This is a genomic window from Clostridium sp. (assembly GCF_034179595.1).
GTDB lineage: Bacteria > Bacillota > Clostridia > Clostridiales > Clostridiaceae > Clostridium.
Genome location: NZ_JAXFPT010000017.1, coordinates 1 through 100,302, shown reverse-complemented (window position 1 = coordinate 100,302; position 100,302 = coordinate 1). Strand labels below are relative to the sequence as shown.

Genomic DNA, 100,302 nt, shown 5'->3' with positions numbered 1-100,302 from the left:
TGAAAATGTAGCAATCATACCATAAATCATATCTTTACCTAATGCACCAAAGGCAAAAGTATATTTTATTCTTGCCGGTATTTTACCATCTAGTCTACATTCTGTATTTGATTGTTTCATATAAAAATCCTCCTTAATTATCTTTGAAATTGTTTTCACTTTAAATTGTATTCCCAAAAATGGAATTTTCAATATAGTTTACTAAATGTTAAAAATTTTTAGTAAAATTTATATTATAAATCAAATTATTTTTACTAAAACTTTCAAATAAAAAAAGAGATAAGCTTATGCCTATCTCTTTTTATAATTAATTTAACTTATTATATCTTTTCGTCCTATACTTGGTAAATTTCCTTCATTTCCTGATTTATTTTCCTGGTTTATTTTCTGGCTTATTTCCAGGATTATTTTCTGGTTTATTTCCTGGTTTATTTCCCATATTATTTCCTGGTTTATCTTCTGATAGTACTACTATTTCAGCTGAATCTCTTACTCTTAATCTATGTCCTTCTGGATCTTCTGATGCAAGACCTATCGCTGAAATTTTATCTCCTACCTTAACTCTTAATTTCCATTCATCAGCTACACCTGGATTTTCACTACTTCCAATGTATCCTTCAGTGTAAACTCTACTTTCGCCACTTCCATCATCAACATAAATGTTTTGGCCTTCAATTCTAGTTACTGTTCCTGAAACCTTAACTAATAATCCTTCCATTTCTTCAAGCATACTATCTTTAGTTGAAAGATTAGTAGGTTCTACTAAATTAATATTTTCATCAATAATTTGTAAATCAAGTTCTTCGTTCTTAACAGCAACTTGTGCATCACCTAAGTATGATGAAACTTTTCCAGTAATTCTTACCTTTTGACCTAAGTAAACTTTTGTTGAAGATACACCGAAAATAGTTAATCCTCCAGTTTCATCTTGTATATATATAACATCAAAGAAAGAATTTCCTTTTGCTGCTTCATTTGATGCTGCTGTAACATATCCCTCTACTACTACTTTTTCTCCAAATCTATCTGGATTATTATCTTTATCATTATCAACTCTTACTTCTGCAATTTTGCTTACTGGTATCTGTGGTGCTGGAGCTAATGTTTTTATTATCTTTTCTGTTATTTGATAATTTGAATAATCTAAGCCATCCATCTCAAAATCTGAGAATAATGTAGCTCCTGCTACTATAACCTTAGATCCACTTTCTAAAGTTTCAACTGCTACTCCAACCACTTCACCTTTTCCAATTGGTTGATTGTCGTTTTGCTTATCTGCATCATTTCCATAAGTTGTATCATGACCTCTAACTAAAACTTCAACATTTTCAGTATCATTTGGCATAATTAAAGTTGAACCACTATAATAACTAAACTTCTTAGATGTATCTATTCCATTCATCCATTCACTTTCAGTATTATAATCATCAAAATATAATCTATAAGATTGACCACCATTTTCCACATCATCAGTAGCTTGGTCATCATTAAATCTTATTTTAGCTCCTATAGCTTCAAGTACATAATTACCTTGCTGTGCATTTCCATACTCGCCTTTAGCATCACCATAATCTGCCTTAGAAGTAATTACAATATTTCCTCCTCTTTTAACAAATCTAGCTATTGCATCTAGCTCATCTTGTGTGTATTTCTGAGGAGTTAATCCTTGACTAGGTTTTTCTGTACTTTGTGGATCTGATAGCATTAATAAAGATGCACCTTCTAATACCTTATCAGTAATTGGCTCTTTATTTATTATTGCCTTCATTCCATTTTCGGCCATTAATGCTGTTAATGTACTTACCTTACCAGCATAATCACCAGTTACATATTGATTTTGATGTGCTCCATCAATTATAACCTTTGAAATTTGATTTGACTTTACTACTTCAATATCTATGCTTCCTTTAAACTCTTTAATATTTCCATTTACATTAGCTATAACTTTAACTACGAATGTATAATCTCCTGCCTTTTCAAATTTATATGGAAGCTTTGCTGTAAATTGTTCTGATGATTCTATTTTATCAATATTATTTACTATTGCTTTATCTGAACCATTTATATAATACTCAATTTTAACATCAGTTAATGGAGTAGCTTCGTTGTTGTATATATTAGTTTCTATATTAAACTCTTCTCCCTCAACTATAACTTCAGTGTCACAGTCTATTGTTGATATACCAACATTTTCTCTTTCTCCAACCCAAACTGGTGCTGTTACAGCAATATCTTTATCTTCTTGATCTACTCTTACATAATAATATGAGCTTACATTACTATCTAAAGAAAATGTTATTTGTTTTTCATTAGAATTTATATTATCTATTGATTTTATTACTTTACCGCCATCCCCAATTATTGATATCTTTTTGATATTATCATTAGCATCTGGATCTTCAACATTAATATTAAATTCTAAAGAATCAGTATCTTCTAAAATTGATCCCATTGTATTTCCATTAACTTTATAAGAAATTCTTAGATTTTCATCTTCTGTTGCATAAGTTCTTCTTTCACGAATTGCATCATAAAGAGAATCTCTTGAAAGATCTTCTGCCTCAATAACTGTTTTTGCAGTATTGGCATTACCCCATTTACCTTTATGGTTATCTTGGTTGTTTGTTGGTGAAACATGCCAACCCTTATCTAATGCTCTTGTGTAATATTCATATGAAGGGAAATATCCTGAACTTCTAATAGCTCCTTCTCCATTTCCTACTTCTACTAATGTAACTAATTCATCTATAGCTGTATCATAATGTGAAAAATCACTAAAATCACCAAAAGTTTTACCTGGATGATTTAATTGTGATAATGATTGTTGTTGTGTCTTTAATGTATTATAGTATGTTTTTAAGTCCATACTTTTATTGCTTCTAGTTTCAAAACCTGGTGTATTAAATGTATTCATATGTCCATATCCACCAGTTGAACCTGACCAAGTCATTTCATAACCATAAATAGCTACAAATTCTCCATCTCTATTGTATTTGTCTGCTGTTTCTTTACCTTTATTCCATGCTTGACTTGCAGAACCATCTGCTAAATTAGCCTTTGTATCATTATCATACCAATTTGAATGGTCTGTAACCGCCATGAAATCTAAATTTGCATTCTTTTCAGCATATTGGTAAGCTTCATCAATACTACCTTGTCCATCTGATAAATTTGTATGTGAGTGAAGTTGTCCAAAGTATAAATTCATTTCTCTAGTACCAACTGTAAATTTCCACTCTTTTGTTGTTACGTTTCCTAAAGTATCTGCTATTTCAACTTTTACAGTATGTTTTCCATCTGAAAGATTTTCTTTTACTTCATAACTAACTGTATTATCATTTTTAACTAAATCAGCTGTAATATCATTGCTATCTAGATACATCTTGACAGTATCCATATTAACTCCTGTTTTATCAGTAAATGTTGCTGATATTTTAGGTTTCTTGTTTTCACCTACATTTGAAGAAGGAGCTGGTTTAATATTACTAACAATTGGACCTTCCTTATCTTCTTCTGGTTTAGGTTCTTCTGGTGTAGGTTCTTCTGATCCACTTTCTAATTTTTTAACTTGTGATGGGTCATTTATTCTTAATTGATATCCATCATTACCACTTTTAGAATATTGTGATAGTACAGCTGTAATCTCAACTTTATCTTTAACTTTTATATCATTTAAATTTATAGCTTTATAAAGATTAATAGTTTTTCCCTCTTCATCTTTAAGTACTGTATCACCTGTTAAATTTATAGATTCAACTATTAAATCTTTTATTTTAACCATTTGTGATTCAAAATTTTCTCCACCATTATTATCTACAATATCACTAATTTTAACAACTTTACCTTCTGGAATAGCTTTTTTCCCTCTATTATCTATAAGCTCAAATCCATTTATTTGCATTAATCCATTAAATATTGAAGGCTTTCCTGATACAACAACTTCATCTCCAACTTCTAATTCTTCAGAACTTCTTAATGCTATTCCTGATGTCTTGTCTTCAATGGCATAATTAAATGAATTACCTGAAGCTTCTTTAAACGTAACTATTCCTTTAACTATTACTTCTGTTTCACTATCAGCTATCCTTGCATCCTTAATTGATATTAATCCTTCAATATCTTGTTCTTTTTCTTTCTGTATAAGCTTTACATCATCAAATGTTAAGTTACCAGCATCTTTAGTATATTCAAACTTAATTTGTTTAGCTTCTACAGGTATTTCTAATTTAACCTCTGTAACATTTAAAAAATTGCCTAATTCTACAGAATCAAATATCTTTTCAAATACTACTGAATCTTCATCATTTAATGCTGATACAATAAGCTTAGATTGACTTTCCCCTGTAACACCTTGATTTTTTAAATAGAAGCTTAATTCAGCAACGTTATCTAATGAGAATTTTGGAGTAACTATAGATTCAACTTTACCTAAGCCTCTACCAAACCCTATTGCAGGCACTGTATTATAGTTACCTGTGGTATTATATCCATCTAATCCATTTTCTTTAGTTTGTCCATCTCTAATAAATGTCCATCCTTCATTTTCTGCTTTTATGCCTTCTTTGTTGCTTCTTTCTCCTATAAAGTTTTCTTCAAAAATAATTATCTCTTTTTCTTTTGAATCCCTTAATGCTGCAAAAACTATCTCAGCTGGAGTTGCAATTATCCCAACCATAATAGTAGATGCAGTAAATAATGCAGCTACTTTTTTAGTACATTTAATTCTAAAATCCATACCTTTGCCCCTTATTAGTTGTAATTTTATAAAACTTAATTCTTAATCATCATATGTACTGTAACTTTTTTATCAATTTTATTGTTAAATTCATGCTGAAATATATGTAACATAAGTTAACTTTATAGAACATATATTTTTTGATTGAATGGGAAATTTAATTAAGGTAATAATTCATCTTTACTTGAATATTAAAGTATTACTTTCTTCTTTTATGTATACATAAATAACTTGCAATAATCGCTGTGATAGGCACTGCTAAAACTATCCCTATACTTCCTGAGATTCCTTGAATTATTTCTATTCCTAATATATCTAAATTAATAAGCTTATTATATGGCATATTAGATGAATAGATTAATATTAATAAACTTAAGGATCCTCCAGCAAAAGCCAATATTAATGTATTTGTCATAGTTCCAATAATATCTTTTCCTATATTCATAGCTTTTTTAAATAACTTATTAAATTCAATATTATTATCAACACTATAAATTTCAAATATAGATGATGAAATTGATATGGCAACATCCATAACAGCACCAAGCGATGCTACTAATATACCAGTAAACATTAATCCTTTAATCTTAAGTCCAGAATCTTCTGCAATATACATTAGACTTTCTGCATCTTCCATCGTTATTCCTGATAGATTAGTTAAATTGCCAAATATATAAGCTGTTATTCCTGCAACAACTACCCCCATAGTTGTTCCTAAGATTGCGGCTAAAGTTTTCTTATTTATTCCAGATACAAGTAATAAGGTAACACTTGTACTTAGTATTGCCATTATTATTCCTGCTAATATAGGATTTACTCCATTTAGCATTAGAGGTAACATTAAATATACACAACATACTAAAGTAAATATTAATGCTACTAAAGATCTAATTCCTTTTAGTCCACCAACAATAATCACTATTATTGAAAATAAGATCAATAATATATAAATCATATCGCTTCTATCATGACTAAATAGCGTTGCAATAGTTTCTCCATTATTTTCATAACACCCTACTATAATTTTGCTGTTTTTATTAACTTTAATATTATAAAGTCTGCTTATTGGATTTTTAATTTCAAATTCATGTCCTTTTAAATCTGAATCTTTTATCCGAACCCGTATAGTTTGGAAACCAACTTCTAGTTCTTCTAGATGTTTATCCTTTTGTAGATCTTCTTCTATAATCTCAGTTACTACGCCTTTATAATATTTTGTTTCTTTATTATATTTATCAGGTAAAAATCCCCCAACAAATATAGATTTTGAAATAATAATTAATAAAATACTACATATTATTACCCCTAATATAGGAATAATATTTTTAATTAATTTATTCATTTTTTCCCCCACAAATTTAAAATATAGTCCACTTAAAATCTTATAATATATTAAAAATTTTAATTTAATATTTTATATACAATCCCCCTTCAAATCCCCATACATCAAGTTTAAAAATTATTTAATATATACTAAATATAAGATTTTTAGTTATAAAACAGCACCCTACTTTCAATATTATATATAATATACAATTATTTGACAATATAGTATAATTTATTATGTTTATTTCAATAAAAAAAGATCCCTTCATTTAATGAAAGGACCTTTTCTTCTGCATAAGTTAATTTAATTAACTTATATTTAAATTTATAGATTAATGAATTTATTAAATCTATCTCTTACCTTTTCTTCACCCATAATTTGCATTATTGTATAAAGATCTGGTGTATTTGTTCTGTGAGTAAGTGCTGCTCTTACAGCTCCTGCAACGTCAGAAACCATTCCCTTAAAGTTTTCTGGATTGCTCTTATATTCTTTTCTATTTGTTGCATATCCAAGTTCTATAGCTAAAGCTTTAAGTTCTTCAAACCAAGTTTCTTGATCTGTATTGAAATTATATACTTTAGCATAACTTTCAATTATACTCTTAGCATCTTCTAAGTTTAAAGTCTTTGGAAGTTCTACATTTTCTGAAGTTTCTAAATTGAATAATTCATCAAAGAAGTAGAATATTTTTTCACGAACTTCATTCCACTTACCAAAATCTTTTCTTGGCTTTGGACCTTCTTTATCTATATTAAATACTTCTTTCATCATTGCTTCATTCTTAGTTACAAGGTCAAACATTTCTTTATCGAAATCTTTTGCCCAAGCTACATAATAATCATAAACAACTGGTGCTTTCATTTTGCATATAACATTTTTACTTACATCATGTAACTTAACTATATCAAATAAAGCTCCTGATTTACTCATTTTATCTAAAGATACAGGGAATTCATGATAATCTGCATCTGGATTTTCTGTTCTCCAATCTTCAAATGTTGAATTTATTATATTTAAAAGATATTCGATAACAGAAATCGCTGGATATCCTTCTTCTCTATAATAACTTACAGCACTTTCTGGGTCTTTTCTCTTTGAAAGTTTTCTCTTTGATCCATTTTCTGATTTCATTATTGTTGGAACATGAGCATAATTTGGTCTATCAAAGCCTAAAACATCAAATAATTGAAGATGTATTGGAAGTGATGATAACCATTCTTCTCCTCTTATTACATCTGTAGTATGCATTAATGCATCATCTATAGCATGTGCAAAATGATATGTTGGAAGTCCATCTGATTTAATGATAACTATATCTTGAACATTTTCTGGGAATGAAACATCTCCCTTTATTAAATCATGGAACTCTACTCTATTTTCTTCTTTTCCTGGTGATTTTAATCTTACTATGTATTCTTCACCATTTTCAATTTTCTTTATAGCTTCTTCTACTGGGAAGTTTCTATAAACAGCATATTCTCCATAGTATCCTGGAGTGATTTTTTCTGCCATTTGTTTTTCTCTTATTTCATTTAATTCTTCTGGAGTACAGAAGCATGGGTAAGCTAATCCATCTTCAACTAATTTTTTAGCAAATGTGTGATATATTTCTTTTCTTTCACTTTGTCTATATGGACCATAGTTTCCTTTTGAAGTTTCTTCTCCTGTCATACCTTCGTCAAATTCCATTCCAAAGTTATGCATTGTAGCTATTGTATCTTCTATTGCACCTTCAACTTCTCTTTTTTGGTCTGTATCTTCAATTCTTAAATAAAATATGCCTTCACTTTGATGTGCTAATCTTTCATTTATAAGAGCTGCATAAACTCCTCCTATATGTTGGAATCCAGTTGGACTTGGTGCATATCTTACAACTCTAGCTCCTTCTTTTAAATTTCTTTTAGGATACTTTTCTAAATAATATCCTGGAGTTTTTAGCTCATCTTTAAACATTAAATTTGCTAACTTTTCTCTACTCATTATTTCATCACCTTTCTAAAATTTATAAAAAAAGCCTTCTCGCCTAAAACTTTAGGACGAGAAGACTACAACTTCACGCGGTACCACCTAAATTAGTTAAAATTTATTTAACTCACTTAATTCTCTATAAGGGGAGAAAACCCAGTTATCTACTTAAATTTCGATACTATACTCCAAAGCTTCCTTCTATGAGTTTATTTACGAAGTTTCCACCATTTCTTCGCTCTCTTTAAAATAAATTTTCATATACTCTTCTTCTTCATCGCATTACTATTATATAACGCTTTAATTATACATTTATTAAATATCATTGTAAATATATCTTTTAATCACATAAAACTACCATTTTCTAAAATATGATTTTATTATGTATTAAAATGAATAATCTAATGCATTTTTATTTAGTATGAATTTTTTCATTCATCATATTAACTTAATTATTTTATATGTTTAATACAAAATTATTTTGTGTAAATATTTACAAAACAATTCATTTTTGAGCGCAAAAAAACGCAACCCTTGGGGCTAGGTTGCGCTCTAGCAATAAGCAATAAATAAAAAGGGGGCTATTTATTCCTTTTATTTATCCTTGCAATAGTATTATATGTTAAGGCATTATAAAATGCAAGTAAATTTAGAAAAATCAATTCATTTTATGGAAATTTATGAATGATTATCTTGCAAGTTTACCTGTAATAACTAGAAGCTTTTTAAATGCATTACTTCCTCTTCTGTTAATTCTCTGTATTCTCCTTCTTCTAAATCTTCATCTAATGGTAATCCACCAAACTCTATTCTTTGTAGATATGTTACATTTTTACCTACTGCTTCAAACATTCTCTTAACTTGATGGAACTTTCCTTCTTGTATTGTTATGTTTACTTCTGAACCTTCATCTGTTGCATCTATAATTTCAAGAATAGCTTCTTTACAAACATATCCATCATCTAAAGTTATTCCCTTTTTAAATTTTTCAACATCTTCTTCAGTAACCTTTTTATCTATCTTTGCATAATAAACCTTATCTACTTTCCACTTTGGAGATATTAGTCTATGATTTAATTCTCCATCATTAGTTAGTAGTAATAATCCAACAGTATCCTTATCTAATCTTCCAACTGGGAATGGTTCAAATGCTTGGTGATCAACTTCTAAAAGATCTATAACAGTTTCGTCTCTTGAATCATATGTAGCAGACACTACTCCATCTGGTTTATTCATCATAAGATAAATAAATTCTCTATAAAATATTTGTTCTCCATTTATCTTTATAACTGATTTTTCTGGATCTATAAGCTTACTACTATCTTTTTCTATTACTCCATCAACTTCTATAAATCCTTTTCTAGCTAACCCTTTAATCTCTTTTCTACTTCCATATCCTAAATTTGAAATTATCTTATCTAATCTTTGCAACTTAATAAACACCTCTTATCCTTATTTTTTATTTATATAAATATCTCTTTATCTTAAGTTTCATCTTATTTTATTATTAATTCTTCTAAAAATCAATTAAAGAAAAAAAGCCCTTTTGGACTTTTTTATAATTATACTAAACTGTAAATTCCATTTCACAGTAATCTTCATAACTAACTCTTTTATAGAAACTTTTCGCAAGTACCATAACTCTATAAGTACCTTTAGAAAATGGTATAAATGTATAGTATCTTTTTTTGCTATAGCTTTGAGCTTTTACCCAATTTCCTTTTTCCATTAAATAAAATTCATAGCAAACATCTTTTCCACCAGTACTTTCAGCCCAAAAATTTACTTCATGATTAACTTTAATTGATTCAGTATCAACTGTTATTTTAGTTCCTGTAACTGGCGTGGCTTCATGTACATATATAGAAAATTCTTTCTTTGTATCGAATCCTTCTTCACACTTTATATTTTTTGCATAAACTTCAAAAGTATACTTTCCTGAACATTTAGGTTTAATAACAAGTTTCTTATTACTAATAAATCCTGTTTCTTCAACTTCATGTCCATTTATTTTAGTAACAAAATTAACTAAAATATTTTTTGTATTTTGAACAATTGCTTCTATTCCTATTTCATCTCCAACTAGGAAAGTTTCTTTACATGGGAATAGTATACAATCTATGTTTGCTGGAAGATAATCCTTAGCTTTAAAGAATATACTTGAGTCAACATCATATTCTTCTGAAGAATATTTATCTTTAACTCTTATACTTATTTCATAATTACCTTTTTCTTTTGGAATATAATTCATCCAATTTGTTCTGCTATAATCAATTCTATCTATTTCTTTTCCATCTTTTAAAATTATAAATGAATATAAAAGTATAGTTCCACCTTCAGCAATTACTCTGACATTTATAGGACTATCAATTAACACTTCTTTTCTCTTATCAGAAATTACATCCATTATCCTAATAGGTTTATCACCTTTTTTGTCTATATCAAATGATATTGTTTTTTTATCTTCATAATCACCCTTATATGATATATCTTTTACATATAAAGTTATCTTATATGATCCACTTTCTCTTGGATTCCAATAAAATTCTTTATTTCTTGTATAGCATGAATCTTCTGCAATTGGTCCATCTACAATATATCTATATACAAGTTCTCTTCCACCATAAGCATCTGCTTTAAATGTTATATCTGTTCCTGAAGCTTGCGGACTTCTAACATCAGATTTAAAGCTATTTATACCTACTGAATTATAAGCTCTAACTGTATATACCATTACTGCTCTATCATCATACTCTTTATTTGAAAAAATATCTTTCATAAGACATAGAAGTTTATACTCACCCTCTTGAGTCTCTTGAAAACTTACAATTCTTCTTGATGAAAAATCTTGTACACATACTGATCTTCCATACTTATCTACCTTTACAAATTTAAATAATAGCGGGCGTGCATCATCACAAGAAGCTTTAACCTTAAATACAAGTTCTTCATTTAATAATAGTTGATCTGTTAAACATTTAAAGTCTACTATTTCAACTTTATTTTTCTTATTAACTCTAAATTTAACAATCTTATATTCATCAACATTTTGTTTGGATTTTATCTTTTTGCACTCTATTAAAATTTCTTCATTTCCTTCATATATAGCAGTATAAGATAATTTATTATCAGTTGAGTAATCTCTTATAGGCTCCCAACCATTGTTTCCTTTTCTCCAAAATCTATATAATAAAACTTCTTTATCTGAAATAACCTCTATATTAACTTTTTCGCCGGTAAAACACTCATTCTTATCTAATAAAATTTCCTTAATCAACTCATCTTCACCTGTGTTCTTTCCTATTATATATTCTTCCTTAGCTAAAAATTCATAAGGTTTTTTAGATCCTTTTCTTCGACCTTGTACCATAACCATGTATTCACCTTCGTCTTTTGGTGTCCATACACATGATTTTTTATTGTTAAAATCTTTTATTGTATTCCAAATACCATCATTTCCAATTAAAACTTTAAAGTCTATTTCTTCCTCAAAATCAATACCTATCTCTATATTTTCATCAGGTTCTTGAGGACTTTTTTTCCCAAATAAGATATTCATTTCACCCATATATTTCACCCCATATTAACCACTTCTCACTATTTTATTATACTATATTTACATTTTTTGTAAATATTTTTTATATTTTTAGTTATAATATATAATTTTTTCTTTATATCATATATTAAGTAATTAATTTTCAACTAATAATAGGATTATCAACATATATGTTCTTATTTTTTATATAAATATCTTAAATTTACAAAAAAAATCTATATAAAATAATTTAATTTTATATAGATTTTAACTTTTCATGTTATACTCGATTATTGATCTTAAATTGTTTATCAATCTTTCTTCATCCTCTAGACTTCTTTTTCTTGGACCTTTGAATCTTCCTCCAGAATTTCTAACCTTTTGCGATATATATCTTTGTTGTAATAATATATCTATGTTTTTTTCTGTATATATGCTTCCTTTAGGGCTTATAACATTAGCTCCTCTTGGCAGACACATAGCTGCAACTCCATAATCTTGAGTAACTACAATATCTCCATTTTTAGTATTATTTACTACATACATATCTACATTTTGAAATCCACTATCTACAACAATTACCTTTGAATAATCACTTTCAATAAAATGATTTATATCTACAAATATATTTACTTCTATAGCGTATTCTTTTGCTAGATTTTCAATTTTGGAGATGCTTGGACAAGCATCTCCATCAATTATAATTCTCATATATTACTATTTTAATTTAGCTTCTAATTCAGCTTTTAAATCTTCATATCCTGGTTTTCCAAGTAAAGCAAACATGTTTTTCTTGTAAGCTTCAACACCTGGTTGATTGAATGGATTTACTCCTAAAAGATATCCGCTGATTCCACATGCCTTTTCAAAGAAGTAAACTAATTGTCCGAAGTAATATGGAGTTAATTCTGGTACGTTTACTACCATGTTTGGCACTCCACCATCATTATGTGCTAATAAAGTTCCTTCGAAAGCTTTTTGGTTTACAAAGTTCATATCTTTTCCTGCTAAGAAGTTTAATCCATCTATGTTGTCTTCTGTAGCTTCTATTATAACTGATTCTTGTGCTTCTTCTACATTTATAACAGTTTCGAAAAGATCTCTTCTTCCTTCTTGGATGTATTGTCCCATTGAGTGAAGATCAGTTGAGAAGTCAACAGCTGCTGGGAATATACCCTTGTTATCTTTTCCTTCTGATTCTCCGTATAATTGTTTCCACCATTCATTGAAGTAATGAAGTGATGGTTCATAGTTAACTAATATTTCAATAGTCTTTCCTTTGTTATATAAAGCGTTTCTTACTGCTGCATATTTGTAACAGTCATTTTCTTTAACTGAAACATTTGAGTAAGTTTCTCTTGCATCAGCTGCACCCTTCATCATTTCTTCTATATTAATTCCTGCTGCTGCAATTGGTAATAATCCAACAGCTGTTAAAACTGAGAATCTTCCTCCAACATCATCAGGAATTACAAAAGTTTCATATCCTTCAGCATCAGCTAATGTTTTAAGAGCTCCTTTTGAAGCATCAGTTGTAGCATATATTCTCTTTTTAGCTTCTTCTTTTCCGTATTTCTTTTCTAAAAGATCTTTGAATATTCTAAATGCTATTGCAGGTTCAGTTGTAGTACCTGATTTTGATATTACGTTAACTGAGATATCTTTTCCTTCTACAGCCTTTAATAATTGACTCATGTATGTTGCACTTATGTTATTACCAACATAGAATATTTGTGGAGCTTTTCTATCTTCTTTTGATAATACATTGTAGAAATTATTTGTAAGCATTTCTATTGCAGCTCTAGCTCCTAAGTATGATCCACCTATTCCTATTACTACAAGAACATCTGAAGTTTCTTGAATTCTTCTTGCAGCATCTTGGATTCTTGAAAATTCTGCTTTATCATAGTTTACTGGTAGGTCAATCCATCCTAAAAAGTCATTTCCTGCACCAGTTCCTTCATGTAATTTTTTATGTGCTGATTCTACTAAATCTCCCATAAAATCTACTTCATCCATATTTAAATATGGAGCTACTTTAGATAAATCTAATGATAATCCTTTAGTCATAATCGCTTCCTCCTTAATTTTATATAATTATTTATTAACACAATTTTATATTATGTGCGACATGCCATATTTATAAATAATAAATCATTTTCATTAAAAAAATTAATAACTTCATTAATGAAAATGTTATCCAATCTTATTTTACTACATATCTTTTTCTTATTAAAGCTAAATATAAACAAATTATTATTAAATATGACATCTATAAAAGCATACATATGATTTTTGATTAGCTTTTCTTTATATTATCTCTATTATTGACATAAAATTCTTCATTATATAAGATTATTCTATTAACTAAACTTAACTTTTGAAAATATAAAAAATAACCTATGTATATAAGATAATCTAAGGGAGTAGCAAATATGTATTCAATTGGTGAAATATCTAAAAAATTCAACATACCTATATCTACATTAAGATATTATGATAAAGAAGGCTTACTAACTAATATTAAAAGAAATAAATCTGGAATAAGACAATTTGATGATGGTGATATTAATACATTAGTTGTAATTGAGTGTTTAAAAAAATCAGGCATGTGCTTAAAAGATATTAAACAATTCTTAGATTGGTGTAATGCTGGTGATTCTACTATAAAAGAAAGAAGAGATATGTTTTTTAAAAGAAAATTAGATGTTGAAAAACAAATAGAAGAACTTCAAAAAGTATTAGATTTTATAAAATATAAATGTTGGTATTACGATACTGCTTATAATGATAAAACAGAAAAAAATGTTTCAAAACTTACTATTGATGATTTCCCTGAAAATATTAAAAAAGCATACAAAAATTCAAAAAGATAATAAAATATTATTATTAAACATAACAAAAAGAACTGCTTATTACATCAGTTCTTTTTGTTATTTATTTCTTTATAACTTTTAACTTTATTGCTTTTCCTAAATAAAATACAATTAATCCAATTCCAACTCCATAAGCAAGATTATCTGTAAAAACTACCACTAAAACAGTTGAAACTGTAGTTATAATATCTATAAAACTTTTTTCTTTTATTTCTTTTATGTAACCCCAATCAAATGTAGCAATTGAAACTGTAATCATAACTCCAATTAATGCTGCTAAAGGAATAATATTTAATAGTATGCTTCCTATACCTATAATAAAAATAAGAAAAATACCACTTAATAAAGTACTAAGTCTTCCTCTTCCTCCACTTTTTATATTTACAATAGCTTGCCCTATCATAGCACATCCTGGCATAGCTCCTATTACTCCACATACCATATTTATAACCCCTTGACTTTTACATTCTCTATTATTATTACTTTCTGTATTAGTCATTTCATTTACAACATTTGTTGTTAAAAGAGTTTCTATTAAACCAACAAATGCTAAAGAAATTGAATAAGGTAACACTACTTTCCATACATTCATATCTAATAGTAGTGTTGGTGCATGAATTGTTGGAAATGCTGCTTTAATATTTCCTAATTCCCCAATAGTAATTGTTGTATTTCCAAATATACAACTTATAATTGTAACTAATATAATTGCTATTAATGTTGATGGAACTTTTCTTGTTATAAATGGGAATACATATACAATAATAATGCTTAATCCTATAAATAAAAACATTTGTAAATCACCACCAGCACAATTTTTTAATTGTGCTGTAAAAATCATAATTGCTAGTGCATCCACAAAGCCACTCATAACTGAGTCTGGAACATATTTTAATAAGTTACCAACCTTAAGAAATCCTAAAATTATTTGAATAATACCAGCTAAAAATACTGCTACAAATAAATAATCTGTTCCATATCCACTAATTAAAGATACTACTACCATCGCCATAGAACCAGCACCAGCTGAAACTAAAGCAGGTCTACCTCCTAAAAATGATGATAAAATTAAAAATGCCATTGAAGTATATAGTCCTAGTATTGGATTAACACCAGCTACTAATGTGAATCCAATAACTTCTGGTATAACTGAAAAAGTTGTTACTATTCCACCTAATATATCACCTTTTACATTACCAAACCATTCTTGTTTGTAAGTTTTATTCATTTGTCCTTCCCCTTAAATTCTATTATTTAATTGATATAGTTTAAAAATATAATGCTATTAACTCATAAGCATAATTAAAAGCTCTTCTTCTTTAAAAGCTTCAGCACTTTCAAATGTTTCATATAATGATTCCATATTTTCATCTGAATGTTCTATATCCTTAGAATACATACGCATTACTTCTTCTTGATCTTTTTTAGTAAATATTCCGTTATTTTTACTCCATCTATATATTCCTAATTCTTTTATCATCAGATAACTTACTACTGCCATTTTTACTTTTGCGGACACATCATAATCGAATACTGCTTTCATGAAATATCTGAATATAAAATAAACCATTAAATGCTCATATTCATAAAAATTATCCACATAATATGAATCAAATTCTTTATATTTATCCACATAAATCTCACAATTCATTTCTTTTCCAAATAGATATTTTGTTACATCATCTAAAATCTTAGTCCACTCTTCATTTATATGATCTAAGCTTTTATAAACCATAAAATATTTTTTCATATTGATATACTTATGTTCATGATTATTTTTATATTTATCTAAATCGCTTATATACCTATCTAAAAATTCTCTATTGCAATATTTTTTACATACATATGTTATTTCCTCAATTTTATCTTCATCAATTTTCTTCTGAATTTCCTCTGAAAAACTTAAAACAATTGCAATTCTATAATTAAGCTCAATAGAACGGTCTTGTATTATTTTTATCATTACTTTTCTTGCTTTAGTAAGCTGCATAAATATATCAAAACTTATATCATTGTATGCAGGTGCCATTTCATCATCTTCGCTAGTTTCAAATTCTGTTATTTTAGATGTTCCAAGTATTATTCTACAAGCTTCAGGGCATGATAATGAAAGTCCTACTTCTCTTATACTTCCAAATTCTTCAGTATATCTAGGATACTGCTGACATGTATAACATAGAGCATCCTCTCCAAGTTCACTATAAATATCACACATTTTATTATCATTTAAAAATGCACAATTATTTCCCTTAAGTCTAAAAATAGGATCATTTTCTTCATCTAAATAAATTTCTTCTTTAAGTCTTTTTCCAAACTCTCCATCTACTGTTTTATAGATATCATATGTATCATCATCTATTACTATTTCCCATCCTGCGCAACATGTATCTTCACACTCTGATGCTATGCATTTAAATTTTTTAAAATAATCTGGTACTCGTGTTTTCATGTTTTTACCTCTTAATATGTATTTTTATATAAATTTATTATAACTTCTACTTATACTTTATATTTTCAAACTATATTATAATAACCTATATAAAATTAGGAAACAATATCTATATTTTTATAAAAATAAGACCCTAAAACTGTTTATTTAAGTTTTAAGGTCTTTATTATCTATTAATTAAATTTTTCTATAAGTTAAAATTATCTTATATATTATTCAAATTCTATAGTAGCTGGTGGTTTTCCTGTGCAATCATATAATACTCTATTTACACCTTTAACTTCATTTACTATTCTTGTAGTTACTTTTCCAAGCACTTCCCATGGCAGATCAGCTGATTCTGCTGTCATAAAATCGCTTGTAGTAACAGCTCTTAATGCAATTGCATAATCATAAGTTCTTTCATCCCCCATAACTCCAACTGATCTCATATTAGTTAAAGCTGCAAAATACTGTCCTATAGATTTATCTAATCCTGCATTAGCTATCTCTTCTCTATAAATAGCATCTGCATCTTGTACGATTCTTACCTTTTCAGGAGTAACTTCTCCGATTATTCTAATACCAAGTCCTGGTCCTGGGAATGGTTGTCTATATACTAAATTTTCAGGTATATTAAGCTCTAAACCTGCTTTTCTAACTTCATCTTTAAATAATAATCTTAAAGGTTCAATTATCTCTTTAAAGTCAACATAATCTGGAAGTCCTCCAACATTATGATGTGATTTAATCACAGCTGAATTACCTAATCCACTTTCAATTATATCTGGATAAATAGTTCCTTGAACTAAGAAATCTACAGCCCCAATTTTCTTAGCTTCTTCTTCGAATACTCTTATAAACTCTTCACCTATAATTTTTCTTTTAGCTTCTGGATCTTCTATTCCAGCAAGTGCTTCATAAAATCTTTCTTGTGCATTTACTCTTATAAAATTTAAATCATATTGACCATTTGGACCAAATACAGCTTCTACTTCATCACCTTCATTTTTTCTAAGTAAACCATGATCAACAAATACACAAGTTAATTGCTTTCCAATAGCTTTTGATAAAAGTACTGCTGCAACTGATGAATCAACTCCACCTGATAATGCACATAATACTTTTCCGTCTCCAACTTTTTCTCTAATCTCTTCAATTGTTTTTTCAACAAATGAATTCATTTTCCAATCTCCACTACATTTGCAGATATTATAAACAAAATTAGATAGCATTTTATTTCCTTCTTGAGTATGCATAACTTCTGGATGGAATTGTACTGCATAAAGATTTTTTTCTTCATATTCCATAGCTGCTACTGGACAAACTGGAGTATTTGCTATAATTTTAAATCCTTCTGGAGCCTTTTCTATATAATCTGTATGACTCATCCAACAAATTGTTGACTTATTAACATCTTTAAATAATTTTGATTCAGTATCTATAGAAACTTTTGTTTTACCGTATTCACTTACAGGTGCAGTAGAAACTTTTCCTCCAAGTAAATGAGCCATAAGTTGAGAACCATAACAAATTCCAAGTATAGGTATTCCTAATTCAAATATAGCTTTATCACATAGAGGTGAATTCTTATCATATACACTATTAGGTCCACCTGTAAAAATTATACCCTTTGGATTCATCTCTTTTATTTTTTCAAGACTTATATTGTAAGGATGTACTTCACAATACACATTACATTCTCTTACTCTTCTTGCTATAAGTTGATTATATTGACCACCAAAATCAATAATTAAAACTAATTCCTTCTTCATTGCGTTCCTCCTAGATACATCTTCTTATTTTAATTTATAATATTATTTCATTACACTATAATTTGGAGCTTCTTTTGTCATATTAATATCATGAGGATGGCTTTCTCTAAGTCCTGCTGATGTTTGAATAACAAATGTTGCTGTATCATATAAAGTATCTAAATCCTTTGAGCCTAAATAACCCATTCCAGCTCTAATTCCTCCAATCATTTGGAATATTGTATCTGAAACTAAACCTTTATAAGGAATTCTTCCTTCAATACCTTCTGGTACTAATTTTTTATTTCCATCTTGGAAATATCTATCTTTTGATCCACAAGCCATAGCCCCTAAAGAACCCATTCCTCTATAAACTTTATAGCTTCTTCCTTGGAATATTTCAATTTCTCCTGGTGCTTCTTCACATCCTGCAAGTAATGAACCCATCATTGCTGCACATGCACCAGCTGCTAATGCCTTAACAATATCGCCTGAATATTTTATTCCTCCATCAGCTATTACAGGAATTCCATATTTCTTTCCTACTTCAACACAATCCATAACCGCTGTAAGTTGTGGAACTCCAACTCCTGCAACAATTCTTGTTGTACATATTGATCCAGGTCCTATACCAACCTTAACACAATCTGCTCCAGCTTTTATTAAATCTTCAGTTGCTTCTTTAGTTGCAACATTTCCAGCTATTACTTGAAGTTTTGGATATTTTTCTTTAACTTTTTTAACAGCTTCTAAAACCCCTCTTGAATGTCCATGAGCAGTATCTATAGTGATTACATCAACATTAGCTTCAACTAATGCGTCAACTCTTTCCATCATGTCATTAGTTACTCCTACTGCTGCACCACATAATAATCTTCCTTTTTTATCCTTAGCTGCATTTGGGAATATTCTAGCCTTTTCTATATCTTTTATTGTTATAAGTCCTTTTAATACTCCATCATCATCTACTAAAGGTAGCTTTTCTATTTTATGTTCTTTTAAAAGTAACTTTGCTTCATCTATAGTAGTTCCTTCTGGTGCTGTTATTAAGTTTTTACTTGTCATTACTTCTGAAATCTTTTTTGAATAATCATTTTCAAAAGTTATATCTCTATTTGTAAGTATTCCAACTAATTTTTTATTAACCGTTATTGGAACGCCTGATATTCTATATTGCATCATTAATTCATCTGCATCTTTTAAAGTATTATCTGGTGATAAGAATATTGGATCTGTAATTACTCCATTTTCTTGTCTTTTTACCTTGTCCACTTCTTTGGCCTGTGCTTCTATGCTCATATTTTTATGAATTATTCCTAATCCACCTTCTCTAGCCATTGCTATAGCCATTTTAGATTCAGTTACTGTATCCATACTTGCACTTATTAAAGGAATATTTAATTTAATTTCCTTTGTTAAATTAGTCTTTAAAGACACCTGATTTGGTAATATTTCTGATTTATTTGGAACTAATAACACATCATCAAAAGTGTATGCTTGTTTTAAAATTCTAGCCATTTTATACCCTCCCATTTTATCCAACACTATTTTATTATTTATATAAATTTATGTAAAAAAAGCATATTAACTTCTAAGTGAAGCTAATATGCCATAATTTCTAGTAAAACAAAAAAGATTATATGATACATTAAATTCACTCATAGTCAGAAATTTAAGGTTTCCGGTAGATACTCCTTGCCATATTCAAGGTATATACGAGTTTTCTAAAAATTCCATTTTTTATAAATTACATTAATTATAGTTTAGTTAATCTTTAAAGTCAACCCGTATAATTAAATTTATTTTAGTAGATTAAATAATTAAAATACCAATTTAAAATTTGATTTCCAAATAATATGGTTATAAACGCCGAAACCGCAATATACGGTGCAAATGCTATGGATTGTCTTCTATCTTTTTTCTTAAATAATAATAAGTATATTGCATATAGACCTGCTAAAATTACTGAAATAAATAAACTTAATAAATTTAATTTAAGTTCTAAGAATACGCCTATAATAAAAACAAGCTCTACATCTCCCCATCCCATTCCATTAGTCATTAAAATAATTAATGCTAAAAATGATGATGGTATAATTGTACTTAAAAGTATATTTTTTAATTCTAAATTACCTTCTAAGAAAAATGCTATGACTAAAAATATGATTCCAAATATCAACCCAGTAACTATAACTTCGAAATATATATATTGTGTTTTATAATCTATAATACCAATCACTAATAGAATTGCTGTAAAAGTTACAAATTTAAAAAACTCTAAACTAACACCAAATTTTAAATACATAATTACAAAAAGGATAGCAGTAAATAATTCTATTAAAGGATATTGTGCAGATATCTTTTCTTTGCAATATCTGCACCTTCCCTTTAAAAATAAAAAACTAAATATAGGTATCAAATCTTTTGCCTTAAGCTTGGTATTGCAAATTTTACAATGTGATGCTGGAAATACTATTGATTCTTCTTCAATAATTCTAAATATACATACATTTAAGAAGCTTCCAATTATTAGGCCCCCTAAAAATATTATTAATATTTTAAAATCCATCTTATACCTCTTCTGTCGATTTCATCTCAAATACCTTTAGTTTTGTTTATTCTATTATTGACCCAAAAACATCTTTTTGATTGCCAGAATTTTTCATTTTAAAATCTTTTCCATTTTGAACTATATCCTTGCATTCACTTAACTTCATTGTTGGTGGTAATTTATTAAGTGTACTATTTAAAATATCTTGTTTATTTGTTTCTGGCTCTATAAATTCTGTAATGGCATTTTTATCAAGTATTTCAGAAATACTTTTAGTATCAGCAATAGTATCTTCACTCTTCATATTATATGTTTCCACTGCAAGTATTACTTTTCTTGATTGATCAATAACTTTAGTCTTTTTAGCTTCTTGCATATATCCGCCAACCTTAGGAACTAATACAGCAGCTAATATTCCTATTATAGCTACAACTGCTATTAATTCTATTAAAGTAAAACCTCCTTTTTTATTTCTTATTGAATTTAATCTAATCATTTTTCTCTCTCCTTTTTTATTTTCTATACTTCTTATATAACTTCTCATAATAATCACTCCTTAACCATATTTATTTACAATTATTACCATATAAATTTTAAATATACACATAAAAAAAGAAACCTAAAAATTTTTTAGGTTTCTTTTTACATCTATATATTTTTGCTTATATTATAGATTTTAGTACATTCCGTCCATTCCACCTGGAGCTGCCATTGGTTCTTCCTTCTTAGGAATATCAACAACTGCAGCTTCTGTAGTTAAGAATGTTGAAGCAACTGATGCTGCATTTTGAAGTGCTGATCTTGTAACTTTTGTTGGATCTACAATACCAGCTTTAAGCATGTTTTTGTATTCTCCTCTTAATGCATCATATCCTATACCAGCTTCACTATTTCTTACTTTTTCTATGATTACAGAAGCTTCAACACCAGCATTTGTTGCTATTTGTCTCATTGGTTCTTCAAGAGCTCTAACTATTATATCAATACCAACTTTAGTATCATAAACATCTGATGTTAATTCTGCTATTTCATTTAATACATTAACATAAGCAGTTCCACCACCTGGTACTATACCTTCTTCTACTGCAGCTTTTGTAGCAGCTAATGCATCTTCAATTCTAAGCTTTCTTTCTCTAAGTTCAGTTTCAGTTACAGCACCAACTCTAATTACAGCAACTCCGCCTGATAATTTTGCAAGTCTTTCTTGTAATTTTTCTTTATCGAATTCTGAAGATGTTTCTTCAAGTTGAATCTTAATTTGACCTACTCTTGCTTGAATTTCGTCTGAATTACCTTTTCCATTTACGATAGTTGTGCTTTCCTTTGTTACCTTAATGCTTTCTGCTTCACCAAGCATATTTAATGTTACTTCTTTAAGTTCTCTTCCTAGTTCTTCTGATACAACTTCTCCACCTGTAAGAATAGCTATATCTTGTAACATTTCTTTTCTTCTATCACCAAAGCCTGGCGCCTTAACTGCAACACAAGTAAATGTTCCTCTTAACTTATTAACAACTAATGTAGCCATAGCTTCGCCTTCTATGTCATCAGCTATTATTAAAAGCTTTCTTCCATTTTGAACTATTTGTTCTAATATAGGAAGTATTTCTTGTATGTTTGTAATCTTTTTATCTGTGATTAATACATATGGATTTTCTAAAATTGCTTCCATTTTTTCTGTATCTGTTACCATGTAAGGTGATACATATCCTCTATCAAATTGCATACCTTCTACTACATTAAGTTCTGTACCCATTGATTTTGATTCTTCAACAGTTATAACACCTTCATTGCCTACCTTTTCCATAGCATCTGCAATAAGTTCACCTATCTTTTCATCAGCTGCTGAAATTGAAGCAACTCTTGCTATATCTTCTTTACCATTTACAGGTTGTGATATATTCTTTATTTCTTCAACTGCTTTTTCAACTGCCATATTTATTCCTTGTCTAATTAACATTGGATTTGCACCAGCAGTTACATTTTTAAGTCCTTCTCTTATAATAGCTTGTGCTAAAAGAGTCGCTGTTGTTGTACCATCTCCTGCAACATCATTTGTCTTTGTAGCAACTTCTTTTACAAGTTGTGCTCCCATATTTTCATATGGATCTTCAAGTTCTATTTCTCTTGCAATTGAAACACCATCATTAGTTATAAGAGGTGCACCAAACTTTTTATCTAAAACTACATTTCTTCCTTTAGGTCCAAGAGTTACTTTTACTGTATCTGCTAACTTATCAACACCTAATTGCATTGCTCTTCTTGAATCTTCACCAAACTTAATCATCTTAGCCATAATAAACTCCCCCTACTCTACAATAGCAAGTATATCTTCTTGCTTTAATATCATATATTCTTCTCCGTCTACTTTAACTTCTGTTCCTGCATATTTTGAGTAAAGAACCTTATCCCCTACCTTAACTTCCATTTCTATTCTTTTACCATCTGAGATAGCTCCAGGTCCAACTGCTACTACTTCTGCTTCTTGTGGCTTTTCTTTAGCTGATCCTGTTAAAAGTATTCCACTTTTAGTCTTTTCTTCTGCTTCTAAATTCTTTATAACAACTCTGTCTCCTAATGGTTTAATAGCCATTTAAACCCCTCCTTAAAATATGTTATATATAAACATTTTTATTAGCACTCTATTTATGTGAGTGCTAATTATAATATAATAATATCTTTTTTATCCAATAAATACAAATGCCTATTAAAATATTTTGTCCTAAAAAATTTTATTTATACAAAATTATATAAGCATATTTCTATATTACTTTAATTCTCTTAAATTTATAACTATTTTCTATAAAATTTATTTTTATTATAAACAATAATTTATTTTTTGAATTTAATTACATTTTAAGAACATCTAAATTCAATATATCATCTATAAATTGTATATAAATTTAACATTAATTATGTACATAAAATGAAATTTATTCTTTTGATTATGAATATATTTATTGATATAATACTATTATAAATTTCTTAAAAGGAGGAATTTATTTTGACAGAAAAGCAAATATGCCAATTATGTGATAGACAAGTTCCTGAAATAACAGAACATCATCTTATTCCTAAAGAAAAAGGTGGCAAAAATTATGAAACTGCTATGCTTTGTAAAATGTGCCACAATCAAATTCATGCTCTTTATACTAACAAAGAGCTTGCAGCAAGATTATTTTCAATTCCAAGATTAAAAAATGATGAAAATATAAAAAGATATCTAAAATTTATAGTAAAAATGCCTGGTGAGACTATAATTCCAATAAAAAAAGCTAAAAATAGACGAAAAAGAAGATAATAAGATAAATTTAAATAGCTATATAGACAAGCATATCTATATAGCTATAATTTATTAATCTATCTTTATATTATTTTCTCTAGCATAATAAAATAAATATTGTTGAGCAAATCCTGATAAGTCTTTAAACTTATCCCTAGCAAATATTCTTATCTTATTTAAAGAACCTTCTTTTGCATTATAAAAATGCATCATTGCTCTTTTTACCCATACATCAACAGGGAATGCTGAATATTTTTTCATTGAAAATAACATTATACAATCTGCAACTTTAGCTCCTACCCCTTTAAATTCTTGAAGAGCAGTATGACATTCATCATCACTTAAAGAAGCTATTCTTTTAAGATTATATACTCCATCTATATTGTCTAAATCTTTATTTATATTAAAAACTGTATCAACAATATATTTACTTCTAAATGAAGCTCCAGTTTCCCTTATATCATCTTCAGTAGCATCCTTTAGCATTTCTGGTGTAGGGAAAGTATAAAACTTTTCTCCATTATATTCTATTTCTTTTCCCCATCTTTCACTAATTTTCTTAATTGTTTTCTTAATTGAAGGTATGCTGTTTCTTGCTGATATTATAAAACTTATGACAAGTTCAAATGGTTCTTGACTTAAAATTCTTATACCATATCCATAATCTACAGATTTTTTTAATATCTCATCTTTTGATAATTCATCTTTTATCTTTGAATAATCTCTTCCTAAATCAAAATATTCAAACCATATATTATTAAAATCTTCCTTATTAGAATTTAAAATTGTTACCTTATCGTCTTCTTGTATTACTTCAATAACTCTTCCATATGCAATTATTATGTAATTTAATTCAGCCTTCTTTTCCCATCTAAAGCATTGCCCACATTCTAATATTTGTTTTATATTAAAATTCTTAACTCCTTCTAAAATAACCTTATTATCTTCATATACAACATTTTTATAGTCCATGTATCTCATCACCTTTTTCATTATTTTTTACTATATAAATAAAACTTTCATAACAACTATTATTTTTACTTAATAATTTATATTAACTATTTTTCATTAATTATACCATATATTTTATCCTTTCCTATATATATGTATTCTGTTTTATTTTCTAACCTACTCAAATATATTTATGAAAACAAAAAAAGTAGCTTCTTTTTTGAAGCTACTTTTCAATACAAAATAATCTATTTTGTAGGTGTAAAATAGTACCGTAATTGTAATCTTTATTACTTACTGTAATCAAAGAATCCTTTTCCAGTCTTTCTTCCAAGCCATCCAGCTCTTACATATTTTCTTAATATGCTTGATGCTCTATACTTAGAATCTCCTGTTTCAGTATATAAAACATCCATGATTGCTAAACAAACATCTAATCCTATTAAATCTCCTAAAGCTAAAGGTCCCATTGGGTGGTTTGCACCATATTTCATAGCTGTATCGATATCTTCAGCTGAAGCTATACCTTCTTGAAGAATGAATGATGCTTCATTTATCATTGGAATTAAAATTCTATTTACTACAAATCCTGGAGCTTCTGAAACTTCTACAGGTTCTTTTCCGATTGCTATTGATAATTCCTTAACAGCATCAAAAGTTTCTTGACTTGTAGCTATTCCTCTGATAATTTCAATTAGCTTCATTACTGGAGCTGGGTTAAAGAAGTGCATTCCTATAACCTTATCTGGTCTCTTTGTAGCTGATGCAACTTCTGTTATTGATAATGATGAAGTGTTTGAAGCTAATATTGTTTCTGGCTTACAAATTTCATCTAACTGAGCAAAAATTTCTTTCTTAATTTTCATGTTTTCTACAGCAGCTTCTACAACTAAATCACAATCTGCTGCTAATGACATGTCAGTTGTTCCTGAAATTCTTTGTAGGATTTCTTCTTTAACTTCTTCTGTCATTTTTCCTTTAGTAACTAATCTTGTAAGGTTTTTGTTGATTCCTGCGATTCCTCTTTCAACAAATTCATCTTTAATATCTCTAACTATTACTTCATAACCTTTTTGTGCGAAAGCTTGAACGATTCCAGCTCCCATAGTTCCTGCACCTAATACAAATATCTTTTTCATAAAAAATCCCTCCTACAATCCAAGTTGAAAGTATTATTTCATTTCTTTAAATTGATTAATAAGTTCTGGTAATGCTTTTTTCACATCTCCAACTATAGCGTAATCAGCTATTTGCATAATTGGAGCGCTTTCATCTTTGTTTATAGCTATAATCATATCTGAATCTTGCATACCTGCAACGTGTTGGATAGCTCCTGAAATACCACAAGCTATATAAATTGAAGGTTTTACTGTTTTACCAGTTTGTCCAACTTGATATGCGTTATCTAACCATCCTTTTTCAACAGCAGCTCTTGATCCTGCAACAGCTCCACCTAAAACTTTAGCTAAATCTTCAACTAAAACAAAGTTTTCTTTAGAACCTATTCCTCTACCACCAGCTACTATTATTTTAGCTTCTGATATATCAACGATATCTTTTACGCTCTTTACTGTTTCAAGTACTTTAGTTCTGATATCTGAATCACTTAATTTAACTTCAACCTTTTCTACTTTACAGTTTGAACCATCTGTTTCTACTCTATCGAATACACCTGGTCTTACTGTAGCCATTTGTGGTCTGTGATCTGGACATGCTATAGTAGCCATTAAGTTACCACCAAATGCTGGTCTTGTAGCTAAAAGTGCACCATCTGCTACTTCAACATCTAATGATGTACAGTCAGCAGTTAATCCTGTTTCAAGTCTAGCTGCAACTCTTGGTCCTAAATCTCTTCCTATAAATGTTGCTCCAATAAATAATATTCCTGGTTTTCTTTCTGAAGCTAAATCACAAATTACCTTTGTATAAGCTTCTGTTGTATAATGTTCTAAGTTTTTATCATCAGCAACTAAAACTTCGTCCGCTCCATGTTTAGCTAATGTTTCTACTAAATTTTCTATATTATTTCCTAATAATAAAGCTGTAAGTTTAACTCCTAATTTATCTGCAATTTTTCTACCTTCTCCAAGTAATTCTAAAGATACCTTTTGAAGTTGTCCTTCTCTTTGTTCAGCAAATACCCAAACGCCATTGTAATCTGCTATATTCATAACCAATAACCTCCTCTATTATCTTAAATGTAGTGTTTTTCTTTTAATTTTGATAAAACATATTCAACTGCTTCTTTTGCTGGCTTGTTAATTAATTCACCTGCACCTTTAATTTCTTTAGTCATTGACTTTTTAACCTTAGTTGGTGATCCTTTTAGCCCTAATTGTGACTTATCTACATCTATATCGTCTGCAGTCATAACTTTTATTTGGTCATCACTAGTTTCAAATATTCTACCTACATTCATATATCTAGGGTGATTTAATTCTTCTATCGCAGTTAATAGACATGGAGTATTAACTTCTACTATTTGATGTCCATCTTCTAATGCTCTATTTACAATTAACTTATTTCCTTCAACTTTTACATCTTGAACATAAGTTACTTGTGGAATATTTAAGTGTTCAGCTATTTCTGGTCCTACTTGAGCAGTATCTCCATCGATAGCTTGTCTTCCTGCGAAAACTATATCATAATCTAATTTTTCAATTACTCCAGCAATTGCTTTTGAAGTTGCTAATGTATCAGCTCCTCCAAGTGCTCTATCTGTTAAAAGGATAGCTTCATCAGCTCCCATACATAATGCTTCTCTTAATGCTGCTTTTGCCATTGGAAGTCCCATGCTTACTACAGTTACTTTTCCACCAAATTGTTCTTTAAGTTCTAACGCACCTTCTAAAGCATGTTTATCTTCAGGGTTGATAATTGATGGAACACCATCTCTTATTAATGTACCTTTAACAGGATCTATTTTAACAGCTGTTGTATCTGGAACTTGTTTTACACAAACTACTATATTCATTATAAAATCCTCCTATCTTATTATGCTTCCTGAAATAACCATTTTTTGAACTTCTGAAGTTCCTTCATAAATTTCAGTTATTTTAGCATCTCTCATCATTCTTTCTACTGGGTATTCCTTAGTATATCCGTATCCACCAAATAATTGAACTGCCTTAGTTGTTACTTCCATTGCAGTTTCAGCAGCAAATAATTTAGCTCTTGCAGCTTCTACTGTATATGGTCTTCCTTCTTGTTTTGCTATAGCAGCTTCATATACTAAATGTTTAGCAGCTCTAATTTTTACATCCATTTCTGCTAAGTACCATTGTAAACCTTGGAATTTAGTTATTGGTCTACCAAATTGTTTTCTTTCTTTCATATAAGCTACAGCTTCTTCAAAAGCACCTTCAGCTATACCTAAAGCTTGAGCAGCTATACCAATTCTTCCTCCATCAAGAGTATGCATAGCTATCTTGAATCCTTTTCCTTCTTTTCCGATTAAGTTTTCTTTTGGTACTATACAATTTTCCATAACTAATTCTGTTGTAGAAGATGCTCTAATACCCATCTTGTTTTCAAGCTTACCTACTGAGAATCCTGGGAAATCTTTTTCAACTATGAATGCTGATATTCCTCTAGTTCCTTGGCTCTTATCAGTCATTGCAAAAATTATGAATGTTTCTGCAACTCCACCATTTGTTATAAATATTTTAGATCCGTTTAATACGTAGTGATCTCCTTCAAGTACAGCTGTTGTTTGTTGTCCAGCTGCATCTGTACCTGCTCCTGGTTCAGTTAATCCAAACGCACCTATTTTTCTACCACTGCAAAGATCTGCTAAATATTTTTCCTTTTGAGCTGGAGTACCATTTTCAGCTATTACTGATGCACATAATGATGTGTGAGCTGAAAGTATAACCCCTGTAGTAGCACATACCTTTGATAATTCTTCTACAGCAATTATGTATGATAATACATCACCACCTGCTCCTCCATTTTCTTTAGCAAATGGAATTCCCATCATGCCAAGTTCAGCCATTTTCTTTACATTTTCCATTGGGAATCTTTCTGTTTCATCGATTTCAGCAGCAATTGGTTTTACTTCATTTACTGCGAATTCTCTAACCATTTGTTGTACTAATTCTTGTTCTCTAGTTAATTGGAAATTCATTTAAATTACCCTCCTTAATCAATACACCTTACTTACTATTTATTTTGAAAATTCTTTTCTCTTCTTTCCATGAATGCAGTCATACCTTCTTTTTGATCTTGTGTGCTAAAACACTTACCAAAATCTTCAGCTTCTATATTAATTGCTTCATCAATATCAACTTGCATTCCTCTTCCAATCGCATCTTTACATAACTTAACAGCTATTGGTGCATTAGCCATAATCTTATTTGCCATAGTTCTTGCTTCTTCCATTAAGCTTTCTAAAGGCACTACTTTATTTACTAATCCTATTCTTAAAGCTTCATCTGCTTTAATCATATCGCATGTATAAATAAGTTCTTTTGCTTTTCCTTCTCCAACTATTCTTGATAATCTTTGAGTTCCACCAAATCCTGGAGTTATTCCAAGTCCTGCTTCTGGTTGAGCAAATTTAGCTTTTTCTGAAGCTATTCTTATATCACATGCCATTGAAAGTTCACATCCACCACCTAGTGCAAATCCTGAGATTGCAGCTATAACTGGCTTGTCTAACTTTTCTAATCTTCTAAATACTTTATTTCCTAAAATTCCAAATTCTCTTCCTTGTTCTTCATTTAAATCTTTCATTTCTGAGATATCTGCTCCTGCAACGAAAGATTTTTCCCCAGCTCCAGTTAAAATAACACATGTTATTTTATTATCATTTTCTAAATCAGTAACTACAGCATCAAGATCCTTTAAAGTTTCTGAATTTAGAGCATTTAAAGCTTTTGGTCTATTAATTGTTACTATTGCTAAACTACCTTCTTTTTCAAGAAGTACATTCTTTAATTCCATTAATAAAACCCTCCCTTTTATAATCACGTTTGTTATTTTTTAAATAGCATTTTATGCCATAATATATTCATTATAAAGCTATCTTTGTTAATAATATAACAAATAAAGTTAAAAAATAATTGAAGTCTCTCAACTTCAATTACTATTATAGTACTTTGTTAAATTTTTTGCAATATAATAATTCAATTTAATGAAAAAATTTTAATAAAATCCTTTTTTTACTATTATTTTTTCTTATTTTGATATTATTCTTGATTGCTTTGTTTATCATGTAATAAGTATATTAATGTTAATAAACTCTCACTAAGATGAACATTTTGTACAGTTACATCATCTGGAACATTAAGATCAACAGGAGCAAAATTCCATATTCCTTTAACGCCACCTGCGACTAATATATCACAAACCTTTTGCGCATTTATTTTAGGTACACAAACAACTCCAACATCTATAGAATTTTGTTCTAAAAAGCTTTCTAATTTATCTATATCTTGAATTTCTATATCTCTTATCTTCATTCCTAAAAGCTTAGGGTTTGCATCAAAGATTCCCTTTAAATTAAAGCTCATCTTGCCAAATCGAGTATAATTTGCAATCGCTTGACCTATATTCCCTGCTCCTATGATAACAGAATTATAATCCCTATCTAATCCAAGTATTATACTTATTTGATTTGAAAGTTCTCTTACGTTATAGCCGTATCCTTGTTGCCCAAAATCACCAAAACAATTTAAGTCTTGACGTATCTGTGAAGCAGTAAAACCTATTTTTTCTCCAAGTTCTTTTGAAGATATTCTATCAACATCATTATTTAATAACTCATTTAAATATCTGTGATATTTAGGTAATCTTTTGATAACAGCCATAGAAATATTTTTCTTTTTTTCCATACTGTACTCTCCTTAACTAATTTTTTTTTTAACAATATTTATGTATATTATTTCCAAATTGTCATTAAAAAAACCTAATCCACAGCATTTTTTTTTAATAACAATATTATATTACCATAAAATTAATAGAAATAATTATTTTTTTATTTATAAAAAGAAAGTTTATATATAAGTATTAACTTATATATAAACTTATTTTTTAAAGATATAAAGTCTATTATGACCTTACAACAGGAAAATTTTCCTGTATGCTTACCCGTCTGTTTTGCCTGAAAGATTTACCGTAGTAAATTATACTTACGTTTATATTCTTTGTCAATGGAATTACTTGTATGTTAATTTCTAAGTGCTCTCATTGAATTTAAAACAGCTATTAGGGTAACTCCTACATCTGCAAATACTGCTTCCCACATATTTGCATCTCCTATTGTAGCCAATATTAATACTAATATTTTTATAACTAATGAGAATATTATATTCTGCCATAATATTTTATTAGTTTTTCTTCCTATTTTAATAGCATCTACTAATGCTGATGGTTCATCTTTCATTAATACTACATCAGCTGCTTCTATTGCAGCATCTGATCCAATGCCTCCCATAGCAACTCCAACATCTGCTCTTGCAAGTACAGGTGCATCATTTATACCATCACCAACAAAAGCTACTTTGCCACGATTTTCTTTATTTAATAATTCTTCTATCTTTTCAACCTTATTATCTGGTAAAAGTTCTGAATATACATTATCTATTCCTATTTCTTTTGCAACTGAATCTGCTACACGTTTGCTATCTCCAGTTAACATAACTATATCTTTGATACCAATTTCTTTTAGCTTTCTAATTGCATCTTTTGTATCATCTTTTATTTGATCTGAAATAATTATATTTCCTTTATATTCATTATCAACAGCTACATATACTATAGTTCCAATACTATCATTTTTAGGAACATCTATATTATTAGCTTGCATTAACTTTTCATTTCCTGCAATTATTGTTTTTCCTAAAGCCTTTGCTATAACACCTTTTCCTGATATCTCTTTATGGCTTTCAATTGCAATTTCACTTAAATCTACATTATTAGAAATGTTATATTCTTCAACTATTGATTTTGCAATTGGGTGATTAGAATAGCTTTCGCAAATAGCCGCATATTTTAGAAGCTCACTTTTTGAAATATCTAAATTATTTATTTTATTAACTTTAAATATACCTTTAGTTAATGTTCCTGTTTTATCGAAAACTACTGTATCTACATCTTTTAAGGATTCTAAGTAATTTCCACCTTTTATTAATATACCCTTACTAGATGCACTACCAATTCCAGCAAATAATCCTAAAGGCACAGATACTACTAATGCACATGGGCAAGAAACAACTAAGAAAATTAATGCTCTATATATCCATTTACTAAAATCTTGTCCTGTTATTAGTGGAAGTGCTACTGCTAAAATTATTGCACATATTACAACTATAGGTGTGTAATATCTTGCAAACTTAGTTATAAACTTCTCTGTTTTAGCCTTTCTACTACTTGCATCTTGAACTAGTTCTAAAATTCTAGCTACTGTTGAATCTTCAAATTCACTTGTTACTTTAACCTTTATAGTAGAAGTTCTGTTTATGCAACCAGCTAGTATTTCATCTCCATCTTTCTTATTTACAGGAATTGATTCTCCAGTAAGTGCTGATGAATCTATTGATGTATTGCCTGATATTACTATTCCATCTACTGGTACTCTTTCACCTGGCTTTATTATGATTATATCATCTATTTTAACCTCTTCTGGTGAAACCTTAATTATTTTATTATCTTTTTCTAAATTAGCATACTCTGCTTTTATATCCATAAGATCTGATATTGAATTTCTTGATTTATTGACAGCATATCCTTGAAATAATTCACCTATTTCATAAAATAGCATAACTGCTACCCCTTCTGGATATTGACCAATTGCTATTGCACCAATGGTTGCTATACTCATAAGGAAATTTTCATCAAAAACTTTTCCTTTAACTATATTTCTTATAGCATTTAAAAGAACTTCTGCTCCAATAATTAAGTAGGAAATAACTAATAGTATAGGATTTTCATTTAATAGCATACCTACTACAAATATTATAGCCCCAATTATAAGTCTAATATTTTCTTTTATAAAATCTATAAATTTATTATTTGTTTTATCTTCTGATGCATGTCCATTTTCATGATGATTATTATTATATTCTTCACAATCATCTACTCTACAAGAATCACTGCAACAAGATTTACTATTACTTATCTGTTTTGATTTAAGCGTATATTTTTCTACTTTAACATGTGGTTCTAAGTCATTTACAACTTTTTTAACCTTATCTATTATATATTTTTCATCAATATTTGCATCATACTCAATTATTAGAAGTTTAAATGAAAAATTTAAGGATACATTCTTTGCTTCTGGAAATTTTGTTATGATATTTTCTATTTTACCAGCACAATTAGCACAATCTAATCCATTTAATGATAGTTTTAACTTTTTATTTTCCATAAGGTTTTCTCCTTTTATTCATTTACATGATTTAAGCCTTCATTAAATATTCTCATAATATGCTCATCATCTAGAGAATAATAAACAACTTTCCCTTCTCTTCTAAACTTAACTAATCTTGCATTTTTAAGAGTTCTTAATTGATGCGATACTGCTGATTGAGTCATGTTTAGAAGGGTTGCTATATCGCATACACACATTTCACTTTCATATAAAGCACAAATTATTTTTATTCTTGTTGTATCTCCAAAGACTTTAAATAATTCTGCTAAATCATATAAAGTTTCTTCTTGTGGTAATCTTTCTTTTGCATAATCAATTCTATCTTGATGTATTATGCTGCAATTACATTTATCTATCGAACTATTGCTCATAAATAAAATCTCCCTTCATATGAATAAATGTTCATATGTTCATTATATGCTTTCCTAGTAAAAAGGTCAACATTAAATAAAAAAAGCATAAAATGTTAACATTTTATGCTTTTGCTTTCTTATATTATTTTTCATTTTTAATAATTATGTTAATTTAGAACATAATTATAGTTATAGCTATCTAAAACTAATTACATAGCCAAAACCTTTGTTTCCTCATTTGCAATTACTGAATCAAGAATTAAATTAAAAATACTGCTACAAACATAACAAGCAAAATTTAAATCATTAATATATCCTTTTTCTAAGCTATATAATTCTAAATTTTCATCTATAAATTCTCTAACATCTTCTATTATCGAATTTGTATCATTTTTTATATTTATATTATACGTTTTCGAAACTTTAGCAAGTTCTTTTTCATAAAAAACATGTGGTCTCATTGCATGTTTAAACTCCCATCTTTCAAAATGAGGTAAACAATAATAATCTGTTAAAAAGTGGCAAATAATACCTAACTCTCCACTAAATTTTCCAATACTACTTTCATTATTTATCTGAGTTACAGATAACGATGATAGTTTATTTATCTTATCAACTATCATATCTATACTTTCTGCATAATAATGTTTCTTAAATTTATATCTTGAAGCACAATCTGGCTTTATGTTACCCCATATAAATCTTCTTCTATTTATTAAACTTAATTTATCTTCATCAATATTATCTAATATATAATTTGCAATAATGATGTGAGTGTTTATCATCATTTAAACATCACTTCCTTATAAAATCTAAACTTTAATACTATATTACTATCATTATCTTATAAAATATATGAAATAATAATGGGCAAATTACTAATTATTTGAGTAAAACCCATTTCACTTTATTTTATCACTTTTAAAAATATGTATTACAAAATATTCAAATTATAATTTAAATTTAATATATTTGCCCCCTATATATTCATAATATTCACAGATAGTTCTTATAATAAGAATAGATGAAGGCATTATGATAATGCCTTCATCTATTCTTATTATAAATATTTTTTATAATCACTTTCTTCTAATTCATTTAAAAGATGTTTTATTTCTTGATCCTTATCTCTATCCATAACAAGAAGTACATCTCCTGCATCTACTATAACTAAATCCTTTACCCCTAGTCCTATGATAAGATTTTTCCCACCAAATACTGAACAGTTTTCACATTCTTCTAAATATACATTTTTAGATACAAAATTACTTTTATTATTATTTAAAAATCTACTTAGTGCATTAAAGCTTCCAATATCATCCCATGAAAAATTACATTCAATCACATATGCTTTTCTTGTCTTTTGCATTACTCCAAAATCTATAGATATTCCATCTATTAATTTATAGTTTTCTATAATTATTTTTTCTTCATCTTCTTCACCTATATGCATATATATCTCCATAAGTGATTTATGAACTAATGGAAGATATTTTTCTATCTCCCTTAGTATTACATCTGCCCTAAATATAAACATGCCTGAATTCCATAAATAAGTTCCTTTATAAATAAAGTCTTTTGCAACTTCAAGATTAGGCTTTTCAGTAAATCTTGCTACCTTATAAGCTGGTCTATTTCCATTGATTCTATTTCCCATTTCTATATATCCATATCCAGTTTCTGGCCTTGTAGGATGTATTCCCAGGGTTATTATACCTCTTCTCCTATTTGCCAATTCTACAGCTTGGGATAAAGTTTCTATATATTCATTTTGATTTTCTATATAATGATCCGATGGTAGCACTACCATTACTGCATCTTTATCCTTTTTTAGAAGTTTTACTGCTGAAAGACCTATGCATGTTGCAGTTTCTTTATTCATAGGTTCTGTAATAATATTATCTTTATCAATATCACTAAGCTCTTCTTCTATTTTTTCTTTATAATTTTGGTTTGTAACCACGTAGATGTTCTTCTTGTCTATTAAAGGAGTTATTCTGTCTACAGTATTAACTAAAAAACTTTTATCATTAATTATTTTTAAAAATTGCTTAGGTTTTTCTGCTCTAGACAAAGGATACAATCTACTCCCCTTACCACCAGCTAAAATAAGCCCGTATATCACATCTTTTCAACTCCATGTAATACTTTAGTGTATTCTATGTTAGTTTTTATCATATTGTGCAATATGAGCATGTTTTTTATAAATTAAAATTCTCCATAGCATTAATGGCTACGGAGAATCTATTTACAATTAAATTATATTTCATTTATTGTATAATCAATTTTATAGTTAGTACTATTATCTTTTAACCACTTAATTGAAGCATATGAAAGCATAGCTGCGCCCTTAACTAATATATCTTCATTAAATTGAACGCATTGATGATGCATTGGGTATCCATAATTAGGGTTTTCTTCTTTAGTGCCTGCGCCTAATATAAAGTAAACACTTGGTACTTTAGCTGCTATTGCAGCGAAGTCTTCTGATCCCATTCCTCCACCTTTTATTCCTAATACCTTTTCTTCATCTCCAAATAATTCCTTTGCATATCCTGAAAGTTCATCTGATAATTCTTTATCATTAGTTAGTGGTGGAGCAGATGCTAATTCTTCAACTGTTGCTGAACCTCTAAATGCTCTTGCTATATTCTCTGAAATTTCTTTCATTCTTTCAAATGCAGTTCTACCAGCATTTTCAGATAAAGCACGTATTGTACCTTCCATAACTACATCTTCTGGTATAACATTAGGTGTTTTACCTCCAACAAACTTACCTATTGTCATTACAACTGGTTCTGTTGCTTCTATTTCTCTAGTTGTTATTTCTTGTATTGCTAAATATATATGTGCTGCTATATTGATTGGATCAACACCTCTTTCTGGCATTGCACCATGGCATCCAACCCCTTTTGCAGTTATTCTAAATTTAATACAGCTTGATATGCTAGTCCCTATTCCATACACAATTACATCACTTGGCATATTAGAGTATACATGTAATGCCATAGCTGCATCTACCTTAGGATTTTCTAGTACTCCAGCTTCTATCATACTCTTAGCACCAGTAAATCCTTCTTCATCTGGTTGGAATAATAATTTTATTGTTCCATCTATTTGATCTTCATATTTTTTTAAAATCTTTGCTGCTCCTAAAAGCATTGCTGAGTGCATATCATGACCACAAGCATGCATATTTCCATTATCTGATTTAAAGTTATTGTCTGCTTCTTCTTTTATAGGTAAAGCATCCATATCTGCTCTTAGTAAAAATGTTTTTCCTGGTTTCTTTCTTCCAGCATAAGCTATAACACCCATTCCAGCAACAAGTTCTGGTTCATATCCAAATTCTTTAAGTTTCTCCATTATAAATTCTCTTGTTTTAGGAAGATCTCTTCCAACTTCAGGATTCTCATGAATTGTTCTTCTCATGTTTATTAACTCATTTTTTAATTCTCTTGAATCTACTAAAATATTTTTCAAGTTTTCCATAAATATCACCCTCTAATTGTTACTATTAATTGATTTTATATTAAACTAATAATATAAATTATAACTATCTAAACAAGTAATTTAAAGCTTTATTAGGTATAATTTACATATTTTTAGTAGTGTTTATATTAATTGTGTATTTTTAAATATATATTTTCTTTATAAACATTTATTTTCATATATTTAAGTTCATATTTTGAATTTTATATAATATTTATGTTAAATCTTAATGCAATTATATTATTATCTATTGACTTTATATATATATAGATATATCCTTGTATTAGCAAATAAATAAATTAAAAGGGAGTAGTTACAAATATAACGTCAACATTCTCGACATGATTTCATGTCTGGTGTTATATACCCTAGAGGTTACGAGACTTTTAATATAAGTTACGAATTTTTTTGGTTCGTAGTTTATATTAAAAGTCTTTTTTTATTGAAAAGATTAATATTTAAATATGAAAGGAGCTTATTAAATGAAAGATTTCTTTAATAAAACTACTGAAGATGTACTTAAAAACTTTAAAGTTACTAAAGAGGGTCTTAATGATAATGAAGTAACTTCATCTAGAGAAAAGTATGGTGAAAATGTATTAAGTGAAAAGAAAAAACAAAGTACTCTTCAAGTATTTTTAGAACAATTTAAAGATTTATTAGTTATTATACTAATCATTGCCGGTATTGTATCTATAGCTACTGGAGAGATTGAAAGTACAATAGTAATATTTGCAGTTATAATCTTAAATGCAATCTTAGGTACTGTTCAACATGTTAAAGCAGAGCAATCATTAAATAGTTTAAAGGCATTGTCTGCCCCTAGTGCAAAAGTAATAAGAAACGGTACAAAGATTGAAATCTCATCAAAAGATGTAGTGCCTGGAGATATATTAATTCTTGAAGCTGGTGACCTAGTTGTCGCTGATGGTAGAATTATTGAAAATTACTCTCTTCAAGTTAATGAAAGTGCACTAACTGGAGAATCTGAAAGTGTTAATAAAATATCTGATGTTATATCAAAAGATGAGATAGCCTTAGGTGATCAAAAGAACATGGTATTTTCTAGTTCTCTTGTAACTTATGGACGTGCTTTAGTTGTTGTTACTGCTACAGGTATGAATACTGAACTTGGAAAAATTGCTACACTTATGGAAGAGACACAAGAAAAGACTACACCTCTTCAAAAAAGCTTAGATGATTTTTCAAAGAAATTTGCTATCTCAATATTGATTATTTGCGCTGTAGTATTTGGTTTAAGTGTTTATAGAAATACTCCTATACTAAATTCATTAATGTTTGCTGTTGCTTTAGCCGTTGCTGCTATTCCTGAAGCTTTAAGTTCTATTGTAACAATAGTTCTTGCAATTGGAACTCAAAAAATGGCAAAAGAACATGCAATAATTAAATCTCTTAAAGCTGTTGAAGGTTTAGGTTCTGTATCAATAATATGTTCAGATAAAACTGGTACACTTACGCAAAATAAAATGACAACAAAACAAATATATGTTGATGAAAAACTTATAGATTCTGAAAATTTAGATTTAACTAATGAAACTCATCAATATTTATTAAATAGTGCTATTTTATGTAATGACTCTACTTCAGTTGATGGACAAGAACTTGGTGATCCTACTGAAATTGCTTTAGTTAACCTTGGACACATTTATAACTTAAAAGAAAATGCCATAAGAAAAGAATTTGAAAGATTAAAAGAAATTCCTTTTGATTCAGATAGAAAGCTTATGAGCACAGTTCATCAAATTGATGGCAAAAATATAATGTTCACAAAGGGTGCTTTTGATGTTCTTTTAAACAGAGTTACTTCAATTAAAACATCAAATGGTGTAAGACCTATAACTGAAGATGATAAGCAAAAAATTATAGATACTAACACAAAGCTTTCTCAAAATGGTTTAAGAGTATTAGCTTTTGCTTACAAAGAGTTTCCTAAGATTCGTAACTTAAGCTTAGAAGATGAATGTGAATATACTTTCCTTGGATTAATATCAATGATTGATCCACCAAGAGCTGAATCAGCTGAAGCTGTTAGAGATTGTATAAATGCTGGAATTAAACCAATAATGATTACTGGTGACCATAAAATCACTGCATCTGCTATTGCTAAACAAATAGGTATTCTTCAAGATGATGATATGGCTGTTACTGGTTTAGAACTTGATAAGATGAGTGATGAAGAACTTTCAAATAAACTTGATCATATATCAGTTTATGCTAGAGTTTCACCTGAACATAAGATAAGAATAGTACGTGCATGGCAAGATAAAGGCAAAATTGTTGCTATGACAGGTGATGGTGTTAATGATGCTCCTGCTCTTAAACAAGCTGATATAGGTATAGCTATGGGAATTACAGGAACAGAGGTTTCAAAAGATGCTGCATCTATGATACTTACTGATGATAACTTTGCTACAATTGTAAAAGCTGTTACAAATGGAAGAAATGTTTACGCAAACATAAAGAATTCAATTAAATTCTTACTTTCTGGTAATGCCTCTGGTATATTTGCTGTGCTTTATGCTTCAATACTTGCATTACCTGTACCATTTATGCCAGTACACTTATTATTTATTAACCTTTTAACTGATAGCCTACCTGCTATAGCAATTGGTGTTGAAAATCCTACTAAGGATCTTTTAAAAGAAAAGCCAAGAGATAGTAAAGAATCAATATTAACTAAAGATTTTGTTATTGATATTGCTTTTGAAGGTTTAATAATTGCAATATTTACTTTAATAGCTTTCCATATTGGACTTGAAACTAGTGCCGCTGTTGCTAGTACAATGGCATTCTCAACACTTTGCTTAGCTAGACTATTCCATGGATTTAATTGTCGTAGTAAAGCTTCAATATTTAAACTTGGATTAGGCTCTAATAAGTATTCAATCTATGCATTTTTAGTTGGTGCTGTGCTTTTAACTTTAGTTTTATTTGTACCACCATTACAAGACTTATTTGAGGTTGCAAAGCTTTCTGGATTACAACTTGGTTTAATTTATGTATTAGCATTTTTACCAACTGTTATAATCCAAGCTATAAAAGTATTTAAAGAAGCTTTCTCTAAAGATTCACAAGAAGAAGATAATAAGGCTACAATCTAATAAAATATAAATAAAGCCAAGAGTTTATATAAAACTCCTGGCTTTATTTTTTATTTCTATAATATACTATCTTAATTTTGCTCCATCTTTGAACGCATTACCTACACGTTCTCCTAAGCTATAATAACCATTATGAATAGTATCAAAAGTAATTGGTTGTAATTTTTCTAAGCTTATTTTTCCATATTCACCAAGTATTTTTTCATCTGCACTTACATTAACGATTTCTGCAAAATACCTTTCTCCATCAACAACTTTAATTAATCTGCATTCTAAAGTAAGTGGAAGTTCATTAATTATAGGTGCATTAACAAAATCACTCTTCACTGTTGTAAATCCTGCTTTTTCCATCTTATTTGGTTCTCTGTTTCCTTAAACAATACCAACATAATCACAAGCTTCCATTTGTTCTTTAGTTGCAATACTTACTGTGAATTCTTTATTAAGCATGATATTTTGTGTTGTCTTATGTATACCTAAGTCAACCATAATTTGATTCATACCTACAATACCGCCCCAAGCTGCATTCATAACATTTGCTTTACCATTTTCATCATATGTTCCAACCATCATAACTGGTTGTGGAAATAAATATGGCTTTGCTCCAAAATTCTTTCTCATAATATGACTTCCTATTATCTAACATTAATTTTTACTTATTTTTTATTTTACTTTAAAAAATTCTAAAAATCAATTTTTCACTCTGTTATAAAACATAAAATGACCGCACAAAGCTATTTTGCCCTATATGGTCATTTTATATATATTTAATTATTGTATAAGAAATTTTCTTTAAAATCATTTATAGGTATATTAAATTCCGGTATACCTGATGCATATGGAGCTATCTCATATTGATTATAATATATAACTAAATTTTCTCCTTTTATATAAAACTTAGCATCATCATTAATTCCCTTATACGTAGTTGCATCAACAAAATATTTTTCTTTATTTTTATTTATTTGATTTCTTATTTCCTTATCTATTACAGTTTTATAATCATATCCTATTTTAAATAACTCTTTAATTGATAATTTTTTATTAAGCTTTTTGTCTATAACATAAGCTTTCCTTGTAGTAGATCCATGAGCACCACCACTAAACTGATAATAATCTATATAGAAGCTCAGAAGATTATTACTGTCCTTAGTTATATAATACCTAGAATTTAGTTCAAACCTATTATTACATATATAACCACTTTTTTTATAATCATCAAGTACATCTTGAGTTTCTTTAATCCAATTATCTGTCCATAAACTTATTTCTTTATTTATATTTTCATTCTTTTTATCAGTTAATTTAGGATAATTAATATCAATTTCTATACAATTATCTAAATGCTCTATTTTTACATCTTCAATAGATTTATTTTTTTCTTCATATTCCTTTGCATTTATAGACAATTCATATGTAAAATTTAGTGCACTAAAAATTATTATAAATAAACTAAGATACTTTATAATAATATTTTTCATAATATAATTTCCTACCTTTTTAAATACTAAAATTATAATTTTTTTATAGTATTCTTCAAATAGGTTAAAATTATATATTATTAATCATCTTTTGTTTTCTTAGATTCTTGTATTAAATCATTTAATCCAATAAGCTCTTTTTTAGATAAATCTCTCCAAGCACCTATTTTTAGATTTCCTAAGTCTATATTCATTATTCTGATTCTTTTTAGTTTCTTAACTTCATAACCTAAGGCCTCACTCATTCTTCTTATTTGCCTATTCATGCCTTCAGTTAAAATTATTCTAAATGTATAATCATTTTCTTTTTTTACGAAACATTTTTTTGTTGTAGTTCCAAGTATTCTAACTCCACTACCCATCTTTTCAATAAATTCATCATTTATTTTTTTATCTACAGTTACTATATATTCTTTTTCATGGTTATTTCCTGCTCTTAAGATTTTGTTTACTATATCCCCATCATTAGTTAGTAATATTAAGCCTTGTGAATCTTTATCTAACCTTCCGATTGGAAATATTCTTTTATTATGCCCTACAAAATCAACTATATTTCCTTTTACTTTCTTTTCAGTAGTACATGTGATTCCTACAGGCTTATTTAAAGCTATATATACCATTTCTTCTTCTTTTGATATTCTTTTGCCATTTACTTTTACAACTTGCCCTTTAGATACCTTTGTTCCTATTAAAGCTTTCTTGCCATCAACAGTAACCTTTCCATCTTCTATAAGTTTATCAGCTTCTCTTCTAGAGCATATTCCTGTTTCACTTATATATTTATTTAAACGTATTTCTTCTTTTCTTTCATTATGAACAATTATATTTTTATTACTAAATGATTTTTCCTTATCTTTTTCTCTATTAAATTTAGGCTTATCAACACTTTTGTTATTTTTGCCTTTTTTATTTTTAAATTTAGGATTTATCTTATTTAAAGCTTTTTTCATTATTACCTTCCTTCTCAATTTACATTTTAATTAGATAAATTCTGCTTATTTCCTGCATTATTTATTACTAAATTTATGTTATGACTTTTTACAAATTTACTTGTTTTATCTAAACTTCCATACATTAGAGGTTTTCCAGTTACAGTAACTAATACTTTTCCAGATGGCATCATATCATGTTTATCTGCATAGCTTAAGATTTGTTCAACACCATCATCTAACTTTACATCATTTAAATTTAAATTATTAACAAGTTCTGCTCCCTTAGTTGTTGGAGAATATACATTTATTATCTTATTAAATGAATTAACTTCTACCTTTATCTGAGATGTAGTATTTATTAATATAGTTGTATTTACTTTTGAGTATTTATGTAAAAATGAACCAAGACTTATTATAATAACTACTATTAAAATTACAAAATAAAATTTATAATCACTTAACCTTTTCTTACGATTAGCTAATACTTCTTTTCCAGCACTTAAGCCATCTTCTAATTTTATTTTTCTAAATTCACCTGTACTGGTTAATATACATGCACTATGCTTAAATACTTTTAAAACTATTCCTCTTAATTTTTGTTTAGAATTTCTATTTAATGATATAATTTTTGATTTGCTTTTGCCCTCTTCATTTACCTCATTAGTTTTCTCTTCTGAGATACTTTTAACAACAGTTTTATTTGATTGTTTTTTCTTTGATGCTTCTACTTTTTCTTCATTTTGTTCAATCTTTATATAGTCTTGTATAAGTCTATAATTAGGATTTGAAAATATAATAAAGTATGCAATTATATATTCACTCCACTCATCTATAAACTTTCTTGATTGCTTAGTTTTTTTTGATAATATGTTAAGTGGTAATTTCTTTTTATTTTGTACAAAATGTAATAATTCTAATTCTTCTATTATGTAAAAAGCTATATTTAATATTAAATTTTTCTCATACTCATTTGGAATACAAGCAAATAAATCTTGTATTAAAATTCTATATGAATAGAGTTCTTTTTCTATTGAGTCTATTTCATTAGCTCTAGCTTTATTTATCTCATCACTAACCTCTACTAAACTCGGCACATTGGAAAATTTATATTTATTTCTATCAAATATCTCCAAATTTATACACTCCCTCTTATTTTTATCGAACAATATCTATGCTTATATCTAATTATACCTAAATGTACATGCTTTTTAAATGAAATTACAAATTAATAATTATTTCTTATATATTTTTGAAATATATTGCATTTTTGTGCTAAACTTATAGAAAAAAATATTATAGAGGTGAGACATATGCGTATTGGCTTAGGCTATGATGTACATCGTTTAGTTGAAGATAGAGATTTAATTTTAGGTGGAGTTAAAATCCCTTATGAGTTTGGATTATTAGGACATTCTGATGCTGATGTTCTTATTCATGCAATCATGGATTCTCTACTTGGTGCTACAGCATTAGGTGATATAGGCAAGTATTTCCCTGATACTGATCCAAAGTATAAAGGGATATCAAGTATAACTCTTCTTAAAGAAGTTGGAAAACTTCTAGAAAACAACAATTATAAAATAGGTAATATAGATGCAACAATAATTGCACAAAAACCTAAAATGGCTCCTCATATAGAACAAATGAGACATAATATAGCAGATGCATTAAATATAGACTTTAATCAAGTAAATGTTAAAGCTACAACTGAAGAAGGCCTTGGATTTACTGGTGAAGGTCTTGGAATATCATCTCAATGTATATGCTTAGTTAATTAATACAAAAATAAAAAGCCCTAAAGTTAGGGCTTTTTTTACTTTATAATATTTTCTTCTTTTCTTCTGCTCCAATAAAATATTATCGCAATTACTACTGAAATACCCATTAAATATGGATAAAATAAATATTGCATTATTTGAATTGGTGATATAGCTGCAAGACTTGCTGCTGATATAAGTTGAGCACCATAAGGGATTATTCCTTGAAATGCACATGCAAACATGTCCATAATTCCTGCAACTCTCTTTGGCTCTAAATCAAATTCATCTGATATATCTTTAGCTATTGGTCCAACTGTAACTATAGCTATTGTATTATTTGCAGTACATATGTCTACTAAGCTTACTAAAGCTCCAATTCCAAGTTCTGCTCCTCTTTTTGTCTTGAAGTTTTTTAATCCTTTATGTAATATAAATTCAATTCCTCCATTAAATTTTATAAGAGAAACCATTCCTGCTATTAATAATGATATTATAATTAATTCACTCATTCCAGTAATTCCATCTGCCATACCTGTAAAAAGTCCTATAATATCAAAACTTCCAGTTGCTATTCCTATTATACCTGCTAAAACTATTCCTGATGCTAAAACAAATATAACATTAACACCTGCAAGCGCTGCAACTAAAACTCCTATGTATGGAACAATTTTTATTAAATTATAATCATAGCTTCCTAAGTTAACTGATTCTGTTCCACTAGTTATAATCATAAATATAATAGCTGTTATTATCGCAGCTGGTAATACTATCTTAAAATTCATCTTAAATTTATCTCTCATTTCACAGCCTTGTGTCTTTGTTGCTGCTATTGTTGTGTCAGATATAATTGATAAATTATCACCAAACATTGCTCCACTTACAACAGCTCCAACTACTAATGCTACAGCTATTCCAGTTTTTTCAGATACTCCAAGAGCTATTGGTACAAGTGCAACTATTGTTCCCATTGATGTTCCAACTGATAATGCTATAAAGCATGCAACTATAAATATTCCTGTTACTAAAAGATTAGGTGGCAATACTGAAAGCCCTAAGTTTACTGTTGAATCAACTGCTCCCATAGACTTAGCCACTTGAGCAAATGCTCCTGCTAATATAAATATCAAAATCATTAAAATTATATTAGAATCTCCTGCTCCTTTGCAGAAAATATTTAATTTTTCTTCAAAACTAACTTTAGTATTCATAACTAAAGCTACAACTGATGCGATTAGAAATGGTATTATTACTGAAACAGAATAAAAATCTTTTGTAATAAATGCAATTCCAACATATACTAAAACAAAAACTAATAGTGGTAAAAGAGCCCACCAGTTTCCTTCTTTCCCCTTTTTCATATTTCTTCCTCCTAGTTTTATTGAATATACAAAATAAAAAAGCCTCTGATAGAAATCAGAAGCTTTATAATTCTATAAACACCACTTATCTATCAGTTTTACTGCAGGATTTAGCACCACACTTGTAAAATCAGAAACACAAAATAACCAATGTATTAGATACATTGATTTTTATAGTCATTCCTAATAATACTAATAGGTTGCCGGGTTTCATAGGGCCAGTCCCTCCACCACTCTTGATAAGACTTTCTTTAATTTTCGATTATGTCTATTTTAACAACATTAATATTTCATGTCAATATCTATATTCTTCTTATATCTTTATTAACTAATAATATAAAAAAAGCTAAGCGATTATATATCTTAATATAATCACTTAGCCTTTACTAAATTATTAAAGTGTTTCTGATAATTTATTTAGAAGAATATTTTTAAATATAGTTGAAGATTTTTTATCTTTTCCAACATTTAAATATACATCTTGCCATTCTTTTAATGATAAACCTATTTCATTTTCAAACTCTTTTTGTTTATTAGTCATCTCTACTGAAGAATCAATAAACTCACCCACTTGTGTTGCTGTTTTAAATACTTTTATATATAAAAATCTTTTATTATCTCCAATCCAATCTTTATTGAATCTCTTTCCAAAATCCACTAAACCGTCAATTATTTCTTCATCGCTTTTTTCCCATAACTCATTTAAAAAATTATATTGTTCTGTCATAATTTTCTCTTCTTCTTTAGATATCTTATTTTTTTTTGATAAGCAACTTACTAGTTCAGGAATTGAGTATGCTGGAACTTTAAGTATTACTTTTTCTGTTCCATAAGCCCACTTATAAAATGCTTTTTGAATAAATGAGTGTTGTATATATCCTAACAATACCCTTGCATTTGAGAAATATGAATAAATATTTTCTATTCCATTTTTATTGCAAAATATAAGTGCATGTATATAAACTGATTTACTTGTTGGTAATTCATTTGTAAAAGCATGACCTCTCATAGCCATGTGTTCGTTTACATTCATGGACCAAAAATCGAACGAATTGTAATTATTCTTCATAAATATCACCCTTCCTAATAAACTTTAATATAATATACCATCTAGTATATTATACCATTTTTTATTATTTTTACTCTCCTATAAGAAATATTTTTTATTTTATATAAAAATATGTTGATTGATTTGAATAATTTTTTTCTCTATAATTATTAAATATAAAATAAGGAGGTTTTTGCTTGTATTTTTGTGAAATATGCAACAAAAAGGCTGATATCCATCATATTGTTCATAAATCTGAAGGTGGATTTGATATTGAATTAAACTATATGTATTTATGTGAGGAACATCATCGTGGAAAATTAGGTCCCCATCATTGCTTAAAAACAGATATTTCCTATAAAATCAATCTTCAAAAAAAATTATATAAACTTCTACCTAAAAAATATTATTCCTTTAAAGAACTCTGTTATATATTAAATGCCTCATCTAATATAATTAAGCGTTTAACAAAAAATATAAAATTATATAAAGAAGGTTATAAAAAAGAAGATGTAATATTTATCTTAATGGGTAAAGCATATTATTCAGAAGAATTGCTAGAAAATATTGAGCTTGAAAAACTTTATGAGAGTATTCATTGTTAAGATAAATTTAAGTTATAGATATAAAAACTCCATCTTCTAAATAAATAGAGATGGAGTCTTTAAATTATGCTTTAGATATCGTAAATGTGAAATCTAAATCTTTATTTGATTTAATTAAATATTGATTATGAACTGGTGCACCCCAGCTATCATCTCCGCCGACTCCCATTTGTTTTGCAATTATACGTACCCATGTATAATTTACACGTGGAAGTTCAAAAATATGCATTGCATTTTCAATCTCATAAGCACTGTATGGAAGCACACTTAATTCAAATGGAGTTTCCTTATAATTAAATCTTAATCCATCACCATTATTATTAGTTACTTCTGCCCATCTTACATTTGTTCTATTTCCACATTCTTGAGGAATTAAATATCTAGACATATTTTCTCTAGCTGTATTTTCAAAGACGCCAAGCTTTGCGCCTTCATTTCTATCTATATAGTTTTCATCTGGGCCATAACCATAGTACTTAAAATTTTCAAATTCTTTTTTAAGCTTAAAGTCCATAGAAAGCAGTGGAATTTCTGGCAATCCTTCTACTCCTTTATATCTAACATTTATATCTATATCTCCACATTTCTTAACTGTATATTTAACTATATTTTCTGTTTTTATAGTTGTTGGTAATTCAAATGTGTATATAAGTGAAACTTCATCTTGATTTTCTTCTAATTTAAAATCAATAAGTCTTTGATTCATACCTGCAATTTGCCATTGTGCACATCTAAAGTTATGAGCATTTCCCTTATCATTATCTGTTGTTGCTCTGAAATAAGATGTTTTAGGTGCTCTAGTTATATATTCTTTATTGTCATAGCATAAAGACACTATTCCACCTTCAGTGATTGAGAACATAAAGTAGAAATTATCCCCTTCAACTCCTATATTTCCATCACCATGAATAACATTAAACTTCTTATAATCTTTTTTATTATCATTATTAAATTCAGCAACATTAAAAGCATGTTGCCCAAAAGCTACTTCATGTCCTTTATTTGCCCAAATTGTATCATTTTTAAGTCTCATAGAAACATTTATAATATATTCACCGTTTTCCTTCATCTTTGGATATTCAAATTCTAAATATTCTTCAGATTGAGGTTTAACATCTATATTTATAGTATTTTCAAATATCTTTTCTCCTTCTTTCTCTATAGAAACTACAAAATCATATTCCTTCGTATCTATAAATAAATTCTCATTTTTGATAGTTATTCCATTAGTATCTGGAGTTATTTTAACATTTGAATATAGGTACTTAACTTCTTGAACCTTTGGAGATACAGTTCTATCTGCATAGATTATTCCATCTGTACAGAAACAGTAATCTGTTGATCTATCATCAAAATCTCCGCCATATAATAGCACCTTTTCACCATCTTCATTAATAGTTTCTACCGCTTGATCTATATAATCCCAAATAAATCCGCCTTGGTACATATCATACTTATCTTCTAAGTCAGAATATAAATTCATTCCTCCACAGGAATTCCCCATAGCATGCATATATTCACAGCTTATATAAGGTTTTTGTGGATTATTATTTAGATATTCCTCTATATCTTGAGGCTTAGCATACATTCTGCTTTCCATATCACTTATTTCATTAAATTCTCTATTCCAAAATACTCCTTCATAGTGTACTAAACGACTACTATCATTTTCATGGAAATACTTTGTCATTTCTAAGATATTTGTACCTGCATAAGATTCATTACCACATGACCAAATAAGTATTGATGGATGATTTTTATCTCTTTGAAGCATAGATTCTGCTCTATCTAAAACTACATTTTTCCACTCTGGAAGTGAACCTGGTATATTCCAGCTTGGCTCACATTTACCTAACTTTTGCCATGAACCATGACTTTCTAAGTTAGCTTCATCTATTAAATAAATTCCATACTCGTCACATAAATCATAGAAATAACTTTGATTTGGATAGTGTGAAGTTCTAACTGCATTTATATTATTTCTCTTTAAGAACTTAATATCCCAAAGCATGTCTTCTTTACTTATAGCACGTCCAGTTTTACAGCTAAACTCATGTCTATTAACACCTCTAAAGATTATTCTTTTTCCATTTAGGTGCATTATTTTATTTTTAAGTTCAAATTTTCTAAAACCTATTTTTTGTGGAACTATCTCGATTAAGTTTCCATCTTTATCTGAAAGCTCAATATATAAAGTATAAAGATATGGATTTTCAGCACTCCAAAGCTTTACATTTTCTATAATTTCGTTAAAACGCACTTCTTTTTTAGCCTCTATATTACTGAACTCATATATTAAATTTTCGTCTTTATCTTTTAAATAAGCTTTAACCATACAAGCTTCTGAGTTATCTAACTTAATATTTATATCTAAATCAGCATTTTCATAAGTATCATTTAAGTCTTGCTTTATAAATAAATCTTTCACATGATATTTTGGAGTTGCATATAAATATACATCTCTAAATATTCCTGAAAATCTCCAAAAATCTTGGTCTTCAATCCAGCTAGCACTGCTTCTTTTATATACTTCTACTGCTAATTTATTTTGGCCTTCTTTTAAATTATTTGTTATTTCAAATTCTGATGGAGTAAATGAATCTTCACTATAACCTATAAATTCTCCATTTAACCATACATAAAAAGCTGTCTCTACACCTTGGAAAGATACAAAAACTTTTTTATCCTTTAATTCATCTTTTAATTCAAAATACTTAACATAGCTTCCAACAGGATTATATTCCTTAGATATATAAGGAGGTCTAAGTTCTTCTCTTCCATCCCATGGATATAATGTGTTTATATATTGCATATTGTCATAACCTTGAAGTTGTATATGTCCTGGAACATTTATGTTATCAAAGCTTTTACAATCAAAATCTTCTTTATAAAAATCTTTTATTCTCTTATCTTGATTTTCAGCATATGAGAATTTCCACTCACCATTTAAATATTGTCTAAGTGGCATATTATCTCCTAAAAATAACTCTTCTCTTTTTTCGTAATATAGATGATCAGAATGTGCATCAATTCTATTTACTCTGAAAACTTCAGGGTTTTCTAACCAATCTAAATTAGCAATATTACTCATAAAAAACTCTCCCTTTATTTTTAAAAATAATTTAAGTTAATCCTTTACATAAAACTTTATAAATGTACTAACTTATAATTTATTATCACCTTTTTAGGAAAATTAATCAATATTTTTTACCTAAATTTTACTTAAAATTTTATATATTCTTTGATAAAATTTTTTCACATCATTTATTAAAATTCATAATAATATTATAGAATAATTGTAATAATATTATTGAATAAAAAAACTTTACAAAGCATTCATTGACATCTTAAATTTGTATGATTATAATATAAATTAATTTTAGAAAACAACACGTTGATGAGAAGAGTATGTTAAACCCTTATTTTCAGAGAGGAAATACAATAGCTGAAAGTATTTCTATTTAAGATTAACAGAAAACTACCTCGGAGTGGCTCTAATCCAGCCCGTCATTGTCACGTTACGACAAACAAAGTGATTTTTAAGATAATTCTTAAAGATAACTAGAGTGGAACCACGGATATATACTTCGTCTCTAAATTTAGAGATGAAGTTTTTTTATTTTAGAAAGTATTTAGTTTTTAAATATCAAAAGAGAAGAAAGGAGTTTTTTAAATGATTAAAGTTACTTTAAAAGATGGATCAGTTAAAGAATTTGAAAAAGGTATATCAGTTTTAGATGTAGCAAAAAGCCTTAGCGAAGGATTAGCTAGAAATGCTTTTTGTGGATTAGTAAATGGAGAAGTTGTTGACTTACGTCAAACACTAAATGATGATTGTGAAGTTGGAATCTGTACTTTTGATTCAAAAGAAGGAAAAGATGCTTTAAGACACAGTGCTTCACACGTATTAGCTTATGCAGTTAAAAGATTATTTCCTGAAGCTAAAATAGCTATAGGACCTGCAATTGAAGATGGATTCTATTATGATTTTGATAAAGAAGGTGCTTTCAGCACAAGTGATTTAGAAAAAATCGAAGCTGAAATGAAAAAAATCATAAAAGAAAATCCTCAAATCGAAAGATTTGAATTACCAAGAAATGAAGCTTTAGAACTTATGAAAGATGAACCTTACAAGGTTGAACTTATAAATGATTTAGGTGAAGATGAAGTTATTTCATTCTACAAAATGGGAGATTTCGTAGACCTTTGCGCTGGTCCTCACGTAATGTCACTTAAGCCAATGAAAGCTATCAAACTTTTAAGAACTGCCGGTGCTTATTGGAGAGGTGATGAAAAGAACAAGATGCTTGCTAGAATCTATGGTACTGCATTCTTAAAGAACAAAGATTTAGAAGAACATTTAGAAGCTTTAGAAGAAGCTAAGAAAAGAGACCACAACAGATTAGGTAGAGAATTAAAATTATTCACTACTGATGAAAAAGTAGGTCAAGGACTTCCATTATTAATGCCTAAGGGAGCTAAAATAGTTCAAACTCTTCAAAGATGGATTGAAGACGAAGAAGAAAAAAGAGGTTATGTATTAACTAAAACTCCATATATGGCTAAGAGTGATTTATACAAAGTTTCAGGACACTGGGATCACTATAAAGATGGTATGTTTGTATTAGGAGATGAAGAAAAGGATGATGAAGTATTTGCTTTAAGACCTATGACTTGCCCATTCCAATACACTATATACAATGCTGAACAACACAGCTATAGAGATCTTCCTATAAGATATGCTGAAACTTCTACTTTATTTAGAAATGAAGCATCAGGAGAAATGCACGGACTTATAAGAGTTAGACAATTCACTTTAGCTGATGGTCACTTAATAGTTACTCCAGAACAATTAGAAGAAGAATTCAAAGGTGTTGTTGATTTAATTAAATACGTTATGGATACTCTAGGAATTTCAGATGATATAAGCTATAGATTCTCAAAATGGGATCCAAATAATACTGAAAAATATATCAACAATCCAGAAGCTTGGGAACAAACTCAAGTAATAATGAAGAATATATTAGATCACTTAGAAATAGATTATGTTGAGGCTGATGATGAAGCTGCATTCTATGGACCAAAACTTGATATCCAATTTAAGAATGTTCATGGAAAAGAAGATACAATTATAACAGTTCAAATTGACTTTGCATTAGCAGAAAGATTTGATATGACTTACATCGATAAAGATGGAGAAAAGAAACGTCCATACATCATCCATAGATCATCAATCGGATGTTATGAAAGAACACTTGCTATGCTTATTGAAAAATATGCAGGAGCATTCCCAACTTGGCTTGCACCAGTTCAAGCAAAAGTTCTTCCATTATCAGATAAATACAATGACTACACTGAAAAAATCGTTAGAGATTTAAGAAACAGTGGAGTAAGAGTTGAAGCTGACTACAGAACTGAAAAACTTGGATACAAGATAAGAGAAGCAAGACTTGAAAGAGTTCCTTACATCTTAGTTGTTGGTGAAAAAGAAATGAATGATAACGCAGTTTCTGTTAGAAGCAGAAAAAATGATGATGAAGGTTCAATCAAGTTTGAAGAATTCAAAGCTAGATTACTTTCTGAAATAGCTAACAAAGAATTATAAGATAAATTTTAAAAGAGAAGCTTAAATTTAAGCTTCTCTTTTTTATATAAATATATAAATTACTCTTCTAATTTAAATGTATATTTTGTAGATTTAGAATAAATTTGTCCTGCCTTTAAATAAGACTTTTCCTTAAATACTTCATTATATCCAATTGGTGGTGCTTGCGTTTCAAAGCATATAGCAAGTCGTGTTCTAGGTTCCATTCCACCATAGATAATATTATCATTTTTAAAGTTCATAGAATAAACAACGACATCTTCTTGATTTGTTTCAACTTCTAAAACTCTTCCACTTTCCTTATCCTTAAGTATAATCTTTCTGTCATTTTCATTTAATACAAATGGATGATCATATCCAAAACCTAATTTTATTTGTGGATCATCATTATCTATTCTTTCTCCTATTTTATGCACTTTTCTAAAATCAAATGGAGTATTTGAAACATCATATTCTTCACCTGTAACTCCCCCATTTTCATCTACTTTAAGTATTTTATCTGCATTAATATATAACTCTTGATCAAGTATATCTCTCTTATAATCTCCACTTAAATTAAAATAACTATGATTTGTTATATTAACTAAAGTATCTTTATCTGAAATAGCATTTATTTTAAATAAAAATTCATTATGATTATTTAATTCATATATAACTTTCACATGAAGATTTCCTGGATAATTTTCTTCAAGATCAGGAGATTCCATTAAAAGTTCAAGCCTTGCAGTTTCATCATCACTTGTATCTTTAACATCCCAGAACTTTTTATCAAAACCAACTTGTCCACCATGACCTGAGTTTACTCCATAATTTTTTGCAAGGTCATATTTCTTTCCGTCTATAGTTATTTGACCCTTATCTATTCTTCCAGCTGTTCTTCCTATAATAGCTCCATAATATGATGGATTAGTATAATAGTCCTCTATATTCTCATATCCTATTACTATATTTTCAAGCTTTCCTTCTTTATTAGGAGTCATAATTTTTGTAATTATTCCACCAAAGTTTAATATAGATATACTAATACCGTTATTTGTTAAAGTATATTCTATTACATCTTTGCCATTATAAGTTCCTCTTTTAACTTCTCTTATCATATCTATATCCCATCCCTTTTAATATATTTTATTTAAACCTTTACAAGAATACTATTAATATACTTTGTTAAGTTATCTTTATTTTATTCCATAATAATCTATTAATCAATACTTCTTAGTAGTTTTTAAAAATCACCTCCCTTCTAATAAATCATAAGTCTTATATATTATTAACAATTCTTCTTTTTTCTGTTATTATTTGATCTACTTTTTTATCATGCTCTTCAACTTCTAAATTATCTAAAACTTGCAATTCATATGCTAATGCAATCTTACTACACTTAAGATTATTTTTATCTAAAAATTTATCATAATATCCAGCTCCATAGCCTAATCTATTAAATTCTTCATCAAAAGCAACCCCTGGCATAACTATAAGATCTAATTTATTAATATCAAAATCATTTTCTTCCCCAATTGGTTCTAATATTCCATAACTACTTTTAACTAAATTTTCTAATGAATCTATTCTTATAAGAATCATTTCTTTATTAAATATTTTAGGTACATAGACTTCTTTTCCTAGTTTTAATGCATCTTCAATTATTATCTTAGTATCTATCTCTGAACCGAAACCAATGTACGTAAAAATTCCTCTTGCCTTATTATACTCTTCACTATTTATAAGCTTTTTTATTATTTTATCATCCATAATTTTCTTAGCTTCTTTACCTAATTCATCTCTTTTTTTAATAATATTTTTTCTAGTTTCTTTCTTAATAATCTTCTTATTCAACCTTTTCATTCCTTTCCATACGAAAAAGGCCTATACAACCATCTAAGTGATTATATAGACCTTAATAACTATTTTATTATATTCTCTAAATCTTCAACTACCATATTGATTATATCTATTTTTGATTTTGCTGATTCATTATCAGGCATCCACTCTAAACCTGAGTTTAAACTACTCTTGGTTTCCTTATATTCATTTATTAATTTTAATAACTCTTCTCTCATAAAAAACATCTCCTAACTTTAATAACCATATCTTTATATAAAAGTTATTATACCTATAAATGATATTTTTTTATTCAACTGTAACTGATTTTGCTAAGTTTCTTGGCTTATCTATATCAAATCCCTTAAGACTTGCAACATAGTAAGCTAATAATTGTAATTCAACTGCTGCAATTATTGGTGCAAACATATCAATAGTTTCAGGTATAAATAATACATTATCTAAAACTTCTTGAGCTTTTTGGCTTTCTTTGAATGTTATTCCAAAGTTTATTGCTCCTCTTGATTTTATTTCAACAATATTACTAATCATTTTATCAATTAAATTCTTTTGAGTAAGAACTGAAACAACCTTTGTACCTTTTTCAATTAAGGCAATTGGTCCATGTTTTAATTCTCCTCCTGCATATGCTTCTGAGTGAATATATGATATTTCTTTTAGTTTTAATGAACCTTCTAAAGCAAGAGCAAAATCCATTCCTCTTCCTAGGAAGAATATATCATCTTCATCTTTAAGACTTTCTGCAATCTTTTTAACAGCATCTGTATCTTTTAATACTTCTTCTATTTTTTCAGGAATTTCTAATAATTCCTTCTTTAAATTATCTACTTCTTCTTTGCTTATAGTATTTAGAAGTTCTCCAAAATACATTGCAATTGCATGCATTACTACTACTTGTGTAGTGTATGCTTTTGTTGATGCTACTGAGATTTCTGGCCCTGCCATAGTATATATAACATGATCAGCTTCTCTTGAAATTGTACTTCCAACAACATTTGTAACAGCTAAAGTTTTAGCTCCAGCTTTATTACAATCTCTAAGTACAGCTAAAGTATCTGCTGTTTCTCCTGATTGGCTTAATACAATAACTAATGATCTATCAGTAACTAATGGATCTCTATATCTAAATTCTGATGCAATATCAACTTCTACTGGTATTCTTGCAAGTTTTTCTATTGAGTATTTACCCATTAATCCTGCATGATATGCAGTTCCGCAAGCTACCATATATATTCTATCAATATTTTCTAATTCTTCTTTTGAAATATTAAAGTCATCAAAAGTAATTCCATGATCCATTGATATTCTTGAAGTCATAGTATCTCTAATTGCTTTTGGTTGTTCATGAATTTCTTTTAACATGAATGAATCAAATCCGCCTTTTTCTGCAGCATCTGCATTCCATGTTACTTTAAATATTTCTTTATCTATATTATTGCCGTTTTCATCAAGAAGTTTTACTCCTTCTTTTGTAATAACAACAAATTCATTATCTTCTAAAAGATATACATCTCTAGTATAGTTTAAAACTGCTGGTATATCTGAAGCAATGAAGTTTTCATCATCTTTTAAACCTACAATTAATGGACTATCCTTTCTTACAGCTACAAGCTTATCAGGTTCTTCATTAGAAATTACACCTATTGCAAAACTTCCTTGTAAGTCCTTTGAAGCTTTAACTACTGCTTTGAATAAATCTCCTTCATAGTAATATTCTATAAGATTTGGTATAACTTCAGTATCTGTTTCTGAAACAAACTTACATCCTTTTTCTTTTAAGAATTCTTTAAGTTCAATATAGTTTTCTATAATACCATTATGAACAACAGCAATATTTCCTTTTGTACTTAAATGTGGATGTGAATTGATATCTGATGGTTCTCCATGAGTCGCCCATCTAGTATGTCCAATACCAATACTTCCTTTCATAGGGTTCTTTTCTAAAGTTTCTTCTAAGTTAGCAAGACGTCCTTTTTGTTTTCTAACATCAATCTTGCAATCTTCTATAACTGCTACTCCAGCTGAGTCATAACCTCTATATTCTAGTTTTGATAATCCCTCCACTAAAAAATTAGTTGCTTGACCCTTACCAACATATCCTACTATTCCGCACATAAAAAATCTTCCTTCCTAATATTTACTATTTAATTTTTTACCTCTTATGGTTTTTCATATTATAAATAAAAATAGGCATACTAATCCTAAGACTACAAAAACCATAATTGAAGGTTTTAACACCAAATTGGATTTGTACTATAGATCACTCTATAGCTTTGCCAATCGTTAACGGTAGTGCGATACCGTGGGGCACCCGCCGAAAAGTCTCGATAACTCCCAACCTCGTCAACTTAAAAATCATAAAAACTATGATAAAACTTCTTAAGTCCTGGCGCTTTTTATTTTTTTAAAACTAATTTGTAAAAATATCAAATCTCTTTTCAAAATCTCATACCTTACGAAATTATTTTATCATATTTGTTTATTTTGTCTATATAATTACAATATTTATTAACAATATTTTTGCTACAAAATTCGAGTAATTCTGCTATTTATTAAAGTTTTTTATCATATCTAACTTATTTTCTCTACTCATTTTCTTAATCTCATATTCTCTTTTCATTGCTTCAACTTTATCATCAAACTCTTCAAAATATACAAGCTCTAATGGTCCTCTTCCTCTTGTATATTTAGCACCTTTTCCTTCTGTATGTGCTTTAAATCTGCGTTCTAAATTATTTGTCCATCCAGTGTAAAGCGAATTGTCTTTACATTTTATTATATAAACGTAATTCATTTTATATATCCTCTTTTCTGATTTTTATATAGATATTATTATAAATTAATTTTAGTATTTAAAAATAAATTTCTTTGTTTTGCACCTTGTTTTTTCTATAGAATAGTATTAAAATAGTGAGATAATTAGTCATCTAATTATTAGTCGTCTAACTTTTTAAAAATGAGAGGAGTTTTAATATGGAATCAAACACTGATTTTTCTTTTCACAAATTATTAGGACAATTAATAAGATTACATTTTTGTTTATCTCATAAGAATTTAGAAAAAGAAGGATTATATCCAGGACAACCTAATCTTTTATTTGCTTTATATCATAAAGATGGGTTAAGTCAAAAGGAAATAGCAGAAATTCTACATTCTAAACCTGCAACTATTACTGTTATGATAAAAAGATTAGAAAAAGCTGGATTTATTAAAAAACTTTCTGATGAAAATGATCAAAGAGTATCTAGAATCCACTTAACTGAAAAAGGTTTTAAAACTTGTGAAGATTTAAAAACTGTAATTAAAGAGATAGATGATATCTGCCTTAATGATTTTACTGAAAATGAAATAAGTTCTCTAAAAACTTTATTAGAAAAGATAAAATTCAATTTAGAAAATCATAAAGATAATAATATTGATAATAAAAATATTTAAGGAGTGACAAAGTTATGTTAAAACTATTTAAGCAATTAAAGCCGTATAGCAAGCAATTGGTATTTGTAATAGTTTTACTATTTGTTCAGACTATGTCTCAATTATATCTACCAACTCTATTATCTAAGATAGTAGATACAGGAATAATGAACGGTGACGTTAATTATATACTTAAGATTGGTGGAGTTATGATTGGTATAGCCTTAATAGGTAGTGCTTGTACTATACTTGCCAGTTTTCTTTCATCTAAAGTCTCAATGGGATTTGGTAGAGATTTAAGAAGAAAAATATTTACTAAGACAGAGACCTTTTCTTTAAATGAAATTGATAAAGTTGGTACTGCTTCACTTATTACTAGAACAACAAATGACGTTAATCAAGTACAACAAGTTGTTATTATGATACTAAGAATGATGATAACTGCACCGCTTACATGTATTGGTGGTATTATAATGGCAATTTCTGTTGACAAAGATTTATCTTTAATACTTTTAGTTTCAATGCCAATTGTAATAATAGCAATACTGCTTATCGGTAAAAAAGCTATGCCATTATTTAAAGCAATGCAAGTAAAACTTGATAATATAAACAGAATTTTAAGAGAAAACCTTACTGGTATAAGAGTTATTAGAGCTTTCAATAAACAAAACTTTGAAAAGAAAAGATTTGATGAGGCTAATGATGACTTTACTAGTAATGCAATAAAAGTAAACAAAACAATTGCTTTATTAATGCCTTTATTAATGTTAATACTAAACTTAACTGCTGTTTCAATACTTTGGTTTGGAGCAAATAGAATTGACTCTGGAGTTATGGAAGTTGGTAACCTTATGGCATTTATACAATATGTAATGCAAATAATGTTCTCACTTATAATGGTAAGTATGCTATTTATAATGATTCCTAGAGCTTCAGCTTCAGCAAGTAGAATAAATGAAGTATTAGCTATAGAACCTACTATAACAGATTCTGAAAATCCTAAAAATGATAGCGATAAAAAAGGATTTGTTGAATTTAAAAATGTGTCATACTTCTATCCTGGTGCAGAAAATGCTGCATTAAATAATATATCTTTTGAAACTAAACCTGGAGAAACTACAGCTATTATAGGTGGTACAGGCTCTGGTAAATCTACAATACTAAACCTTTTATCAAGATTTTATGATACTTCAGATGGTGAAATATTAGTTGATGGAATAAATATAAAAGATATGTCACAAGAAACTCTTAGAAGTAAAATAGGATTTGTTCCTCAAAAAGCTGTTCTTTTCTCTGGAACAATTGCTGAAAATTTAAGATATGGTAAAGAGGATGCTACTATGGATGAATTAATTCATGCATCTAAAATAGCTCAATCTTATGATTTTATTCTAGAAAAAGAAAACGGATTTGATTCTGTAGTTGAACAAGGTGGTAAAAACTTCTCAGGTGGTCAAAAACAACGTCTATCTATAGCTCGTGCTCTAGTTAGAAAACCTGAAATTTATGTATTTGATGATAGTTTTTCAGCTCTTGATTTTAAAACTGATGCAAAACTTAGAGCTGCTCTTAAAAATGAAACTAAAGAATCAGCTGTTATTATAGTTGCTCAAAGAGTAAGCACAATAATGGATGCAGATAGAATTTTAGTTTTAGAAGATGGTAACATCGTAGGAATGGGTACTCATAAAGAATTACTACAAAACTGTGCAATTTATCAAGAAATTGCCTCATCACAACTTTCAGAGGAGGAACTTGCAAATGAGCATAGATAAAAATAAAAAAACTCATGCCCCTATGCGTGGAAATAGAGGTGGTCATGGCGTTGTTATGGCTGGTGAAAAAGCTAAAGATTTTAAAGGTACAACAAAAAGACTCTTAAAATATTTAAAACCACATAAAGTAAAACTTATATCAGTAATTTTTATGGCTATAATAAGTACAGCATTTTCTGTATTTAGTCCTAAATTACTAGGTGAAACTATTAATGTAATACTTGAAGGTATGATAGCTAAATTTAGAGGTATACCTGGTGCTTCAATTGATTTTACTAAATTATCTCATTATATTTTATTGCTTTTAGGCTTCTATGTATTAAGCGCAGTATTTATGTATCTGCAACAATATATAATGGCTGGAGTTGCTCAAGGTACAGTTCGTGATATGAGAAAGGATGTTAATGATAAATTAAATAAACTTCCTATCAAATATTTTGATGCAAACTCAAAGGGAGATATATTAAGTAGAGTTACAAATGACGTAGATAATATTAGTAGTACGCTTCAACAAAGTTTAACTCAGCTTATTAGTGCTGTTATTACTATTATTGGTATCACTATAATGATGCTAACAATCAGTCCACTTTTAACTTTAATATGTATATTAACACTTCCTGTTTGTATAATTGCAACTAGACCTATAATAGGAAGATCACAAAAATTCTTTAGTACTCAACAAAATCAACTTGGTCAATTAAATGGTCATGTTGAAGAAGTTTATACAGGTCATACTGTTATAAAGGCCTTTGGTCATGAAAAAAAGGCTATCAAAGAATTTGATGAAATAAATGAAAAACTTTATGATTCAGCTTGGAAAGCTCAATTCATGTCAGGTTTAATAATGCCTTTAATGAATTTTATAAATAATGTGGGTTATGTTATCATTGCAGTTGTTGGTGGTATATTAGTTACTAAAAACAAATTAAGTGTTGGATATATTCAATCATTTATACAATATTCAAGACAATTTACTCAAATGATAAATCAAACTGCTAATATAGCAAATATACTTCAATCAACAATGGCTTCTGCTGAAAGAATATTTGAAGTATTAGATGAAGAAGAGGAAGTTAGAGAACCAGAAAACGTAAAAACTTTGAAAAATCCACATGGAAATGTTGAATTTAAAAATGTTAAATTTGGATATAATGAAAATGAACTTCTAATGAAAGATATGAATGTAACTGCAAAACAAGGTCAAACTATTGCAATAGTTGGTCCTACAGGTGCAGGTAAAACAACATTAATTAATCTTATGATGAGATTCTATGAATTAAATGGTGGAGAAATTACATTTGATGGAGTAAATATAACTGAACTTAGCCGTGGACATTTAAGAAGTATGTTTGGTATGGTTCTTCAAGATACATGGTTATTTAATGGTAGTATAAAAGATAATATAGCATATGGAAAAGAAGGTGCTACATTTGAAGAAGTTGTAAGAGCTGCAAAAGCTGCTCATGCTGACCACTTTATTAGAACTTTACCTCACGGATACGATACTATATTAAATGAAGAAGCTTCAAATATATCACAAGGACAAAAGCAACTTTTAACTATTGCTAGGGCAATACTTGCTAATCCTAAAGTATTAATACTTGATGAAGCTACAAGTTCAGTAGATACAAGAACTGAAACTTATATTCAAAATGCTATGACAAAACTTATGGAAGGCAGAACAAACTTCGTAATTGCACATAGATTATCAACAATAAAAGATGCAGATTTAATCTTAGTAATGAATCATGGTGATGTTATAGAACAAGGAAATCATGAAGAATTGCTTAAGAAAAATGGTTTCTATGCAGATCTTTACAACAGTCAATTTGCTCATGAAGAAGCTACTGCTTAAAGTGAAGAAAGACTACTTAAAATTAAGTAGTCTTTTTATTTTAATTAATTTTATGATATTGCTACTCCTCCGCTTGCATATCCAATTATAGTTTGAGCTAAACTAAGACCTGTTGCAGTTGCTGAGAATACTAACAATAACCTTGTTTGTGAAGTTACAGGTATATTAAGTCCTGTAATTAAGCCATTACTAGAAGCTCCAATTGCTAATAATCCTGTTAATGCTGGTGCTAATGTTACCACTGCTCCTGGTACAGCTGTAAATGTGTTGTTTGGAGTTGTTGATCGATATAATTGAGCTGTTATAGTTACTGTTGTTCCAGTAATACTTAGCGCTGTAGTAACACTGAAATATGCACTTATTGCTGTTATTGTTCCATCTCTTGGAGCTGAAAATGCCATATTAATAGGTGTTCCTGCTACTATTGATGCTCCTGATAAATCTATAGTTCCTCCAAGTATACTTACTCCATTTGCTGAATTACCAAATCCAACAAGAGCTGTTGTGCCAACTAATCCTCCTGCAATAATAGTTAAAGTTACTGGTAATCCTGATGCATATGGAATAATTGCTGAACTTCCTGCTACTCCTTGAAGTCCTTGCAGACCTTGCAATCCTGTTACTCCTGTTGCACCTTGAATTCCTTGTGGTCCTTGTGGACCTGTTGCTCCTGTTGGACCTTGTGCTCCTTGTGGACCTTGTATACCAGTTGCTCCTGTTGGTCCTTGAATTCCTTGTGGGCCTTGTGGGCCCTGTGGTCCTGTTGGTCCTGTTAGTCCTGGCATTCCTGTTGGTCCTGTTGGAGTAAATTCTGTTCTTAATAAAACATATGGAGTTTGTCTAGTATTACTTGAACTAAATAATGCAGTACCTTGACTTTGAGCTGAAACATTTATAATGATCTCATATATATCCGAAATACCATTGTTTCTAATAATATTTAATAGATCTATACAAATATATTTGCAAATATCTCGTGAGTTTATCGAATATGATAACGCTTTATTTAAAACTATATTTCCATTTATATCTCCAATTATTACGTCAAATTTAATTAATAATTTTCCTGTAAACCTTAAGTCACTCAAATATAAATAAAAATTTAGTATATCTAAATTAGAAGTTTCGTTTATATTAAAACTTAAATAAAAATTACTTATTCTTTTACTGAAATATCTAGTTTGATTGGAAATGTATAGTTTTTGTCCAACTTTTACATTTTCCCCATTTACATATTAAAATACTACAACTTCCATATCATCAATAGCTTTTTCAACTAATGCATCTATATCTAAAGGAGCCTCTGATTTTCTGATTCCTTCTACTCTTGGTTTTGTCTTTGGATGTTTTGGTACAAAGATTGTACAACAATCTTCATAAGGAAGTATTGATGTTTCATATGTTCCTATTTCTCTTGCTATATCCATTATATCTCCCTTATCCATAGCTATAAGTGGTCTAAATACAGGTCTATCTGCACAATCTGTACTTACAACAAGTCCTTCCATTGTTTGGCTTGCTACTTGACCAATACTTTCTCCACTTGAAATTGATTGTATTCCTTCTCTTTCAGCTACTGCACATGCAACTCTCATCATAAATCTTCTCATTATGATTGTAAGTTCATCTTGAGGGCATTTATTTATTATATCCATTTGTATATCTGTAAAAGGTACTATAAATAATCTAACTCTTTCAGTATAATTACTTAATATTTTTGCTAAATCTTTTACTTTATCTTTAGCTCTTTCAGATGTATAAGGGTGACTGTGATAATATATACAGTTAAGTTCTACACCTCTTCTTGCCATAAGATATCCTGCTACTGGTGAGTCAATTCCACCTGAAAGCATAAGCATAGTACTTCCGTTCATTCCATATGGAAGACCACCTACTGCTTTTACTTTATCAGCACTTGTATAGATATAAGCTTTATCTCTTATTTCAACATTAACTAAACATTCTGGATTCTTTACATCAACAGAAAGATCACCTTCATAGTTCTTTAATACATATGCTCCAATTTCTCTTGATGTTTCCATAGAGTTTTTAGGGAATTGTTTATTTGCTCTATTAGTTGCAATTTTAAATGTTTTTGGCTTCATTTCTTGTACTTTCTTAAGAGCTTCAGCCTTTATAGCATCCATATCTCTTTCTATTTCTGTTACAATACATACTTCTGCTATACCAAAAACTTTTTTAACTCTTTCAACACATTGTTCTAAATCTTCAGCTTGTATGAAATATCTATTTTGGTCATTTATTATTTCAAACTCTAATCCTTTAAGCTTCTTTTTGATGTTATCTCTTAATCTTTTTTCAAATTTATTTTTATTTAATCCTTTTAAAAATATCTCTGGTGCATACTTAACTAATATTAGTTTTCTCATCTTTTTATCCTCCTTAAGAAATTTAATGAGCTTCTTAGTTTATCTATTACTCTATCGATCTCTTCTTCTGAATTATATTCACTAAATGAAAATCTGATTGCTCCTTCTGCATCTTTATTATTTAATCCTAAAGCTTTTATTACATAGCTTCCACTTGCAATGCTTGTCTTTGATGTACATGCAGATCCAGTTGATACGTATATATGATCTTCTTCTAACATATGTAGTAATACTTCAGCTCTAACTCCTATAAATGATACATTTAAAATATAAGGTGAGTGATTACTATCATCAATACTATTGATTCTTACATTATCAAATTCTTTAAGTTTATCAAGCATGTATCTTTTTAAATTTAATACTTTTTCATAATTTTCACTCATATGCTTAACTGAAATTTCAGCAGCCTTTTTAAGTGCCATTATGCCTGGGACATTTTGAGTACCAGCTCTTAATCCACTTTCTTGACTTCCTCCATGTATAAGAGAGTTAGGTATTATTCCTTTTCTTAAGTATAAGAAACCTGTTCCTTTAGGTCCATGGAATTTATGACCTGTAGTTGTAAGCATATCTATGTTCATCTTTTTAACATCTATAGGAAATTTTCCATAAGCTTGTACCGCATCAACATGAAATTTAGCTCTACTACTCTTTTCTTTAATAAGCTTACCTATTTTTTCTATATCCTGTATAGCACCCATTTCATTATTAACAAACATTATAGAAATTAAAACAGTATCTTTACATATAGCGTTACTTAATTCTTCTAATGAAATTAGTCCGTTTTCATCTACATCTAAATAAGTTACTCTAACTCCGTTCTTTTCTATTTCTTCAAAAGCTTTTAAAACTGAATGATGTTCAAATCTAGTAGTAATTACATGATGACCACTTCTTGGTATTCCTTTTATAATACAGTTATTACCTTCACTTGCACCTGAAGTGAAATAAATTTCATCTTTTGATGCATTTATAGTATTAGCTATTACTTCTCTAGCTTCATTTACCTTTTTTTCTGATTTAATTCCAACTTCATGTAGAGATGATGGATTTCCATAGTATTCTCTCATTCCTTCTACCATAACATCTATGACTTCTTCATAAGGTTTTGTGGTAGCGGCATTGTCTAAATAAATCTCCAAACTTTTTCCCCCTCTTTTTTAGAATTATATTTTTAAAAAATTAATTCTAATTAAGAAATTCATAATATCCTAGTATTCTTATAAAATTACTAAGACTGCTTGTTTATTTATATATCATATCAATTTTTTTATTATTTTAAAAGTTTTATTTAAAATAATTTTGATACCTTTTAAAAGTTATCTATCCTATTTAGTCAAATTCTGCTATTCTTCAAGTGCATATACTCTAGTTGGTGCCCCATCTGCATTTCTAACCTTTAAAGGTGCTATTATTATTTTACATTTTTCATTTAAATCCTTAACATTGCAAAGATTTTCTATTAACATCTTTCCTTTTGATAATAGAATTCTATGATTTTTTACATCTTTTCCTCTACTATCTACTGAAATACAATCTAAACCTATTCCACTTAAAGTTTCTATATTACTTAAAAATTCACACGCTTCATCAGATAATATAGGGTATCCCTCAAGATATGCTTCTGTATACCACTTATCTTCCCAACCTGTCTTTAAGATTAAATAATCTACGCCTTCTATTTGTTTTTTATGTTTTAGTATTGTTTCTAAAGTTATTTCTTGCATATTAGTACAATCAATTATATATGCATCACCTATAAATTTATTTAAATCAAAATCATCTATAGTAGCTCCATCTTTAAATATGTGTCTTGCAGAATCAATATGAGTTCCAGTGTGAGTTGATAATTCAACTGTTAAAACATTAAATCCACACTCTTCTACCTTGTATAAAGGCTTTATGTTTGCACTTTCTTCTTCACAATATACAGTCATTTCTTCTTCTACAAAATGAGTTAAGTCAATTACTTTCATATTAATATCCTTTCTTATTAGTGCTTTCTAATAAATATTTACTAATAATATAATACTACAAAACTCATATTTTAAAATTAAAATTTAAAAGAGCTATAATAGATCTTCATTACTATTATAGCTCTTTAATTTAGTACTAATACTTAAAACATTTTTCTCTTATATGTACTTTTTAATATAAAATCTTAAATTATCTAGAAATAAAACCTTTTAGCATATTTCCATGTTTTACTTCATCTTTTGCAATATCTTTTAATTTTTCAAAATGCTTTCCTATTTCTTCATACATAGGACCACCCTTAAGTTCTCCTTCTGACATCATTTCAAAAGTTTTTACTTTTCCGACACTATTAAATAATTTTATAGTTTCTTCAGCTTGTTTGCTACTTGGTTTTAGGACTTCTTGAGTATATGATCTTATTAAAGATGCATGTCTTCCTTCATCAGCAGCCATTTCTAATAATTGATCTTTTATATCTTTTAGTTCTTCTAACTCTGCTAATTTTTGATAAATAACTACTCCATCTAATTCTGTTTGTTGTAACTTTAATAACATTTCTTTTTGTTCATTATTCATAATAAAACCTCCGAATCACATTAAAATAATTTATATTTAACTCAATTAAATTTTATACAATTAATTATATTTATATAATAATATATAATCTCTAAACTGTCAATAATTTAATGATATTATAATTTTGCTACATTTATTATTGTTTTATACTACCTTTGTTTTATACTATTTTTGTATTTTATTGACATTATATTGAATTAATAATAAAATTAAACTATAATTATATAATTTTAACTGTGCTAGGGGTGCCAAAAGTTGGCTGAGAAATGCGCTTGCATTAACCCTTTAACCTGATCTGGCTAATACCAGCGTAGGAAAGCAATTTAGTTTTCACACGTCCTTCTAGCACAAATATAGGAGGTTTTTTTTTATGAATTTTTTAAATGATATAGGAGCAAAATTTGGGACAATCCTTGAAAATCCTATGACACTACTTACAATAATAGCTTGCCTGGTTTTATTTTTTGCATTATTTAAATTTAGAAAAATTAAATTCAATGCAAGAATGATTACACATATTTCTATAGCATTAGCACTTTCAACGATACTTAATATTTTTAAGATATATAGATTTCCTCAAGGTGGTAGCATTACTTTAGGTTGTATGGTTCCAATACTTATCATAACTTTTGCTTATGGTAAAGAAGTTGGATTCTTAACTGGATTTTTATATGGTCTAATAAATTTACTTACTGATCCATACATAATACACCCAATACAAATGTTATTTGATTATCCATTACCATCAATGGCTATGGGACTTGCAGGTTTCTTTAGAAATCGAAAATACCTTGGTGTATTCGTTGCATTTTTCTCTAAATTCTTATGTCATTTTATATCAGGAGTAGTATTCTTTGGACAATATGCTCCAGCAAATATGGGCTCTGTACTTTATTCAATCGTTGTAAACCTACCTCTAGTAGCTGGAGAAATGGTAATTTGTATGGTTATATTAAAACTTTTACCTTTAGAAAGAATTATTAAAATAATAAATCCTAATTATTAAAAAAAGAAGTTATAAAATATAACTTCTTTTTTTAACCTATCGTATTTTTTTGATCTTAAAGCTATCGTATTTTCTTAATCTTATAATATATATAATCAATGTAATTATAGTTAGTATAGTTACTAAATAGCCTAATTTCATTAATTTAGTTCCTGTATAATCAACAACTAAACTTCCTTCTTTTATATTTCCAACATTAACTCTTATATACATTTCATTACTATGTGATACATTACCAAATTCTTTTTCATCATTATTTGATGATATTATCTTAAACGTATATCCTTTATAATATAATAACGGTAAATCTATATAAGCATCATCTTTATTAACCTTATAATCTAAGCTTATATAACAACCTCTCTTTATATAATTGCTATATTTAAATCCTTTATCATTACTTGTTACTATATTTCCACGTTCTTTTATTTTTTTTACGTCTGCACCTTCTGGTAAATATTCTTTACCAGCTCCTATATAATCTGAATATTTAGCAGAAAAATTATCAAAGTCTATATTTTGTATTCTATAATATTTTTTATAGGCCATTAAATTTACAATAGAAATTAATGATATAGCTATTACAATTACATATTTATATTTTTCTGAAAATATTTTATCTATGCTATATCCTGCAATAAATGAAAGCAATAAAGTAGCTATTAATCCCATTCTCCATGCAAATTGTATTTGATTGAATAATTTAAAATTATCACTTACAATTTTTAAAAATGGCGTTTTTATTGTTAATATTAAAGATAATACTCCAACAATAAAACAACTAAACATAAATAAACTATTTTTCTTTTTCATTATTGCAACTATGTATAACAATGATAAAATTACTATTACTAATCCAATAAAAAATCTTGAATTTCTATTAAATGTTAAGATATCTTCTATAGATACAGATCTATCATATGCAAATGGTTCAGCTTGTTGAACATTAAATTTGCTAGACAACATTTGTTCTATTATTGGTATCCAAGTATATGCTGTTATTAGTAAAGTTGTGATTGCTGCTATTATAGAATACAAAACTCTTTTTGGTTTTTGTATTAACTTATGTATATTTAATATATAAATTAATACACACATAATAACTACTATAAATACTGATAAAAGATGTGATAAAAGAATTCCACTCATACCAATTGAAAGTATATACCACTTTTTATAATTCCTATATAATAATTCATAAACACCTAATAATACTATTGGAATAAATATAAAAGATATGTATTCTCCAACAGCAGATCTAAAGTATAGATCAGTTATTTTATATTGTGCAAAAATATATATTACTGTTGAATATAATGCTGTATTTTTATTATTTGATATTTTCTTTATACAAATAAACATTGAAAATGTTGATGCTAATGTACATAGCGATAAAAATATTCCATATGCAAATTTAAGATTAATTCCTATTAAATTTAAAAAAGCTGCTATATATAATAATAAATCAGGATAAAATAATCCATTAGCATATCCATAACCATATAATGATTCTGGCATTATATTAACCAAAACATGTCCATTTACAATAGAATTTTTTATATCAGCTATTCTAAGAAGATGAAAAAGATAATCATCACCCCTAATATTAGCACTGATAAATAACGGAACTATTGTTATTAAAGTAAGTAATATAAGTATAAAATACATATATATATCCCTACTCTTTTTTTTATTTATCAAAACCATCCCTCCTAAGATTAATAAATAATTTCATATAAACTTTAAAAAGTTAATGATAAAACATGAAAATTTTACCATCAACTTTATTATACATGCATAAATTTAATATTAGCACTTAGATAGTATCATATCTGCTAGGTTATGAGCTAACTTATCAATTTCTTCTTGATTTTCTCCTTCTAGCATAACTCTAACTAATGGTTCTGTACCTGAAGGTCTTATTAAAACTCTTCCTTTACCATCCATTAATTTTTCCATTCTTTCTATTTCTGCTATTATTTCAGCATCCTTTAAATAAATATCTTTCTTATCATTAGGGACTTTAGCATTCACAAGAACTTGTGGAAGCTCTTTCATTATTGAGCATAATGAACTTATTGATTCGTTGCTTTGCTTGATTATTGCTGAAACTTGAAGTGCTGTAACTAATCCGTCTCCTGTTGTATTGTGATTTAAGAAGATTATATGTCCTGATTGTTCTCCACCTAGAACATATTCATTATTAACCATTTCTTCTAATACATATCTATCTCCAACTTTAGTCTTTAAAGTTTTAATTCCTAAGTTTTTGCATGCAATATCTAATCCTAGATTACTCATTACAGTAACAACTAAAGTATCATCTTTTAATTTATTATTTTCTTTAAGATACTTAGCGCATAATGTTAAAATGAAGTCACCATTTATAAGATTTCCTTTTTCATCAACAGCTAGACATCTATCTGCATCTCCATCAAAAGCAAATCCAACATCGCATCCTTTTTTAACTACGTATTCCATTAATTCTTCTGGATGAGTTGAGCCACATTTTTCATTTATATTAGTTCCATCTGGATTATCATTTATAACATAAACTTCTGCTCCTAAATCTCTAAATGCTTCAACAGCTGCTTTATAAGCTGCTCCATTTGCGCAATCTAAAGCAATCTTCATACCTTTAAGATCTACTGATATTGTATTTTTAGCAAATTCAATATAATCATCTAAAGCTGATATTTCTATCTTTTCTCTTCCAAGAGAAATTCCTGTTGGATTTGGTACTCCTTCAAAATCAGATTCAATTACTCTTTGTATTTCATCTTCTAATTGATCTGAAAGTTTGTATCCATTATTATTAAAGAATTTTATTCCATTATATTCTACTGGATTATGTGATGCTGAAATCATTACACCTGCATCTGCTCCATACTCTCTAGTTAAATGTGCTACAGCTGGTGTTGGTATAACTCCAAGCACTATAGCTTCTGCTCCAACTGATAATATACCTGCAACTAATGCAGCTTCTAACATATCACCTGATATTCTAGTATCTTTTGCAACCAATATCTTTGGTTTATGAGCACCTTCTGTTAATACATATGCTCCTGCTCTTCCAAGTTTATATGCAAGTTCTGCTGTAAGTTCAGTATTTGCTACTCCCCTTACTCCATCAGTTCCAAACATTCTACTCATAAAATTTACCTCTTTCTCTTTATCTTAATTACATTAACTTATTGTAAAGTTTTTTCCTTTGTAATTATATCATCTTATTTTACAAAATTATACTATATTATAAAAGTAATATATTAAAGTTCCTTAAACTTACTTAAATTCCTCTTCTTTAAAATTATCTTTTAAATCAAGATTATTAAGCTTATCATATATAACTTTAGTTGGTACAAGCCATACTTCTCCAGTTCCTCTATAAACATTTAAAAGTCCTTCTCCACTAGTTGCACTTCCAATAAAAGAAGTAGCTGATTTTTCTACAGAAAATTCTATATCTCCACTTCTTAAAATTGCAAAACTACCATCTATTTTTAAAGTATCTTCATTTAATTTACATCTAAATATTTCATTTTCTGGTACTGGAAGTTCTAAAACAACAATCCCATCACCTTGTATTCTTGTTTGAAATACTCCCTCATTTCCAAATATCATAGATGAAATAGTTTTTTGAATAGTAGGTGATACATCTACACCTTCTTCACATGCTAAAAAAATCCCATCATCTACTATTATATGATCATTTTCAAGCTCTATTAATGCATAATGCTTAAATGAAGGCTCTAAGAATATCTCCCCAGTTCCAGAATAAGTTGGTTTAAACATTTCTTCACCAGTTAATTTACTTGAAATAAACTTTTTTGAAAGGCCTATTACACCATCTGTTTTATTTGTAATTTTAATATCGCCCTTCATATAACTTAATGCTCCAGCTTCTATTTTAACGCTACTTTCATTTAGCATTATTCTGACTTGCTTTAATCTTATTCCAGATCTATTTACAATATCTAAATCAAATGCTGTATCAATATCACTTGCACCTTTTAATTCATCATACTCTAATATTTGAAATCTTGAATCATTTGTCATCTGACTAATCATTGTCAATTTATTTTCAAATTCTAAGCTAGTCCTCATAAAAACCTCCATATTAATTAATATCCCTAACTTTAAAATATTATATATAAAAAAGAGATATATCTAAATTATAGACATATCTCTTTTACTTATTCAATAATCATATTAGTATTGCTTAGCTTGTTCTTCTCCATTTAATACTCTGATTGCACCTTGTGCTAAAGCAAGTAATTCATCTTCTCCTGGATAAACTTTAATTTCTGAAATCCAACCTACTCTCTTATTTATATCACTAACTACCTTATCTGAGTAAGCTAATCCACCTGTTAAGATTATTCTATCAACTTTTCCTTCTAAAACTGTTGCCATAGAACCTATTTCTTTTGAAACTTGATATATGAATGCATCATATATTAATTTAGCTTTTTCGCTACCTTCTTCAGACATCTTTATAACATCTCTGAAGTCATTTGTATTAAGGTAAGCAACGCATCCACCTTTACCTACAATTTTTCTATAAACTTCTTCCTTTGAATGCTTTCCATCAAAGCACATATTTATAAGTTCTCCAACTGGAACTCCTCCAGCTCTTTCAGGTGAAAATGGGCCATCTCCATCTAATGCATTATTTACATCTACAACTTTACCTTTTTTGTGAGCACCTACTGAAACTCCACCACCCATATGAGTAACAATAAGATTTAAATTTTCATATCCTTGTCCACTTTCTTTTCCGTATCTTTTAGCTACTGCTTTCTGATTAAGAGCATGGAATTTACTTCTTCTTGGTAATTCTGGTACACCTGATATTCTAGCTACATCTTCTAATTCATCAACAACAACTGGATCAACTATAAATGCTGGTATATTTAATCCACTTGCTATTTCACTTGATAATATTCCACCTAAGTTTGAAGCATGTTGTCCTTGTACACCATTTTTTAAATCTTCTATTAATTCTTCTGTAACTTCATAAGTACCACCTGGAATTGGCTTAAGCATTCCGCCTCTTCCCACAACAGCATCTAATGTAGTTATATCAAAATTCTTTTCTTTTAATACATCTAAAATAACGTTTTTTCTGAAATCTAATTGATCAAATATTGTTGCATATTTTGCTATTTCATCTGATGAATGTCTTAAAGTTTCTTCTAATATTTCTTTTTCATTTTCATAAACTCCAATTTTAGTTGAAGTTGAACCTGGATTTATAATTAATAATCTATATGACATACCCTTATACCCTCCTAATAGTAAATTATCTTAATGATTCAGCAACTAAAGCTGCTAGTGCAATTGAATGTACTTTTGTTTCAAATGAATCTGCTCTTGATGTTAAGATTACTGGAGCTGATGTTCCAACTAATAATCCACCGTTTTTTGATCTTGATGTATAAGTTAAGCATTTATACATAACATTTGCTGTTTCTATGTTTGGAAGAACTAATACATCTGCCTTTCCTGCAACTGGACCTGTTATTCCCTTATGATGTGCTGCTTCTTCAGATATTGCATTATCAAGTGCTAAAGGTCCATCAACTATACAGCCTTTTATTTGTCCTCTATCATTCATCTTTGATAATAATGATGCATCTAAAGTTGCTGGCATATCTGGATTTACAACTTCAACAGCACAAATTGGTGCTACCTTTGGTATTTCAAGTCCACAAGCATGAGCTACTGATACTGCATTTTCTATTATTTGCTTTTTAGCCTTTAAATCTGGATATGTGTTAAATGCCGCATCTGTTAAATATATTAATCTATCTATTCCTTCTATTTCGAAAACAGCAACGTGAGACATAAGCTTTCCTGTTCTTAATCCAACTTCTTTATTTAATACACTTCTTAAAAATGTTGCAGTATCAACTAACCCCTTCATTACCATATCTGCTTTTCCGCTTGAAACTAATTCAACAGCCATAAGAGCAGCTTTTTTGTCATCTATTTCATGTATTATTTCATAATCTGATAAATCAAGTCCTATATTATCAGCTACTTCTTGTATTTTAGTTTCATCTCCAACTAATATAGCATCTGCAATTCCTTGTTCTTTTGCTGATTTAACAGCTTCTAAAACAGGTTCATCTTGTGCTACTGCTACTGCTACTTTTTTAGTTTTTACTTCTCTAACCTTTGATAATAATTCATCAAAATTTCTACTCATTTTCAATGCACCTCTTATTTTTACGTTTTAAACAATATGTTTTTTGCATACTTTACTCATAATTGTAATTTTTTTTCGTTAATTTTATAACAATTTCTTTATGTCTATTGTATCAGAAAATATATATAAATTGCAAATTGTCAGAAAATTTAATAAAAAAAGTGGCATAAAGCCACTTTCTTAATTAATCAATCTTAAATTTTTGCATTATTTTTTCTGAAACTTTTATTCCATCTACTGCAGCTGAAATAATCCCTCCTGCAAATCCTGCTCCTTCTCCAGTTGGATAGAAGCCTTCTAAACTAACACTTTCAAGACTTTCATTTCTTGGCATTCTAACCGGTGCAGATGTTCTTGTTTCTATTCCAGTTAAAACTCCATCTTCCATATCATATCCTTTTATTCTCTTACCAAATACTTGTATACCTTCTTTTAATGTATTTACTACAACTTCTGGCAAGCATTCTTTTAACTCTTTAAAAGCATAGCCTGGTTTATATGTTGGTTTAACACTTCCAAGCTTTGTTGATTGTCTATCATTTAAAAAATCACCTATAAGTTGGATTGGAGCTTTATAATCTCCTCCACCTAACTTAAATGCTAAACTTTCATACTTTCTTTGATATTCCATTCCTGCAAGTGGATGATCTCCTTCAAAGTCTTCTGGTCCAACTGTTACAACTAATGCTGAGTTTGCGTTTTCTAAATCTCTTGCATGATAACTCATTCCATTAGAAACTAATCTACCTTCTTCTGAAGCTGCACCAACTACAACTCCACCTGGACACATACAGAATGAATATATGCCTCTATTATATTTTTCACTTTGATATGTTAATCTATAATCTGCTGCCTTAAGTCTTGGATGGTTAGCATACTTTCCATACTGAGATTCATTTATAATTTCTTGAGGATGTTCTATTCTAACCCCTATAGCAAAAGCTTTTTGCTCCATTAAAATATCTGAATCATATAGCATTTCATAAGTATCTCTTGAGCTATGTCCAATTGCAAGTATTAAACATTCACAAGGAATTTCCTCACCATTTACTATGATACTTTTTAACTTGCCATCTTCTTTTTTTATTCCTTCAAGTTTTGAATTAAAATGAACTTCTCCACCTAAACTTTTTATCTCTTCCCTTATATTTTTAACAACATTTTTAAGTATATCTGTTCCTACATGAGGCTTTCCAACATACATTATTTCTTCTGGTGCTCCATTTTTAACAAGCTCTTCTAAAACAAAAGCACATCTTTTATCTTTTATTCTAGTAGTAAGCTTTCCATCAGAGAATGCTCCAGCTCCGCCTTCACCAAATTGCACATTAGAATTTAAATTAAGCTTTCCACTTTTCCAAAATTCTTCAACAGTTTTTGTTCTATTATCTACGTCTTCTCCTCTTTCAAAAACTATTGGTCTATATCCATGCTTTGCTAAAGTTAAACTTGCAAATAAACCTGCTGGTCCTAAACCAATAACAACTGGTCTATGATTTAACTTCTTATCTCCATAAACAAATTCTTCTATTATTTCATCTTCTTCAAACTTTATGTTATTATCTTTTAGTCTATTTACTATATTCTTTTCATTTTTACATTTTACTTCAATACAATAATTAAACTTAATTATATCTTTTTTTCTAGCATCTATGCTTTCTTTTATTATCTTAAATGATTCTATCTCTTGTTCTTTTATTCTTAGCTTTTTTGCTACCTTCTTTTTAAGAAGCTTTGTATCTTCTTCTATATCTAGAATAATATTATTTATTCTTATTGCCATACTAGTTTTCTCCTATACTGAATTTTTATCTTTATCTTTGTCTTCATCCTTATCTGTTGTAGTAGCTTGTGTTGACTTTTTATCTAGTGTAAATTTTATTTTATCAACATTTGATATAGATACTTTACGATCACTGTTTACCATACTCACATTACAATTCTCTTCAAATGTTCCACTTTGCTTAAAATTACTTAAATCAAAATTACATATAAAATCCGCTGTACTTATATTACTCATATCTTCTTTATTTCCCTCTACAGTTATATTAACTGTTTTAGATTCATCAGATATTTTCATATCATTATCAAGTCCAGTATAATTTACTGGTATTTCAAATGATTTAGTTGTTTTTAAATTATCTTCATGACTTGTATTATTAGAATTATTATTGCTAGTACTACTATTTTTGTTATTATTAGCATTTGTATTTGTATTATTATCACTTTGATTATTTGTATTACTATTGTTTTGATTTTCTGGTTCAACATTGATATTTATAGTAATATAATCATCTCCATCAGCTAAACTAATATCTTCTGGTAAAATTATTTTTACTTTCTTTTGAGTATTATTTTTTATATCACTTAAGTTTACATCTTCAGTATTAAGTGAATTTACTGAGTCAATATTATTCTTTTCTCCTATAATTTCAACTGATTTTCTTGAAGGTATAGTACTAACTAATTTATATCCATCTGGTAAACTACCTATGTAATTTGTTTTTATATCTACAGTTTTACTATTACTAACATATACAGACATTTTTTCTTTATCTTTACTCAACTTAACGTCCTTAACTACATCACCATTTGCATCTAAAGGTTCAAGTAAAAATTCTTTTGTTATATTTGTATTTACATCATTAAGTTCACCAACCATAGCTACGCTGGCTACTTTATTTACAGCACTTTCTGGCCCTGATACTTCTACTTTTGATGCAGTAAATTTTTCTTTATCTTTATATACACCTGATGCATAATTTACTTGAACTTGTGATGTCACATCAAAACTTTTAGATATTAATTTTTCTAGTTTTACTTTAACTACTAAATCTCCATTGTTCTTTATATTTAATTTTTCTGGATAATTTACTACTTGAACTGGTATATTATTAATTCCAGTTTTTAAGGCATATTCTCCTATATCAGCTACTAATGAAAATTTATCTTTATCTATAGAATAGATATCTTTTGTATCGCCTTCTAAACTTAAATTTACATCAAAGGTCTGATCTGGTGATATTGCTAAATTGAATTGCTTTAATGTTTGAGTATTCAATAATTTAACTGGTACACCTCTTAAAGTATATGATTTTGTTGGGTTTTCAATATTAGTTATATAAAGCCACAGACCAAAGGATAAAAGTATACATACTAATTTTATAATTAATGTTTGTTTTTTACTTCCCTTATCCATGTTTTCACCTTCTCACCAACTGATTTTACTTTTTTATTTTCTTTATTATGCATAATGCTTAATAAAGTTCTTTTTAATTTTTCTTTATCATAATTTCTAGTTAATCTTCCACCTATAGCAAGTGAAATTACACCTGTTTCTTCTGAAACAATTATAACTAATGCATCAGAAACTTCTGAAAGACCAATACCAGCTCTATGTCTAGTACCTAACTTTTTATTTATATCATTATTATTTGTAAGCGGTAATACACATCCAGAGGCATAGATTCTATCTTTTCTTATTATTGTTGCTCCATCATGAAGTGGAGTATTTACAACAAAAATATTTTCTAAAAGAGCTGAACTAATTTGAGCATCTATTATTGTTCCTGATCCTAAAACTTCACCTAATCCTGTTCCTTGTTCTATAGCAATTAATGCTCCTGTTTTTGTTTCAGCTAAGTCTTCTACTGCTGTAACTATCTGCTCAACTATCTCTTCTCTCTCTTTTACATCTGTAATATTATGTGTTTCATCAAAAGCAGTTCTACCTAAATGTTCAAGTGCACGTCTAATTTCAGGTTGAAATATAATAACAACAGTAAGAACTCCTATTGTTAGAGTTTTACTTAATATAAAATAAAGCATATTTAACCTTAATACATAACTTATAGGAAGTAATGCAACAATAAACACTATTCCCTTTAAAAGCTGTACTGCTCTTGTTTCATTTATAAGCATATATCCTTTATAAAAAATATATGAAACTACTAATATATCTAGTATTGAAAAAATAGATATATGTCTAATTGAATTTATTGCTTCAATAAAAAAATCTTGCATCAATTTCACCCCTTCTCACTCTATCTTTCCTAAATTATACACCAAATAATCATCACTTAGTATAATAGAGTTTTACTTTTTATCATTTTAACTAATATTTTTAAATCTTAATTAATATAATTTATAAGATTACTTTATTTATATTATGAAAAGAGGGATACAATGGGAAAATATACACAAAAAATAAGTGCTATCTTTAACTATATTAAGACAAAAAAATTGATAATATCTATTTTATTAATAACAATTTCAATACCATTAATATTGCTGTTTATAACTAGATTAACTCCATCTAGTAATGACATTAGAAAAATTGATAAATTAGCAAAAGAAATCTCATCGATAAACTCAACATTAGATAAATTAAATGATTCTAATAATATAAATTCAAAAACTGCTCAAAATGAACTTTCATCTATTATAAATAAATTAAATCAAGTAAAAGAAACTTCAAATTCTCTTGAAGTGGAAGAGATAGTTTTTGAGACAAAAAATAAATTTAACGAAGCCTTAAACTTTAATATAAAACTTTGTGAGCAAGCTTTAGATATGTATATGAATCAATCTAGTGCAAGTCTTGATACTAAACTTAAGGATTACAAAGGCACTTTAAATAGTTTTACAGAAAGTAATAAGTCTTTATCAACATTTAAAATATCTAATATTATGTCAGAAGATAGCTTGAAATTCTTTGATAAAACTTATAAATATTTTGATACATTAATTCAGGTTAATACATTAAAAGATATAAATAAAGAAAAGAATTCATCATATATGCTATCATCAGATAAATTAATAACTAAATTTAAAGAAATTGATGATGATTTAAAACCAGCTTTAGAAGATATTAAAAAGAATAATAGAGATTTATATATTCTACTTGAAGATATCGCAAACAAAAAAGCTATTTTTAAAGATATTAAAAATGATTTTTATATGTTAAGCGTTCCTGAGGATGCTACAGAACTTCATTCAAGTTTATTAAAATCTATAAATACTTATGAATCTTATATAAATTCAATTGAATATGTCGTAGATTCTGATATTGATTCTAAAGAAAGCCCAAAACAACTAAATGAGTATGATAATTCATTCATAAAATACAATGAATTTATGAATTCACTAAAGATATCAATTAAAGAATTTCAATCTTTTAAAGAAAAATAGTATATAAATCTTCTTTTTGGCCATAATATTCTTTGACTGGTTTGTAAAAAGGAGGTCTTTTATGAAAAAATTCATAAGTATTTTTTTACTTTCTATCACATTAATATCATCTGTAGAAGCAAATGCTTCTATTCTTAGTTTGTTTGATTATATATCTTTAAAAGAAGATGCATTATATACAACTGCTAAAGATGAAAAGGATAAAATTGATGTTAATAATAAAACATCAAATACTAATACTAAAAATGGAAATTCTGAAAATGATATAGAAGTATTTAATCAAAATGGATCTCAGCTAAAAATTACAAAAGCTGATATCGAACTTATGGCAAAACTAGTTTATTGTGAAAGTAGAGGAGAACCATTTCAAGGCAAAATTGCTGTTGCATCTGTAGTTTTAAACAGAGTTATGAACCCTAAATTCCCAAATACTATTTCAGGTGTAATATTTCAAAAGAATGCATTTTCATGCGTATCTAATGGTCAGATTATTGCTGAACCAAATGAAGATTGTTATAATGCAGTATACGAAGCAATTAGGGGTAAAGACCCAACTAATGAAGCCTTATTTTTCTATAATCCATCTATAGCAACTTGCTCTTGGATGAAAAATACATCAAAAAAAGATTCTAAAAAAATAGGAAATCATACATTCTTTAAACAATAAAAAAACTCCCAAACATTTGGGAGTTTTTTTTTACATCTTTAAGTTTATAACTGTTGCTTTTGGTCTTGACATTGCTTCTATTGAGTAAACAACACCTTGTGTTCCCATTCCAGATGATTTTACTCCTAAGAATGGGAAGTGGTCTGGTCCTCTTTCAGTTTTATTATTTACTTGAACTGTTCCAACTTCTAATTTATTTGCAACATAAAACGCTTTATTTATATCTTCAGTAAATACTGATGATTGAAGTCCGTATTCTGATTCATTAGCAATTTTTATTGCTTCATCAACATCTTTAACTCTTATTATTGGAAGAACTGGTCCAAAAGGCTCTTCCCAAGCTATTCTCATATCTAATGTTACATTATCAAATAATGTTGGCATTATAGTATTACCTTCTCTTAAGCCGCCTAATAAAAGCTTAGCTCCTTTTTGTTTTGCTTCTTCTATAAGACCTTCTACAAAGTCACAAGCTTTACTTGATATTAATGGTCCAACAGTATAATTTCCTTCTAATGGATTTCCAACTGTTACTTTTTCCATTTCTTTTAATATCTTTTCACTTAATTTATCTGCAACAGATTCTAAAACAAGTACTCTCTTAACAGCTGTACATCTTTGACCTGAATATGAAAATGCTCCTGCTACTATATTTTTAGCTGCTAAATCTAAGTTAGCATCTTCTAAAACTATTGCTGCATCTTTTCCTCCAAGTTCCATTAAAAGTGGTTTCATTTCAGTAATTCTTGATATTCCTCTTCCAACTTCACTACTTCCTGTAAAATTAACAAAGTCTATATCTTTATGAGTTACAACATAATCACCTATTTCGCTTCCCTTACCAGTAATAGTATTTAATACACCACTTGGTAAGCCAGCTTCATTAAATGCTTTTGCAAGGTATAATCCACATATGCTACCTTGAGTTGCAGGCTTAAATACAACTGTATTGCCTGCCATTAATGCTGGCGCTATTTTAGATGCTGCTAAGTTTACAGGATAATTAAATGGTGAAATTGCAAGAACAACTCCAACTGGCTCTCTTGTAACTATTGATATCTTATCATTTTTAAATCCTGGAAAAGAATCTCCTGGTATTGATTCTCCTCTCATATTTTCTGCTGTATCTGCTGTAAATCTTATTAAATCAGCAGTTCTTTTAACTTCTGACATACAGCTTTTTCTATCTTTAGCTATTTCAAGAACCATAACATCTGCTATTTCTTCTATTCTTTCTTCTAATAAATCAGCTACATTATGTAATAATCTTGCTTTTTGATTTGTTGGAACTTCTCTCCACTTTCTTTGAGCAATTTTAGCTATTTTAATAGCTTCATCTACATTTTCTTTATCCATAGCTTCTACAAAACCTAAAGTTCTTTTATCTATAGGGGATTTTATTTCTATTAATTTAGTCTTATCTTTTATTATCCATTTACCATTTGATAAATTTCCATATATAAAATCTCCGTCCTTATCTTCCCTAAACATATAGAATTACCCTCCTTTTTTATCTATCCTATTAAATGATTTATCCAATCTTCAATTATTTTATTCATTTTATCTTCATCACTATAGTATTCACTTAAAGAAAGAGCTAATTTTTCTTTTAATTCTTCTCTATCTAAATAATCAACACACATATCACAGAATCCATTTGAAAATTCTTTATATGCACGTTTTAAATTTTCTTCTATTTTACTAATATCAAAAACGCTATTTAAATTCTTTGATATTTCTTCTAAATCATCTAGTCTTTCGTGTAAAGGACTGTCTGCATCAGCTTTTTCAACTCCATTTACAACTTCACGTTCATATTTTTTATCTTCAGCATTCATTAATTCATCTGAATAATCATCATATTGTTCATTTGCTATTTTTATTAGATTTTCCATCTTTAAAACAGTATGATCTTTTGTAATCTCAACTAAAATTTTTCTTATCTTATTTTCCACAAATCCCATCTCCCGTTATATACCTTGTAATTTATATTTATACTACTTATTTATGTTATCACTAAATAAAAATTTTAAATGTGACTTGTATCAAATTTAATCTTTTATTAACAGATAATTATTATCCATAATATTTTCTAAAAAATAGACTTAATAAGAAACTTATTAAGTCTATAATTAGGTGCTTATAATATATACTAAACTAAATACTTGTCTGCTATATTCTTAAACTCTTCTTTATTTTGTTTATACCATGATTCAAATTCAGCATTTTCCTTTTCTAATGCAACATATAAATCATAAATGAAGTTTGGAATTTCTTCTTCTAACATATCACCATATATTTCTCCAAGCTTTGAATTGTCAATTTTATAATCTCCGCCGATATGAAGTTCAAAGCACTTTCTTACTTCATCATTTACTCTCTTTGTTTTTCCTGCAAATCCTATTTGTCCAATTTCATGCACACCACATGAATTTCCACATCCTGATATATGAATCTTAGGTAATAAATCTTTATCTATATTTTCATTTGAAAGTTTTTCTATTATACTCATTAAAAGTCCTTGGCTATTTCCAATACCTAGTTGACATATTGGTACACCAATGCATGATGTAGATTGCATTACTTTTAATTCTCCACCACGACCTTTAGTTAATTCTAATATTTCTTCAGCCTCTTTACCATTAAGGTTTCTTATATACATACCTTCTTCCATAGTAAATCTAAAATCAACTGCTTCCATATCTTTAGTAGCATCAATTATATCCTTGAAGTCTACCATTTTTAATTTTCCTCCAAATGGATGGAAGTAAACGCTATAAAGACCTTCTTGTTTTTGTTCTACTAATCTATTATCTTTTACATCTGTTTTAGAACCCACTTTAGTGATTTCATTTTCTTTAACATCTATTTTTAAGTTTTCACCTTCATCTTCAAAAACTTCAGCTAAATGCTTTTTATAACATTTTAAGAATTCTTCTTCTCCCATTCTTTCAACAATATATCTTATACGAGCTTTATTCTTATTTGAATAATCTCCTTCAGCTACAAATAATCTTTTAAGTGCTTCAAAATAATATACTGCGTCTTCAGCTTTTACAAGTTCATCATATTCAATTGATAACTTTGAATTTCTTCCAAGACCACCTGCTAAGTAAATCTTAAAGAAGTTTTCTCCATTTTCTTTTACTGCTAAAAATCCTATATCTGTTGCTGTGCAATGTGGTTCATCCATACTATTTGTAGCCATTGCTGTTTTTATTTTTCTAGGTAATTTATAAGTATTAACTCTTTCCATAATATATTTATTTACAGCTTCTGCATATGGAGTTACATCAAATACTTCTCCTTTTTGTACACCTGAAAGAGGTGATATAGCAACATTTCTTGGATAGTTTCCACCTGATCCTCTAGTATATATTCCATAATCTATAGCTTCTTCCATTATGTCGCATACATCATCTATCTTTAATCCATGTAATTGCACAGCTTCTCTTGTTGTTGGGTGAACCCATTCTAAGCCATATCTATTTGCCCACTCATATATTTTAGCAAGATCTTCTTTTGTTGCTCTTCCTGAAGGTGTCTTTAATCTTATCATAAACTCTTGTCCACCTCTATGTGCATAAACACCCATACCTCCAGATATAGCTTTAAATTGTGCAACATTAATTTCTTTGTTTAAGAATTTGTGACCATTTTCTCTAAATTCAATAATTTCTGCTTTTAGTACTTCGTTTAAATTTTTCATTAACATCACCTCTTGAATTATTTTTCGCTACTTATAGATAATAGCATACATTTCAATTTTTATAATTATATACAGATAAGTATAATATAAAAATTGTATAAATTAACTCATTGTAAAATAAATAATAACTTGTAAATTTATTTAAACTTGGTCTAAAAAATATATTTACCATAATACATCCATATACAATTATATATTTAATTATTGTTAAAAAAAAGAAAATTTTTATATAATATTTAATTGATAAATTAATCAATTTATCAAAATTTAAGTCATATTTATACGAAAAAACTATTCAAAAGATTCTTTTATGGATTTTTCAAAAGTTCCAGTTATTATAGGAATTCCATTTTCTATAACTACCTTACCCATAGCAATTACCTTATTTATTGATAAGTCTGCCTTATTAACGATTACTATATCTGCATCTTTTTTAGGTTCTATTCTTCCTTTATCTTTTAATTTAAGCAAATCAGCAACATTAGATGTTATTGTCTTTAAAGAATCTTCTATTTTTATTCCCTCATCTAATATAGATTTCTTTACTTCTTCATAAAGACTTTCAACTCTACATATACCTAATTCTTTTAATTTCCCATTCTCATCAAATAGTGGCATACTCCCATTTCCATCTGATGTAAATGTTATTCTATCTATAGGTAATTTCTTATCTAATAAATATTTTAATGCTTTAGATGCTATCATCTCTCCCTCTTCTAAATTATTTAAGTCAGAACTAGTAGTTAAATCAATATATCCTCCTCTTTTTATCCATTCAACCCCAGCATCTAAAAGTTCAATAGTTCTATTCATGTGAGTGGGAATAACTTGTGTTGCTGGTATTTCAGTTTCATCTAACATTTCAAATAAATAATTTAATCTTCTAGCTCCACCACCTAAATGCACATTTACTATACCTGATTTGTTTGATAAAAGTCCTGCAACTCTAGATTCTGCAACTAAATTTATAAACTGATCTAATCTTGGTTGAGAGCTTCTATTGTCTGAGAGTGCTATTTCTCCAACTCCTATTATTTCATTTACTAGCATCAAATCTTCCTTAACACTTCCAATCATAGTTCTTACAGGAATCTCATATGATCCTGAATAACAAGTTGCTGTTATCCCTTCTTCATTTAAAGCTTTTACTTTTGCAACTAATGCTCTCATATCTCTACATACTCCATCTGTTCCTATACATCCATTAACTGTAGTGATTCCTGCTCTTGTTAAATTACTTAATTGAAGTTCTGGAGTTCTTGTTTTAAATCCCCCTTCACCGCCTCCACCTATTAAATGAACATGAGCATCTATAAATCCTGGAAATGCATACATATCCTTTCCTTCAATTATCTCAATATTAATAAAATTCTTTGGAATCTCTAATTCATCATATACACCTTCAATTTTATCATTCACTATAACTATAGATTTTTTCCCTAAATATTTTGGTGAATATATTTCTATATCCTTTATAATCTTAATCATTTAAATCACTCCTAAAAAACATAATAATCTTATTTTTCCCTAATATTTTTAAATAATGTTTTTAGAAAATAAAAAAAGACTACATCATATTAATATGACGTAATCTCATTATGTATCTATTTAATAGTGCCAATAAAATACAACCCCTAATATTCCTGCTATAATTATGCACACAATTGGGTGAACCTTTTTAGATAATAATAAAGCACCTATTATTAATGTTATAATTACAGATTTAATATCAACATATGCATCTTTTGCTAAATCAACAAATGCTTGAATTATTAAAGCTATAAGTACAGGTCTCATTCCAAGTAAGGCACCCTTTAATACTTTTGATTCTTTAAACTTCTCCATTGCTTTTGATGCAATAGATACTAATATAAATGATGTAGTTACAACTCCTAAAGTTGCTGCAACACTTCCTAAAATACCTGATACCTTAAATCCTATAAATGTTGCTGAATTTATTGATACAGGACCTGGTGTCATTTGTGATATACCTATTATATCCATAAATACGTTATTACTTATCCAATTATGATTTTCTATTATTTCTCTTTGCATAAATGGAATCATGGCATATCCACCACCAAAACTGAATGTTCCTATTTTTAAAAAGGTAAGGAACAAACTCACTAATATATTCATCTAATCCACTACCTTTCTTAAAAATACTGCACCATATATAGCTGCCGCTATTATTACTATTACAGGGTTTATACGGAAGATTATTAATGCGATTAAAGCTATAACTATAATTATCGCATTTCTAATATTTTTCTCCACACCTTTTGATAAGCTTATAACACCAGCTAAAACTAGTATTGGTACAGCAGCAGATATTCCTTTAAATACAAGATCTACATAATAGTTATTTCTAAATTGCATGAAGAATGCAGCAACTATTAATATTATTATAAATGATGGTAATACAACTCCAAGAAGCCCCATAATTCCACCAATTATACCACCTATTTTATAACCTACAAAAGTGGAACAATTTACGGCCATTGCTCCTGGAAAACTTTGAGATACTACAAGTATATCCATGAATTCTTCTTTAGTTATCCATTTTCTTTTATTTACAACCTCTTCTTCAATAATTGGAATCATTGCATATCCACCACCAAATGTAAATGCTCCTATCTTAAAGAATGAAATAAACATTTGCCAAATTTTTTTCATATTTTCACCTCCTTTTCAATTTTTAACATAAATATTCTAACATAAGTTAGATGATAAATATTAAACTTTTTTTCATTATTCATATATATCATAAGATTTATATATTCTTAATTAAAATAAAAAAGCGTGAACCTAAGTCCACGCTAATTTTAATATATTTTATATAAATCTTATTCTTGTTCTAATATGATTTTCTTTGCAGCTAATATTGATGAAGCACTCATTGAGAATTCATCTAATCCATATTCAACAAGTGTTGGTATAGCAGCTTCATCTCCTGCCATTTCTCCACACATTCCTACCCATTTGCCATGCTTATGAGCTCCATCTATAGTCATCTTTATTAATCTAAGTACAGCTGGATGCATTGGGTTATATAGATATGAAACTTTTTCACTCATTCTATCTGCTGCTAATGTATATTGAATTAAGTCATTAGTTCCTATTGAGAAGAAGTCTACTTCTTTAGCTAATTCATCAGCCATTACAGCTGCTGCAGGAATTTCTACCATGATACCCCATTGAATTGAATCTGAGTATTTTTTTCCTTCATTATTTAATTCAGCCATACATTCTTGAACTACTTCTTTAGCAGCTCTAAATTCTTGTATACCTGAAATCATTGGGAACATTACAGCAAGATTTCCATATACTGAAGCTCTAAGTAATGCTCTTAATTGAACCTTAAATATTTCTTTTCTATCTAAGCAAAGTCTTATTGCTCTATATCCTAAGAATGGATTCATTTCTTGTGGTAATGGTAAATATGGTAAAGTCTTATCTCCACCAATATCAAGTGTTCTTATAACAACTTGTTTTCCATTCATATTTTCTAAAACATATTTATATGCTTCAAATTGTTCCTCTTCTGTTGGAGCACTGTCTCTATCCATGTATAAGAACTCAGTTCTAAATAGTCCAACTCCGTCTCCTCCATTTGCAATAACACCTTCAACATCTTCTGCTTTTCCAATGTTTCCGCAAACTTCTATTCTCTTACCTGACTTAGTTACTGTCTTAACTTCAATAAGTTTTTTAAGTTCTTCTTGTTCAGCTAAGAAAGCTTGTCTTTTTGCTTCATATTCTTTTATTGTAGCTTCGTCTGGGTTTATTATAACAGTACCTTCTATACCATCAACTATTACAGTATCTCCAGTCTTAACTGAAGTTGTTATATCTCCAAGTCCAACAACTGCAGGAATTTCTAATGTTCTAGCCATTATAGCTGAGTGTGAAGTTCTTCCTCCGATGTTAGTTAAGAATGCTACAACTTTGCTTCTATCTAATTGTGCAGTATCTGATGGAGTTAAATCTTCAGCAACAATAATAGTATTTGCTTCTGTTATTGCAAAAGCATCTCCGCCCTTACCTGCTAAATTTGCTATTATTCTCTTTGAAACGTCTTTTATGTCAGCTGCTCTTTCTCTCATGTACGCATCTTCCATTGATTCGAAAATCATAACAAAAGTATTTGTTACATTTTCAACAGCCTTCATAGCATTTAACTTATTGTTTTCTATTTCAGCAGCCATAGCTCCTGTAAATTCTGGGTCATCAAGTAAAGTGATATGTGCTTCAAACACAGCAGCTTTTTCTTCTCCCATTTCTACTTCAGCTTTAGCTTTTATTTTTTCTAATTGGCTTCTTGACTCATCTAATGCCTTTTGTAATTTTGCCTTTTCTAAATCTATATCATTAATTTTTTCATCAGTTATAATTATTTCTTCATGCTCTTGTAAGAATACCTTTCCTATAGCATATCCTTTTGAAGCAGCAATACCTTTTTTCATAATAAAAACCCTCCTAAATTCTGTTACCTTTATTCCAAAAAACTAAGTACATTTATGTAAAGTCATTAAATAATTTTAAGTAATGACAACTTTTACATCTAAGTACAATCCCAAATAAATTATACCACAATTTATATCATTGTTAATACTTTTTAATGCATTTTAAACGTTCAAAGCGTATAATTCATTCATTATTCTGAATTTTTTGTATAATAATTCTTTACTTTAATATCTTATTCATTATTATAAGTCATCTATTAAAGTAGCTGCTTTAGCATACGCAGTTGATTTTGCTTCAAAAAAGTCTGTTTTAACTGAATTTGCATTAGCCTGTCTATCAACCCATTCTGCTGGATTATCATTATAACCTTCATATAATGGATCTAATCCTATGGACTTTAATCTCATATTTCCTAAATATTTTATATACTCTTCAATAAGTTTTTTATTTATTCCTTGTACGCTATCTCCTATTACATAATGTCCCCATGCAATTTCATTTTCTACTCCTATTTTCATCATTTCTCTTAATTCTGATTTTAGAGTATCTGTAAAAAGATCTGGCTCTTCTCTTTGAAGTTCTTTTATTATATTTCTAAATAACCAAAGGTGCGTATTTTCATCTCTATTTATATATCTTATTTCTTGTGCTGATCCAGGCATCTTACCATTTCTCTCTAAGTTATAGAAAAACATAAATCCAGAATAAAAATATATACCTTCTAATATATAATTTGCCATTATACTCTTAATTAAATTATGTTTAGTTGGCTCATTTACAAAAGTATTATATTGATCACCTATAAACTTATTTCTTTCAAGAAGTATTTTATCGTCTTTCCATTGGTAAAGAATTTCATTTCTCTTTTCTGGTGAACATATTGTATCTAACATATAACTATAGCTTTGTGAATGAACAGCTTCTTGGAAAGCTTGTATAGTTAAGCAAAGGTTAACTTCACTTGCTGTTATATAATTATTTATATTTCCAAGGTTAGCAGTTTGTATTGAATCTAAGAATATTAAAAACGAAAGAATTTTATCATAAGCTGTTCTTTCTTCATTTGTTAATTTCTTATAATCTTTTAAGTCCTGAGCTAAATTAATTTCTTCTGGTATCCAAAAGTTATTCATTCCTTGTCTATACCAATCTGATACCCAGTTATATTTCATATTATTAAAATCATTAAGGTTTGTAGTATTTCCATTTATCATTCTTTTTTTTGAAGTTTCTGTATCTCCAAATTCATTAAAAAGTGGTTTTTTATTTATATCAAACATCTATATGCCTCCTAAGTTCTAAGCTGAACAACTTTCACAATCACTAACTTCAAGTGATTTACTTCTAACATAGTATATTGACTTAACACCAGATTTGCATGCTTCTATATAAAGGTTCATTATTGATCTCATTGTATAATTCGTTGTTATATAAAGATTGAATGATTGCCCCTGATCAATATGTCTTTGTCTTACTCCATTCATCTCTATACACCATTTTTGATCTATATTGTAAGCAGAATTGTAATACCAATATGTCTCTTCTGAAAGATTTGGAGCTGTTTTTGGTACTATACTTCCTTTTTTTTCTTCTAGCCAAAATCTTGACATTACAGGATCTACCCCTTCTGAAGTTCCTGCTAATGTTGCAGTTGATCCATTTGGAGCAATTGCTATAAGGTATCCATTTCTTAAACCATATTTATTAACTTCAGCTTGAAGCTCTTTCCATCTATTTGAATTATAATTTCTTAATCTAAAGTAATCTCCATTTTGCCAATCTGATCCTTCAAATTCACTATAACATCCCTTTTCTTTTGCAATTTTCATGCTTGCTTTTATAGCATAGTAATTTATATTTTCATATACTTTATCTGCAAATTCTTTATGTTCATCTGCTGTAAAATGAATTTTATTATTTGCAAGCATATGATGATATCCTGAAGTTCCAAGCCCTATACTTCTATATTTTTTATTAGTTACTTCTGCATATGGAACTGAATAATAATTTAAATCAATAACATTATCCATAGCTCTTATTTGAGTTTCTACTACATATTCAATTTCTTCTTCATTCTTAACATCAACATTTCCAAGAACAATTGATGAAAGGTTACACACAACAAAATCTCCAGCCTTAGTCTTTTCAACAATTATTTTACTTCCATCTTCGTCTATTATTTCTGACTCTTGTATATCCATAGGGCTCATATTTTGCATTATTTCTGTGCAAAGATTTGATGAATATATAATTCCAGCATGTTTATTAGGATTCATATTATTTGCATTATCTCTATAGAAGGCAAATGGTGTTCCAGTTTCCGCTGCGCTTTTAATTATAAGACGTATTATATCCTTTATTTTCATAACACGCTTATCTATTCTTTCATCATTTACACAATCAAAATATCTATTTTCCCATTCTTCTCCATAGAAGTCTTCTAATGAGTATCCTTTAACTTGCCTTATCTCATGTGGACACATCATATACCAATCACCATCTATGTTTTCATCTGCCATTTTCCAGAAAAGATTTGGATAGCATAGCCCTGGAAATACATCATGTGCTTTTTTTCTATCATCACCATTATTAGTTCTTATTTGAAGAAATTCCGGAATATCTTTATGCCAAACATCTAGCCATATAGCTACAGAACCATTTCTAACCCCTAACTGGTCAACAGCTATAGCAGTATCATTAAATAATTTAACCCATGGTATTATTCCAGCTGATGCCCCTTTAAAACCTCTTATAGGCGATCCAAGCGCTCTTACCTTTCCTATATATATTCCCATTCCACCGCCAAATTTTGATACTTTTGAAAAATTATCAAGTGATTTATATATCCCTTTTAAACTATCATTTACAGTATCTATAAAGCATGAACTTAATTGATAGAAAGGCTTTCTTGCATTCGCCATTGTTGGAGTTGCCATTGTTGCTTTAAGTGAGCTTAAAACATCATAAAATCTTTTTGCCCAGTATAATCTTTTATCTTTTTTCTCTGGAATTGCTAAATGCATAGCTATACCCATAAACATTTGCTGTGGCAATTCTAATACTTTTCTATTAAAATCTTCAACTAGGTATCTTTCACTTAATAACTTTATTCCACTATATGTAAATAAAAAATCTCTTTCTGGTTTTAATTCTTTTTCTAATTCTTCTATTTCTTCCCTTGAATAATTTTCTAATATATATTTTCCGTATAATTTTTGTTCTGTTAAACTTTCTATAAATCCATATAAGTTACTATATAAATTTTCATTATTATCTAATTTTCTATTTTTTCTTACTGTATCATAAAGCTTATAAACGTATAACTTAGAAGCTACATATTGCCACTTCGGCTCTATATCTGTAGTAAGTTCTAATGATATTTGAATTAATGATTCTCTTATATCATAATAATCCATTCCTGGTCTTATTATTAAATCTAATTTCTCTTTTAACCTATCTATATTATAGTTTTCACTTTCATTATTAATTGCTTCTAAACCTAACTTACAAAGTTCTTCTATTCTATCCACCAAAGTCCCCTCCAACAACATATAGCATTAATATTGCGTCTTTTCATAAAATAGCACAATATATTGATGTACTCTATTATAGTTTTTATAAGATAACATGTAAAATTTTATAAATCTTAATACTCTATTTTATTACTTATTTAATCTTAGAATCTTCAAATATCTCTATATTTTGATATTTTTTATTTTTTAGTATATTTTTTTATTTAATATTAATTATCCAAAAAATATCATGATTTTATGCTCACTTCACATAAAAAAAATAGAAACCAATATTAATATTGGTTTCTATTTCAATTATAATTCATCTTTTTCTAATATATCATTTTCAGTAATAGATTCTACATCAAAAGGAAGGAATACATATATTTTAAATAAATCTCCTTCTCTTTTTATTCTTGTTGTTCCTTTGTGTAGTTCTACTATACTTTTTGTAATAGCAAGACCAAGTCCAGACCCTTCTACCACTGATGTTCTTGATTTATCTCCTCTTGCAAATCTTTCAAACATTTCTGTTTCATTAAAGTCCATTTCATAGTTTGCAACATTTTTAAATGAAATTAATACACCATTTTCTTCTTTTATTATCTTTACATAAACTCTTGTATCTTCAAGAGAATACTTTAATGAATTTATTACTATGTTTTCTATAACTCTAGAAATCATTATCCCGTCTAAATCCATAATAATTTCATCTTCATCACATTCTACCTTAAATTCTATGCATTTATCTTCATAAAGAGATGAATATTCTCCTATTACTTGATATATAAGAGATACAATATTAATTTTATCTTTATGAAGCTCAATTCTTCCAGAGTTTATTTTAGATACTTCAAATAAGTCTTCAATAAGTGTCTTTAATTTATTAGATTTTTGTTCTAATATTTTAAGATAATCTCTTCTCTCTTCATCTGATATTCTAGGATCTTGAAGTATATTTACATAATTTATTATTGATGTAAGAGGCGTTTTTAAATCATGAGATACATTTGATATAAGCTCTGTTTTTAGTTTTTCATTTTTAAGAGCCTCATCTACAGCTATGTTATAACCCTCTTTCATCTTATTTATGTTATATATAAGCTCTCTTATTTCAATTCCACCTATTTCTTTTACAGAATGCTCAAAGTTGCCATCATTTATTATCTTTAAATCGTCTTTAATCATTCCAATTTCAATATTTCTCTTTATTGAATACATTACTGCTATTATAGGTAATGCTATTATAAGTAAGCTTCCCTTAAATGGATATGATATAAAGAAGTTTACTAGTATATTATTTTTATCTCCACCTAATGCTAAAAGATATAAATAAGCTATATAAAATATAATGCTTAATATTATAGTTGCTATCATTACTCTTCTAGTTCCTCTATATTTAAATACATGCTTAAATATATATATTATATCTTTTATTATGTTACCTCTTATTACTATCTTTCCTCTCTTAATTGAGAATACAAAAATAATTTTGAGTATTAAAACTACATCTATAACAATTGCAAATATAAATGCATAAAATTTCTTTATATCTTTATTTAATATATTCTCATAATTACTTTGGGTTGTATAATATATTTCTTCAAAATTTTTCAATACATTCTCTGAATATTTAATGTTATCTCCTGATACTTTCTTATCTTCAATTACCTTATTGTATATATTCACATTATTACAATTATACGTAATAATATTTTCACCCTTATATTTTTCATTTATTACTTTATAAAGATTTTCTCCTTGTATCTTCTTTACGCCTTGAAAAAATGGATCATTAGTAAATATATCATCATTAAACTTATTTCTTATTATGAAATATATATTTGAAGGTAAGCCTCCATTATTAATATTATTTCCTTTATTTGAATAAAAGCTATTTTCATATATTGAATTTCTTAAACTATCTTTTTCGCCTTCTGCTGAATATAAAAATTTATTTAACCCATCAGTTCTTTTATAAATATCTTCACTTAATAATTTACTATCATTTTTAAGTGAATTTTTATAAAAAGCTTCTTTATCAAATACAGCTTCTATTACTCCTGTACCATTTTTAGCTTCTGGGCTAGTTAGATATGTAATTGATATATTCGCACATATTATTGTTATTACAACAACTATTATAATTTCTATAAGCCAAATATTATTGAAATAACTTTTTATTTTATTTTTCAATCTTATATCCAATTCCCCATACCACCTTTATATATTCGGGCTCCTTAGTATTAATTTCGATTTTTTCTCTTATTCTTCTTATATGAACAGTTACTGTATTTTCACTCTTATAAAAAGGCTCTTCCCAAACCTTTTCGTATATTTCTTTAATTGAATATACCCTTCCAAGATTTGATGCTAAAAGCACAAGTATCTTGTATTCTGTTGCTGTAACTTTTATTTCTTCGCCTCTAACCTTAACGCTTTTAGCTACTGTGTCTATTTCTAGATCTTTTACTTTTATAAAATCTTTATTATCCATAGATAAAGGGTTTTCATATCTTCTAAGCTGTGATTTAACTCTAGCTACAAGCTCTAAGTGATTAAATGGTTTTGTTATATAGTCATCCGCACCTACATTTAATCCTAATATTTTATCTGAATCTTCTCCTTTTGCTGAAAGCATTATTATAGGTATGTTGTTAGTTTCTCTAACCTTTAAACATGTTTTTATACCATCCATTTTAGGCATCATTATATCAAGTACTATAAGGTGGATATTCTTTTCTTCTAATATTTCAAGAGCTTCAATTCCATTGCTTGCATTAAATACTCTTAAATTTTCACCTCTTAAGTAGATATTTATTGCATCTCTTATTTCTTTTTCGTCATCTACAACTAAAATATTGAACATATTTCTAAACGCTCCTTTCCTTATAATTATTATATTATCGTAAATCTATATAAAAAACATCTACCTTTGTTACGAAATTCTTAAACTTATATTTAACTTAATTTTTATTAGCAATTTATATATATTTTTTAAGCAAACTATCTTAATTCAGTTTGAGTACTTATATTTATATTTTTATCTTTTTTATTATCTATTGAGGTTTTAATTAATACCCCAATGCATGCTATTATAAGAGCTATTAATATTATCTTTTTTACTTTTAAATTTCCTGGTAAGTTTATTTTAAACATATATATCTTCTTCCTTTTCTTATTTTATAAAGAAATTATCATTCATTTTTTTATAATTGTCTATAAAATATGTTTATCTATTATAGTTATTACTATATATTTGTAGCTATTAACAACCTTAATGATATTATTTATAATATTGATTAAATTTACTTAAATCTAGCTAAAAGTCGCATTTTTTAAACATTAACTTTATTGAATATTTTATATATAATAAACTTGGTGTTATGTAAATTTATAAAAACTTAGGAGAATATTATGACTAAATTACTAAAAAGCAAATCTTTTGTGTTAGATGTAATTCTTATTTTTATTGGTTGTATTATAGCTTCACTTGGTGTTAATCTCTTTTTAAGTCACGCTAAATTATTAAGTGGCGGTGCAACAGGTGTAGCATTAATATTCCAATACTTATCTGGCGTGCAAGCCGGTGTTGTTGTGTTTATTATCAATTTACCTTTATTTGTACTAAGTTATATTTATCTTAGCAGATCATTTACACTTTATTCTGCAATAGGAATGGTTTCATTATCAGTTTCGCTTATTATAACAAAACCTTTTTCATCAATAATCAAATTAGATGATGTACTACTTTATTGTATATATGGTGGTGTCCTTTGTGGAATAGGTTATGGAATTGTATTTTTAAGAAATGGTTCAACTGGTGGAACAGATATTATAACTATGTTAATTAGAAAAAAATATTCTAATTTTGAAATTGGTAAGCTTGGATTTGCGATAAATTGTTTAATAATTATAGCTGGTGCTATTATATTTGGCATACCAAAAGCTCTATATACTTTAATATCAATTTTTGTGCAAGGTGCAGTATTAGATAGGGTTTTAAAAGGATTTAATACTAGAAAGCTTATGTTTATAATTACAAATGAAAGCCAGAATATAATTGACTTTGTTATTAAAGATTTAAATAGAGGAGTTACATCACTGCCTATGGAAGGTGAATATACACATAATAAAGCAAAAATGCTTTATTGTATAGTAACAACAAGAGAAATGTTAGCATTAAAAAATAAAATTTATGAAGTTGACCCTAAAGCCTTTATAACAATAATAGATACATCTGAAGTTAGAGGTAAGGGATTTAAAAACATATAAATAAAGTTAAAGTAGGAGTTATTTTTTAACCCCTACTTTAACTTTATTTATTAAGAACTTTTTCGTTATATATATCTATTCCCTTAAATATTGAATCTACTAATTTATTTTGATATTCATCATTTTTCAAGTTTTGTTCATCATCATAATTAGATAAAAACCCACATTCTACTATAATATTAGCTCCATTATATCCATCTCTAAGTATTTTATATGACTTTTTAGCATCCTTTGCAAGTCTATTATTATTTGGTTGTAATGTTTGTTTTACTGCTTCTTGTATACTTTCTGCTAACTGTTTACTCATTTCATTACTTGAATACCATACTTGAGTGCCTTTGCTTTTAGGGTTTGAAAACATATTTTGATGAATAGATATAAAAATATCACAATTTGTTTCTTTCTTTTTTTCACATCTTAATTGAAGATCATCTCTTTTTTTATTTGATAAAGCTGTATCATCTTCTCTTGTCATATAGACAGTATATCCTTCTTTATTAAGTTTATCCCTTAACTTTAAACTTATTGTAAGATTTATATCTTTTTCAATTGTCCCATTTTTATTTTTTGCTCCTCCATCCCATTCTCCATGACCTGGATCAATCAACACTTTGCAATTTTTATTTGCTTCCTGTGATTTCATTTGCGTAGCATGTACCTCATTTGGCATCAATCCAACTAATAAGAATAATAAGGTTATGCATATATTTTTAAAAAACTTCATATAACCTATCCTCCTAAAAACTTATATTCTTATTATGTGAAAAAATCATATTTTTATAATATATATTTTTTAAATCTATAAAAAAGAGAAGCTAGAAATTGTCTAACTTCTCTTTTTATTATAATTAATTATTTTCTATTACACTTTCAGCAATATTTTTTGCATGATCCCCAATTCTTTCAAAGTTTGAGATTAAATCTAAGAATATAGCTCCTGCATATGCATTGCATTTACCATCATATAATCTCTTAATATGCTTATCTCTATAACTTTTTTCAGATGAATTAATCTTTTCTTCGATTTCATTTATTTCGATAGCCTTTTTAACGTCTCTATTTTCATAACTGTCTATTGCAACTTGAAGTGCTGATGTTGTGTAATTATATATTTCATCTAATTCACTTATAGCATCTTCACTATACTTTAATTTTTTATTAGATCTTTGAGTTGCAAGATCTGCTATATTTTCAGCATGATCTCCTATTCTCTCTATATCATTTACTATATGGAATGTTGAAGCAACTATTCCAGTTTCTTTATCTGATAACTCACATTTTGATAATTTAACTAAATATGTTGTTATTGATTCTTCTAATACATTTATTATCTCTTCATTATCATAAACTTTCTTTATAAGCTCTTCATCTTCTTTAATAAAAGCTTCCATTGATAATTCAAGATTTTGTTTAGCTTTGTTAGCCATTCTTATAGTTTCTTTAATAACTTGACCTGCTGCAATAACAGGAGTTTCAAGTAATCTATCATCTATATATTTAGGCCCAACTTTTTCTATTTCATCTTCTCCTGGAACTAACTTATTAACAATTAATATAAGGTAATTTCTAAGAGGTAATAAAATGATTGTATTAGCTATATTAAATACTGTATGTGAATTTGCTATTTGTCTTTGAACATCTCCTGGACTCATATCCATAACTAAAGTTCCAAGAATATTTATAAATGGCATAAATATTATTGTACCACCTACATTAAATATTAAATGTAAAAGTGCTGCTTTATGAGCAGTTTTATTTGTTCCTACAGTTGAAAGCATAGCTGTTATGCATGTACCAATATTACATCCAAATAATATTGGAAGAGCAGCTCTTATATCAATTGCTCCAGCTGTTGCAAGTGCAATAAGTATACCTGTTGTTGCTGATGAACTTTGTAATACAGCTGTAAGTAATGCACCAACTATTACACCTATAAACATATTATTACCTATAGCAACTACTAAGTGTTCAAACATAGGTGACTCTGTAAGTGGCTTCATAGCTCCACTCATCATTCCCATACCAGTAAATAGTATACCAAAGCCTAAAATTATGTTACCAATATCTTTTCTCTTCTTTGCTTTAGCAAGCATAACCATAGCTGCACCAACAAATATAAATAACGGTGCAATTTCATCAAGCTTAAAAGCAACTAATTGAGCAGTTATTGTTGTTCCTATATTAGCACCCATTATTACTCCAACAGCTTGCGCTAAATTCATAAGGCCTGCATTTACAAAACCAACAACCATTACTGTAGTTGCACTACTACTTTGAATTACAGCAGTAACTGCAGCTCCAACTAATACAGCAATAATAGGGTTTGATGTAACTTTTTCAAGAATCTTCTTTAATCCTTCACCAGCTGCATTTTCTAGACCATCTCCCATTAACTTCATACCATAAAGGAATAGTCCTAATCCACCTGCTAAGCTTATAATTGTTATTACTATAGAATTCAACTCTCTATCCTCCATCTAAAAGAAATTTATTAATTAAATTTTCAATATATTCTAAAGGCTTAATTTAAGTGTACATCATTTATTAACATTTGTTAAGGTTTATATTTATTTTTTAACCTATATTTAACCTATATTTAATATAAATTTGATTTTATTCCCATTTTATCTTATTAATTATATTATTTTGTTGAATTTTTTATTAAATTTATAAACAAAATATTACCCTTATATTCAAATTATATTTTATTTTTATAAAATTCTACAAAAAAAAGAGAAGAGTAAAACTCTTCTCTTTGTATTCCGCACTCCAAATACTATCTCTTTGAGAATTGTGGAGCTCTTCTTGCTTTCTTAAGACCGTATTTCTTTCTTTCAACCATTCTTGGGTCTCTAGTTAAGAATCCAGCTTTCTTTAATTCTGATTTTAAAGCTTCATCTGATTTAACTAATGCTCTAGCTACACCGTGTCTGATTGCTCCAGCTTGACCTGTGAATCCTCCACCATGAACATTAACTAATACGTCAAACTTATCTTTAGTTCCTGTTAAAACTAAAGGTTGGTTAACGATAACTCTTAAAGTTTCTAAACCAAAATAGTTTTCGATATCTCTCTTATTTATAACTACTTTACCATTTCCTGGTACTAGTCTTACTCTTGCAACTGATTTCTTTCTTCTACCAGTTCCCATGTATTGAACTTTTGCCATTTTAAATCCTCCTCCCGAGTTTCGGTTATTAGTACTTTAATTCAAGTACTTCAGGGTTTTGAGCTTGATGTGCGTGCTCTGAACCTCTGTTTACTTTTAATTTCTTTAACATTTTTCTTCCTAAAACGCCGCTTGGAAGCATTCTTCTTACAGCTTCTTCGAATGCGAATTCAGGTTTCTTTTCAAGAACTTCTCTGTATGGAATTTCCTTTAATCCACCTACGTATAAGCTGTGCTTTCTCATCATTTTTTGATCTAACTTGTTACCAGTTAAAACAACTTTTTCAGCATTGATTACGATAACGAAATCTCCGCAGTCAACATTTGGTGTAAATGTTGGCTTATTTTTTCCTCTTAATATTGAAGCAACTTGGCTAGCTACTCTTCCTAGTGGCTTACCAGCAGCATCAACAACATACCATTTTCTTTCAACTTCTTGTGCTTTCGCAATGTATGATTTCATGTCTTTTCCCTCCTTGAACTTTCAGTACGCAATACTCTTAGTACTGCCTTTATGTCAAGATCCTGGGCTAAAGGATCTTCCGTACATAAATATTCTAACAAACATATATCATTATAATACACGCTTACGGGCGTGTCAACAAATTTTACATATTTTTTTATATTAATAATAAACTTTTTCTAATACTAATCCATTAGGTGGTGCACAATGACCTGATTCTTCCCTATTCCCAGTATTTATAGCACTTAGAACCTCCTCAGGCTTCTTCTTAC

The 100,302-nt window shown here is 28.3% G+C and carries 80 protein-coding genes, 1 pseudogene, 3 riboswitches and 2 other annotated features; of the genes and pseudogenes, 13 read left to right on the top strand and 68 right to left on the bottom strand.

Annotated features, from left to right (window positions below):
• Nucleotides 1-367: 367 nt before the first annotated feature.
• From SPJ33_RS02195 to SPJ33_RS02165, 7 genes are all read right to left on the bottom strand, one after another.
• Nucleotides 368-4,735, bottom strand: coding sequence for a CehA/McbA family metallohydrolase (locus SPJ33_RS02195; protein WP_321116337.1), 4,368 nt, complete (start codon nucleotides 4,733-4,735; stop codon nucleotides 368-370).
• Between the two features lie 199 nt (nucleotides 4,736-4,934).
• Nucleotides 4,935-6,077, bottom strand: coding sequence for a YibE/F family protein (locus SPJ33_RS02190; RefSeq protein ID WP_321116336.1), 1,143 nt, complete (start codon nucleotides 6,075-6,077; stop codon nucleotides 4,935-4,937).
• Between the two features lie 309 nt (nucleotides 6,078-6,386).
• Entirely contained in the window at nucleotides 6,387-8,045 is a 1,659-nt protein-coding gene (gltX, locus tag SPJ33_RS02185; protein ID WP_321116335.1) for a glutamate--tRNA ligase, read from the bottom strand.
• A 49-nt stretch (nucleotides 8,046-8,094) separates the two neighbouring features.
• Nucleotides 8,095-8,317: a binding site (T-box leader), on the bottom strand.
• A 427-nt stretch (nucleotides 8,318-8,744) separates the two neighbouring features.
• On the bottom strand, nucleotides 8,745-9,461 hold the full coding sequence (locus SPJ33_RS02180; RefSeq protein ID WP_321116334.1) for a pseudouridine synthase: 717 nt from the start codon (nucleotides 9,459-9,461) through the stop codon (nucleotides 8,745-8,747).
• A gap of 136 nt (nucleotides 9,462-9,597) precedes the next feature.
• Nucleotides 9,598-11,598 carry a triple tyrosine motif-containing protein gene (locus tag SPJ33_RS02175; protein WP_321116333.1) on the bottom strand — a complete coding sequence of 667 codons (2,001 nt, stop codon included), beginning with the start codon at nucleotides 11,596-11,598 and terminating at the stop codon, nucleotides 9,598-9,600.
• A 234-nt stretch (nucleotides 11,599-11,832) separates the two neighbouring features.
• The gene (locus SPJ33_RS02170) at nucleotides 11,833-12,276 is read right to left on the bottom strand and encodes a YaiI/YqxD family protein (protein ID WP_321116332.1); all 444 of its coding nucleotides are present in this window, start codon (nucleotides 12,274-12,276) and stop codon (nucleotides 11,833-11,835) included.
• 6 nt (nucleotides 12,277-12,282) lie between these two features.
• Nucleotides 12,283-13,635 (bottom strand): glucose-6-phosphate isomerase, encoded by a 1,353-nt coding sequence (locus SPJ33_RS02165; protein WP_321116330.1) that lies wholly within the window; start codon nucleotides 13,633-13,635, stop codon nucleotides 12,283-12,285.
• Nucleotides 13,636-14,000: 365 nt separating this feature from the next.
• Between SPJ33_RS02165 and SPJ33_RS02160 the strand changes: the two genes are divergently transcribed.
• Nucleotides 14,001-14,441 carry a MerR family transcriptional regulator gene (locus SPJ33_RS02160; protein WP_321116329.1) on the top strand — a complete coding sequence of 147 codons (441 nt, stop codon included), beginning with the start codon at nucleotides 14,001-14,003 and terminating at the stop codon, nucleotides 14,439-14,441.
• Between the two features lie 61 nt (nucleotides 14,442-14,502).
• Here the strand turns inward: SPJ33_RS02160 and SPJ33_RS02155 are convergent, their stop codons facing one another.
• The 8 genes from SPJ33_RS02155 to groES form a co-directional block, all read right to left on the bottom strand.
• Nucleotides 14,503-15,669, bottom strand: coding sequence for a SulP family inorganic anion transporter (locus SPJ33_RS02155; protein WP_321116328.1), 1,167 nt, complete (start codon nucleotides 15,667-15,669; stop codon nucleotides 14,503-14,505).
• Nucleotides 15,670-15,726: 57 nt separating this feature from the next.
• Nucleotides 15,727-16,890 (bottom strand): flagellin lysine-N-methylase, encoded by a 1,164-nt coding sequence (fliB, locus tag SPJ33_RS02150; RefSeq protein ID WP_321116327.1) that lies wholly within the window; start codon nucleotides 16,888-16,890, stop codon nucleotides 15,727-15,729.
• Nucleotides 16,891-17,102: 212 nt separating this feature from the next.
• Nucleotides 17,103-18,644 (bottom strand): glutamine-hydrolyzing GMP synthase, encoded by a 1,542-nt coding sequence (guaA, locus tag SPJ33_RS02145; protein WP_321116326.1) that lies wholly within the window; start codon nucleotides 18,642-18,644, stop codon nucleotides 17,103-17,105.
• A 42-nt stretch (nucleotides 18,645-18,686) separates the two neighbouring features.
• Nucleotides 18,687-20,141 (bottom strand): IMP dehydrogenase, encoded by a 1,455-nt coding sequence (gene guaB, locus SPJ33_RS02140; RefSeq protein WP_321116325.1) that lies wholly within the window; start codon nucleotides 20,139-20,141, stop codon nucleotides 18,687-18,689.
• Between the two features lie 123 nt (nucleotides 20,142-20,264).
• Nucleotides 20,265-20,362, bottom strand: a riboswitch (purine riboswitch).
• 65 nt (nucleotides 20,363-20,427) lie between these two features.
• Nucleotides 20,428-21,192 (bottom strand): prepilin peptidase, encoded by a 765-nt coding sequence (locus SPJ33_RS02135; RefSeq protein WP_321116324.1) that lies wholly within the window; start codon nucleotides 21,190-21,192, stop codon nucleotides 20,428-20,430.
• Between the two features lie 46 nt (nucleotides 21,193-21,238).
• Nucleotides 21,239-21,718: a type II secretion system protein gene (locus SPJ33_RS02130; RefSeq protein WP_321116323.1), complete on the bottom strand. Its 480-nt coding sequence runs from the start codon at nucleotides 21,716-21,718 to the stop codon at nucleotides 21,239-21,241.
• A gap of 132 nt (nucleotides 21,719-21,850) precedes the next feature.
• Nucleotides 21,851-23,470 carry a chaperonin GroEL gene (gene groL / locus SPJ33_RS02125; RefSeq protein WP_321116322.1) on the bottom strand — a complete coding sequence of 540 codons (1,620 nt, stop codon included), beginning with the start codon at nucleotides 23,468-23,470 and terminating at the stop codon, nucleotides 21,851-21,853.
• A gap of 12 nt (nucleotides 23,471-23,482) precedes the next feature.
• Complete coding sequence (gene groES / locus SPJ33_RS02120; protein WP_321116321.1) at nucleotides 23,483-23,767, bottom strand: co-chaperone GroES; 285 nt, start codon at nucleotides 23,765-23,767, stop codon at nucleotides 23,483-23,485.
• Nucleotides 23,768-24,178: 411 nt separating this feature from the next.
• On the opposite strand from groES, the gene SPJ33_RS02115 reads away from it, so the two are divergent.
• The gene (locus SPJ33_RS02115; RefSeq protein WP_321116319.1) at nucleotides 24,179-24,475 is read left to right on the top strand and encodes an HNH endonuclease; all 297 of its coding nucleotides are present in this window, start codon (nucleotides 24,179-24,181) and stop codon (nucleotides 24,473-24,475) included.
• A 54-nt stretch (nucleotides 24,476-24,529) separates the two neighbouring features.
• Here SPJ33_RS02115 and SPJ33_RS02110 read toward each other — a convergent pair whose 3' ends face one another.
• From SPJ33_RS02110 to SPJ33_RS02055, 12 genes are all read right to left on the bottom strand, one after another.
• Nucleotides 24,530-25,429 (bottom strand): DNA-3-methyladenine glycosylase family protein, encoded by a 900-nt coding sequence (locus tag SPJ33_RS02110; protein ID WP_321116340.1) that lies wholly within the window; start codon nucleotides 25,427-25,429, stop codon nucleotides 24,530-24,532.
• 269 nt (nucleotides 25,430-25,698) lie between these two features.
• Nucleotides 25,699-26,547, bottom strand: coding sequence for a 3-hydroxybutyryl-CoA dehydrogenase (locus SPJ33_RS02105; protein WP_321116318.1), 849 nt, complete (start codon nucleotides 26,545-26,547; stop codon nucleotides 25,699-25,701).
• A gap of 33 nt (nucleotides 26,548-26,580) precedes the next feature.
• A complete protein-coding gene (locus SPJ33_RS02100; protein ID WP_321116316.1) occupies nucleotides 26,581-27,579 on the bottom strand; it encodes an electron transfer flavoprotein subunit alpha/FixB family protein in 999 nt (332 codons plus the stop codon).
• 23 nt (nucleotides 27,580-27,602) lie between these two features.
• Nucleotides 27,603-28,382 (bottom strand): electron transfer flavoprotein subunit beta/FixA family protein, encoded by a 780-nt coding sequence (locus SPJ33_RS02095; protein WP_321116315.1) that lies wholly within the window; start codon nucleotides 28,380-28,382, stop codon nucleotides 27,603-27,605.
• Nucleotides 28,383-28,394: 12 nt separating this feature from the next.
• Complete coding sequence (locus tag SPJ33_RS02090; protein ID WP_321116314.1) at nucleotides 28,395-29,534, bottom strand: acyl-CoA dehydrogenase; 1,140 nt, start codon at nucleotides 29,532-29,534, stop codon at nucleotides 28,395-28,397.
• Nucleotides 29,535-29,569: 35 nt separating this feature from the next.
• Nucleotides 29,570-30,352, bottom strand: a complete 783-nt coding sequence (locus SPJ33_RS02085; protein WP_321116313.1) for a short-chain-enoyl-CoA hydratase — start codon at nucleotides 30,350-30,352, stop codon at nucleotides 29,570-29,572.
• Nucleotides 30,353-30,597: 245 nt separating this feature from the next.
• Complete coding sequence (locus SPJ33_RS02080; RefSeq protein WP_321116312.1) at nucleotides 30,598-31,242, bottom strand: redox-sensing transcriptional repressor Rex; 645 nt, start codon at nucleotides 31,240-31,242, stop codon at nucleotides 30,598-30,600.
• Nucleotides 31,243-31,577: 335 nt separating this feature from the next.
• Nucleotides 31,578-33,776, bottom strand: a complete 2,199-nt coding sequence (locus SPJ33_RS02075; protein WP_321116311.1) for a heavy metal translocating P-type ATPase — start codon at nucleotides 33,774-33,776, stop codon at nucleotides 31,578-31,580.
• A gap of 14 nt (nucleotides 33,777-33,790) precedes the next feature.
• Nucleotides 33,791-34,150 carry a metalloregulator ArsR/SmtB family transcription factor gene (locus SPJ33_RS02070; RefSeq protein WP_321116310.1) on the bottom strand — a complete coding sequence of 120 codons (360 nt, stop codon included), beginning with the start codon at nucleotides 34,148-34,150 and terminating at the stop codon, nucleotides 33,791-33,793.
• Between the two features lie 191 nt (nucleotides 34,151-34,341).
• A complete protein-coding gene (locus tag SPJ33_RS02065; protein WP_321116309.1) occupies nucleotides 34,342-34,920 on the bottom strand; it encodes a zinc dependent phospholipase C family protein in 579 nt (192 codons plus the stop codon).
• Nucleotides 34,921-35,192: 272 nt separating this feature from the next.
• On the bottom strand, nucleotides 35,193-36,257 hold the full coding sequence (locus SPJ33_RS02060; protein ID WP_321116308.1) for a mannose-1-phosphate guanylyltransferase: 1,065 nt from the start codon (nucleotides 36,255-36,257) through the stop codon (nucleotides 35,193-35,195).
• A 134-nt stretch (nucleotides 36,258-36,391) separates the two neighbouring features.
• Nucleotides 36,392-37,615, bottom strand: coding sequence for a M20 family metallopeptidase (locus SPJ33_RS02055; RefSeq protein ID WP_321116339.1), 1,224 nt, complete (start codon nucleotides 37,613-37,615; stop codon nucleotides 36,392-36,394).
• 491 nt (nucleotides 37,616-38,106) lie between these two features.
• On the opposite strand from SPJ33_RS02055, the gene SPJ33_RS02050 reads away from it, so the two are divergent.
• Nucleotides 38,107-40,746: a cation-translocating P-type ATPase gene (locus SPJ33_RS02050; RefSeq protein WP_321116307.1), complete on the top strand. Its 2,640-nt coding sequence runs from the start codon at nucleotides 38,107-38,109 to the stop codon at nucleotides 40,744-40,746.
• 66 nt (nucleotides 40,747-40,812) lie between these two features.
• On the opposite strand, the pseudogene SPJ33_RS02045 reads toward SPJ33_RS02050, so the two are convergent.
• The 4 genes and pseudogenes from SPJ33_RS02045 to SPJ33_RS02030 form a co-directional block, all read right to left on the bottom strand.
• Nucleotides 40,813-41,367 (bottom strand): annotated as a pseudogene (locus SPJ33_RS02045) (flavin reductase family protein).
• Nucleotides 41,368-41,513: 146 nt separating this feature from the next.
• Entirely contained in the window at nucleotides 41,514-42,227 is a 714-nt protein-coding gene (locus tag SPJ33_RS02040; protein ID WP_321116306.1) for a DUF3298 and DUF4163 domain-containing protein, read from the bottom strand.
• An 80-nt stretch (nucleotides 42,228-42,307) separates the two neighbouring features.
• Nucleotides 42,308-43,177: a 23S rRNA pseudouridine(2604) synthase RluF gene (rluF, locus tag SPJ33_RS02035; RefSeq protein ID WP_321116305.1), complete on the bottom strand. Its 870-nt coding sequence runs from the start codon at nucleotides 43,175-43,177 to the stop codon at nucleotides 42,308-42,310.
• Nucleotides 43,178-43,203: 26 nt separating this feature from the next.
• Nucleotides 43,204-44,292 carry an anti-sigma factor domain-containing protein gene (locus SPJ33_RS02030; RefSeq protein ID WP_321116304.1) on the bottom strand — a complete coding sequence of 363 codons (1,089 nt, stop codon included), beginning with the start codon at nucleotides 44,290-44,292 and terminating at the stop codon, nucleotides 43,204-43,206.
• 177 nt (nucleotides 44,293-44,469) lie between these two features.
• Here SPJ33_RS02030 and ispF point away from each other — a divergent pair, with 177 nt between their 5' ends.
• A complete protein-coding gene (ispF, locus tag SPJ33_RS02025; protein ID WP_321116303.1) occupies nucleotides 44,470-44,937 on the top strand; it encodes a 2-C-methyl-D-erythritol 2,4-cyclodiphosphate synthase in 468 nt (155 codons plus the stop codon).
• A 35-nt stretch (nucleotides 44,938-44,972) separates the two neighbouring features.
• Here ispF and SPJ33_RS02020 read toward each other — a convergent pair whose 3' ends face one another.
• The gene (locus SPJ33_RS02020) at nucleotides 44,973-46,277 is read right to left on the bottom strand and encodes a Na+/H+ antiporter NhaC family protein (RefSeq protein WP_321116302.1); all 1,305 of its coding nucleotides are present in this window, start codon (nucleotides 46,275-46,277) and stop codon (nucleotides 44,973-44,975) included.
• An 82-nt stretch (nucleotides 46,278-46,359) separates the two neighbouring features.
• Nucleotides 46,360-46,523, bottom strand: a riboswitch (SAM riboswitch).
• Nucleotides 46,524-46,671: 148 nt separating this feature from the next.
• Complete coding sequence (locus SPJ33_RS02015; RefSeq protein WP_321116301.1) at nucleotides 46,672-47,346, bottom strand: hypothetical protein; 675 nt, start codon at nucleotides 47,344-47,346, stop codon at nucleotides 46,672-46,674.
• Between the two features lie 176 nt (nucleotides 47,347-47,522).
• Between SPJ33_RS02015 and SPJ33_RS02010 the strand changes: the two genes are divergently transcribed.
• Nucleotides 47,523-47,930: an HNH endonuclease signature motif containing protein gene (locus SPJ33_RS02010; protein WP_321116300.1), complete on the top strand. Its 408-nt coding sequence runs from the start codon at nucleotides 47,523-47,525 to the stop codon at nucleotides 47,928-47,930.
• A 64-nt stretch (nucleotides 47,931-47,994) separates the two neighbouring features.
• On the opposite strand, the gene SPJ33_RS02005 is transcribed toward SPJ33_RS02010, so the two are convergent.
• Entirely contained in the window at nucleotides 47,995-51,021 is a 3,027-nt protein-coding gene (locus SPJ33_RS02005) for a glycoside hydrolase family 2 TIM barrel-domain containing protein (protein ID WP_321116299.1), read from the bottom strand.
• A 294-nt stretch (nucleotides 51,022-51,315) separates the two neighbouring features.
• Nucleotides 51,316-51,528, top strand: a binding site (T-box leader).
• Between the two features lie 75 nt (nucleotides 51,529-51,603).
• On the opposite strand from SPJ33_RS02005, the gene thrS reads away from it, so the two are divergent.
• Nucleotides 51,604-53,535, top strand: a complete 1,932-nt coding sequence (thrS, locus tag SPJ33_RS02000) for a threonine--tRNA ligase (RefSeq protein ID WP_321116298.1) — start codon at nucleotides 51,604-51,606, stop codon at nucleotides 53,533-53,535.
• A gap of 59 nt (nucleotides 53,536-53,594) precedes the next feature.
• Here thrS and SPJ33_RS01995 read toward each other — a convergent pair whose 3' ends face one another.
• The 5 genes from SPJ33_RS01995 to SPJ33_RS01975 all read right to left on the bottom strand — a co-directional run bounded on the left by SPJ33_RS01995 (nucleotide 53,595) and on the right by SPJ33_RS01975 (nucleotide 58,168).
• Nucleotides 53,595-54,632, bottom strand: coding sequence for an aldose epimerase family protein (locus tag SPJ33_RS01995; protein WP_321116297.1), 1,038 nt, complete (start codon nucleotides 54,630-54,632; stop codon nucleotides 53,595-53,597).
• Between the two features lie 160 nt (nucleotides 54,633-54,792).
• A complete protein-coding gene (locus SPJ33_RS01990) occupies nucleotides 54,793-55,377 on the bottom strand; it encodes a 5-formyltetrahydrofolate cyclo-ligase (RefSeq protein WP_321116296.1) in 585 nt (194 codons plus the stop codon).
• A 59-nt stretch (nucleotides 55,378-55,436) separates the two neighbouring features.
• Nucleotides 55,437-55,592 (bottom strand): hypothetical protein, encoded by a 156-nt coding sequence (locus SPJ33_RS01985; RefSeq protein WP_321116295.1) that lies wholly within the window; start codon nucleotides 55,590-55,592, stop codon nucleotides 55,437-55,439.
• A gap of 70 nt (nucleotides 55,593-55,662) precedes the next feature.
• Nucleotides 55,663-57,489, bottom strand: a complete 1,827-nt coding sequence (gene glmS / locus SPJ33_RS01980; protein ID WP_321116294.1) for a glutamine--fructose-6-phosphate transaminase (isomerizing) — start codon at nucleotides 57,487-57,489, stop codon at nucleotides 55,663-55,665.
• 430 nt (nucleotides 57,490-57,919) lie between these two features.
• Nucleotides 57,920-58,168: a GIY-YIG nuclease family protein gene (locus SPJ33_RS01975; RefSeq protein ID WP_321116293.1), complete on the bottom strand. Its 249-nt coding sequence runs from the start codon at nucleotides 58,166-58,168 to the stop codon at nucleotides 57,920-57,922.
• Nucleotides 58,169-58,347: 179 nt separating this feature from the next.
• Here SPJ33_RS01975 and SPJ33_RS01970 point away from each other — a divergent pair, with 179 nt between their 5' ends.
• Genes SPJ33_RS01970 through SPJ33_RS01960 form a run of 3 tightly spaced genes read left to right on the top strand, consistent with a single transcriptional unit; the run spans nucleotide 58,348 to nucleotide 62,418 of the window.
• Entirely contained in the window at nucleotides 58,348-58,809 is a 462-nt protein-coding gene (locus SPJ33_RS01970; protein WP_321116292.1) for a MarR family transcriptional regulator, read from the top strand.
• Nucleotides 58,810-58,823: 14 nt separating this feature from the next.
• Nucleotides 58,824-60,563: an ABC transporter ATP-binding protein gene (locus tag SPJ33_RS01965; protein ID WP_321116291.1), complete on the top strand. Its 1,740-nt coding sequence runs from the start codon at nucleotides 58,824-58,826 to the stop codon at nucleotides 60,561-60,563.
• Nucleotides 60,550-62,418, top strand: a complete 1,869-nt coding sequence (locus tag SPJ33_RS01960) for an ABC transporter ATP-binding protein (RefSeq protein WP_414627195.1) — start codon at nucleotides 60,550-60,552, stop codon at nucleotides 62,416-62,418. Before SPJ33_RS01965 ends, SPJ33_RS01960 begins: the two co-directional genes overlap by 14 nt.
• 50 nt (nucleotides 62,419-62,468) lie before the next feature.
• Here the strand turns inward: SPJ33_RS01960 and SPJ33_RS01955 are convergent, their stop codons facing one another.
• From SPJ33_RS01955 to SPJ33_RS01935, 5 genes are all read right to left on the bottom strand, one after another.
• Entirely contained in the window at nucleotides 62,469-63,506 is a 1,038-nt protein-coding gene (locus SPJ33_RS01955) for an exosporium glycoprotein BclB-related protein (protein WP_321116290.1), read from the bottom strand.
• A gap of 147 nt (nucleotides 63,507-63,653) precedes the next feature.
• On the bottom strand, nucleotides 63,654-64,808 hold the full coding sequence (thiI, locus tag SPJ33_RS01950; RefSeq protein WP_321116289.1) for a tRNA uracil 4-sulfurtransferase ThiI: 1,155 nt from the start codon (nucleotides 64,806-64,808) through the stop codon (nucleotides 63,654-63,656).
• Nucleotides 64,805-65,950, bottom strand: coding sequence for a cysteine desulfurase family protein (locus tag SPJ33_RS01945; protein WP_321116288.1), 1,146 nt, complete (start codon nucleotides 65,948-65,950; stop codon nucleotides 64,805-64,807). The genes thiI and SPJ33_RS01945 overlap by 4 nt, the downstream gene beginning before the upstream one ends.
• 204 nt (nucleotides 65,951-66,154) lie before the next feature.
• Complete coding sequence (locus SPJ33_RS01940) at nucleotides 66,155-66,784, bottom strand: cyclase family protein (RefSeq protein ID WP_321116287.1); 630 nt, start codon at nucleotides 66,782-66,784, stop codon at nucleotides 66,155-66,157.
• Between the two features lie 190 nt (nucleotides 66,785-66,974).
• On the bottom strand, nucleotides 66,975-67,361 hold the full coding sequence (locus SPJ33_RS01935; RefSeq protein ID WP_321116286.1) for a ferritin family protein: 387 nt from the start codon (nucleotides 67,359-67,361) through the stop codon (nucleotides 66,975-66,977).
• A 231-nt stretch (nucleotides 67,362-67,592) separates the two neighbouring features.
• Nucleotides 67,593-67,695: riboswitch (TPP riboswitch) on the top strand.
• A 36-nt stretch (nucleotides 67,696-67,731) separates the two neighbouring features.
• Between SPJ33_RS01935 and thiT the strand changes: the two genes are divergently transcribed.
• On the top strand, nucleotides 67,732-68,367 hold the full coding sequence (gene thiT, locus SPJ33_RS01930) for an energy-coupled thiamine transporter ThiT (RefSeq protein ID WP_321116285.1): 636 nt from the start codon (nucleotides 67,732-67,734) through the stop codon (nucleotides 68,365-68,367).
• A 36-nt stretch (nucleotides 68,368-68,403) separates the two neighbouring features.
• Here the strand turns inward: thiT and SPJ33_RS01925 are convergent, their stop codons facing one another.
• From SPJ33_RS01925 to cdaA, 8 genes are all read right to left on the bottom strand, one after another.
• Nucleotides 68,404-70,068: a DUF6541 family protein gene (locus tag SPJ33_RS01925; protein WP_321116284.1), complete on the bottom strand. Its 1,665-nt coding sequence runs from the start codon at nucleotides 70,066-70,068 to the stop codon at nucleotides 68,404-68,406.
• A 108-nt stretch (nucleotides 70,069-70,176) separates the two neighbouring features.
• Nucleotides 70,177-71,520: a phosphoglucosamine mutase gene (glmM, locus tag SPJ33_RS01920; protein WP_321116283.1), complete on the bottom strand. Its 1,344-nt coding sequence runs from the start codon at nucleotides 71,518-71,520 to the stop codon at nucleotides 70,177-70,179.
• A 129-nt stretch (nucleotides 71,521-71,649) separates the two neighbouring features.
• Nucleotides 71,650-72,471, bottom strand: coding sequence for an AIM24 family protein (locus SPJ33_RS01915; RefSeq protein WP_321116282.1), 822 nt, complete (start codon nucleotides 72,469-72,471; stop codon nucleotides 71,650-71,652).
• 105 nt (nucleotides 72,472-72,576) lie between these two features.
• On the bottom strand, nucleotides 72,577-73,644 hold the full coding sequence (gene buk / locus SPJ33_RS01910) for a butyrate kinase (RefSeq protein WP_321116281.1): 1,068 nt from the start codon (nucleotides 73,642-73,644) through the stop codon (nucleotides 72,577-72,579).
• A gap of 25 nt (nucleotides 73,645-73,669) precedes the next feature.
• Nucleotides 73,670-74,578 (bottom strand): phosphate butyryltransferase, encoded by a 909-nt coding sequence (ptb, locus tag SPJ33_RS01905; protein ID WP_321116280.1) that lies wholly within the window; start codon nucleotides 74,576-74,578, stop codon nucleotides 73,670-73,672.
• 184 nt (nucleotides 74,579-74,762) lie between these two features.
• On the bottom strand, nucleotides 74,763-76,361 hold the full coding sequence (locus SPJ33_RS01900) for an NAD(P)/FAD-dependent oxidoreductase (protein WP_321116279.1): 1,599 nt from the start codon (nucleotides 76,359-76,361) through the stop codon (nucleotides 74,763-74,765).
• Nucleotides 76,362-76,373: 12 nt separating this feature from the next.
• Nucleotides 76,374-77,777 (bottom strand): YbbR-like domain-containing protein, encoded by a 1,404-nt coding sequence (locus tag SPJ33_RS01895; protein WP_321116278.1) that lies wholly within the window; start codon nucleotides 77,775-77,777, stop codon nucleotides 76,374-76,376.
• A complete protein-coding gene (gene cdaA / locus SPJ33_RS01890) occupies nucleotides 77,747-78,601 on the bottom strand; it encodes a diadenylate cyclase CdaA (RefSeq protein ID WP_321116277.1) in 855 nt (284 codons plus the stop codon). The genes SPJ33_RS01895 and cdaA overlap by 31 nt, the downstream gene beginning before the upstream one ends.
• Nucleotides 78,602-78,763: 162 nt before the next feature.
• On the opposite strand from cdaA, the gene SPJ33_RS01885 reads away from it, so the two are divergent.
• Both SPJ33_RS01885 and SPJ33_RS01880 read left to right on the top strand, forming a co-directional pair.
• Nucleotides 78,764-79,768, top strand: coding sequence for a hypothetical protein (locus tag SPJ33_RS01885; RefSeq protein ID WP_321116276.1), 1,005 nt, complete (start codon nucleotides 78,764-78,766; stop codon nucleotides 79,766-79,768).
• Between the two features lie 61 nt (nucleotides 79,769-79,829).
• Complete coding sequence (locus SPJ33_RS01880; protein ID WP_321116275.1) at nucleotides 79,830-80,435, top strand: cell wall hydrolase; 606 nt, start codon at nucleotides 79,830-79,832, stop codon at nucleotides 80,433-80,435.
• Between the two features lie 30 nt (nucleotides 80,436-80,465).
• On the opposite strand, the gene SPJ33_RS01875 is transcribed toward SPJ33_RS01880, so the two are convergent.
• The 12 genes from SPJ33_RS01875 to SPJ33_RS01820 all read right to left on the bottom strand — a co-directional run bounded on the left by SPJ33_RS01875 (nucleotide 80,466) and on the right by SPJ33_RS01820 (nucleotide 95,282).
• The gene (locus SPJ33_RS01875) at nucleotides 80,466-81,926 is read right to left on the bottom strand and encodes an NADP-dependent glyceraldehyde-3-phosphate dehydrogenase (RefSeq protein ID WP_321116274.1); all 1,461 of its coding nucleotides are present in this window, start codon (nucleotides 81,924-81,926) and stop codon (nucleotides 80,466-80,468) included.
• 23 nt (nucleotides 81,927-81,949) lie between these two features.
• Complete coding sequence (locus tag SPJ33_RS01870) at nucleotides 81,950-82,390, bottom strand: hypothetical protein (RefSeq protein ID WP_321116273.1); 441 nt, start codon at nucleotides 82,388-82,390, stop codon at nucleotides 81,950-81,952.
• Nucleotides 82,391-82,587: 197 nt separating this feature from the next.
• Nucleotides 82,588-84,144 (bottom strand): nitrite/sulfite reductase, encoded by a 1,557-nt coding sequence (locus SPJ33_RS01865; RefSeq protein WP_321116272.1) that lies wholly within the window; start codon nucleotides 84,142-84,144, stop codon nucleotides 82,588-82,590.
• Between the two features lie 291 nt (nucleotides 84,145-84,435).
• The gene (gene iadA / locus SPJ33_RS01860; RefSeq protein WP_321116271.1) at nucleotides 84,436-85,632 is read right to left on the bottom strand and encodes a beta-aspartyl-peptidase; all 1,197 of its coding nucleotides are present in this window, start codon (nucleotides 85,630-85,632) and stop codon (nucleotides 84,436-84,438) included.
• 120 nt (nucleotides 85,633-85,752) lie between these two features.
• Nucleotides 85,753-86,283: a chromate transporter gene (locus SPJ33_RS01855; protein ID WP_321116270.1), complete on the bottom strand. Its 531-nt coding sequence runs from the start codon at nucleotides 86,281-86,283 to the stop codon at nucleotides 85,753-85,755.
• Nucleotides 86,284-86,820, bottom strand: coding sequence for a chromate transporter (locus tag SPJ33_RS01850; RefSeq protein ID WP_321116269.1), 537 nt, complete (start codon nucleotides 86,818-86,820; stop codon nucleotides 86,284-86,286).
• Between the two features lie 170 nt (nucleotides 86,821-86,990).
• Nucleotides 86,991-88,610, bottom strand: a complete 1,620-nt coding sequence (gene ptsP, locus SPJ33_RS01845) for a phosphoenolpyruvate--protein phosphotransferase (protein WP_321116268.1) — start codon at nucleotides 88,608-88,610, stop codon at nucleotides 86,991-86,993.
• 243 nt (nucleotides 88,611-88,853) lie between these two features.
• Nucleotides 88,854-89,891 carry a ribonucleotide-diphosphate reductase subunit beta gene (locus SPJ33_RS01840; protein WP_321116267.1) on the bottom strand — a complete coding sequence of 346 codons (1,038 nt, stop codon included), beginning with the start codon at nucleotides 89,889-89,891 and terminating at the stop codon, nucleotides 88,854-88,856.
• 18 nt (nucleotides 89,892-89,909) lie between these two features.
• On the bottom strand, nucleotides 89,910-92,072 hold the full coding sequence (locus SPJ33_RS01835) for a ribonucleoside-diphosphate reductase subunit alpha (RefSeq protein WP_414627196.1): 2,163 nt from the start codon (nucleotides 92,070-92,072) through the stop codon (nucleotides 89,910-89,912).
• A gap of 366 nt (nucleotides 92,073-92,438) precedes the next feature.
• Nucleotides 92,439-94,331, bottom strand: coding sequence for a sensor histidine kinase (locus SPJ33_RS01830; protein ID WP_321116265.1), 1,893 nt, complete (start codon nucleotides 94,329-94,331; stop codon nucleotides 92,439-92,441).
• Nucleotides 94,309-94,992, bottom strand: a complete 684-nt coding sequence (locus SPJ33_RS01825; RefSeq protein WP_321116264.1) for a response regulator transcription factor — start codon at nucleotides 94,990-94,992, stop codon at nucleotides 94,309-94,311. Before SPJ33_RS01825 ends, SPJ33_RS01830 begins: the two co-directional genes overlap by 23 nt.
• A gap of 137 nt (nucleotides 94,993-95,129) precedes the next feature.
• Nucleotides 95,130-95,282 (bottom strand): hypothetical protein, encoded by a 153-nt coding sequence (locus SPJ33_RS01820; protein WP_321116263.1) that lies wholly within the window; start codon nucleotides 95,280-95,282, stop codon nucleotides 95,130-95,132.
• A 258-nt stretch (nucleotides 95,283-95,540) separates the two neighbouring features.
• Between SPJ33_RS01820 and SPJ33_RS01815 the strand changes: the two genes are divergently transcribed.
• Entirely contained in the window at nucleotides 95,541-96,398 is an 858-nt protein-coding gene (locus SPJ33_RS01815) for a YitT family protein (protein WP_321116262.1), read from the top strand.
• Nucleotides 96,399-96,441: 43 nt separating this feature from the next.
• On the opposite strand, the gene SPJ33_RS01810 is transcribed toward SPJ33_RS01815, so the two are convergent.
• From SPJ33_RS01810 to rplM, 4 genes are all read right to left on the bottom strand, one after another.
• Nucleotides 96,442-97,122, bottom strand: a complete 681-nt coding sequence (locus SPJ33_RS01810; protein WP_321116261.1) for an N-acetylmuramoyl-L-alanine amidase — start codon at nucleotides 97,120-97,122, stop codon at nucleotides 96,442-96,444.
• Between the two features lie 124 nt (nucleotides 97,123-97,246).
• Nucleotides 97,247-98,875: a Na/Pi cotransporter family protein gene (locus tag SPJ33_RS01805; protein ID WP_414627194.1), complete on the bottom strand. Its 1,629-nt coding sequence runs from the start codon at nucleotides 98,873-98,875 to the stop codon at nucleotides 97,247-97,249.
• Nucleotides 98,876-99,174: 299 nt separating this feature from the next.
• The gene (gene rpsI, locus SPJ33_RS01800) at nucleotides 99,175-99,567 is read right to left on the bottom strand and encodes a 30S ribosomal protein S9 (RefSeq protein ID WP_321116259.1); all 393 of its coding nucleotides are present in this window, start codon (nucleotides 99,565-99,567) and stop codon (nucleotides 99,175-99,177) included.
• A 28-nt stretch (nucleotides 99,568-99,595) separates the two neighbouring features.
• A complete protein-coding gene (gene rplM / locus SPJ33_RS01795) occupies nucleotides 99,596-100,030 on the bottom strand; it encodes a 50S ribosomal protein L13 (RefSeq protein WP_321116258.1) in 435 nt (144 codons plus the stop codon).
• Between the last annotated feature and the right edge of the window lie 272 nt (nucleotides 100,031-100,302).

What these genes read in the sequence shown, in the direction of transcription:
- SPJ33_RS02195 (WP_321116337.1), bottom strand. Translation starts at nt 4,735, where the DNA reads ATGGATTTTAGAATTAAATGTACTAAAAAAGTAGCTGCATTATTTACT.
- SPJ33_RS02190 (WP_321116336.1), bottom strand. Translation starts at nt 6,077, where the DNA reads ATGAATAAATTAATTAAAAATATTATTCCTATATTAGGGGTAATAATA.
- gltX (WP_321116335.1), bottom strand. Translation starts at nt 8,045, where the DNA reads ATGAGTAGAGAAAAGTTAGCAAATTTAATGTTTAAAGATGAGCTAAAA.
- SPJ33_RS02175 (WP_321116333.1), bottom strand. Translation starts at nt 11,598, where the DNA reads ATGGGTGAAATGAATATCTTATTTGGGAAAAAAAGTCCTCAAGAACCT.
- SPJ33_RS02170 (WP_321116332.1), bottom strand. Translation starts at nt 12,276, where the DNA reads ATGAGAATTATAATTGATGGAGATGCTTGTCCAAGCATCTCCAAAATT.
- SPJ33_RS02165 (WP_321116330.1), bottom strand. Translation starts at nt 13,635, where the DNA reads ATGACTAAAGGATTATCATTAGATTTATCTAAAGTAGCTCCATATTTA.
- SPJ33_RS02160 (WP_321116329.1), top strand. Translation starts at nt 14,001, where the DNA reads ATGTATTCAATTGGTGAAATATCTAAAAAATTCAACATACCTATATCT.
- SPJ33_RS02155 (WP_321116328.1), bottom strand. Translation starts at nt 15,669, where the DNA reads ATGAATAAAACTTACAAACAAGAATGGTTTGGTAATGTAAAAGGTGAT.
- fliB (WP_321116327.1), bottom strand. Translation starts at nt 16,890, where the DNA reads ATGAAAACACGAGTACCAGATTATTTTAAAAAATTTAAATGCATAGCA.
- guaA (WP_321116326.1), bottom strand. Translation starts at nt 18,644, where the DNA reads ATGAAGAAGGAATTAGTTTTAATTATTGATTTTGGTGGTCAATATAAT.
- guaB (WP_321116325.1), bottom strand. Translation starts at nt 20,141, where the DNA reads ATGGCTAGAATTTTAAAACAAGCATACACTTTTGATGATGTGTTATTA.
- SPJ33_RS02135 (WP_321116324.1), bottom strand. Translation starts at nt 21,192, where the DNA reads ATGGATTTTAAAATATTAATAATATTTTTAGGGGGCCTAATAATTGGA.
- SPJ33_RS02130 (WP_321116323.1), bottom strand. Translation starts at nt 21,718, where the DNA reads ATGAGAAGTTATATAAGAAGTATAGAAAATAAAAAAGGAGAGAGAAAA.
- groL (WP_321116322.1), bottom strand. Translation starts at nt 23,470, where the DNA reads ATGGCTAAGATGATTAAGTTTGGTGAAGATTCAAGAAGAGCAATGCAA.
- groES (WP_321116321.1), bottom strand. Translation starts at nt 23,767, where the DNA reads ATGGCTATTAAACCATTAGGAGACAGAGTTGTTATAAAGAATTTAGAA.
- SPJ33_RS02110 (WP_321116340.1), bottom strand. Translation starts at nt 25,429, where the DNA reads ATGGACTATAAAAATGTTGTATATGAAGATAATAAGGTTATTTTAGAA.
- SPJ33_RS02105 (WP_321116318.1), bottom strand. Translation starts at nt 26,547, where the DNA reads ATGAAAAAGATATTTGTATTAGGTGCAGGAACTATGGGAGCTGGAATC.
- SPJ33_RS02100 (WP_321116316.1), bottom strand. Translation starts at nt 27,579, where the DNA reads ATGAATATAGCAGATTACAATGGCGTTTGGGTATTTGCTGAACAAAGA.
- SPJ33_RS02095 (WP_321116315.1), bottom strand. Translation starts at nt 28,382, where the DNA reads ATGAATATAGTAGTTTGTGTAAAACAAGTTCCAGATACAACAGCTGTT.
- SPJ33_RS02090 (WP_321116314.1), bottom strand. Translation starts at nt 29,534, where the DNA reads ATGAATTTCCAATTAACTAGAGAACAAGAATTAGTACAACAAATGGTT.
- SPJ33_RS02085 (WP_321116313.1), bottom strand. Translation starts at nt 30,352, where the DNA reads ATGGAATTAAAGAATGTACTTCTTGAAAAAGAAGGTAGTTTAGCAATA.
- SPJ33_RS02080 (WP_321116312.1), bottom strand. Translation starts at nt 31,242, where the DNA reads ATGGAAAAAAAGAAAAATATTTCTATGGCTGTTATCAAAAGATTACCT.
- SPJ33_RS02075 (WP_321116311.1), bottom strand. Translation starts at nt 33,776, where the DNA reads ATGGAAAATAAAAAGTTAAAACTATCATTAAATGGATTAGATTGTGCT.
- SPJ33_RS02070 (WP_321116310.1), bottom strand. Translation starts at nt 34,150, where the DNA reads ATGAGCAATAGTTCGATAGATAAATGTAATTGCAGCATAATACATCAA.
- SPJ33_RS02065 (WP_321116309.1), bottom strand. Translation starts at nt 34,920, where the DNA reads ATGATGATAAACACTCACATCATTATTGCAAATTATATATTAGATAAT.
- SPJ33_RS02050 (WP_321116307.1), top strand. Translation starts at nt 38,107, where the DNA reads ATGAAAGATTTCTTTAATAAAACTACTGAAGATGTACTTAAAAACTTT.
- SPJ33_RS02040 (WP_321116306.1), bottom strand. Translation starts at nt 42,227, where the DNA reads ATGAAAAATATTATTATAAAGTATCTTAGTTTATTTATAATAATTTTT.
- rluF (WP_321116305.1), bottom strand. Translation starts at nt 43,177, where the DNA reads ATGAAAAAAGCTTTAAATAAGATAAATCCTAAATTTAAAAATAAAAAA.
- ispF (WP_321116303.1), top strand. Translation starts at nt 44,470, where the DNA reads ATGCGTATTGGCTTAGGCTATGATGTACATCGTTTAGTTGAAGATAGA.
- SPJ33_RS02020 (WP_321116302.1), bottom strand. Translation starts at nt 46,277, where the DNA reads ATGAAAAAGGGGAAAGAAGGAAACTGGTGGGCTCTTTTACCACTATTA.
- SPJ33_RS02015 (WP_321116301.1), bottom strand. Translation starts at nt 47,346, where the DNA reads ATGAAGAATAATTACAATTCGTTCGATTTTTGGTCCATGAATGTAAAC.
- SPJ33_RS02005 (WP_321116299.1), bottom strand. Translation starts at nt 51,021, where the DNA reads ATGAGTAATATTGCTAATTTAGATTGGTTAGAAAACCCTGAAGTTTTC.
- thrS (WP_321116298.1), top strand. Translation starts at nt 51,604, where the DNA reads ATGATTAAAGTTACTTTAAAAGATGGATCAGTTAAAGAATTTGAAAAA.
- SPJ33_RS01995 (WP_321116297.1), bottom strand. Translation starts at nt 54,632, where the DNA reads ATGATAAGAGAAGTTAAAAGAGGAACTTATAATGGCAAAGATGTAATA.
- SPJ33_RS01990 (WP_321116296.1), bottom strand. Translation starts at nt 55,377, where the DNA reads ATGAAAAGGTTGAATAAGAAGATTATTAAGAAAGAAACTAGAAAAAAT.
- SPJ33_RS01985 (WP_321116295.1), bottom strand. Translation starts at nt 55,592, where the DNA reads ATGAGAGAAGAGTTATTAAAATTAATAAATGAATATAAGGAAACCAAG.
- glmS (WP_321116294.1), bottom strand. Translation starts at nt 57,489, where the DNA reads ATGTGCGGAATAGTAGGATATGTTGGTAAGGGTCAAGCAACTAATTTT.
- SPJ33_RS01975 (WP_321116293.1), bottom strand. Translation starts at nt 58,168, where the DNA reads ATGAATTACGTTTATATAATAAAATGTAAAGACAATTCGCTTTACACT.
- SPJ33_RS01970 (WP_321116292.1), top strand. Translation starts at nt 58,348, where the DNA reads ATGGAATCAAACACTGATTTTTCTTTTCACAAATTATTAGGACAATTA.
- SPJ33_RS01965 (WP_321116291.1), top strand. Translation starts at nt 58,824, where the DNA reads ATGTTAAAACTATTTAAGCAATTAAAGCCGTATAGCAAGCAATTGGTA.
- SPJ33_RS01960 (WP_414627195.1), top strand. Translation starts at nt 60,550, where the DNA reads ATGAGCATAGATAAAAATAAAAAAACTCATGCCCCTATGCGTGGAAAT.
- thiI (WP_321116289.1), bottom strand. Translation starts at nt 64,808, where the DNA reads ATGAGAAAACTAATATTAGTTAAGTATGCACCAGAGATATTTTTAAAA.
- SPJ33_RS01940 (WP_321116287.1), bottom strand. Translation starts at nt 66,784, where the DNA reads ATGAAAGTAATTGACTTAACTCATTTTGTAGAAGAAGAAATGACTGTA.
- SPJ33_RS01935 (WP_321116286.1), bottom strand. Translation starts at nt 67,361, where the DNA reads ATGAATAATGAACAAAAAGAAATGTTATTAAAGTTACAACAAACAGAA.
- thiT (WP_321116285.1), top strand. Translation starts at nt 67,732, where the DNA reads ATGAATTTTTTAAATGATATAGGAGCAAAATTTGGGACAATCCTTGAA.
- glmM (WP_321116283.1), bottom strand. Translation starts at nt 71,520, where the DNA reads ATGAGTAGAATGTTTGGAACTGATGGAGTAAGGGGAGTAGCAAATACT.
- SPJ33_RS01915 (WP_321116282.1), bottom strand. Translation starts at nt 72,471, where the DNA reads ATGAGGACTAGCTTAGAATTTGAAAATAAATTGACAATGATTAGTCAG.
- buk (WP_321116281.1), bottom strand. Translation starts at nt 73,644, where the DNA reads ATGTCATATAGATTATTAATTATAAATCCAGGTTCAACTTCAACTAAA.
- ptb (WP_321116280.1), bottom strand. Translation starts at nt 74,578, where the DNA reads ATGAGTAGAAATTTTGATGAATTATTATCAAAGGTTAGAGAAGTAAAA.
- SPJ33_RS01900 (WP_321116279.1), bottom strand. Translation starts at nt 76,361, where the DNA reads ATGGCAATAAGAATAAATAATATTATTCTAGATATAGAAGAAGATACA.
- SPJ33_RS01895 (WP_321116278.1), bottom strand. Translation starts at nt 77,777, where the DNA reads ATGGATAAGGGAAGTAAAAAACAAACATTAATTATAAAATTAGTATGT.
- cdaA (WP_321116277.1), bottom strand. Translation starts at nt 78,601, where the DNA reads ATGCAAGATTTTTTTATTGAAGCAATAAATTCAATTAGACATATATCT.
- SPJ33_RS01885 (WP_321116276.1), top strand. Translation starts at nt 78,764, where the DNA reads ATGGGAAAATATACACAAAAAATAAGTGCTATCTTTAACTATATTAAG.
- SPJ33_RS01880 (WP_321116275.1), top strand. Translation starts at nt 79,830, where the DNA reads ATGAAAAAATTCATAAGTATTTTTTTACTTTCTATCACATTAATATCA.
- SPJ33_RS01875 (WP_321116274.1), bottom strand. Translation starts at nt 81,926, where the DNA reads ATGTTTAGGGAAGATAAGGACGGAGATTTTATATATGGAAATTTATCA.
- SPJ33_RS01865 (WP_321116272.1), bottom strand. Translation starts at nt 84,144, where the DNA reads ATGAAAAATTTAAACGAAGTACTAAAAGCAGAAATTATTGAATTTAGA.
- iadA (WP_321116271.1), bottom strand. Translation starts at nt 85,632, where the DNA reads ATGATTAAGATTATAAAGGATATAGAAATATATTCACCAAAATATTTA.
- SPJ33_RS01855 (WP_321116270.1), bottom strand. Translation starts at nt 86,283, where the DNA reads ATGAATATATTAGTGAGTTTGTTCCTTACCTTTTTAAAAATAGGAACA.
- SPJ33_RS01850 (WP_321116269.1), bottom strand. Translation starts at nt 86,820, where the DNA reads ATGAAAAAAATTTGGCAAATGTTTATTTCATTCTTTAAGATAGGAGCA.
- ptsP (WP_321116268.1), bottom strand. Translation starts at nt 88,610, where the DNA reads ATGAAAAAAGGTATTGCTGCTTCAAAAGGATATGCTATAGGAAAGGTA.
- SPJ33_RS01840 (WP_321116267.1), bottom strand. Translation starts at nt 89,891, where the DNA reads ATGTTTGATATAAATAAAAAACCACTTTTTAATGAATTTGGAGATACA.
- SPJ33_RS01825 (WP_321116264.1), bottom strand. Translation starts at nt 94,992, where the DNA reads ATGTTCAATATTTTAGTTGTAGATGACGAAAAAGAAATAAGAGATGCA.
- SPJ33_RS01820 (WP_321116263.1), bottom strand. Translation starts at nt 95,282, where the DNA reads ATGTTTAAAATAAACTTACCAGGAAATTTAAAAGTAAAAAAGATAATA.
- SPJ33_RS01815 (WP_321116262.1), top strand. Translation starts at nt 95,541, where the DNA reads ATGACTAAATTACTAAAAAGCAAATCTTTTGTGTTAGATGTAATTCTT.
- SPJ33_RS01810 (WP_321116261.1), bottom strand. Translation starts at nt 97,122, where the DNA reads ATGAAGTTTTTTAAAAATATATGCATAACCTTATTATTCTTATTAGTT.
- SPJ33_RS01805 (WP_414627194.1), bottom strand. Translation starts at nt 98,875, where the DNA reads ATGGAGGATAGAGAGTTGAATTCTATAGTAATAACAATTATAAGCTTA.
- rpsI (WP_321116259.1), bottom strand. Translation starts at nt 99,567, where the DNA reads ATGGCAAAAGTTCAATACATGGGAACTGGTAGAAGAAAGAAATCAGTT.
- rplM (WP_321116258.1), bottom strand. Translation starts at nt 100,030, where the DNA reads ATGAAATCATACATTGCGAAAGCACAAGAAGTTGAAAGAAAATGGTAT.